The sequence below is a fragment of the Camelimonas sp. FR25 genome (assembly GCF_059740505.1).
The window spans coordinates 57,672-173,014 of record NZ_JCAWFG010000084.1; the positions used below are offsets into that span (position 1 = coordinate 57,672).

General features: G+C 67.3%; 82 protein-coding genes, 6 tRNA genes and 1 pseudogene (1 of these 89 only partly in view). 38 read left to right on the forward strand and 51 right to left on the reverse strand.

Going from position 1 to position 115,343, the window contains the following annotated elements:
- Positions 1-387: 387 nt before the first annotated feature.
- From AC6A67_RS11220 to AC6A67_RS11250, 7 genes are all read right to left on the reverse strand, one after another.
- On the reverse strand, positions 388-864 hold the full coding sequence (locus AC6A67_RS11220) for a VOC family protein (protein WP_498036646.1): 477 nt from the start codon (positions 862-864) through the stop codon (positions 388-390).
- Between the two features lie 15 nt (positions 865-879).
- On the reverse strand, positions 880-1,251 hold the full coding sequence (locus AC6A67_RS11225; protein ID WP_498036846.1) for an SUF system Fe-S cluster assembly protein: 372 nt from the start codon (positions 1,249-1,251) through the stop codon (positions 880-882).
- A gap of 336 nt (positions 1,252-1,587) precedes the next feature.
- Positions 1,588-2,829, reverse strand: coding sequence for a cysteine desulfurase (locus AC6A67_RS11230; protein WP_498036647.1), 1,242 nt, complete (start codon positions 2,827-2,829; stop codon positions 1,588-1,590).
- A 107-nt stretch (positions 2,830-2,936) separates the two neighbouring features.
- A complete protein-coding gene (sufD, locus tag AC6A67_RS11235; RefSeq protein WP_498036648.1) occupies positions 2,937-4,256 on the reverse strand; it encodes a Fe-S cluster assembly protein SufD in 1,320 nt (439 codons plus the stop codon).
- Positions 4,256-5,005 (reverse strand): Fe-S cluster assembly ATPase SufC, encoded by a 750-nt coding sequence (sufC, locus tag AC6A67_RS11240; protein ID WP_498036649.1) that lies wholly within the window; start codon positions 5,003-5,005, stop codon positions 4,256-4,258. Before sufC ends, sufD begins: the two co-directional genes overlap by 1 nt.
- A gap of 97 nt (positions 5,006-5,102) precedes the next feature.
- On the reverse strand, positions 5,103-6,572 hold the full coding sequence (gene sufB / locus AC6A67_RS11245) for a Fe-S cluster assembly protein SufB (protein WP_498036650.1): 1,470 nt from the start codon (positions 6,570-6,572) through the stop codon (positions 5,103-5,105).
- Between the two features lie 223 nt (positions 6,573-6,795).
- Positions 6,796-7,983 (reverse strand): cysteine desulfurase family protein, encoded by a 1,188-nt coding sequence (locus AC6A67_RS11250; RefSeq protein ID WP_498036651.1) that lies wholly within the window; start codon positions 7,981-7,983, stop codon positions 6,796-6,798.
- A gap of 444 nt (positions 7,984-8,427) precedes the next feature.
- On the opposite strand from AC6A67_RS11250, the gene AC6A67_RS11255 reads away from it, so the two are divergent.
- The gene (locus AC6A67_RS11255; RefSeq protein ID WP_498036652.1) at positions 8,428-9,144 is read left to right on the forward strand and encodes an alpha/beta hydrolase; all 717 of its coding nucleotides are present in this window, start codon (positions 8,428-8,430) and stop codon (positions 9,142-9,144) included.
- 208 nt (positions 9,145-9,352) lie between these two features.
- On the opposite strand, the gene AC6A67_RS11260 is transcribed toward AC6A67_RS11255, so the two are convergent.
- Positions 9,353-10,546 carry an anhydro-N-acetylmuramic acid kinase gene (locus AC6A67_RS11260; protein ID WP_498036653.1) on the reverse strand — a complete coding sequence of 398 codons (1,194 nt, stop codon included), beginning with the start codon at positions 10,544-10,546 and terminating at the stop codon, positions 9,353-9,355.
- Between the two features lie 257 nt (positions 10,547-10,803).
- On the opposite strand from AC6A67_RS11260, the gene tyrS reads away from it, so the two are divergent.
- Entirely contained in the window at positions 10,804-12,081 is a 1,278-nt protein-coding gene (gene tyrS, locus AC6A67_RS11265) for a tyrosine--tRNA ligase (RefSeq protein WP_498036654.1), read from the forward strand.
- Between the two features lie 319 nt (positions 12,082-12,400).
- On the opposite strand, the gene AC6A67_RS11270 is transcribed toward tyrS, so the two are convergent.
- Positions 12,401-16,168 carry a hypothetical protein gene (locus tag AC6A67_RS11270; protein ID WP_498036655.1) on the reverse strand — a complete coding sequence of 1,256 codons (3,768 nt, stop codon included), beginning with the start codon at positions 16,166-16,168 and terminating at the stop codon, positions 12,401-12,403.
- A 285-nt stretch (positions 16,169-16,453) separates the two neighbouring features.
- Here AC6A67_RS11270 and AC6A67_RS11275 point away from each other — a divergent pair, with 285 nt between their 5' ends.
- Positions 16,454-16,921 (forward strand): peroxiredoxin, encoded by a 468-nt coding sequence (locus AC6A67_RS11275; protein ID WP_498036656.1) that lies wholly within the window; start codon positions 16,454-16,456, stop codon positions 16,919-16,921.
- Between the two features lie 1,038 nt (positions 16,922-17,959).
- Here the strand turns inward: AC6A67_RS11275 and prfB are convergent.
- The 3 genes from prfB to AC6A67_RS11290 all read right to left on the reverse strand — a co-directional run bounded on the left by prfB (position 17,960) and on the right by AC6A67_RS11290 (position 23,923).
- A protein-coding gene (gene prfB / locus AC6A67_RS11280; RefSeq protein ID WP_498036657.1) for a peptide chain release factor 2 occupies positions 17,960-19,088 on the reverse strand; the annotation gives its coding sequence in 2 pieces (ribosomal slippage) (positions 17,960-19,018 and positions 19,020-19,088; 1,128 coding nt in all).
- 356 nt (positions 19,089-19,444) lie between these two features.
- Positions 19,445-21,871, reverse strand: a complete 2,427-nt coding sequence (locus tag AC6A67_RS11285; RefSeq protein ID WP_498036658.1) for a penicillin-binding protein 1A — start codon at positions 21,869-21,871, stop codon at positions 19,445-19,447.
- 621 nt (positions 21,872-22,492) lie between these two features.
- Positions 22,493-23,923, reverse strand: coding sequence for an N-acetylmuramoyl-L-alanine amidase (locus tag AC6A67_RS11290; RefSeq protein WP_498036659.1), 1,431 nt, complete (start codon positions 23,921-23,923; stop codon positions 22,493-22,495).
- Between the two features lie 1,199 nt (positions 23,924-25,122).
- On the opposite strand from AC6A67_RS11290, the gene AC6A67_RS11295 reads away from it, so the two are divergent.
- Entirely contained in the window at positions 25,123-27,909 is a 2,787-nt protein-coding gene (locus tag AC6A67_RS11295; protein WP_498036660.1) for an Rne/Rng family ribonuclease, read from the forward strand.
- A 370-nt stretch (positions 27,910-28,279) separates the two neighbouring features.
- Here AC6A67_RS11295 and AC6A67_RS11300 read toward each other — a convergent pair whose 3' ends face one another.
- Complete coding sequence (locus AC6A67_RS11300; protein WP_498036661.1) at positions 28,280-29,803, reverse strand: MDR family MFS transporter; 1,524 nt, start codon at positions 29,801-29,803, stop codon at positions 28,280-28,282.
- A 58-nt stretch (positions 29,804-29,861) separates the two neighbouring features.
- On the reverse strand, positions 29,862-30,998 hold the full coding sequence (locus tag AC6A67_RS11305; RefSeq protein ID WP_498036847.1) for a pyridoxal phosphate-dependent aminotransferase: 1,137 nt from the start codon (positions 30,996-30,998) through the stop codon (positions 29,862-29,864).
- 589 nt (positions 30,999-31,587) lie between these two features.
- Here AC6A67_RS11305 and AC6A67_RS11310 point away from each other — a divergent pair.
- The 5 genes from AC6A67_RS11310 (at position 31,588) to aat (ending at position 35,816) form a co-directional block, all read left to right on the forward strand.
- Positions 31,588-32,400, forward strand: coding sequence for a DsbA family protein (locus AC6A67_RS11310; RefSeq protein WP_498036662.1), 813 nt, complete (start codon positions 31,588-31,590; stop codon positions 32,398-32,400).
- A 278-nt stretch (positions 32,401-32,678) separates the two neighbouring features.
- A complete protein-coding gene (gene aroQ / locus AC6A67_RS11315) occupies positions 32,679-33,146 on the forward strand; it encodes a type II 3-dehydroquinate dehydratase (RefSeq protein WP_498036663.1) in 468 nt (155 codons plus the stop codon).
- Positions 33,143-33,625: an acetyl-CoA carboxylase biotin carboxyl carrier protein gene (gene accB / locus AC6A67_RS11320; protein WP_498036664.1), complete on the forward strand. Its 483-nt coding sequence runs from the start codon at positions 33,143-33,145 to the stop codon at positions 33,623-33,625. Before aroQ ends, accB begins: the two co-directional genes overlap by 4 nt.
- Positions 33,626-33,763: 138 nt before the next feature.
- Positions 33,764-35,125: an acetyl-CoA carboxylase biotin carboxylase subunit gene (gene accC / locus AC6A67_RS11325; protein ID WP_498036665.1), complete on the forward strand. Its 1,362-nt coding sequence runs from the start codon at positions 33,764-33,766 to the stop codon at positions 35,123-35,125.
- 13 nt (positions 35,126-35,138) lie between these two features.
- Positions 35,139-35,816, forward strand: a complete 678-nt coding sequence (gene aat, locus AC6A67_RS11330) for a leucyl/phenylalanyl-tRNA--protein transferase (RefSeq protein ID WP_498036666.1) — start codon at positions 35,139-35,141, stop codon at positions 35,814-35,816.
- Positions 35,817-35,856: 40 nt separating this feature from the next.
- Here aat and AC6A67_RS11335 read toward each other — a convergent pair whose 3' ends face one another.
- From AC6A67_RS11335 to AC6A67_RS11345, 3 genes are all read right to left on the reverse strand, one after another.
- Entirely contained in the window at positions 35,857-36,420 is a 564-nt protein-coding gene (locus AC6A67_RS11335) for a DUF192 domain-containing protein (RefSeq protein ID WP_498036667.1), read from the reverse strand.
- A 309-nt stretch (positions 36,421-36,729) separates the two neighbouring features.
- Positions 36,730-37,398: a cold-shock protein gene (locus AC6A67_RS11340; RefSeq protein ID WP_498036668.1), complete on the reverse strand. Its 669-nt coding sequence runs from the start codon at positions 37,396-37,398 to the stop codon at positions 36,730-36,732.
- Between the two features lie 121 nt (positions 37,399-37,519).
- Positions 37,520-38,296: an SIR2 family NAD-dependent protein deacylase gene (locus AC6A67_RS11345; RefSeq protein ID WP_498036669.1), complete on the reverse strand. Its 777-nt coding sequence runs from the start codon at positions 38,294-38,296 to the stop codon at positions 37,520-37,522.
- A gap of 176 nt (positions 38,297-38,472) precedes the next feature.
- Between AC6A67_RS11345 and AC6A67_RS11350 the strand changes: the two genes are divergently transcribed.
- The 5 genes from AC6A67_RS11350 to AC6A67_RS11370 all read left to right on the forward strand — a co-directional run bounded on the left by AC6A67_RS11350 (position 38,473) and on the right by AC6A67_RS11370 (position 43,136).
- Positions 38,473-38,547, forward strand: a tRNA-Glu gene (locus tag AC6A67_RS11350).
- Between the two features lie 377 nt (positions 38,548-38,924).
- Complete coding sequence (locus tag AC6A67_RS11355; RefSeq protein WP_498036670.1) at positions 38,925-39,722, forward strand: thioesterase family protein; 798 nt, start codon at positions 38,925-38,927, stop codon at positions 39,720-39,722.
- 166 nt (positions 39,723-39,888) lie between these two features.
- Positions 39,889-41,193, forward strand: a complete 1,305-nt coding sequence (locus AC6A67_RS11360) for an MFS transporter (RefSeq protein WP_498036671.1) — start codon at positions 39,889-39,891, stop codon at positions 41,191-41,193.
- 272 nt (positions 41,194-41,465) lie between these two features.
- Entirely contained in the window at positions 41,466-41,825 is a 360-nt protein-coding gene (locus tag AC6A67_RS11365) for a hypothetical protein (RefSeq protein WP_498036672.1), read from the forward strand.
- A gap of 144 nt (positions 41,826-41,969) precedes the next feature.
- Positions 41,970-43,136, forward strand: a complete 1,167-nt coding sequence (locus AC6A67_RS11370) for a hypothetical protein (RefSeq protein ID WP_498036673.1) — start codon at positions 41,970-41,972, stop codon at positions 43,134-43,136.
- Positions 43,137-44,441: 1,305 nt separating this feature from the next.
- Here AC6A67_RS11370 and AC6A67_RS11375 read toward each other — a convergent pair.
- Positions 44,442-45,170: an invasion associated locus B family protein gene (locus AC6A67_RS11375; protein WP_498036674.1), complete on the reverse strand. Its 729-nt coding sequence runs from the start codon at positions 45,168-45,170 to the stop codon at positions 44,442-44,444.
- 491 nt (positions 45,171-45,661) lie between these two features.
- Here AC6A67_RS11375 and AC6A67_RS11380 point away from each other — a divergent pair, with 491 nt between their 5' ends.
- The 3 genes from AC6A67_RS11380 (at position 45,662) to AC6A67_RS11390 (ending at position 48,952) form a co-directional block, all read left to right on the forward strand.
- On the forward strand, positions 45,662-47,575 hold the full coding sequence (locus AC6A67_RS11380) for an extracellular solute-binding protein (protein ID WP_498036675.1): 1,914 nt from the start codon (positions 45,662-45,664) through the stop codon (positions 47,573-47,575).
- Positions 47,576-47,703: 128 nt separating this feature from the next.
- A complete protein-coding gene (locus AC6A67_RS11385; RefSeq protein WP_498036676.1) occupies positions 47,704-48,390 on the forward strand; it encodes a DsbA family oxidoreductase in 687 nt (228 codons plus the stop codon).
- Between the two features lie 136 nt (positions 48,391-48,526).
- Positions 48,527-48,952: an organic hydroperoxide resistance protein gene (locus tag AC6A67_RS11390; RefSeq protein WP_498036677.1), complete on the forward strand. Its 426-nt coding sequence runs from the start codon at positions 48,527-48,529 to the stop codon at positions 48,950-48,952.
- A 791-nt stretch (positions 48,953-49,743) separates the two neighbouring features.
- On the opposite strand, the gene AC6A67_RS11395 is transcribed toward AC6A67_RS11390, so the two are convergent.
- The 3 genes from AC6A67_RS11395 to AC6A67_RS11405 form a co-directional block, all read right to left on the reverse strand.
- A complete protein-coding gene (locus tag AC6A67_RS11395; protein WP_498036678.1) occupies positions 49,744-50,136 on the reverse strand; it encodes an AprI/Inh family metalloprotease inhibitor in 393 nt (130 codons plus the stop codon).
- Between the two features lie 478 nt (positions 50,137-50,614).
- Positions 50,615-54,139, reverse strand: a complete 3,525-nt coding sequence (mfd, locus tag AC6A67_RS11400) for a transcription-repair coupling factor (protein ID WP_498036679.1) — start codon at positions 54,137-54,139, stop codon at positions 50,615-50,617.
- Between the two features lie 87 nt (positions 54,140-54,226).
- Positions 54,227-54,523 carry an FAD assembly factor SdhE gene (locus tag AC6A67_RS11405; RefSeq protein WP_498036680.1) on the reverse strand — a complete coding sequence of 99 codons (297 nt, stop codon included), beginning with the start codon at positions 54,521-54,523 and terminating at the stop codon, positions 54,227-54,229.
- A gap of 287 nt (positions 54,524-54,810) precedes the next feature.
- Between AC6A67_RS11405 and recG the strand changes: the two genes are divergently transcribed.
- Positions 54,811-56,931: an ATP-dependent DNA helicase RecG gene (gene recG / locus AC6A67_RS11410; protein ID WP_498036681.1), complete on the forward strand. Its 2,121-nt coding sequence runs from the start codon at positions 54,811-54,813 to the stop codon at positions 56,929-56,931.
- A 97-nt stretch (positions 56,932-57,028) separates the two neighbouring features.
- Here the strand turns inward: recG and AC6A67_RS11415 are convergent, their stop codons facing one another.
- From AC6A67_RS11415 to glmU, 3 genes are all read right to left on the reverse strand, one after another.
- The gene (locus AC6A67_RS11415; RefSeq protein WP_498036848.1) at positions 57,029-57,787 is read right to left on the reverse strand and encodes a DUF502 domain-containing protein; all 759 of its coding nucleotides are present in this window, start codon (positions 57,785-57,787) and stop codon (positions 57,029-57,031) included.
- Positions 57,788-58,082: 295 nt separating this feature from the next.
- The gene (gene glmS / locus AC6A67_RS11420; protein ID WP_498036682.1) at positions 58,083-59,909 is read right to left on the reverse strand and encodes a glutamine--fructose-6-phosphate transaminase (isomerizing); all 1,827 of its coding nucleotides are present in this window, start codon (positions 59,907-59,909) and stop codon (positions 58,083-58,085) included.
- A gap of 423 nt (positions 59,910-60,332) precedes the next feature.
- Complete coding sequence (glmU, locus tag AC6A67_RS11425) at positions 60,333-61,733, reverse strand: bifunctional UDP-N-acetylglucosamine diphosphorylase/glucosamine-1-phosphate N-acetyltransferase GlmU (RefSeq protein WP_498036683.1); 1,401 nt, start codon at positions 61,731-61,733, stop codon at positions 60,333-60,335.
- A 577-nt stretch (positions 61,734-62,310) separates the two neighbouring features.
- Between glmU and AC6A67_RS11430 the strand changes: the two genes are divergently transcribed.
- The 3 genes from AC6A67_RS11430 to AC6A67_RS11440 all read left to right on the forward strand — a co-directional run bounded on the left by AC6A67_RS11430 (position 62,311) and on the right by AC6A67_RS11440 (position 66,647).
- On the forward strand, positions 62,311-63,882 hold the full coding sequence (locus AC6A67_RS11430) for an OpgD/OpgG family glucan biosynthesis protein (RefSeq protein ID WP_498036684.1): 1,572 nt from the start codon (positions 62,311-62,313) through the stop codon (positions 63,880-63,882).
- 41 nt (positions 63,883-63,923) lie between these two features.
- Positions 63,924-66,146, forward strand: coding sequence for a glucans biosynthesis glucosyltransferase MdoH (gene mdoH, locus AC6A67_RS11435; RefSeq protein ID WP_498036685.1), 2,223 nt, complete (start codon positions 63,924-63,926; stop codon positions 66,144-66,146).
- Positions 66,147-66,443: 297 nt separating this feature from the next.
- The gene (locus tag AC6A67_RS11440; RefSeq protein WP_498036686.1) at positions 66,444-66,647 is read left to right on the forward strand and encodes a hypothetical protein; all 204 of its coding nucleotides are present in this window, start codon (positions 66,444-66,446) and stop codon (positions 66,645-66,647) included.
- Between the two features lie 255 nt (positions 66,648-66,902).
- Here the strand turns inward: AC6A67_RS11440 and AC6A67_RS11445 are convergent, their stop codons facing one another.
- The 3 genes and pseudogenes from AC6A67_RS11445 to AC6A67_RS11455 all read right to left on the reverse strand — a co-directional run bounded on the left by AC6A67_RS11445 (position 66,903) and on the right by AC6A67_RS11455 (position 70,652).
- Positions 66,903-68,231 (reverse strand): MFS transporter, encoded by a 1,329-nt coding sequence (locus tag AC6A67_RS11445; protein ID WP_498036687.1) that lies wholly within the window; start codon positions 68,229-68,231, stop codon positions 66,903-66,905.
- 275 nt (positions 68,232-68,506) lie between these two features.
- Positions 68,507-69,445: pseudogene (locus AC6A67_RS11450) on the reverse strand (acyltransferase family protein); the annotation flags it as partial.
- 1,131 nt (positions 69,446-70,576) lie between these two features.
- A tRNA-Lys gene (locus AC6A67_RS11455) sits at positions 70,577-70,652 on the reverse strand.
- A gap of 296 nt (positions 70,653-70,948) precedes the next feature.
- Here AC6A67_RS11455 and AC6A67_RS11460 point away from each other — a divergent pair.
- On the forward strand, positions 70,949-71,380 hold the full coding sequence (locus AC6A67_RS11460; protein ID WP_498036688.1) for a hypothetical protein: 432 nt from the start codon (positions 70,949-70,951) through the stop codon (positions 71,378-71,380).
- 381 nt (positions 71,381-71,761) lie between these two features.
- On the opposite strand, the gene AC6A67_RS11465 is transcribed toward AC6A67_RS11460, so the two are convergent.
- Complete coding sequence (locus AC6A67_RS11465) at positions 71,762-72,661, reverse strand: transglycosylase SLT domain-containing protein (protein ID WP_498036689.1); 900 nt, start codon at positions 72,659-72,661, stop codon at positions 71,762-71,764.
- A gap of 613 nt (positions 72,662-73,274) precedes the next feature.
- On the opposite strand from AC6A67_RS11465, the gene xth reads away from it, so the two are divergent.
- The gene (gene xth / locus AC6A67_RS11470) at positions 73,275-74,069 is read left to right on the forward strand and encodes an exodeoxyribonuclease III (protein WP_498036849.1); all 795 of its coding nucleotides are present in this window, start codon (positions 73,275-73,277) and stop codon (positions 74,067-74,069) included.
- Positions 74,070-74,225: 156 nt separating this feature from the next.
- Here xth and AC6A67_RS11475 read toward each other — a convergent pair whose 3' ends face one another.
- From AC6A67_RS11475 to AC6A67_RS11490, 4 genes are all read right to left on the reverse strand, one after another.
- A complete protein-coding gene (locus AC6A67_RS11475) occupies positions 74,226-75,206 on the reverse strand; it encodes a tetratricopeptide repeat protein (protein WP_498036690.1) in 981 nt (326 codons plus the stop codon).
- Positions 75,207-76,274: 1,068 nt separating this feature from the next.
- Complete coding sequence (locus AC6A67_RS11480) at positions 76,275-79,031, reverse strand: valine--tRNA ligase (RefSeq protein WP_498036691.1); 2,757 nt, start codon at positions 79,029-79,031, stop codon at positions 76,275-76,277.
- Positions 79,032-79,588: 557 nt separating this feature from the next.
- Entirely contained in the window at positions 79,589-80,698 is a 1,110-nt protein-coding gene (locus AC6A67_RS11485) for a PopZ family protein (protein ID WP_498036692.1), read from the reverse strand.
- Positions 80,699-81,774: 1,076 nt separating this feature from the next.
- A complete protein-coding gene (locus AC6A67_RS11490) occupies positions 81,775-83,154 on the reverse strand; it encodes a TolC family outer membrane protein (protein ID WP_498036693.1) in 1,380 nt (459 codons plus the stop codon).
- Positions 83,155-83,198: 44 nt separating this feature from the next.
- On the opposite strand from AC6A67_RS11490, the gene AC6A67_RS11495 reads away from it, so the two are divergent.
- Positions 83,199-83,351 carry a hypothetical protein gene (locus AC6A67_RS11495; RefSeq protein ID WP_498036694.1) on the forward strand — a complete coding sequence of 51 codons (153 nt, stop codon included), beginning with the start codon at positions 83,199-83,201 and terminating at the stop codon, positions 83,349-83,351.
- Between the two features lie 542 nt (positions 83,352-83,893).
- Here AC6A67_RS11495 and AC6A67_RS11500 read toward each other — a convergent pair.
- Positions 83,894-84,547, reverse strand: a complete 654-nt coding sequence (locus AC6A67_RS11500) for a protein-L-isoaspartate O-methyltransferase family protein (RefSeq protein ID WP_498036695.1) — start codon at positions 84,545-84,547, stop codon at positions 83,894-83,896.
- 76 nt (positions 84,548-84,623) lie between these two features.
- A tRNA-Cys gene (locus AC6A67_RS11505) sits at positions 84,624-84,697 on the reverse strand.
- A 183-nt stretch (positions 84,698-84,880) separates the two neighbouring features.
- Here AC6A67_RS11505 and AC6A67_RS11510 point away from each other — a divergent pair.
- Both AC6A67_RS11510 and AC6A67_RS11515 read left to right on the forward strand, forming a co-directional pair.
- A tRNA-Asn gene (locus tag AC6A67_RS11510) sits at positions 84,881-84,955 on the forward strand.
- A gap of 65 nt (positions 84,956-85,020) precedes the next feature.
- Positions 85,021-85,095: transfer RNA gene (locus AC6A67_RS11515), tRNA-Asn, on the forward strand.
- Positions 85,096-85,257: 162 nt separating this feature from the next.
- Here AC6A67_RS11515 and AC6A67_RS11520 read toward each other — a convergent pair.
- Together AC6A67_RS11520 and AC6A67_RS11525 are read right to left on the reverse strand one after the other, a co-directional pair.
- Complete coding sequence (locus AC6A67_RS11520; RefSeq protein WP_498036696.1) at positions 85,258-85,833, reverse strand: TetR/AcrR family transcriptional regulator; 576 nt, start codon at positions 85,831-85,833, stop codon at positions 85,258-85,260.
- 116 nt (positions 85,834-85,949) lie between these two features.
- On the reverse strand, positions 85,950-86,219 hold the full coding sequence (locus tag AC6A67_RS11525) for a hypothetical protein (RefSeq protein WP_498036697.1): 270 nt from the start codon (positions 86,217-86,219) through the stop codon (positions 85,950-85,952).
- 54 nt (positions 86,220-86,273) lie between these two features.
- On the opposite strand from AC6A67_RS11525, the gene AC6A67_RS11530 reads away from it, so the two are divergent.
- From AC6A67_RS11530 to sseA, 3 genes are all read left to right on the forward strand, one after another.
- Complete coding sequence (locus AC6A67_RS11530; RefSeq protein ID WP_498036698.1) at positions 86,274-87,044, forward strand: VOC family protein; 771 nt, start codon at positions 86,274-86,276, stop codon at positions 87,042-87,044.
- A 290-nt stretch (positions 87,045-87,334) separates the two neighbouring features.
- Positions 87,335-88,162, forward strand: a complete 828-nt coding sequence (locus AC6A67_RS11535; protein ID WP_498036699.1) for a type IIL restriction-modification enzyme MmeI — start codon at positions 87,335-87,337, stop codon at positions 88,160-88,162.
- A 451-nt stretch (positions 88,163-88,613) separates the two neighbouring features.
- Positions 88,614-89,462, forward strand: a complete 849-nt coding sequence (gene sseA / locus AC6A67_RS11540; protein ID WP_498036700.1) for a 3-mercaptopyruvate sulfurtransferase — start codon at positions 88,614-88,616, stop codon at positions 89,460-89,462.
- A 265-nt stretch (positions 89,463-89,727) separates the two neighbouring features.
- Here sseA and AC6A67_RS11545 read toward each other — a convergent pair whose 3' ends face one another.
- Genes AC6A67_RS11545 through AC6A67_RS11560 form a run of 4 tightly spaced genes read right to left on the reverse strand, consistent with a single transcriptional unit; the run spans position 89,728 to position 94,065 of the window.
- Complete coding sequence (locus AC6A67_RS11545) at positions 89,728-90,501, reverse strand: amino acid ABC transporter ATP-binding protein (protein WP_498036701.1); 774 nt, start codon at positions 90,499-90,501, stop codon at positions 89,728-89,730.
- Complete coding sequence (locus AC6A67_RS11550) at positions 90,498-91,631, reverse strand: amino acid ABC transporter permease (RefSeq protein ID WP_498036702.1); 1,134 nt, start codon at positions 91,629-91,631, stop codon at positions 90,498-90,500. The genes AC6A67_RS11545 and AC6A67_RS11550 overlap by 4 nt, the downstream gene beginning before the upstream one ends.
- A 9-nt stretch (positions 91,632-91,640) precedes the next feature.
- Positions 91,641-92,969 carry an amino acid ABC transporter permease gene (locus AC6A67_RS11555; protein WP_498036703.1) on the reverse strand — a complete coding sequence of 443 codons (1,329 nt, stop codon included), beginning with the start codon at positions 92,967-92,969 and terminating at the stop codon, positions 91,641-91,643.
- A gap of 40 nt (positions 92,970-93,009) precedes the next feature.
- A complete protein-coding gene (locus tag AC6A67_RS11560; protein WP_498036704.1) occupies positions 93,010-94,065 on the reverse strand; it encodes an amino acid ABC transporter substrate-binding protein in 1,056 nt (351 codons plus the stop codon).
- A 710-nt stretch (positions 94,066-94,775) separates the two neighbouring features.
- On the opposite strand from AC6A67_RS11560, the gene metC reads away from it, so the two are divergent.
- Together metC and AC6A67_RS11570 are read left to right on the forward strand one after the other, a co-directional pair.
- Positions 94,776-95,966: a cystathionine beta-lyase gene (metC, locus tag AC6A67_RS11565; protein WP_498036705.1), complete on the forward strand. Its 1,191-nt coding sequence runs from the start codon at positions 94,776-94,778 to the stop codon at positions 95,964-95,966.
- 69 nt (positions 95,967-96,035) lie between these two features.
- Positions 96,036-97,184 (forward strand): DUF4424 family protein, encoded by a 1,149-nt coding sequence (locus tag AC6A67_RS11570; RefSeq protein ID WP_498036706.1) that lies wholly within the window; start codon positions 96,036-96,038, stop codon positions 97,182-97,184.
- A 131-nt stretch (positions 97,185-97,315) separates the two neighbouring features.
- Here AC6A67_RS11570 and AC6A67_RS11575 read toward each other — a convergent pair whose 3' ends face one another.
- From AC6A67_RS11575 to AC6A67_RS11585, 3 genes are all read right to left on the reverse strand, one after another.
- Positions 97,316-97,648, reverse strand: coding sequence for a lipid-A-disaccharide synthase N-terminal domain-containing protein (locus tag AC6A67_RS11575; RefSeq protein ID WP_498036707.1), 333 nt, complete (start codon positions 97,646-97,648; stop codon positions 97,316-97,318).
- Positions 97,648-98,394 (reverse strand): glycosyltransferase family 2 protein, encoded by a 747-nt coding sequence (locus tag AC6A67_RS11580; RefSeq protein WP_498036708.1) that lies wholly within the window; start codon positions 98,392-98,394, stop codon positions 97,648-97,650. Before AC6A67_RS11580 ends, AC6A67_RS11575 begins: the two co-directional genes overlap by 1 nt.
- 287 nt (positions 98,395-98,681) lie before the next feature.
- Positions 98,682-100,454, reverse strand: coding sequence for an ArnT family glycosyltransferase (locus AC6A67_RS11585; RefSeq protein ID WP_498036709.1), 1,773 nt, complete (start codon positions 100,452-100,454; stop codon positions 98,682-98,684).
- Positions 100,455-100,932: 478 nt separating this feature from the next.
- On the opposite strand from AC6A67_RS11585, the gene AC6A67_RS11590 reads away from it, so the two are divergent.
- From AC6A67_RS11590 to AC6A67_RS11600, 3 genes are all read left to right on the forward strand, one after another.
- Positions 100,933-101,667, forward strand: coding sequence for a hypothetical protein (locus AC6A67_RS11590; RefSeq protein WP_498036710.1), 735 nt, complete (start codon positions 100,933-100,935; stop codon positions 101,665-101,667).
- A 404-nt stretch (positions 101,668-102,071) separates the two neighbouring features.
- On the forward strand, positions 102,072-102,476 hold the full coding sequence (locus tag AC6A67_RS11595; RefSeq protein ID WP_498036711.1) for a hypothetical protein: 405 nt from the start codon (positions 102,072-102,074) through the stop codon (positions 102,474-102,476).
- Positions 102,477-102,978: 502 nt separating this feature from the next.
- Positions 102,979-103,428 carry a hypothetical protein gene (locus AC6A67_RS11600; protein WP_498036712.1) on the forward strand — a complete coding sequence of 150 codons (450 nt, stop codon included), beginning with the start codon at positions 102,979-102,981 and terminating at the stop codon, positions 103,426-103,428.
- A gap of 609 nt (positions 103,429-104,037) precedes the next feature.
- Here the strand turns inward: AC6A67_RS11600 and AC6A67_RS11605 are convergent.
- From AC6A67_RS11605 to AC6A67_RS11615, 3 genes are all read right to left on the reverse strand, one after another.
- Positions 104,038-104,382 carry an ArsR/SmtB family transcription factor gene (locus tag AC6A67_RS11605; protein ID WP_498036713.1) on the reverse strand — a complete coding sequence of 115 codons (345 nt, stop codon included), beginning with the start codon at positions 104,380-104,382 and terminating at the stop codon, positions 104,038-104,040.
- A 271-nt stretch (positions 104,383-104,653) separates the two neighbouring features.
- Positions 104,654-105,481 (reverse strand): sulfite exporter TauE/SafE family protein, encoded by an 828-nt coding sequence (locus tag AC6A67_RS11610; protein ID WP_498036714.1) that lies wholly within the window; start codon positions 105,479-105,481, stop codon positions 104,654-104,656.
- A gap of 288 nt (positions 105,482-105,769) precedes the next feature.
- Complete coding sequence (locus AC6A67_RS11615) at positions 105,770-106,288, reverse strand: rhodanese family protein (protein WP_498036715.1); 519 nt, start codon at positions 106,286-106,288, stop codon at positions 105,770-105,772.
- A gap of 125 nt (positions 106,289-106,413) precedes the next feature.
- Between AC6A67_RS11615 and AC6A67_RS11620 the strand changes: the two genes are divergently transcribed.
- Positions 106,414-107,298 (forward strand): MBL fold metallo-hydrolase, encoded by an 885-nt coding sequence (locus tag AC6A67_RS11620; RefSeq protein WP_498036716.1) that lies wholly within the window; start codon positions 106,414-106,416, stop codon positions 107,296-107,298.
- A gap of 60 nt (positions 107,299-107,358) precedes the next feature.
- Here AC6A67_RS11620 and AC6A67_RS11625 read toward each other — a convergent pair whose 3' ends face one another.
- Genes AC6A67_RS11625 through AC6A67_RS11635 form a run of 3 tightly spaced genes read right to left on the reverse strand, consistent with a single transcriptional unit; the run spans position 107,359 to position 110,308 of the window.
- Positions 107,359-108,174 carry a prolipoprotein diacylglyceryl transferase family protein gene (locus tag AC6A67_RS11625; RefSeq protein ID WP_498036717.1) on the reverse strand — a complete coding sequence of 272 codons (816 nt, stop codon included), beginning with the start codon at positions 108,172-108,174 and terminating at the stop codon, positions 107,359-107,361.
- A 35-nt stretch (positions 108,175-108,209) separates the two neighbouring features.
- On the reverse strand, positions 108,210-109,625 hold the full coding sequence (locus AC6A67_RS11630) for an ATP-binding protein (protein ID WP_498036718.1): 1,416 nt from the start codon (positions 109,623-109,625) through the stop codon (positions 108,210-108,212).
- The gene (locus AC6A67_RS11635) at positions 109,622-110,308 is read right to left on the reverse strand and encodes a response regulator (protein ID WP_498036719.1); all 687 of its coding nucleotides are present in this window, start codon (positions 110,306-110,308) and stop codon (positions 109,622-109,624) included. Before AC6A67_RS11635 ends, AC6A67_RS11630 begins: the two co-directional genes overlap by 4 nt.
- A 185-nt stretch (positions 110,309-110,493) precedes the next feature.
- Here AC6A67_RS11635 and dsbD point away from each other — a divergent pair, with 185 nt between their 5' ends.
- The 3 genes from dsbD to AC6A67_RS11650 are packed head-to-tail and all read left to right on the forward strand — an operon-like array spanning position 110,494 to position 113,704.
- The gene (dsbD, locus tag AC6A67_RS11640) at positions 110,494-112,341 is read left to right on the forward strand and encodes a protein-disulfide reductase DsbD (protein ID WP_498036720.1); all 1,848 of its coding nucleotides are present in this window, start codon (positions 110,494-110,496) and stop codon (positions 112,339-112,341) included.
- A 60-nt stretch (positions 112,342-112,401) separates the two neighbouring features.
- Complete coding sequence (locus AC6A67_RS11645) at positions 112,402-113,034, forward strand: DsbA family protein (RefSeq protein ID WP_498036850.1); 633 nt, start codon at positions 112,402-112,404, stop codon at positions 113,032-113,034.
- Position 113,035: 1 nt separating this feature from the next.
- Positions 113,036-113,704, forward strand: a complete 669-nt coding sequence (locus AC6A67_RS11650) for a L,D-transpeptidase (RefSeq protein WP_498036721.1) — start codon at positions 113,036-113,038, stop codon at positions 113,702-113,704.
- A 179-nt stretch (positions 113,705-113,883) separates the two neighbouring features.
- Here AC6A67_RS11650 and AC6A67_RS11655 read toward each other — a convergent pair.
- Together AC6A67_RS11655 and AC6A67_RS11660 are read right to left on the reverse strand one after the other, a co-directional pair.
- Positions 113,884-113,973, reverse strand: a tRNA-Ser gene (locus tag AC6A67_RS11655).
- A 998-nt stretch (positions 113,974-114,971) separates the two neighbouring features.
- A protein-coding gene (locus AC6A67_RS11660; RefSeq protein ID WP_498036851.1) for an ABC transporter substrate-binding protein crosses the window boundary here: on the reverse strand, positions 114,972-115,343 show its end. 864 nt of this gene lie beyond the right edge of the window; 372 of the gene's 1,236 nt are visible here — the last part of the coding sequence; the start codon falls outside the window, past its right edge — the gene reads right to left on this strand; it ends in the stop codon at positions 114,972-114,974.

The window sequence follows — 115,343 nt, forward strand, 5'->3', positions numbered from 1 at the left end:
TTGTAACGGCCCCCCATTATTGGCGGACGGCCCGCAAAGGCTGGTCCGGCGACGCAGCATGCAAAGTCCTGACGGTTGACGCAACTCGTCAGATGGTAGGGTAACCATAGGTTGCGCACAGGGTTTTGCCGGCAGACGTCATGAACTGCGGCTGCGCTACGCCCAGGCGGCGTTGCAGCGCCTTATGACGCTCAGGCTGGCCCCGCCGCGTCACAACAGTCGCTCCCTGTCGGCGCTTGCACGACCCGCATCATCGGCGCGTTAACCATAGTGCCCCTGCCCCACACACGCTGGCTGGCGGGCGCGCCGGATTCAGGCAAACGCATGCAGGCAAGAGCATATACCTGCGGCCCCTGGCTCGCCGGCAAAGTTGAGCGCGCGGCAAGTTCAGCCGCCGGGGATGGGCCACAGGCCTGGCGTCGCCAGCTCGAGCAGATGCCCGTCGGGGTCGCGGAAATAGATGCTGCGGCCACCTTTGGGCCAATCGGTGCGGCCTTCAACGGCGACGCCATGCGCCGCCAGCCGCGCCTCCCACGCCGCCAGATCGGCGGCGGCGATGGCGAAGGCGATGTGCTGGCTGATGCTGCCCGCCACTGGCGTGGCGAAGGCCGGGCCATCGGCGCGGAAACCATGCGGCGGAATGGTCCCGCCGGGCAGATGGACTGTCTCGCTGGTGGCGCCGCGCTCGAACAGCAAAAGCACATTGCGCGCACCAGCCGCATAGGCGTGGAAGCGCCCGTCGGCGGTCAGGGCGCGCATGCCCATCACCTGCTGATAAAACGTCCCGGCGCGCTGCAGATCATCGACATAGAGCGCGGTTTCCAGCACCTGCCCGAGTTTCGGCGCAGCGTCAGCGTCTGTCATGCAAAGCCTCCCGGCTCACCACATGTCGAGCGCGACCCTCGCCTGCTCGGACATGCGGCTCTGATCCCACGGCGGATCAAACACCATCCGGACATCAACGCCGGAGACCCCGGCGACGGTTCCCACAGCGTTCTCGACCCAGCACGGCATTTCGCCGGCCACCGGGCAACCCGGCGCGGTCAGGGTCATGTCTATGTCGACGTGGCGGGCGTCGCTGATCTCAACCCGGTAGATCAGGCCAAGCTCGTAGACGTCGACAGGAATTTCCGGATCGAACACCGTCTTGAGCGCATTGATAATGTCGTCGGTCAGGCGATCGACCTCTTCCGGCGGCAGCGCGGCGGACGGCGACAGATCGGGCATGTTCGGCTCCAGGCCGTCTGTCATGGTGTTCTGGGTCACGACGTCAGCTCCCTGACGGGCTTGCGGCGAGCCGCCGCCCCGTCATCCTGAAAAGTTCCCGGCCAGAAGATCAGGCCAGTTGGTCACGCAAGTCTCGCTCTGGCCAAAGGCCAGCCCGGCATGGGCGACGCTCACCGTGGCGTAAACCCGATCCGGGTCGCAGAAATACACCCTGCGCCTTGTGATGTCACTTGCGAATGGTTGGCGACTGCCGCCTGGCCGTTTCACCACGCGACAGCGTTGTCTGATGCATGATGCGCCACGACACGCCTTACACGCGCGCAGCGCATAACAACGAGGCCCTGGGCGAAACCCTCAGCCTCAGCTGAACATCCGCTCCGCCTTGCGCAAGGCGTCGACCAGCGCGTCAACCTCATCAAAGGTGTTGTACAGCGCAAACGAGGCGCGGCAGGTCGAGGTGCAGCCATAGCGGCTGAGCAATGGCATGGCGCAATGGGTGCCGGCGCGGACGGCGACGCCAGAACGGTCAATGATGGTGGCCACGTCATGGGCATGGGCCCCGGCCATCTCAAATGACAGGATGGCGCCCTTGCCGGGGGCCTTGCCGATGATGCGGATGGAATTCATCTCGCCCAGCCGGCGGTGGGCGTATTCGCTCAGCGCCATCTCATGGGCGTGGATATTGTCGCGACCCAGCGCCTCCATATAGCGCAGCGCCGCCCCAAGGCCGATGGCCTCGACGATCGGCGGCGTGCCCGCCTCGAAACGGTGCGGCGGCTCGTTATAGGTGACGCTATCCATGGTCACCGTTTCGATCATTTCGCCGCCGCCATTATAGGGCGGCATCTTCGCCAGCAGCGCCCTCTTGCCATAGAGCACGCCGATGCCGGTGGGCCCATAAACCTTGTGGCCGGTGAAGACGTAGAAATCTGCGTCGAGATCCTGCACGTCGACGCGCTGGTGCACCGCGCCCTGGCTGCCGTCGACCAGCACCGGAATGCCGCGGGCATGGGCGATGCGGATCATCTCCTTCACCGGCGCCACCGTGCCGAGCACATTGGACATGTGAGTGATGGCGACGATCTTCGTGCGATCGGTCAGCAGCTTCTCATAGGCCTCGACGTCGAGCACGCCGTCGTCATCGACCGGGATCCACTTCAGCACCGCGCCCTTGCGCTCGCGGTGGAAGTGCCACGGCACGATGTTGGAGTGATGCTCCATGATCGACAGCACGATCTCGTCGCCCTCACCGATCGCCATGCGGCCATAGCTGTCAGCGACCAGGTTGATCGCCTCGGTGGCCGAGCGGGTGAAGATGATTTCGTCGGTTGAGGCGGCGTTGAGAAACGCCCGCACCGCCTCGCGGCCGCCTTCGAAGCCTTCCGTCGCGGCGTTGGCCATATAATGCAGGCCGCGATGCACGTTGGAATAGCCGGTTTCCATGGCCTGGGTCATGGCGTCGATGACGGCGCGCGGCTTCTGGGCCGAGGCGGCGTTGTCGAGATAGACCAGCGGCTTGCCATAGACCGTCTGCGACAGGATCGGGAAATCTTCGCGCACCCGCGCGACGTCATAGGGAGCTGTGGCGGCGGCTGCGGTCATGGCGGCATTCGCGGGCCCTGCCCGCCCTTCCTGTTTGTAACGGACGCGGTCTGGCGGGCGCGGGGCTCGCCAGACCGATGTTCAGAGAAGTCTGTGGTCGCCGCCGCTCAGGCGCGCGACGCCAGCCAGTTCTGCACCATGGTCGTCAGATTATCGCGCACATCTTCACGGGCGACGAACTCCAGCGGCTCGCCAAGGAACGCCTCAACCATCAGCGCCTCGGCCTCCTTACGCGGCAGGCCACGGGCCATCAGATAGAACAGCAGTTCGTCGTCGAGCTGACCGCAGGTGGCGCCGTGGGCGCACTGCACGTCGTCGGCGAAGATCTCCAGCTCCGGCTTGTTGTTCATCGTCGCGTCTTCCGACAGCAGCAATGCTGCGGACATCATGCGTCCGTCGGTCTTCTGCGCGTGCTGACGCACGATGATCTTGCCCTGGAACACGGCGGTCGACTGGCCGTCCAGCGCCGTCTTGAACAGCTCGCGACTGTTGCAGTTCGGCACGGCGTGGTCGAGGGTCAGGGTGGTGTCAGCGAACTGCTTGCCACTCAACATGGTGGCGCCGCCGAGCACGATCTCCGAACCCTCGCCGGCGCAGCCGAGGAAGATCTGGTGACGCGACAGCGCCGAGCCAGTGGCGATGCCGAACGAGGTGAAATTCACCGCATCGCCAAGCTTCACCGCAAGCGTCGAGATCGCCTGGGCGGCGTCACCCTCGGCGTTGACGCGGGCGTGGTTGACGCGCGAGCCATCGCCGACCAGCATCTCGACCACGCTGTTAACCTGATAGGCCACGCCGTCGCCGCCAGCATGGGTCTCGAGCAGATCGAGGCTGGCGCCGTCGTCGACCACCACCAGCACGCGCGGGCTGGCCGAGAACGCAGCGTCAGCGGCGTTGGCGAAGCGCAGCTGCAGCGCAGCCTCGCCGGCGGCCTTGGCGACGTGGATCACCACGCCTTCGGCCATGAACGCCGTGTTCAGCGCCAACATCGGATTGCCCTGGGCAATCGCCAGCTCGCCGATGCGGGCGGTGAGCGCATCGCCTGCGGCCAGCGCCTCAGCCAGCGACACGACGCGCACGCCGTCCACCGCCGGCAGCGGGCCGGTGAGGTAGCCATTGACGAAATCCACCGACGGGATCGCCACCGGCACAGCGAACGCCGCATTGGCGGCGAGCACGCTGGCGCTGAGCGCAGCGTCCGGACGGCTCGCAGGCTCCGGCGCGTCGCGCAGCAAAGCGCGCAGGTCGGTGTAGTGATATTCCTCGATGCGGCGGGTCGGCAGACCCGTGGTCTCGAAGGAGGCGAAAGCGTCTGCGCGACGACGGCTGATCTCGCCGTCGCCAGGCAGAGCGGAAGCGGCCGAACGGAAACGCTCAATGAGCGCCGTCTCGGCGGCGGTCCGCAGCTTGGTCACGTCAGCGCTCATTATTCAGCCGCCTGGCGGTAGTCGGCGTAGCCATTGGCTTCCAGCTCCAGCGCCAGCTCCTTGCCGCCGGTGCGGACGATGCGACCCTGCGACATCACATGGACGGTGTCCGGCACGATGTAGTTCAGCAGGCGCTGGTAGTGGGTGATGACCAGGAACGAGCGGTCGGCGCCGCGCAGGGCGTTGACGCCGTCCGAGACGATCTTCAGCGCGTCGATGTCGAGGCCGGAATCGGTCTCGTCGAGGATGCACAGCTTCGGCTCCAGCAGCGCCATCTGGAGGATCTCCATGCGCTTCTTCTCGCCGCCCGAGAAGCCGAAGTTCAGCGGTCGCTTGAGCATCTCGGTGTTGATCTCGAGGTGGCCGGCGGCCTCCTTGACGCGGCGCATCAGCTCCGGCGTCGTCAACTCGGCCTCGCCGCGCGCCTTGCGCTGGGCGTTCAGCACCGCCTTGAGGAAGGTCATGGTGGCGACGCCGGGGATCTCCAGCGGATACTGGAAGGCGAGGAACACGCCGGCGGCGGCGCGCTCGGCCGGATCCATCTCCAGGATGTTCTCGCCGTCGAGCAGGATCTCGCCGTCGACCACGGTGTAGTCGTCCTTGCCCGAGATCACATAGGACAGGGTCGACTTGCCCGAGCCGTTCGGGCCCATGATGGCGGCGACTTCGCCATTGTTGATGGTCAGGTCAAGACCGTTGAGGATGCGCTTGTCATCGATGTCGACGACCAGATTGCGGATTTCCAACATTGTGTTCGTTCCGTGTTGAGGCCCGCCGTCGCGTTACGCGCGCCGAAGCGGACCGCAGAAAATCTGGCGTCGCAGCCATTTGCGACGCCGTGCGGGCTCAGCCGACGCTGCCCTCGAGGGAGATCGAGATCAGCTTCTGCGCCTCGACCGCGAACTCCATCGGCAGGTGCTGCAGCACGTCCTTGACGAAGCCGTTGACGATCAGCGCCACCGCCTCTTCATCCGACAGGCCGCGCTGCATGCAGTAGAACATCTGGTCGTCCGAGATCTTCGAGGTGGTGGCCTCGTGCTCGAACACCGCCGATGCGTTCTTCGACTCAATGTAGGGCACGGTGTGCGCGCCGCACTGGTCGCCGATGAGCAGCGAGTCACAATTGGTGAAGTTGCGGGCGCCGGACGCCTTGCGGTGAGCCGAGACCTGGCCGCGATAGGTGTTGTCAGACTTGCCGGCGGCGATGCCCTTGGAAATGATCCGGCTCGTGGTGTTCTTGCCGAGGTGGATCATCTTGGTGCCGCTGTCGACCTGCTGGCGGCCATTCGAAATGGCGATCGAGTAGAACTCGCCATTGGAATTGTCGCCGCGCAGGATGCAGGACGGGTATTTCCAGGTGATGGCCGAGCCGGTCTCCACCTGGGTCCACGAAATCTTCGACCTATCGCCACGGCAATCGCCGCGCTTGGTGACGAAGTTGTAGATGCCGCCGTTGCCCTCAGAGTCGCCAGGGAACCAGTTCTGCACCGTCGAGTATTTGATCTCTGCGTCTTCGAGCGCGATGAGCTCCACCACTGCGGCGTGCAGCTGGTTCTCGTCGCGCTGCGGCGCCGTGCAGCCTTCCAGGTAGCTCACATAGGAGCCCTTGTCGGCGATGATCAGCGTGCGCTCGAACTGGCCGGTGTTGCGCTCATTGATGCGGAAATAGGTCGACAGCTCCATCGGGCAGCGGACGCCCTCGGGGATGTAGACGAACGACCCATCGGTGAACACGGCGGAGTTCAGCGTGGCGAAGAAATTGTCGGACACCGGCACGACCGAGCCGAGGTACTTCTTCACCAGCTCCGGGTACTCGCGGATGGCTTCCGAGATCGGGCAGAAAATGACGCCCGCCTTCTTCAGCTCTTCCTTGAAGGTGGTGGCCACCGAGACCGAGTCGAACACCGCGTCGACCGCGACCTTCGAGGTCTTGACGCCTGCCAGCAGTTCCTGCTCGCGCAACGGGATGCCAAGCTTCTCATAGGTCTTGAGAATCTCTGGATCGACGTCGTCGAGCGAATCCGGGCCGGAAAACTTTTTCGGCGCCGAATAGTAATAGGCGTCCTGGTAGTCGATCTTCGGATAGTCGACACGCGCCCAGGTCGGCTCTTCCATGGACTGCCAGCGGCGGAAGGCGTCGAGGCGCCATTGGGTCATCCATTCCGGCTCCTGCTTCTTGGCCGAAATGTAACGCACGGTCTCTTCCGTGAGGCCCATCTCGGGCTTCTCGGTTTCGAGAACGGTCTCAAACCCGTATTTGTACTGGTCTACGTCAATCGCTTTAACGCGATCGACGGTTTCCTGCACGGCGGCCATCTACTCCTCCTCTCACGGCTTCAAGGGCCGTGGATTGGCCATGACGGGCGACCTCCAGATGGAGATGGCCCACAGTCGCTGCAGCGGGGGCGCTCCAGCTTCCTGAACTGATCGCGGACATCCCCGCGATATGGGCGTCGCAAGGCGACGTCGCTGCGCGCCGGTTGGCGTCACAGCCGCGCCGGCTGGCAGACCACGCCTTGCGGCGATGCGTGCGCCGGCCTCACGCCGGCATGGCGCGACGACTGACGCCGCCGGCGGCCATGGCGTCAGCCCCGGTGCGGGCGGCGATGGCGGCGGCGAGGATGTCTACGCACCGATGTATGTCTTCCGCGGTGGAATTCCACCCCGTGCTGATGCGAATGGCCCCGCTGGCGAGCGCGGGCGCAACGCCCATGGCCTCCAGCACGTGCGAGCGTCGCACCTTCCCTGAGGAACAGGCGGACCCGGACGAGACCGCGATACCCCGAAGATCGAACTGCATCAACAGGGTCTGCGCCGAAAAGCCGTGCGCGGCGAAGGCAGTGACATTGGCGGAGCGCGGCGCGCCAGCGCCAAACACCGTCACCTCCACTGGCAGCGCCTTGAGCAATTGCTCGGCAAGGCGCTGCAAAGCGCTGCAATGGTCCGCCGTCTGCGCCAGTTCCGCCAGCGCCGCGCGCGCTGCGGCGCCAAAGCCTGCAATTCCGGCGACATTCTCGGTGCCGGCGCGGGCGCCGCGCTCCTGGCCGCCGCCACGCAACAACCGCGTCTCGAGCGTGACAAAGCCGCCGCCGAGCGCGAAGGCGCCGACGCCCTGCGGCCCGCCAATCTTGTGCGCCGAGATGAACAGGGCGTCCGCCCCCAGCGCCGCCATGTCGATGGCCAGCTTGCCAGCGGCCTGCACCGCGTCACACACCACCACGCCGCCGGCGGCGTGGGTGATGGCGGCGGCGTCCGCCACGGGCTGGATGACGCCGGTCTCGCTGTTGACATATTGCAGCGCCAGCAGCGCCGGGCCATGCGCGGCGAGGTCGGCGCGCAGCCAGTCGAGGTTAATCAACCCCTGCCCGTCCACCGGCGCGAGCCGCACGGCGTCGCCGAAGCCATGCCCCTCCAGCACGCACGGATGCTCAGTCGCCAGCACAATGAGCCGCTGCGGCCGCGCGCCATGGAAGCTCAGGCCGCCGGCCAGCAGCGTATTGGCCGCTTCGGTGCCGCCGCTGGTGAAGGTGACGTCCTGGGGGGCGGCGCCGACCAGCGCGGCGACAGCGTCACGGGCCTGCTCAATGGCGGCGCGGGCCTTGCGCCCCTCGGCGTGGATGGATGAGGCGTTGCCGACGGCGTCGAACACGGCGCACATCGCGTCCCGCGCTGCAGGACGCAGCGGCGTGGTGGCGTTGTAATCAAGATAGGCGCGCGCGTTGCTCATCCGTCATGGTGACTACAGGGAGCGGCCATCGCGCGACGCGCCACAAGGGGCGACCGTGCAATGGAATCCTTGCAATCACCCCCTCTGCCCATGTTAAACAGGCGCGTGCGCCAGGACTTGCGCAGGCCGTGTAGAGCACATGCCCTGCGTCTGGCGCTTTTGTCGTTAGGGTCCCGGCCATTATCACGGGGCGCGCCTGCGGCGCGTGCTGCTGGCCATGCCCGCTCCGCCGATGCACGCCGCAACGTCCTTGTTGGCCGTCTGCGGCGGCGCGTCTGGGGGCGCTGCCTTTCGCCGCGCCGCTGCCCGCCAGTCATGGCTGACGGCTTGTTGCGGCCACGTGTTAATGTGCGTAGAACCGTTCTAAGCCCTTTTTAGGCTGACCATCCGCAGAGTCAAGCGCAGCGCGCCAGACGCCGATGGGGCCGCATCAATAGGTACCTTATGCCTGAAGTCATCTTTCCAGGACCTGCCGGACGTATCGAAGGCCGGTATCATCCGTCGAAGCGCAAGGGCGCGCCGATCGCGGTGATCCTGCATCCGCACCCGCAGTTCGGCGGGACGATGAACAACCAGATCGCCTACAATCTGTACTACACCTATGTGAACCGCGGCTTCTCGGTCCTGCGCTTCAACTTCCGCGGCGTTGGCCGCAGCCAGGGCAATTTCGACCATGGCGTCGGCGAATTGTCAGACGCGGCGGCGGCGCTCGACTGGGTGCAGTCGATCAACCCCGAGGCCCGCACCTGCTGGATCGCCGGCATTTCCTTCGGCGCGTGGATCGGCATGCAGCTGTTGATGCGTCGCCCGGAGATCGAGGGCTTCATCTCCATCGCCGCCATGGCCAACCGCTATGACCACTCCTTCCTCGCGCCCTGCCCGTCCTCGGGCCTGTTCGTGCACGGGTCGGAAGATCGCGTCGCGCCGGTCAAGGACGTGGTGCCGGTGATCGAGAAGGTGAAGACCCAGAAGGGCATCATCCTCGAACATGCGGTGATCGACGGCGCCAACCATTTCTTCGACGGCAAGGTCGATGAGCTGATCACCGTGGTCAATGAATACCTCGACCGTCGCCTCGGCACGGAAGAGGAAGCCGCCGCTCTGCCGCCGCCCGCCGCCGCTGACGCGCCGGAGCCTGAAGCAGAGGCTGACGAGGATTGATCAGACGGCGTCGTGCCTGGGCGGCGCAGGGCGCCCCCGGTGACCAGAGGCGACTGATCACGCATGGCGCATGATATCCGGGGGGCGTTCGCCCCCCGTTTTCTTTGGCGCGCCCCGCTTCTATTACGCCCTACGTTGGCGCGGCCTGTTTGCTTTCGGGGTGCGCCCCATTGGCCCATCAGCCGCATGGCTGACCAACAGCAATGGTTCAGGCGGTGGCCGCGGCCAGCGCGTGGTCCGGCGCCTCATGCGCAATCGCCGCGCGAGGCGCACAGAGGACGCCGCCGGTCATAGGCTCGGGCGCGCCCGTAGTGCCGGGCCAGGTCAGCGGCAGGCCGCGCATGCAGCGCACGGCGAGATAGCCGAAGGCCTGGGCCTCGATGAAATCCACCGACAGGCCGACGCTGGCCGCCGTGACGATCTCGCCATCCAGCTGCGCCCGCAGCAGCCGCAGCAGTTCCGGATTATGGGCGCCGCCGCCGCAGACGATCCAGCGCAAGCCGGCAAGCGCCCCGGGACCTGCGCCCGCGCCCGCCATCTGATCCGCCGCAAGCCGGGCGGCCTGGGCCACGGCGCGCGCGGTGAATTGCGCCAGGGTTGCGGCGCCGTCGCTGGTGGCGAGATGGGCGGCGACGCCGGCATTGAACCAGTTGCGGTCGAGGGATTTTGGCGCTGGCGCCGCGAACCAGGGATGCGCCATCAGCCAGTCGAGCAGGGCCGCATCAGGCGAGCCACGGGCCGCCATGGCGCCGTCCGCATCCATCGACGCGCCGGTGCGCAGCCGCATCCAGTCATCGAGCAGCGCGTTGCCCGGCCCGGTGTCGAAGGCAAGCAGCGCGCCATCGCCGCCCAGAAAGGTCACATTGGCGACGCCGCCAATATTGAGAAACGCCACCGGCGCGGCGAGGCCCACCATCTGCGCCAATGCTGCATGAAACACCGGAACCAGGGGCGCGCCCTGGCCCCCTGCCGCCACATCGGCGGCGCGGAAATCATACGCCACGGCGATGCCGGTGGCGTCGGCCAGCGCCTGGCCATCGCCGAGCTGCACCGTCAGCCGCGCCTGCGGCCGGTGCAGCACCGTCTGACCATGAAAACCGATGACGTCGATCTCCGCCGCCGCAAGTCCATGCTGGGCGAGAAAGCCATTGACCGCCGCGACATGGGCGGCGGTGACCAACGCCTCGGCCTGAGCCTGGGCGGGCGGCCGGGCGAGGCGGTCGGTCAGCGAGGGCGCCTCGTCCATGGCGCGCTGCAGCAGCGCTCGCTCATCGTTGCTGTAAGGCCAGTAGCCGGTGGGGCCGAGGGATGCGATGCGCTCGCCATCGGTCTCGAGCAGGGCCACGTCGACGCCGTCCATCGACGTGCCGCTCATCAGGCCGATCGCCCGCTTCATCGCCATGTCCGCACTCCTTGCCCGCGCCTGCCAGGCCTCACCCTCTACCGCGCCGCGCAACGGTAAACCGGCGGCGCTCCCCGGCATAGCCGCCTCCCGCCCGCGCCTCTGACGCATGGGCGCCCATCATCACGCTTTTGCGCGTCGCGCGCCCACGCGGGCGGCGCAATCGGCGGTGATCTTCCGCCGCAAAAGTGTTACACGCTGGCCAATTGTACCAACGCCAACCTTGCTGAACCCTTTGCAAGCGAGTGAGTGAGCTGATGACCGCGCCCAAATCCGACTTCCTGCGTGTTCTCACCGAACGCGGCTACATCCACCAGTGCTCTGACCTCGCGGGCCTGGATGAGAAGGCGGCGTCGGGCCAGCTGACAGCCTATGTCGGCTATGATTGCACCGGGCCGTCGCTGCATGTCGGGCATTTGCTGTCGATCATGATGCTGCACTGGTTCCAGCAGACCGGCCACCGGCCCATCGCCCTCATGGGCGGCGGCACCACCCGCGTCGGCGACCCCTCCGGCAAGGATGAGAGCCGCAGGATCCTGACGCTGGAGCAGATCGAGGACAACAAGCAGAGCCTCGGCTCGGTGTTCTCGCGCTTCATCGATTTCGGCAATGGCGAGGCGCCGCATGGCGCTGGCAAGGGCGCTGCGGCCTTCATGGTCGACAACGCCGAATGGCTGGCCCCGCTCAATTACATCGACTTCCTGCGCGACGTTGGCCGCCACTTCTCGGTCAATCGCATGCTGAGCTTCGATTCGGTGAAGACCCGGCTGGAGCGCGAGCACGAGCTGTCGTTCCTCGAATTCAACTACATGATCCTGCAGGCCTACGATTTCGTCGAGCTGAGCAAGCGCCACGGCTGCGTGCTGCAGATGGGCGGCTCCGACCAGTGGGGCAATATCATCAATGGCATCGACCTCGGCCGCCGCATGGGCCAGCCGCAGCTCTACGCCCTCACCTGCCCGCTGATCACCACCTCCTCCGGCGCGAAAATGGGCAAGACCGCCAATGGCGCCGTCTGGCTCAAGGGCGACATGCGCAGCCCCTATGAGTACTGGCAGTTCTGGCGCAACACCGAGGACGCCGACGTCGAACGCTTCCTGAAGCTGTTCACCGTGCTGCCGATGACGGAGGTGGCCCGCCTCGCCGCGCTCGGCGGCTCCGAGGTCAATGAGGCCAAGAAGATCCTCGCCACAGAGGCCACCGCGCTGCTGCATGGCCGCGAGGCCGCGGAGCAGGCGGCGGAGACGGCGCGCAAGACCTTCGAGGAAGGCGCGCTGGCCGCCGACCTGCCGAGCGTCACCCTGTCGCTCGCCGAGCTCAAGGCCGGGCTCGGCGTGCTGTCGGCCTTCGCCCAGGCTGGCCTTGTGGCGTCCACCAGCGAGGCGCGCCGCCAGGTCAAGGGCGGCGGCCTGCGCGTCAATGATGCGGTGGTGAGCGACGACCGCGCCGTGCTCGGTGAGGCCGATGTGACCGGCGATGGCGTGATCAAGCTGTCGTTCGGCCGCAAGAAGCACGTGCTGCTGCGCTTCAGCTGAGCGCCGATCCTGCGGCCCCGCCGCCTAATACCAGGATGCGAAGATGCTGACGCATCCGCATCCTGAAATGCTCAGGCGCGCACGGGCTTGGCCACAACCCGATGAGTCCCATTCATCGGGTTCCGGTATAAGGCGGCCTCAGCCACAGGCAGACGCCATGGAACGAAAGACGGCGGCCGCGAGGCCGCCGTTGTGCTGGCCGGGTGGAGCCTCCCTGCCACCAGGGCGGGCATGCAGGCGCTGATTGGCCGCCAACCTTTTGCCTGCCGTAGCTCCACTCGTCCTCGCCTGCCGTGGCCCGATCAGAGGCGCGCCGCGCTTACCGGATGCGCGCTGGCGGCGTTGGCGGCGCAGCGGGCTGGTTCTGGCCGGAGCCGTCGGGCGTGAACACCTCGATGAACTTGCGCAGAATGCCAGGGGCCACCGCCGTGAGCGGGTTGACGGTGAGCGTCGGCGCGCTGGCCGGGCCGGTGATGCGGAAGCTCACCGCGAACAGGCCCTCATTGGCGCCGCCGCCGATCAGGGGACCAACCAGCGGAATCCGGGCGAAGGCGTTGTTGAGCGCATAGGCCGGGATAAAGACGCCGTTCAGATCGGTGCGGTCGCGGGCGAAATCCACCACCCCATCCAGCTTGATGCCGACCTGCGGTCCCCAGATGATGCCGTCGCGCAATTGCACGCGGCCGCCCTGGCGCTCGAAGCTGGCCTCCAGCCGGGTAAACGGCGTCTCGGAGACATTGATGCCGCCGGCGCGGTTGGCCGGCTGGGAGGCGACTATGCGGGCCAGCGCCGGTTCGTCACGCAAGGCGAAGCGGGCGATGTCGATGGCGCCGCTCTGGCTCTTGCGGCCCAGCGTCGCCTGAATGATCAGATCCCCGCCATACATGCGCTTGTAGAAATCGGCGAAACGCAGCAGGGCCCCGGCGTTGCTGGACCGCACATCCAGCTGCTCCGCCCCCGCGCCGCGCGGCGTCAGGCGCAGCGACGCGGTGGCTGCGCCGAACCTGCCGTCCATGCTGGCCTGGCGCACCTCGCCATTGCGCGCCGTCAGCTTGAGGGTGGCGTTGGTCAGCGCCTCATTGTTGTAGCCGGCGAGGATCGCCGTCGACAGATCAAGATCGATGCGCGGCTGGTGGGCGCCCCCGCCGCTGGCCTTGGCGGGTTTGCCGTCGTCTGTGACGATGGCGCGTAAGGCCGGGCGGGCGTCGATCAGCTGGCCGCGCACCGTCACCTTGTAGCCGCCGTCGGCCCGATCCACCTCGACCCGCATATTGTCGCTGGGCGACATGCGGAAGCTGCCAAAGCGCGCCCGCTGCAAGCCGGCCTTGGCGTCGAGTTCAACCACGCCTTTGGCCGCCGCCACATTGCCGGCGTCGAGCATCAGCTCGTTGAGCCGCATGGCGCCATTCTGTTCATCGAGCAGGAAGCTGACCTTGCCTGGCTTGCCCGCCGCCTTGCTCCAGCCCGGGATCAGGTCGTCAATGCGCGCCCGTGTCAGATCGATGTCGACGCGCTGGCTTTTGGCGGCGGCGGTCGCCCCAGACCTGCGCTTGTCAAGCGGGATAACGGCGCTGGCGCTGACCGGGCCGGTGAGGCCGGCGCCGAGATTGACGCCCAGCCGGTTGCGCGCCGCGTCGTCGAACGTCGCCGACAGGGCGATCTCGCCGGGGGCAGAGCCCTTGCGCGGGTCGCGCAGGTCAATGTTCATCGCCACGCCAGCGATACGGCCCTCGCCTTTCAGCTGGGTCTGGACCTCGTCGATCGTCACCTGAAAGGCGCCATTGTCCAGCCGGTGGTCGCCTGAGACCTTGTCGATGCTCACATCGCTGAGCGCGCCACGAATTGTTGGGACAATGTCGGCGGCCTTGGCCTGGGCGCTCAGTGGCGCCGACAGCGAGACGTCGAGATCGGCGGCGCCGCGCACATGGCCCGGATTGACCGGCGGCGCGCCGAGGCCGGAGCTGTCCATCACCTGCAGCAGGGTCGGCAGATCGCCCTTGACGTTGAAGTTGATTTCGGCGCGCGGCGTCGGCCGCAGGGCGGCGCGGATCAGCACCTCGCCCTTTGAAATCTGAAGCGCCGGTCCTTTGTCCGGCGTCATGCGCGCCGCGCCGATAGTGATGCGGCTCAGCGCGCCGTCACCGCTCGCCGCGGCGGAGGCGTGCACCGGCGGCGTGTGGGCGGTGGCTCGCCAGACCGCATCCGACATGCGCACATTGAACGCCAGCTCATCGGGGTCCATCGGCTTCTTGTGGCGGGCGTCGATGATGTCGTCGCGGGTCATCTTCACCCGCACGTCGAAGCTGTCGACCCGACCGGCGGAGAAGGTCCGGCCAATGTAGTCGCGCACATGGCGGGCGGCGAAGGTCGGCCACAGCGCCAGCGCCGTGCGCGTCCCGGCATTAGCCCCGGTGATGGTGAGGTCGACGCCCTGCCCGGCGGCGACGCCGCCCAATTGGCCAGTGACCGACACGGTTCCCGATCCGGTGACCACGTCGAACTGCTCGATGCGGGCCCCGCCATCGCCTGTGCCGGCCAGCCGGGCGGTGACCTGCTGCAGCGGCGTCGGCGCATCGCCTGCGGCGAAGGGCGCAGCCAGTGCGTCGGTCGAGCCCAGCCGCAGCAGCCACGGCTGGCTGGCGTCGGCGCCCCGCTCCAGCGCCCCCGAGGCGGCGATGTGATAGCCGTCCCACGCGGCGTAGAGCCGGGTGATGTCGAAGCGCTGCTCCGGCCCGCGCCATGCCGCAGCGAACTCCAGCTGGTCCATGGTGAACTGCGGCATGTCCGGATCGTCGGTATGGATCACCGCCCGCTCACCAGCGATCTGCGCCGTCAGGTTGGCGAGCTCGCCGCTGGCCCTGATTGCGCCATTGACGTTGCCGGACAGCGGCATGTCGGTCCACACCGCCTTCTGCGGCGCGCCAAAGGCCAGCAGGTCGGACACCGGCACATTATTGAAGCTGATATTGGCGACGCGATCCTCAGCGGCGCGACCAGAGATCGCCCCCTCCAGCCGCCAGCGCCCCTTGCCGCCGGTCAGCTCGAAGGAGAAATTGCGCAGATTGTCCTTGGGCCGGCTGAACAGCAGATCCGTATCGGTGAAACGAAACCGCGGGCGCCCATCAGCGCCAAGCAAGATCACCGTCGCGTCGTTCACGCTGGCGTCGTCGATGCCGCCGAGGAAGCCGTCGCTGCTGGTCAGCAGCTCGATAAAGGACGCGGCGCCGCGCGCCAGCACGTCAGTGAGATGGCGTGGCGGGCCGGCGTTTTCGCCAGCCGCCGCAGTGGTCGAAGGTCCCGTATCCGCCGCCTCGGCATCAGCGCCGCCGCGCAAATCGATCTCGCCTTCCTGGGAGACGCCGATACGCAGGGTGATGCCGCTGAAGCTGATGGAGCGCGGCCGGAACTGGCCCCAGACGAGGCTCCATGGATCGACCGCCACCGTCGCCTCCGGGGCGAGCAGGACGCGCTGGCCGTCGGGGGCGAAGATCTCGACGCCCTCAAGCGTCAGCGCCGGGTTGAGGCCGGCGTGATTGATTTTGGCGGCGCGGATCTTCGACCGCCACTCCGCGCCGATCTGGCTGTTCATGGCGGCCGACACCCGCTGCGACAGCCCCTCAATGGCGATCGGTCCGAATGCGAGGCGCAGCGCCAGCACGCCGACCAGCAGGATCAAAAACGCGGCGGTGAAACTGGTGGCCATGGCGGCCATGCGGAAACTGCGCCGGGCGATGCTCCGCGGCCGTCGGCCATGGGCCAGCGCCTTGCTGGCCGCCGCCGCCCGCGCAGCGTGCTCTGGCCTGGGCTGCGGCGAACTTTTGGGCGCATGATCAGCGGCCATTGGAGCCACTGGCGTTAGCTCTGGCGGGGTGACCGGGTCGGGCGCTATTTCAGCCGCCCCGCTGGGCTTACGCTCTGGCGCCGGGTTTGCCGCAATGGCGTCGGCGCCGTCGGTGGCCGCCAGCGGCCTGTCGCCAGTCAAATCCGGACGCGCCTGGGCCTCGGCGCTTGCCTCGGCAGCCAGCGACGCGGGTCGGTTTTTCTTGCGGCGGAGCACCAACCGCACAGGCGACGTCAATTTCGGCAAACGGGCGCAGGTCCTTTCCGTCTGGCGTCGCGGGGGGCGACCGGGCGAGCCCGGAGGAGCGAGGTCTACAGGCAGCGAGGCTGCGGCCCGTCCGCCGGTCGGCGGCCGCCCCAGCCATGGCCCGACCAGACGCCGCCTGGTCGCCCGGGCCGCCCGGGCAGGCCGCCCCGCCACACCAAACCGATTCTAGGCGTCAAAACTACCCTTTTTGCGTAGCGCCAGGCAGGCGGTCATGGTCTGACTGCACGGGCGCGTCGCCGCGCGTCACCAGAACAGGAACAGCATATGTCGATCAATCAAGGCGATCTTGCGCCGGAACTCAGGCTGGCGTTGGGGAATGGCGGCCATATCGACCTCGCCAGCCTGCGGGGTAGCAAGGTGGTGGTGTATTTCTATCCCAAGGACGCGACGCCGGGGTGCACAACCGAGGCGATTGAATTCAACCGCCTTAAGGCGGATTTTGCGGCGGCGAACACACGCATCATCGGCGTCTCGCCAGACAGCGTCGCCTCCCACGCCAAATTCGCCGGCAAGCACGACCTCGCCATCGACCTCGCCTCAGACCCGGAGGTGGCGACGCTAACGGCGTGGGGCGTCTGGGTGGAGAAGAGCATGTATGGCCGCCGCTATATGGGCGTTGAGCGCACCACCGTGCTGGTCGGCGAAGACGGCGTCATCCTGCGCCTCTGGCGCAAGGTCAAGCCTGCCGGCCACGCGGCGGAAGTGCTGAAGGCGGTGCAGGAGCTCGCCTGAGGAGGCCCGCGCGACGCATTGAAGCGCCGCTACCGTCATGCCCGTGCGCGTCACGGGCACCCACGTCTTTCCCTGCCGATGGTCGCGGCCACGCTGAGGCATAGACGTGGATGGTCGGGTCAAGCCCGACCATGACGGTGGAGAGGGGGCGTCGTGGGGAGAGCCTACGGTCGCTGTGCCGCTCACCTGGCGAAGGCCACGCTATCTATAGAACGGGCGACACGACTTGGAAGGCGTGCCCATGACGCCCTACCCGCCTGTCATGTTTCGCCAGGACATGTCCCGCCCGGTCCTGGCCCAGACCCCAACGCCGTCATGCCCGTGCTCGTCACGGGCATCCACGTCTTCCCCTGCCGATGGTCGCGGCCACGCTGAGGCATAGACGTGGATGGTCGGGTCAAGTCTGACCATGACGGTGGTGAGGGGGCGTCGTGGGGAGAGCCTTCGGTCGCTGTGCGCTAACCTGGCGATGGCCGCGCCACCGCTTGAATGGGCGACGCTGCTGCGGCGGCGGACCCATCGGGCCCTGCCCGCCTGTCATGTTTCGCCAGGACAGGTCCCGCCCGGTCCTGGCCCACACCCCAAGCCGTCATGCCCGTGCTTGTCACGGGCATCCACGTCTTCACGCGGATAGCCGCCGCCACGCCGAGGCATAGACGTGGATGGTCGGGTCAAGCCCGACCATGACGATGGAGAGGGGGCGTCGTGGGGAGAGCCTGCGGTCGCTGTGAGCTAACCTGGCGATGGCCGCGCCACCGGTTGAACGGGCGATGCTACTGCGGCGGCGTGCCCATGACGCCCTACCCGCCTGTCATGTTTCGCCAGGACATGTCCCGCCCAGTCCTGGCCCGAACCCCAACGCCGTCATGCCCGTGCTTGTCACGGGCATCCACGTCTTCACGCAGATAGCCGCCGCCAAGTGCTGAGGCCAAGTCGTGGATGGTCGGGTCAAGCCCGACCATGACGTTGGAGAGGGGCGCGCGGCGGCGGTGGACCGTCGCCTGACAGGCGCGGCGAGGAAGCCGCCGCGCCTCGGGGTCAGTCGATATCTTCGACCTCGCCTGAACCGCCGTAAACACGGTGGGCCAGGGCGGCTTCGACGAAGGGGTCGAGGTCGCCGTCGAGCACGTCGTCCGGGCTGGTGGACTGCACGCCGGTGCGCAGGTCCTTCACCAGCTGGTAGGGCTGCAGCACGTAAGAGCGCAGCTGGTGACCCCAGCCGATGTCCGTCTTGGACGCAGTTTCGGCGTTGGCCTTTTCCTCACGCTTTTGCAGCTCCGCCTCATACAGGCGGGCGCGCAGCATGTTCCACGCCGTGGCGCGGTTCTTGTGCTGCGAGCGCTCCTGCTGGCACGCCACCACGATGCCGGTCGGAATATGCGTGATGCGCACGGCCGAATCGGTGGTGTTGACGTGCTGGCCGCCAGCGCCCGAGGCGCGGAAGGTGTCGATGCGGCAGTCGCTCTCGTTGACATCCACCTGGATGCGATCATCGACCACCGGATAGACCCAGGCCGAGGCGAAGCTGGTGTGGCGACGGGCGTTGGAGTCGAACGGTGAGATGCGCACCAGACGGTGCACGCCTGATTCGGTCTTCAGCCAACCATAGGCGTTATGGCCCTTGATCTGCAGCGTGGCGCCCTTGATGCCCGCCTCTTCGCCAGAGGTGTATTCAATGACGTCGACCTTGAAGCCCTTGCGCTCGGCCCAGCGGGTGTACATGCGCAACAGCATGCTCGCCCAGTCCTGGCTCTCGGTGCCGCCAGCGCCAGAATGCACCTCGAGATAGGTGTCATTGGCGTCGGCTTCGCCCGACAGCAGGGTCTCGATCTGCCGCTTGGCCGCCTCGGCGGCGATGGCGCGGATCGCCTCCTCGCCTTCGGTGACGATATCGGCGTCGCCCTCGGCCTCGCCCATCTCGATCAGTTCGGCGGAATCGGCCAGTTCGCGCTCCATGCGCTGGATGGCGCCGATCCGTTCTTCAAGGTCGGTGCGCTCGCGCATCGCCTTTTGGGCGGCGTCGGCGTCGTTCCAGAAATCAGGCGATTCGGAGAGGGCGTTCAGTTCGGCGAGACGTTTGACAGCGACATCCCAGTCAAAGATGCCTCCTCAGCAGTCCCACGGACTGCTTGGCCGCTTCTGCCAGCGATTGGATTTCTGCACGCATGGTGTGTTGTCTGTCCTCGTAACGCTCCGGCACCTCAGTGAAGCGGCGTCCTTGCGTCAGGGTAACGGGTTCACGGCCAGCCCGCATGCGGCGCCGCGCCAGCGGCGCAGCGCGCCAGGCGGCCCGCTCGCGCGCCGGCCAGGGCCGACGCAACCTTGAGTGATCTAGTCGCCGCGCCAGCCAAAGGCAACCGCAGGCGGCCATGGCGCCCAAATCGCCGAAGGAGCCCAAATCGCCGAGGCAGCCCAAGTCGCCGACAGATGGCATGGCCAGGATGGGGGCTGCAGGGCCCGGACAGACGAGACGGCCAGACCGGTCCGTCTCCGTCTACGGCGGGCTGACCTCACCGCCACACATCAGAACAGCCGGCCGTCGTCGTATTCCTGTTGCGGCGCCTGCTGTTGCGACGCCTGCGGGCGCGGCGCAGAATCGCTGCTCGCCACATGCTCCGGCGGCACGGTGCCCGGCTTGAAGGCCTCGAGGATCGAACCGCCCTCGCCGCCAGCGCGCAGGCCGGTCTTGGCGTTGACGCGCACCAGCTTGATGCCGGCCGGCACACGGAACGGCGTCGCTGGCTTGTCCTTCAGCGCCAGCTTCATGAAGTCACGCACCACCGGGGCCACCAGATGGCCGGAGGTGACCCGGCTGCCCAGCGATTTGGGCTGGTCGTAGCCGAAGTACACGCCAACGGCGAGATCCGGGGAGAAGCCGACGAACCACACATCCTTGGCGTCATTGGTGGTGCCCGTCTTGCCGGCCAGCGGCTTGCCGACATCCTTGAGGATGGTTGCGGTGCCACGCTGCACCACGCCCTCAAGAATATGGGTGATCTGATACGCGGTCAGCGGATCGATGACCTGCTCGCGCTTGTCGATCAGCGTCGGCTCGGGCTGGTTGGCCCATTTGCCCGGGGCGCAACCTTCGCAAATGCGCTCATCGTGGCGGTAAATCGTCTTGCCCCAGCGATCCTGGATGCGGTCGATCAGCGTCGGCTTGATGCGCTTGCCGCCATTGACGAACATCGAATAGGCGGCGGTCATGCGCATGACGGTGGTTTCGCCCGCGCCGAGCGACATCGGCAGATAGGGCTGCAGCTCGTCATAGACGCCGAAGCGGCGCGAATATTCGGTGATCAGCGGCATGCCGATGTCACGCGCCAGACGCACGGTCATGACGTTGCGTGACTGCTCGATGCCATAGCGCAGGGTGTGCGGACCCGAGAACTTGCCGCTGTAATTCTCTGGCCGCCACGGCGGCAGGCCAGGGCCCTGCTCGATCTCGATCGGCGAGTCATAGACGGTGGTCGAGGGCGTGTAGCCATTGTCGAGCGCCGTTGCGTAGACGATCGGCTTGAACGACGAGCCAGGCTGACGCTGCGCCTGGGTGGCGCGGTTGAACTCGCTCTGGTCGAAGGAGAAGCCGCCGACCATGGCGAAGACGCGGCCAGTCTGCGGGTCCATCACCACCATGGCGCCGGATATCGCCGGGATCTGGCGCAGGCGGTAGAGGCCTGGCTTGCGATCCATCGGCTCGGCGTAGACCACGTCGCCTGGCGACAGGAAGGACGACAGCTTGCCCTTGCGGGTCCAGCGCACGCCGTCGGCGTCGATCTGGCCGGTGACCCGCTCCTTGGCCAGCGCGCCATTGCCCAGGCGCTCCGGCTGCAGGCCGATCTCGGCGGCGCGATCATTGACCGACAGCACCACGGCGAGGCGCCAGGGCTGGATGTCGGTGAGCGTCTTCATGTCGCCCAGCGCCTTGCCCCAGTCCGGGGTCTCGCGCAGGTCGATCTTGTCGACCACGCCATGCCAGCCGCGCGCCTCGTCGTAACGCACCAGGCCGTCGACCATCGCCTTGCGGGCCATGGCCTGAATCGTCGGATCCAGCGTCATGCGCACCGACAGGCCGCCGTCATACAGCTTCTTCTCGCCATAGCGCTCGGCGATCTCGCGGCGCACTTCCTCGGCGAAGAAGCCGGCGGCGTAGGTCGAGGGCGACAGCGACCGCGGCGACACGCCGAGCGGCTGCTTGCGCGCCTCATCGGCCTGGGCGCGCGTGATGTAGCCATTATCCAGCATCCGCTCGATCACCCAGTTACGGCGTTCAGTGGCGGCTGCGGTGTGGCGGAAGGCGTTGTAATTGTTGGGCGCCTTGGGCAGCGCGGCGAGATAGGCGGCCTCGGCGATGGTCAGCTCATGCACCGATTTGCCGAAATAATTCAGCGCGGCGGCGGCGACGCCATAATTGCCCGAGCCGAGATAAATCTCGTTCAGATACAGCTCGAGGATCTTGTCCTTGGTGTAGGTGTTCTCGATGCGGAAGGCGACCAGCGCCTCGCGAATCTTGCGCTCATAGCTGCGCTCATTGCCGACGAGGAAGTTCTTGGCCACCTGCTGGGTGATGGTCGAGGCGCCCTGCTCGCGCTGGCCGGCGTTCTTGCGCCCAACGTTCTGCACGATGGCGCGCAAGGTGCCGAAGGGATCGACGCCGACATGGTGGTAGAAGTTCTTGTCTTCCGCCGACAGGAATGCCTCCAGCACCGTGTCGGGGAAGGCCTGGATCGGCAGGAACAGGCGGCGCTCGCGGGCATATTCAGCCACCAGCCGGCCGTCGCCGGCATGGAAGCGGGTCATCACCGGCGGTTCGTAATCACGCAGCTGGGTGTAGTCCGGCAGGTCACGCGAGTAATGCCAGATGAAATAGCCAACGGCTGCAGCGCCCACCACCGCGACGGTGAACGCCAGACCGAAGAGGAACGCGAAAAAGCGTAAAACGAAACGCATGCGATACGGACCCGCCGTCTGCCTGTCCCCGCAACCGCAATTGCCGGGAAGAAGATGATCTGGAATGCTCCAGACCTGGTTCATTACATGGCGCGGGGCGCTGGCGCGAGTCGCCGCGCGCGCCTGACGCGCCGCTCACGCCGCCGGCCCCCCACGCCCTCACCGTAGGTCACGATAGCCGCAACCGCAGTGCTGTCGCAGGCGAAAAGGCCGGTTTGGCGCTATTGGCCAGAGCAATCATCCGCATCTGCGCCGCGTATCACAAGGGCTTTTCGGCGCAAGTATTGGAAAAGCGATAGCTTTTCAGCAATGCGTCGCAGCTGCGCCACGGCCGTCCCGGTCAGGTCACTGTGAGAAATGCTGCAGGCGAATGCACACCAAAATGCGGCGCAGCGGCAACTTTGTGGCGCCAAGCGACAATTCCGTCGCACCATGAGCGTCCGGCGCGCCCATGGAGACGACGGGCTGGCGCGGGACGTCGCTGGTGATTCCGCCTGGGTGATTCTCACGCGCGGCGTGATGCTGCCGACGCCGACGAGGTCAGAGGTCCCGCCAGGTCGCGCTTCGTGCGCCCTGCCCTATCTGTCGCGAAAGGCGTGCGCCTGCGCTGCGCGTGGAAGATCAGCGCGTGGCGGCGCCTGCTGCGTCGGGGGCGGACAAGGCGTGGTCGGTGCGGATGGGGCCTGGCAGCATGGTGCGGCGACCATCGAAGAAGCGGTTGATCGCTGCGGTCAAAGCGGCGGTGGTGCGCTCGCGCCATTCCGGCGAATTCATCAGATCGGCGTCGCGGGTGCTGGACAGATAGCCGATCTCCAGCAGCGCCGAGGGGGTGTCCGGCGCCGTCAGCACCATGAAACGGGCCGAGCGGTGCGGATTCTTGTTCATGCGGATCACCTTGCTCAGCCCCGCCACCAGCCGCGCCGCCAGATCGCTGGAGAAGGTGCGGGTCTCGCGCATGGTCAGGTCGAGCAGGATGTTTGACACCTCGTCATTGCTGGCCTCGGTGGTGAGGCCGGCGGCGCTGTCGGCGTTGTTCTCCTTGGCGGCGAGCTGGGCGGCCTCAGTGTCGGTGGCCAGCTTGGAGCCGGTGTAGACGGTGGCGCCGCGCACATGCGGGCTCTCGCGCAGGATGTCAGCGTGGATCGACAGGAACAGGGCGGCGTTGTTCTGCTGGGCGATGCGCACCCGGTCGGCCAGCGGCACAAACCGGTCATCGTCGCGCGTCAGCACCACGCGATAGCGGCCTGTCGCCTCGAGGTGCTCGCGCAGTCGCTGCACGAAGGCCAGCACGATCTCCTTCTCGACCAGCCCCGAGGTGCTGATGGCGCCATTGTCGACGCCGCCGTGGCCGGGGTCGAGCACGATCACCGGGCGACGATCCTGCGCGTCCGCGTCGGGGTCGGCGACGGGCGCAGGCGGCGGCGTCTGGCCGACGCCCTGCGCCGCCGCCTGGGCCGCCTCGCGATGGAACTGCGCCCGGTCGACGCGCTCAAGCTCGATTTCAAAACGCGGCAGCGCCCCAGGCTGCTCGACCATGCCGCTGCGGCGCACCAAAGCGGGCGCGGACAGATCGATGACGAGCCGGGCGCGGCCGGGCGCAAACACGCCGTAGCGGAACGAGGCGACGAGGCCCTGGCCGCGTCGGCCGGCGCCCTGGGGCAGCTGGAAATTGACGTCTGGCAGTTCGACCACCACCCGGTCGGGCCGCTCCATCACGAAGGCCCGCCCTTCCACCGGCCGCGACATGGTGAAAGACAAAGTGGCGTTGCGGCTGTCGCCGCGCACCTCAACCGCATTGGTCACGGCGGGCGGCAGTTTGGTCTCAGCGCCGGGCGACGGAGATGAGGCGGAGACGCTGGAGGCTGGGCTCGGCTGGGCGTGGACCGGCGCGCCTGGGAAGAGGCTGGCCGCCGCGCCGACCAGCAAGGCGGCGAGCGCAACGCCGCCGCGACCTCGCCACAGCTGCCCGCGTCGACAGCGGTCGGCGTTACGGCGCTGGCGCACGCTGGACTGGGGCTGGACGTGTTCAGCCAGGCGTCGGGCCTGTCCCAAAGCCGATCCCGCCCCTGTCGCCTCGCGACCGGCCCATTGCTGCGCGCCCTGATGCATGGCGCTGATATAATACAGTTAGGGTCCGGCTATAAACCCTGGCGATGGGATTGGTCGGCGGCTCATCGAAACGGCGTAAACGCCCGGTCAAACCTGTGAGCGCAGCAGAGCGGCGGGCGCCCGGCGCGCCAGTGAGTTGCGCCGGGGCGTCATCCATTTCGCAGCTCCGCCACGGGCATCGGGCTGGGGCACCAGGCTGGCCGCCGGCGCGTGGCGCCGCCCGCCTGTCCCTCACCGGGTGGCATTAGCTGTTGAGAAGCAGCGCTGATCACGCAAGTGTGTGGGGAAATTTTCCCAAATGTCAGCCCGAGCGCAGCGGCTTTGCTCCAAAGCTGCAGGCGCGGAAGCGGTGGCTGCGCCCCGTCGGCGTCGCGCCAGCGGCCTGGCTCCGCGCTGGACCCCGCGCCATCGACGTGAGGCGTGGAGCGCTGGTCGCCATGGCGCCAGATGTGATTCTGGCCATTTTCTGTGTCCTTAAACCGCTCCTGCAGGTCAGGACGCCTCCTCCTGACGGCATTGCAGCGCCCCGCCTGATCGGGGCGCGCCATCATCCGCTCCAGGTCGCGACGGGCTGCGCCGCCTCCCCATCGATGCGGGCATCCGTGAAACGCCGCCTGGCAAGGCCCAGTATGTGGCGCCGGCGCCACGGGAACATACAACTTGCCAAGGGCCAGGCGTCCTATGTATTGATGGGGAAGCCTGCCGCAAATCGGCGTGCGTCTGCCAGATCGGCGGACGGCGCCAGTCGCCGGAACAGTCATCGGGTTTGACGCCTCGTCGCGTCTTTCGACCCGAAGGCTGCACGACGGAATTTCTTCCGGACTGCGGCAAGGCGTTTTTTGCTGCCTGCGCGCAGTCGTTTTTGCCGGCGTTCCCACGGAACCGCCCGGCGTCATGAGGATTTTTGATGGGCGCGCGCCATGTTTTGGCCAAGTCCGAATTGCCCAGGCCCGCATGCGTATGCGGCCGTGGACGTTCGGCGCAGGCCATGCAGACGCCACACCCTGTCCTCCCCAGCCCCTATCCCCACACTTGCGCCGGCTCGTCCAGGCGCAATCACGGCCCCGCCTTGGGAAACCCGCCGCTGGCCATTCGCCGGCGGCGCGCGCCTTTTCCGGTGGCCGTGACAATGGAAGTTCACAATGGCCAACAAGATGCTTATCGACGCGTCCCACCCGGAAGAAACCCGGGTAGTTGTGGTGCGCGGTCAGAAGGTTGAAGAGTTCGACTTCGAGTCATCCACCCGGCGCCAGCTGCGCGGCAATATCTACCTCGCCAAGGTGACCAGGGTTGAGCCGTCGCTGCAGGCGGCCTTCGTTGAATATGGCGGCAACCGCCACGGCTTCCTCGCCTTCAGCGAAATTCACCCCGACTATTACCAGATTCCGGTCGCTGACCGGCAGGCCCTGCTGGCCGAGCAGGCCGAGGACGCGGCGCGTGAAGAGCAGGACGAGGAGCGCAATTCGCGCCGCCGTTCGCGTCGCGACCGCTCCATGCGCGCCCGCACCAGCGAGACGGTGACGGGCGACGCCGGCGAGCAGAACCAGGACGACAATGGCGACGGCGCCCAGGCGATTGGCGCGGCCGATCCGGAGGAAGGCCTCGTCACCGAGGTCGCCTTCCCCGACGATGACGTCATCGAGACCATCGGCGAGCACAGCGACGACGACGATAGCGCGCATGACGGCGAGCACGCTGGCGCATCTGGCGATGACCAGGATGACGACGGCGCCCAGGGCGACGACGTTGAGCACGTCGGCGGCGCCGATGTGCATGAGGACGTGGCCGAGCGCCGCTTCCGCTCCAGCCGTCGCCAGTACAAGATTCAGGAAGTTATCAAGCGCCGCCAGATCCTGCTGGTCCAGGTGGTCAAGGAAGAGCGCGGCAACAAGGGCGCGGCGCTGACCACCTATCTGTCGCTGGCCGGTCGCTATTCCGTGCTGATGCCCAACACCGCCCGTGGCGGCGGCATCTCGCGCAAGATCACCAATTCCGGCGATCGCAAGCGGCTGAAGGAAATCGCCTCGGCGCTTGAAGTGCCGCAGGGCATGGGCATCATCCTGCGCACCGCTGGCGCCGCCCGCACGCCGCAGGAAGTGACCCGCGACTTCGAGTATCTGCTGCGTCTGTGGGAGAGCGTCCGCGAACTGACGCTGAAGTCCTCGGCGCCGTGCCTGGTCTATGAGGAAGGCTCGCTGATCAAGCGCGCCATCCGCGACCTGTACAATCGCGACATTGACGACGTGCTGGTCTCCGGCGACGCCGGCTATCGCGAGGCGCATGATTTCATGCGCATGCTGATGCCCGACAATGTCGGCGCGGTGCAGCGCTACAAGGGCGCCCAGCCGCTCTACGCCAGCTTCGGCGTGGAGCAGCAGCTTGACGCCATGTTCTCGACCCATGTCACGCTGAAGTCGGGCGGCTACATCGTCATCAACCCGACGGAAGCCCTGGTCTCCATCGACGTCAATTCGGGTCGCTCGACCCGTGAGCACTCGATCGAGGACACGGCGCTGCGCACCAATCTGGAAGCGGCGGAAGAGATTTCGCGCCAGCTGCGCCTGCGCGACCTTGCCGGTCTGATCGTGATCGACTTCATCGACATGGAGGAAGGTCGCAACAACCGCGCCGTCGAGAAGAAGCTCAAGGACTGCCTGAAGAACGACCGGGCCCGCATTCAGGTCGGCCGCATCTCGCCGTTCGGCCTGATGGAGATGTCGCGCCAGCGCATCCGCACGGGCGTGCTGGAAAGCTCGTCGATCCCCTGCCCGCATTGCGCCGGCGCCGGCACCGTGCGTTCGGTGCCGTCGATCGCCCTGCAGGTGCTCCGCATGCTTGAGGAAGCGCTGATCCGCAGCAGCAGCCACAATCTCGACGTGCGCACCCGCACTGAGGTGGCGCTCTACATCCTCAACCAGAAGCGCAACCACCTGCGCGATCTGGAGCAGCGTTTCGGCGTCGAAATCCACGTGCTGGTCGACGACACGCTGATCGGCCAGACCCATTACCAGCTCGAGCGCGGCGAACCGGCGACCGGCGTCGCCCGCGCCCCGGCTTCGGGCGTGCAGATCGAGAGCTTCTTCGCTGACGACGCGCCAGTGATCGAGGCGGAAGCCGTTGAGACCGACGAGGCCGATGACGAGGCCCAGACCCGGCCCGAGAACGACAATGGCGACGCCGACAATGGCGACAGCGATAGCGACGGTCGCCGTCGCCGCCGTCGCCGCCGCCGCCGTGGCGGTCGTGGCGAGGACGACAATGGCGTCGAGGCCAATGGCCAGGATGGGGCTGAGCACGACGCGGCAAGCCAGGACGGTGAAGACGACGCCGGCCAGAGCGATGAAGGCGCTGCCGCCGCAGTCGCCGCCAGCGACGCTTTAGCTGAGGTCGCATCCGACGCGGCTTCTGACGAGGCGCCGGCTGCCGAAGCCGCCGCCGTTGAGGCCAGTGACGATGAGACTGGCGCCGAAGGGCGCGGCCGTCGCCGTCGCCGTGGCCGTCGTGGCGGTCGCCGTGACGAGCGTGATGGCGGCCCGAGCCTTGCCCCGGTCGCCGACTATCGCGTCGACGACAGCGGCGAGCCTGCCAGCGCCGTGGTCGAAACCGGAGGCTGGGCCCCATTCAGCGGCGTCAGCGCCGATGATGGCTTCGACGAGCCGGCCCAGGCAGCCTATGACGCCAGCCCCGTCGCCGCCGAGCAGGTCGATGCGCCGGTCGCCGAGGCGCCTGCCGCCGTTGCGGCGCCGGAAGCTGCCCCAGAGCCCGCCGCCGCGCCAGTTGCGCCAGAAGCTGCCCCTGAGACCGCTGCTGAAGCTGCTGACGCCGCCAGCATTCTGGCCGCAACGCCGGAGCCTGAGACTGTGGTGCTGACCCAGGCCGACCCGGCCCGCCCGCGTCGCAGCGGCTGGTGGTCGCGCAAGGTCGGCTGACGCTGAGCCGCGCCAGCCATCGACGCCGCCTGGCGTAAGTCTGGCAGTGAATCGAAACCCCGCCGTCGTGGCGGGGTTTTTTCGTTCAGGCGATGGTTGAGCCTTGTGCGCGCGCCAGCGGCTTTGCCTGGACGTGGCGATGCACTGGGCGAGGTCGACCTCAGGCCAGGTCATGCGTGGTGTACGCATCGCAAACACTGGCAGAATCGGCAGGCAGCGATGGCGGGCCCGCCCCGGCGGTTGGCCCCAGCTATCCTCTTAAAATTGCCGCGAGGCCAATGCCGCGCCTTACCCGGGGGCTCTGGCATCACGGCCGGCCAAGGCGGTTCCCCTGGCGTAGGCGCGCGCCGCCCGGAAGGCGTAGGTCAGCTCAGTCCGGATCGCCGCTGCGCAGCGGCCGCTCTTCCATGCTGGACAGAAAGCCGAGGCTGACGGCGACGCCCACGGCGGCGGCGGCGTAGATCCAGCGGAAGATCGGCGCTGGCTGGGCGGCGCCGCCGTCAGTTGTCTGGGCCAGCAGCCGCACACCTTCGCCAGCACCGCTGACGCCGAGCCCCAGGCTTGCGGCGCCATTGAGCAGGATCGCCCCGAACAGCGCCACGATCACCGCCGCGCCCATCTGGCGGACGAAATTCATCGAGGAGGTGGCGGAGCCAAGCTGGTGCTGGGCCACGGCGTTCTGGATCGAGATGGTGCACACCGGAAACAGGCTGCCGATGCCGGCGGCGGTCAGGGTCAACAGAGCGATGCTGCGCCACACTGGCTGCGCCTCCAGCGGCAGGCTCGCCAGAGCGACGAGGCAGGCGAAGGCCAGGGCGAGGCCAGACTGGGCGACGATCTTGTAGCGGCTGAAATACAGCATGCTGCGGCCTGAGGCGGTGGCGCCGAACACGGTGGCGACCATCATCGGCGTCACCGCGAGGCCGGCGTCAGCGAGGCTGAAGCCCCGCACCGCCTCGAAATACATCGGCGTGTAGATGCTCAGCCCGACAAACACCCCCATGCCAAAGCCGGCGGCGCAGCAGGCCCGCACCACCACCTTGTTGCGCAGGATGTCGAGCGGGATCAGCGGCTCGTCGGCGAACCGCAGCCGCATGGCGAAGGCCAGCCACAGCAGCGCAGAACCTGCCAACGCCAGCCCGATCGGCGCCGAGGCCCAGGCGAAGCGGTGGCCGCCCCAGCCCAACGCCAGCAACAGCGAGATGGTCGCCCCCATCAGCAGCGCCGCGCCGCAAAAATCCAGCCGGTAGCGGCGCTCGTGGCGCGGCAGCCGTTTCAGCAGCGTGCCGCACAGCCACAGGGCCAGCGCCCCGAGCGGCAGATTGATCCAGAAAATCGCCGACCAGTGCAGATATTGCGCCAGCACGCCGCCAAGGGCTGGCCCGAGCAGGCTGGACAGGGCGAAGACGCTGGCGACATGCGCCTGATAGCGCGAGCGCTCCTTCGGCGTCAGCACGTCTGCCAGCACTGTCTGGGCCAGCGAGATCAGCCCGCCGCCGCCCAGGCCCTGCAAGCCGCGCGCCACGATCAGCGTCTGCATGTCGGGGGCGAGCGCACAGGCGACTGAGCCAATCAGGAACACGCTGATGGCCAGCAGCATCAGCGGTCGCCGCCCCCAGATGTCGCTGGCCTTGCCATAGAGCGGCGTCGCCGTGGTGGCGGTAAGCAGATAGATCGACACCACCCAGGGCAGCAGATCGGCGTCGCCAAGGTCCCGGCCAATGGCGGCCAGCGCCGTGGCGACGATGGTCTGGTCCAGCGCGGCGATGAACATGGCCAGAATGACGCCGCCGAGCACCGCGTAAATCTCGCGCTGGCTCATATTGGCGCGCTGGAACGGCCTGTGCGCGGCGCCCCGCTCCGGGCGCTGCGCATTGGCGGGTAAAGACGACATGAAGCGGCCTGCTGGTTCGACGCGACAGTTGATTTGTCGCGCGGATCGCCTTTGCGGGTTAGCCCATGGCGAGAAAGCGCTTCAGCCGCGCCATGCCCTGAATGCATGTGTCTTCAGAGCCGGCGAAAGAAATGCGGACAAAACGCCCGGCGCGATGCGGGTCGAAGTCGAGCCCTGGGGTGATCGCCACCCCCTCGCGGTCGAGCAGGAGCTGGCAGAAGGCCATGGAATCATCGCCATGGCCGGCGATGTCCACATAAGCGTAGAACGCGCCGTCGCAGGGCGCCGTGGGCAGGTTCATGTCAGCGAGGGCGTTGAGCACGATCTGGCGATTGCGCCCATAGCCGGCGCGCACCTCCTCCAGCTCATCGACGGCGTCAAACGCCGCTTCCGCCGCCGCCTGGCTGAGGAAGGGCGCGGAGATGAACAGGCTCTGGGCCAGCCGCTCGATCGGCCGCGCCAGCTGCTTTGGGACCACCAGCCAGCCAATGCGCCAGCCGGTCATGCAGTAATATTTGGAGAAGGAATTGACCACGATCGCCTCCGGCGACGTCGCCAGCGCCGTGGTCGCCGGGGCGCCATGGTGCAGCCCGTGGTAAATCTCGTCGGAGATGAACCACAGGCCCTGGTCGCGGCAGAACGCGCCGATCGCCGCCAGCTCCTGCGCGCCTGCGACGACGCCGGTGGGATTGGACGGGCTCATGGCCAGCACGCCGTCGAGCCGCCCGGCGGCATGGGCGCTGGCGATGGCCGAGACCGGCATCGACCAGTCGCCGCCCTCGCCCACGGCGATATCGACGCTCGTCATGTCGAGGGCGCCGAAAATATTGCGATAGGCCGGATAGCCGGGGCAGGCGCAGGCGATTCGGGCCCCTGCCTCAAACACCGCCAGAAACGCCAGCAGGAAGCCACCGGATGAGCCGGTGGTCACCACCACCTGCTCCGGGTCGACGCTGACGCCATAAGAGTCATGGTAATGGCGGGCGATGCGGGCGCGCAGCGACGGCATGCCAAGGGCTTCGGTATAGCCGATCTGGCCAGTGGCCAGCACGCTCTGGGCCCGCTCAATGACCTTGCGCGGCGTCGGGGCCGAGGGCTGGCCGATCTCCATATGCATTATATCGGCCCCCTGCCTTGCTTTTGCCTTGGCAGCAGCCAAAACATCCATGGCGAGGAACGGCGCGACGCGCTGCATGCGACTGGCGGCCTGAAGGGCGCGCGCGGCGGCGGCTGTCGCAGGGGTGAGAGCGCCGGGGCTCGCGGTCATGGATCGTCTCCTGTCTGCGCGCCGGTCATCCGCTCCGGCGCCGGGCCTGGGTCGCAGTGAGCTTGCAGACGACTGGCAGCTTGCGGGCGCGGGACAAGCGAGGCCAGTCCTGGCAGGCTTGGCGTCGCTGCTGCGCCCTGTGTCACCGGACGGGACTTCTCACGGGCCGAGCCATCTGGCTACCCCCTTGGGGCGTGTGTTGGGGGCAAGCGACGGCGCAGGCCTCGGGCGCAACGGTGATCCCAGGGCGCCGTGCATAAGGCCCGGCGGCATTTGCTGGCGTGAGACGCGCGCCGGCGCTCATACGGGGCGCCTGATGCGCTGGGCTCCGGGATTGTGGAATATCGGGGCAGGATTCGGCGATATCGCTGGGGTTCTGGCTCCATAGGGGCTGCGCCGGATGTAAGGCACAGGTCCAGCCGATCTCCGGCGCGCGGGCGCGGGGGCGATACAGGATTGGCCGATCGGCGGGGCGCGGCTCCGTTGTGACGGCATGGGCGTGAAGGATTGAATGCGAATGTTGCGAGAACTGGCCTTTAGCGCGCCCGCCGGGCGTTTCCGTCGCCTGGCCATGGCCGGCGTGCTCGGCGCCTTTGGCGCGCTGACGCTCGGCGGCGGCCACGGCGCCAGCGCCCAGGAGTTTAGCGCCGAACAGAAGAAGGCCATCGAGCAGCTGGTGCACAGCTATATCGTCAAGAATCCTGAAGTGTTGCAGGAGGCGATGGCCGAGCTGGAGAAGCGCCAGGAAACCGCCCAGAGCGCCAAGCAGCAGCAGGCGCTGACCGCTGAGAAGGACCGGCTGTTTGGCGGCAAGAACGCCATCATCGCCGGCAATCCAGAAGGCGACGTCACCCTCGTCGAGTTCTTCGATTACAATTGCGGCTTCTGCAAACGCGCCGTGGCCGATGTCGACAAGCTTATCAAGGGCGACGGCAAGCTGAAGATCGTCATGCGCGATTTCCCGGTGCTCGGCCAGGAATCGCTGGAGGCCTCGCGCGTGGCCCTCGCCGCCAAGCAGCAGCTCTCTGGCCCCAAGGTGTTTGAGTACCACGCCAAATTGATGGGCGTGAAGGGCCGCATCGGCAAGGAACAGGCCGAAGCTGTGGCCAAGGCCATGGGCCTCGACATGGCCCGCCTGGCCAGGGATGTGGATTCGCCGGCCGTTGTCGAGGCGCTGAAGGAAAGCCGTGAGCTGGGCGACAAGCTCGGTCTGACCGGCACCCCCTCCTTCGTCGTCGGCGACACCATCATCCCCGGCGCCGTGGGGCATGACGCCATGGCCGAGGCGATCGCCTCGGTGCGCAAATGCGGCAAGGCCAATTGCGGCTGAGCCGCCCGGCCGATGCAATTTGACAGCGCCCTCCGTCGCCATGACGGCGGGCGCTGACACCTGAAGGCGCGATCTTGCAGTGGCGGCGTCGCGCGCCGCTGGCCATGCTCGATAGAGGCACGACGCGCACAGGCGTAGGGTGGTCGTTTATCGGCTCTTCATGTTTAGGCCGCAGTCTGCGACGCAAGAAACGGCTCGTTTCGGCCGCGCCTTTGCGCCGGGACGGCAGGCAATGTATTAGGTCGTGATTCACCCGTAACGGGCTGACGCGGGACACCATGGTCGCAATTCACGTCATCAACGGACCAAACCTCAATTTGCTGGGCCGCCGCGAACCGCAGACCTATGGCGCGGAGACCCTGGCGGATGTTGAGCAGCGCATCAGGCGTCGTGCTGAGGCGTTGGGCGTCGACGTGCATTTCGTGCAAAGCAACCATGAGGGCGTTCTCGTCGACGCCATCCAGGCCGCAGGGCTTGCAGGCGCTGGCGTCATCATCAACCCGGGGGCCTACACCCACACCTCGATCGCCCTGCGCGACGCCATCACCGGCGTCGAGGCGCTGGTGATGGAGGTTCACCTCTCCAATATTCACGCGCGTGAGCCCTTCAGGCGCCAATCCTACATCTCGGCTGTTGCGGTCGGGGTGATCTGCGGGCTTGGACCTCTTGGCTATGAGCTGGCGCTGGAAGCGCTCGCGCAGCTTGTCAAAAAACGCACCGCATCAGGAGCTCAGGAACCACGATGAGCGAGAAAAACACCCATTCCGTCGCCGACCTCGAACTCGTTCGCGAACTCGCCCGTCTGGTTTCCGAAAGCACGCTGACCGAGATCGAAGTGGAGAAGGACGATCTGCGCATTCGCGTCGCCCGTCAGGCCGCGCCTGTCGCAGCTCCCACCTATGTCCAGGCCTCGGTGCCAGCGCCCGCGCCGCAGCCTGCCGCCGCAGCGCCTGTCGCCGCCCCGGCGCCGGCTGCGCCGCGTGGCGACCATCCTGGCGCCGTCACCTCGCCGATGGTCGGCACCGCTTACCGTCGCCCCTCGCCGGACGCCAAGCCGTTCATCGAGGTCGGCCAGAAGGTCAACGCCGGCGACAAGCTGCTGCTGGTTGAGGCGATGAAGACCTTCAACGACATCGTCGCCCCGCGCGCCGGCACGGTCACGGCGATCATGTTCGACGACGGCCAGCCGGTGGAATATGGCGAGCCGCTGTTGATCCTCGAATAATGCGCCCGCCTGCGCCAGCGGCGCGGGCGATGTGCTCCGGGTCCGCGCTGGCGCGGACCTTCCGCGGCGGTGGTTGAGGCTGGCGAATGCGCCGCCCCCCGCCTGCACTGTTTCAGCTCCAGCGCCGATTGGAGAGCCATGTTCGAGAAAATTCTGATCGCCAATCGCGGTGAGATCGCCCTGCGCATCCTTCGCGCCGCCAAGGAGCTGGGCATCGCCACGGTCGCCGTGCACTCCACGGCGGACGCCGACGCCATGCATGTGCGGCTGGCCGACGAGAGCGTCTGCATCGGGCCGCCTGCGGCGCGGGACAGCTATCTCAACATCCCGGCCCTGATCGCCGCCTGTGAGATCACCGGCGCCGACGCGGTGCACCCAGGCTATGGCTTCCTGTCGGAGAACGCCGGCTTCGCCGAGGTGCTGGCCGAGCACAATATCGCCTTCATCGGCCCCAAGGCCGAGCACATCCGCATCATGGGCGACAAGATCGAGGCCAAGCGCACGGCGCGCCGGCTCGGCATCCCCTGCGTGCCGGGCTCTGAGGGCGGCATCACCGACGATGAGGAGGCGCATCGCGTCGCCGCCGAGATCGGTTTCCCGGTGCTGGTCAAGGCGGCCTCTGGCGGCGGCGGCCGTGGCATGAAGGTGGCGCGCACCGCCGCTGATCTGTCCGACGCCCTGTCGGTGGCCCGCCAGGAGGCCAAGGCGGCGTTCGGCGACGACGCGGTCTATCTCGAGAAATATCTGGAAAAGCCGCGCCACATCGAGGTGCAGGTGATGGGCGATGGGCGCGGCAAGGCCGTGCACCTCGGCGAGCGCGACTGCTCGCTGCAGCGTCGCCACCAGAAGGTCTGGGAAGAAGGCCCCTCGCCGGTTCTCGGCCAGGCCGACCGCGAAAAGATCGGCGCGATTGTCGCCAACGCCATGGCCGAGCTGAACTATCTCGGCGCCGGCACCATCGAGTTCCTGTGGGAGAACGGCGAGTTCTACTTCATCGAGATGAACACCCGTATCCAGGTGGAGCATCCGGTGACCGAGATGATCACCGGCATTGACCTCGTCAATGAGCAGATCCGCGTCGCCGCCGGCCTCGACATGTCGTTCTCGCAGAGCGACGTGCGCCTGCGCGGCCACGCCATCGAATGCCGCATCAACGCCGAACATCCGGTGACCTTCCGGCCCTCGCCAGGCGTGATCTCGTATTACCACCCGCCCGGCGGCCTCGGCGTGCGCGTCGATTCGGCGATCTATCAGGGCTATCGCATCCCGCCGAATTACGATTCGCTGCTCGGCAAGCTGATCGTGCATGGCCGCACCCGCGATGAATGCCTGATGCGCCTGCGCCGCGCCCTCGATGAGATCGTGGTGGGCGGCGTCGAGACCACCCTGCCGCTGTTCCGCACTCTGGTGCGCAATCCCGACATGCAGGCTGGCCAGTACGACATTCACTGGCTGGAGCACTTCCTTGCCGATGGCGGCATGGACGGCTACGAGAGCTGAGACGACGCGCGTCATGGCCGGTGACCAGGTCCCTGTCCTGACGCCCAAACTGCTGCTGGCGGCTTATGCCGCCGGCATTTTTCCGATGTCCGACGGCGCCGACGCCGACGACATCTTCTGGGTCGAACCAGAGGAGCGCGGCGTATTTCCGCTCGACGCCCTCCGCCTGCCCCGCCGCCTCGCCCGCACCATCGCCGCCGACAGCTTCGACGTGCGCGTCGACAGCGATTTTGACGGGGTGATCAGCCAGTGTGCGGCTGAGCGGCCCGACCGCGACTCCACCTGGATCAATGACGAAATCCGCCGCCTGTATGGCGCGCTGTTCGCCATGGGCGCCTGCCACACGGTGGAGTGCTGGCGCGACGGCGCTCTGGTCGGCGGACTTTATGGCGTGCGCATTGGCGCGGCGTTTTTCGGCGAGAGCATGTTCCACACCGTCACCGACGCCTCCAAGGTGGCGCTGGCGCATCTGTGGGCGCGGCTGATCGCCGGCGGCTTCCAATTGCTCGACGCCCAGTTCATCACCGATCACCTTGCCAGCCTCGGGGCCATCGAGATCCCGCGCGCCCGCTATCGCGTGCAGCTGAGGCAGGCGGTGGCCAGCGACGCCGACTGGCGCGCCCTGCCAACGGATGTCAGCGGCCGCGAGGTGGTGGCGCTCATCCGCGCCCACTGCCGTCCAGAAGACTGAGGCGGCGGGCGCGTGGCCGCATGGGGCGCCAACCGGCGGCTCAGGGGCCGATGGCCGGATGCACCACCGTGTCGCCAGGCCGCGCGCCGATGCGGGCTGCGGCGCCAGCGTTGAGCTCCAGCACATAACGGATCGGACCGCCGGACGGGATAATGCGGGTCGACAGGGGCTGGGTGTTGGCGGCGATGGAATGGATGACGCCGTCGGCGCGGATGAACAGCATGTCCAGCGGCAGAAGCGTGTTCTTCATCCACATGGCGATGGTCTTTTCGTCTTCAAAATCAAACAGCATGCCATGGTTAGCCGGCATGGTTTTGCGATGCATCAGGCCGACCATTCGCCCCTGGTCATCGTCGCGCAATTCGATGTCAAAGCGGTGCGCCCCGGTTGCGGTCTCGACCACCAGCTTGACGGCGTGCGGCGGCGTCACCAGCGGCTCCCCTGGCTGGTAGGCGTCACCGCTATTGGCCAGGGCGACGGCGGAGAACGAGGCCGCGCCGTCGCCACGCGGCGCTGGCGCGGCGGCAAGGGTGACGGTGAAGGCGGACGCGAGAGCGAGGCGTGAAAGCCAGCGGCCGGAGCCAGACGTCCTGCTCGGTAACATGGCGGGCGATCCTCATGCACGGGTGTGACAGCGCGCGCCGGGCGGGCGCAGGGCGAAGCGCAGGCTAGTGATACAGGGCGGGAGCATACGCCGTCGACAGGCAGTTTGCCGGGCGGAGTGCGGCAGGACGGAAGGCGACACGATACGCCTGGCAAGCACGCCTGGCAGACACGCAAATGCGGCAGGTGATCAACGGCTCCCTAACGGCCTGGGGAGACTGGCGGCGCAGACCTGACAGTTGAGGAATCCACCGGCGGCGCAACGAAAATAGCAATGCGCCGGTCGTCGATCGCTCCGGCGCTGGCTGGCCTAATGGCGCAGATCGCCAGGCGGCTGTCCGTCCGGGCCGTCGCGCAAATAGATCTCCGTCGCCATCAGGCCACGGCCGCTGGCGCCATAGCGCACCGCCACCGCCTGGCCAGGAGATAGCCCTGCGAGGCCACAGCGCCGCGCCACTTCCATATGCACAAAAATATCGGGCTTGCCCTCGCCGCAACTGACGAAGCCATAGCCGCGCAGCCGGTTGAACCATTTGACCGTGGCTGCCTCCAGCCCGCTCTCCGGCGTCACGGTGACATGGGTGCGCGGCTGGATTTCGCTGGGATGCACGGCGCAGCTCTCATCGACCGACAGCACCTCGACCACATGCAGGCCACGCGGTCCCTGTGCGGCGAGGCAGACGACCCGCGCCCCCTCGCGGATCGAACTGCGGCCCTCGCGCCGCAGGGTGGCGGCGTGCAGCATGATGTCCGGTCCATTGTCCTGGGTGATGAAGCCGAAGCCACGGGCTCTGTCGAACCATTTGACCAGCCCCGCCGCTGCCTCGGGCGCAACCGCGCCAGCCGCCGGCGGCATGGCGCTTGCGCGCGCCCGATCATCGGTCGGCGCGACGCCCTCGGCTGGCGCCAACGCCGGAGCCTCCGTCGCCTCCGCGCCGCCCGTCGCTGGCCTGTCGCCCTGCGTTACGCGCTGCTTCATGCTCTGCGCCCCAAATTCCGCGCGTCAGACCCCGCGCCCGAAACCCTGCGCGCCAGACCCCGCGCTTTGCATCCCGCGCCGCAAACGCCACGGGTCAAATCCCGGACCCCACACCTGCGTCTCAGTTCAACCGCGACAGCGGCTCCAGCGAGTCGCCGATGTCGGCGTTGACCACCAGCGACGCCGCGTCGTCGAGCGGCGTGGGGTCGCGATTGAGGATGATCAGCCGCGCGCCGCTCTGGCGGGCGATCAGCGGCAGGGACGCCGCCGGATGCACCACCAGCGACGAGCCGACCACGAGAAACACGTCAGCGTCCATGCTCGACGCCTGGGCGCGCATCATCTCACGCTCCGGCATGGCCTGGCCAAAAGAGATGGTGGCGGATTTAACCACGCCGCCGCAGCTGACGCAGATCGGCGGCTCGCCGGTCGCCTCAAAGCGCGGCCGTATGTCGGCCAACTCATGGCGCAGACCGCACTCCAGGCAGCGGGCATAGGTGCCGTTGCCGTGCAGTTCGATTATCTTGCCCGGTTCGACCCCCGAGGCCTGATGCAGGCCGTCGATATTCTGCGTGATGATGGCGCTCATCCGCCCGGTGGTGATCAGATGCGCCAGCGCCTTATGGCCCCGGCCAGGGGCGGCATGGCCGTAAATGTCGTCCATGGCGAATTTTCTGCGCCACGCCTCCTTGCGCGCTGCGGCGCTGGCGACGAATTCGCTGAAATCAATCGGCGCATGTTGCAGCCAGGGGCTGCCGGGCGAGCGAAAATCCGGCACCCCACACTCCGTGGAGATGCCTGCCCCGGTAAAAGCTATGCCACGGCGGGCATTGCGCAGCATGTCCTGCATGGCGGCGATGTCGTCTAACACCTCGTCGCTTAACATCCTGGCGCTCATGGCGAATTTCTCCGGCGACGCCGCCACGCTGAATCATTGTCCGTGGCGCTGGTTGCCGTATAGGCACCGAGCAAGGCCAAAATGCAGCACATTCTCCACAGCTACGTGATCGCCAGTCTGGTCTCCCCCTTGCGTCTCAAACAAGGGGTCTCTATAGACACGTTCACCGACGGAACGCGCCCATCGTCTATCGGTTAGGACGCCAGCCTTTCACGCTGGAGAGAGGGGTTCGACTCCCCTTGGGCGCGCCATCGGATCCAGATTTGAGCATACTCTGCTCACTTGCGCCACATCGCCCGCAGGACGATGTGGTTTTTTGTTGCGCGACGCAGGGCCTCGTCGTCAGCGCGTCACAGGCTGACGCAGCCGCCAGCCGTCACCTCGCGCACCCTGCCTGCGAACCACCCTCGCCCCGTCCCGCGCCAAGCCTGTTGACGCTGAGGCCAGACGAGGCTGGCCCGCCAGCCGCCAGCGATGGCCTGCGCCGCCCAGGCGGCGAGCGGGCATATTGAGCCAGCCCATGCTTTATGGTTGCCTGCGTTGCGCCAGCGGCGCAGGACGACACAACACACACACCGGCGACGCGGCGCGGGGCCTTGCCCGGCGCACGAACGCCCTGGGGGTTGGGATGGAAGCGGTATTCAGGGTTGATGGCGGGGTTGAGGGCGGCAAGCTGCTGGCGCGCTCCTATGCGGCGGGTCCGTGGGACCAGAGCATGCAGCATGGCAGCGCCCCGACCTGCTTCGCCGTCTGGGCCGCCGAGCAGGTGGCGACGCCCGCCCCCATGCACATCGCCCGGGTCAGCATGGATCTGATGCGGCCGGTGCCGCTGGGGGAGCTGGACTATAGCGTCGAGGTGCTGCGCTCCGGCAAGAAGATCCAGCTGCTGCGCATCAGCCTGCACGCCGGCGGCCACGAGGTGGCGCGGGCCCACATCATGAAGATCCGCGCCCTGCCGGTGACGCTGCCTGACTATGTCGATAGTAGCGCTCTTGCGCCTGACGCGCCGCCGCCGGAGGTCTGCCGCGATCCGCGCGACGGTTTTGGCGACAATAACCCGTTCGTGCAGTGCATGACGCTGAAGCTGGCGCGCGGCGGCGGCTTTGAGGAGCTTGGCCGCTCTGCGGTGTGGTTCCACGCTGACCGGCCGATGGTCGAGGGCCACGCCACCTCCCCGACCATGCTGGCGGCGATCGGCGGCGATTTCTGCAATGGCGTGGCCTCGTCGCTGGATTTCCGCAGCTGGACCTACATCAATTCCGACCTGACCCTGAACCTGTCGCGCGCGCCAGTCGGCGACTGGGTGCTGGTCGACGGCTACGCAGAATTCGGCCCGGAGGGCGCTGGCACGGCCATCGGGCGGCTGGCGGATCGTCATGGCTATTTCGGCCACACGCTGCAGAGCCTGGTGATCGAACCGCGCTGATAGCGCCCGCCGCCCCGCGCCAGCCGCATGGCCGGGCGACGTTTGGCTGACTTGCCGGGGTTCTTGCGCTCGCCCACCATGGCGGCAATTCAGATCTGGCGTCGCCTTCTGGCGGCGCTGCGGGAGACGCTCAACACATGGTGCGCGATCTATCTGGGGCGGCGGCATGACCGCGACTGCGCCCGCCGCCGCACGGCGATCGTTCCACGTCATGCTCTGCGCCATGGCGTCAGCGTTTCTGCTCAGCCAGGCCTATCGCACATTCCCCGGCGTAACCGGCGGCCAGATCGCCGCCGAGTTTGGCCTGAGCCCGAAACAGGTCGGCGAGTTCGCCGCCGTCTTCCATCTGGCCTTCGCGCTGATGCAGATCGGCGTCGGCGTTTCGCTCGACCGCTATGGGGCGCGGCGCACCCTGCTGTGGTTTTTCTCGCTGACCATCGTCGGCGCTGTCGTCGCCGCCACCGCCCAGGGCTTTACCCAGTTGATGATCGGCCAGGCGCTGATCGGCTTTGGCTGCGCGCCGGGGCTATTGGCCTCGTTGATGTTCATTACGCGCCATCTGCCGGCTGATCGCCTGTCAGCCATGTCCGGGCTGATCATGTCGGTGGGCGGCGCCGGCACCCTGCTGACGGCCACGCCGCTGGCCTGGCTGGTCGAGCATTACTCATGGCGCGCCGGGCTGATCGCGCTTGGCCTGCTGTCGGCGCTGTCGGTGGCGTCGGTGATCGTGCTGGTCGAACGCGATCCGCCGGCAGGCGCTGGCGGCAAGGAGAGCCTCGCCGGCTCGTTCCGCAATCTCGCCGCCGTCGCCTGCCAGCGCCACGCGCCGGCCATTCTGCTGCTCGCCGGCGTGATCTATGCGGTGCAGATGTCGGTGCGGGCCCTGTGGCTGGCGCCGTTGTTCACCGATCGCTTTGGTTTCAGCCTGGTGGCCGCCGGCAATGTGGTGCTGATGATGTCGCTGGCCATGATGTTCGGCCCGGCGATCTTTGGTCGCATGGACCCCGGCCCGCGCCGCCGCCGCACCATGATCCGCCTGCTCGGCCTTCTGCTGGCGCTGCTGATCGCTGGCCTCGGCCTGACGCCCGCCGCCAGCCCGGTGCTGGCCATCGCCCTTTGCCTGATGCTGGCGCTGGAGGGCGGCTTCAGCGTGCTGCAATATTCTGACTGCCGCGACGCTTACGCGCCCGAAGAACAGGGCCGCGCCCTGTCGACCCTGACCATGGCGATGTTCCTTGGCGTCGCCGTGGTGCAATGGCTGTCCTCGGTGGTGGCTGGCTGGGCGGCGCTGGCCGGCCATGATCCGCTGACTGCGGCTTACGTTTTCATGGCGGCGCTGGTGGTGCTGGGCGTGGCGGCCTTCACCTTCCTGCCGCAACCACCCCGGCTGACGGCGCTGGCTCAGGCGGAGGCGGCCGGGGAACGGGCGGCGATCCAGGCAAGCGCCGGAGGCAAGGGCAAGGCGGAGTGACCAGGACTGCGGCCCCGGCAAACGGCTGCGTCGCCAGGGGCTTTGCGCGCTGCATCGGGACAATGGCGACATGTCGCTTTGGCCGCGCGCTCACCGGCGTCAATGCGCCAGACGATGGCGGGTGGCTTGCAGACAACGCCTTCATGGCCGGCGCTGCTCCAGGCAAGTTGTGAGCTTCAGCAGCACACGGCGTGTTGCGCAGGTCGCCGGAATCATCATGATCGGCGCAAGGACAACGCGGGTCGCTGCGGCGGCGGATTGGGAGAGCACGGATGAACGCGACAGCGGCGATCAGGGCCTTGGCCCGTATGGGCGGACTGGCGGCTTTCGCGGGCCTCGCGGGCTGCGCCCATATGGGGACGTCGCCGATGGCGTCTGCGGTTCCGACCTGGGATCATCCGCTCGACGTGCGTTATTGCCGCAAGATTGTCGAGGTGAGCCCGCCGACCAGCACGATGGGCGGGTTTGGCCCGGCGGTGCAGGCGATGCGCGCCGCCACCCTCGCCAATGGCGGCACGGACCTGTTGTTGCGGCGCGAGCGCCACGACTGGTCGCTGACCACGGGCGTCGCTTATGACTGCCGCAAGGCGCCGGCGCGGGTGCATCACCACCGCAAGATCGTCAAGGACTGACGCTGACGGAATGGCTGGCTCAGTGCGGCTGCAATGGCGGCGACCGACAGAGCGCCGCGCCGGCGCGACCTGGGACTGGCGCAGCGCTGTTAGCGGCGCGCAATTGCAGTTGGCAAGCGCCGGCCCGCAGGCGATACATGCGCCATGACGCGTGAGCCTGCCCCCCACCCGGTCCCGCAGCCATCTGACCAGCCAGCCCATCCGTCCGCAGGCGCGGCGACGCCTGCGGCCAATGCTGGCGGCTGGCGCAAATTCTCGCTGTGGTTCACCGGCTCGGCCATCGCCCTCACCGCTGCGCTGAGCGCCTTTACCCTCGCCATGGATCCCTATGGCGTCCGCGCATCGCCGTCGCGTCCGGCCACGGCGATCATGGACGTCAACCAGCGTTACATGTATCCGCAGGTGGTGCGCAGCGGCCAGTTCGACTCCGCCGTGTTCGGCGCCTCGACAGTGCGTTTGCTCAATCCGCAGCGCCTCGACGTCGAAACTGGAGCGACATTCGCCAATCTGGCCATGAACGCCGCGACGCCGTGGGAGCAGACCCAGCTGGCCCAGCTGTTCCTGCGTCATACGCCGCAAGCGAAAGCCATTGTGTTCGGCCTCGACGCCAATTGGTGCGACGCCGACGCCGACGCGGAGAGCAAGCGCCTGACCTTCCGCTCGTTCCCGCCCTGGCTTTATGCGGAGAGCCGGACGCTCGATTTCGCCCATATGTTCGATTTCCAGAGCCTGGAGATCGCCACGCGGGTGGCGGCCAACCGGCTGGGCTTTGCCAAGGATCGCATCCGCCGCGACGGCTATGAGGTGTTCACTCCGCCGGAAAATCTCTACGATCTGACCCGGGCGCGCGGCCATATCTGGGCCGGCGCGCCGGACATTTCGCCCCAGACGCCGGCCGTAGCCCCTGATGAGGCCGAGCGCGCCAGCTGGCGTTTTCCGGCCACGGGCTGGATGGCTGAGCTGCTGGGCGCGGCGCCTAAAGAGACGCGCATCGTCATGGTGTTTCCGCCGGTGCATGTGGCGGCGCAGCCCCGCCCCGGCAGCCGCGAGGCGGCGCGACAGGACGCCTGCAAGGCGGCTTTCGCCAAATTGGGCGCGGCGCATGGCGCCAGCGTCATCGATCTGCGCTTCGCCAATGATGTGACGACGCGCGATGACAATTACTGGGACAATCTGCACTACCGCCTGCCCATCGCCGAGCGCCTCACCGATGTGGTGATCCGCGCGCTGCGCGGCGCGCCCGAGACGGATTTAAGCTTCGCGCGCCGCACTGTCAGTGGCCGCCGTAACGCGGTGACGCCGGGGGCCTAGGGCAGCCGCGGGTTTGGCGCGTGCAGACCGCGCCGAAGGGCCCTGGTCTCCGCCTGAGCGCCACTGTGCAGGCGACGCAACGTCAGCTCCGATTCCTGCCGCCGCTCCCACCTCCACGCCGTCATGCCCGTGCTTGTCACGGGCATCCACGTCCGCGCCAGGCCGGTCACGCGACGCATGCTCCAGACGCCGATGGGCCGACGCCGAGGGGCCAGACGCAGATGGGCCAGACGCAAATGGGCAATGTGGCGTCAGTGGTTCGGCCTGTCAGGCGACGCGCTGCGCCCCAGGACGTGGATGGTCGGGTCAAGCCCGACCATGACGGTGGAGGGGTTGGCGGCGAGCGCGGGCTCGGGCGCTGGCCGGGACGCCTGCGGCTGAGGGCCACCGCGTTGCCAGCGCCGACTGCCAATTTCACCCCGTGTGAGCCGATGTGCCCCCACCCGCTCGCACCTCCACGCCGTCATGCCCGTGCTTGTCACGGGCATCCACGTCTGCGCCAGGCAGGTCACGCGACGCATGCTCCAGACGCCGATGGGCCAAGCGCAAATGGGCCAGACGCCGATGGGCGATGTGGCTTCAGTGGTTCGGCCTGTCAGGCGACGCGCTGCGTCCGAAGACGTGGATGGTCGGGTCAAGCCCGACCATGACGGTGGAGGGGTTGGCGGCGAGCGTGGGCTAGGGCGGTGGCCTGGACGCCTGCGGCTGTTGGCCACCGCTTTGCCAGCGCCGACCTGCCAATTTCACCCCGTGTGAGCCTATGCGCCCCCACCCGCTCGCACCTCCACGCCGTCATGCCCGTGCTTGTCACGGGCATCCACGTCTGCGCCAGGAAGGTCACGCGGCGCATGCGACAGACGCCGAGGGCCCGACGCCGATGGGCTAGGCGCAAATGGGCCCGACGCCGAGGGCCCAACGCAGTTGTGCCAGACGCAGATGGGCGATGTGGCGGAAGTGGTTCGGCCAGTCAGGCAACGCGTTGCATCCGAAGACGCGGATGGTCGGGTCAAGCCCGACCATGACGGTGGAGGGGGTGGCGAGGGCTGCGGGCTCGGGCGAGGGGTTAAATGTTCGCCACGTGCCGGTCACACCATCGCATGTTCGCCGCCATGCACACTCCGATGCCCCGCCCCTCTTGGCTCCCCCCCGCCCGCCCTTAGCTCACCCCCGCCCCTCTTGGCTCGCCCACGCCCGCCCTTGGCTCACCCACGCCGCCCAAACAAAAAGCCCGCCGGTGGGGCGGGCTTTGGCGTGTGTTGTGGGTCCGCCTGGAGCGGACCCGATCCGGGCACGGAGGCCGGAAGCTTACTGCTTCGGAGCCGGAGCTGCCGGAGCGGCCGGAGCTGCGCCGCCCTGCTGCTTGGCCGCTTCTTCCTGCGCCTTCTTCTGCATGGCTTCCTGCAGCTTGCGCTGCTGCTCTTCCAGCACCTTCGGGTCGATGCCCGGGCCGTCGAAGCCCTTGGCGAAGCCAGTCAGCGGCACCTGGAAGGTGACGACGTTGGCGGCCTGATTCTGCACCGAGATGTTCAGGTTCTGGCCCTTCTTCATCGCGGCGACGTCGCTGTCCTTGATCTGGGCTTCAGCGAAGCAGCCATTCGGGAAGCAGAGCGCGTAACGGCCCTCGATCGGCTGGCCCTGGTCGACGGTGCTGCGGATGCCCGGCTGCAGCAGCAGGCCGAGCGGCAGCAGGAAGCGCATCATCTTCTGTGCTTCGCCCTTGACGTCGTAGATGGCGACGGCGAGCACCGGCTGGCCCTGGTCGGAGACGAAGTCGCGGGTGGTGTAGCAGATCTCACGACCGCCGGACGGATCCTTGCCGCACACCTTGGTCCAGTCCGTCTGGGACGGCTCAGGCTTGACGGCGACGACAGCCGGGCCAGCCGGCTGCTGCGGGGCAGCCTGCTGCTGCTGGGGCTGCTGCGCCGGCTTGGCCTGCGCAAATGCGGCGGCCGGAGCCAGCACCGTGGAGAGCGCCAGCAGGGCGGCGGCGCCACGGGTCGCTTTGCTGCTTGCAGACCTGGTGTTCAATGCCATGAAGTGTTCCCTTCAATCACAGCCCGTCCCGAGTGCCGCCCCCTTGGCTGTGCACGCGGCCCGCGTATGTGTTCCCGTATCCAATGGTCCGTCGTCAGGCGCGTGCGCGCAGGGCCATCACGGCTCCCGCAGCGTCGGCCGCCCAACGGTGGCGACTGTCTGCGACGGTCGGCAGAATCCCCCCAGCCACCGCGACACTCCTGTACGCAGTGATTTCACCGTGAATGAGGCGGTTACAAGGCCGTCAGCACAGCAGTTCACTTATCGCGATCAACGGCTGCGTGCCAGCCCCCAGACGCCGGTTTCCTTCACAATCGCCGCGAGCCAGCCATAAGGCGCGCCCTTCAGGCGGCTTCATCGTCGCCCCCATTCAGGCATATGGCCGCGCCTCAGCTGGCTCCGGCCGTGCTGCATGCCCCAGCTTGGGACTTGAAAACGGTCCGCCGTCTGCAATTCATAATATCTGAACGTCCCTCGCTTACAAAATGGTCATGAAGCGCATTCTGGTCGCCGTGGCGACCCTCTCCCTGTCGCCCGCGCTGCCCTTGCTGTCGCTCGCGCCGCTTCTGGCGCCGGTCGGGTCGCTGCCGGCGACCGCGGCCGCGTCCTCGCCTTCTGGCGTCGAGGCAGGCGCCGTGTCCGCGCAGCCCACGCCGCGCCACGCCTTGACCATGCACGGCGCGCCAGCCCTGCCCGCTGTCGGCGCGTCGCAACGGGCTGCGCCTGCCCGTGGCGGCCGGCTGACCATTGGCGTCCAAGGCGCGTTCGACAGCCTCAACCCGTTGTCGCTGAAGGGCATGTCCGCCCCATCGGCCATATCCCAACTGACCTTGCAATCGCTGATGCGGCGCGCCCATGACGAGCCGTTCACCCTGTATCCGCAGATCGCTGCCGCCGTGACCCTGGCGCCGGACCTGTCCTCCGTCACATTCGATCTCGATCCCAGGGCGCGATTCTCCGATGGCGCGCCGCTGACCGCCGATGACGTGATTTTCACCCTGCAATTGCTCAAGGAGCATGGGCGACCGAACCATCGCAACGCCATTGGCCGCATCAGCGCCATGCAGGCTGAGGGGCCGCACCGGCTGCGGCTGGAGCTGGCCGGCAACGCCGATCGCGAATTGCCAATGATTCTCGCCATGCTGCCGGTGCTGCCGCGCCACGCCACGCCGATGGACGGCTTCGACCAGACCGGCTTCCGCCCCCTGGTCGGCTCTGGCCCCTTTGTGGTCGGCGTGGTGCGCCCTGGCGAGAGCATCAGCTTCACCCGCACGCCCAATTGGTGGGGCGACGCCGTTCCCGCCCTGCGTGACGCCTGGCGGCTGGATGAGATCCGTTACGACTATTTCCGCGACGCCACCGCCATGTTCGAGGCGTTCAAGGCCGGCCTGATCGATGTGCGCATCGAAACCGACCCGCGCCGCTGGTCCCAGGGCTATGGCGTGCCCGCCGTGCGCTCGGGCCAGATCATCAAGGAAGAGGTTGCCTTCGCCGCCCCCAAGGGCATGACTGGGTTCGTCTTCAACACCCGCCGGCCAATATTTGGCGATGTGCGGCTGCGTGAGGCGCTGGCCTTCGCCTTCGATTTTGAATGGGTCAACCGCAACCTCTACAGCGGCCTGTATCGCCGCTCGGACAGCTATTTCGCCGATTCGCGCCTGTCGTCGGCGGGCCGCCCCGCCGACGCCCGCGAGCGCGCCCTGCTGGCTCCGTGGCCCGGGGCTGTACGCGCTGACATTCTCGACGGCGTCTGGGCGCCGCCACGCAGCGACGGCAGTGGCCGCGACCGCGCCAATCTGCTGCAGGCGGTGAAGCTGCTGGACGCGGCTGGCTACCACCTGCGCGACGGCGTGATGCGCGACCGCGCCGGCGCCCCGCTCACCTTCGAGTTAACGGTGACGGGCCGCGAGCATGAGCGGCTGGGGCTCACTCTTCAGGCGTCGCTGCAGCGCATCGGCGTGCAGATGACGCTGCGGGTGGTCGATTCGGTGCAATACGAACGCCGTCGCCAGACCTTCGACTATGACATGATCATCGCCACCTGGCTGACCTCGCCGTCGCCTGGCAATGAGCAGTATTTTCGCTGGGGATCCCGCGCGGCGACGCAGCAGGCGTCGTTCAATTTTGCCGGCGCACAATCTCCGGCGATCGACGCGCTGATCGGCGCCATCGTCAGTGCCGGCGACGAGAAAGATCACGTCGCGGCGGTGCGGGCGCTCGACCGGGTGCTGTTGTCTGGTTTCTACGTCATTCCATTGCATTACGCCCCGCACATCTGGCTGGCGCGCTGGAAACATGTCGGCCGGCCGCAGCCGATGCCGCTGCTCGGCGCCGTGCCGGAGACCTGGTGGCGCACGGATGTCGCGCCAGCGCCCGTCGCGGCGCCGGCGAAAGGCCAGCCTTAGGCGCGCGGGCGCCCGAGACATTGGTCGCTCCAGCCTTTCGACAGCGTTGCGCCAGCGCCGTAACAGGGATTGAATGGCGGCCCTTGGCGACGGGCGCGACGGCCCGCGCCGGAACCGGGAGAGACGCCATGACCGCAGCCGGCCCACGCCAGTCATTCAAGGTCGATGTGATATCGGACGTCGTCTGTCCGTGGTGCTACATCGGCAAGCGCCGGCTCGAGAAAGCCATCGCCCAGTCGCCGGAGCTGCGGGTGCAGGTCGGTTGGCGCCCCTACCAGCTCGACCCCAATGTGCCGGAGGGCGGCGTCGACCGGCGCGAGTATATGGAGCGCAAATTCGGCTCGCGCGACAAGATCGCCGGCATCAATGAGCGCATCACCGCCGAGGGCGCCAAGGAGGGCATCGCCTTCCGCTTCGATCTGATCAAGCGCACGCCCAACACCCGCGACGCCCACCGGCTGATTGGCTGGTCGGCGGCGGCGGGCGCCCAGGACGCCGTGGTCGAGGCGCTGTTCCAGGCCTATTTTCTTGAAGGTCGCGACGTTGGCGACCGCGCGGTGCTCGCCGACATCGGCGCCGCCTGTGGTCTTGACCACGTCGATATCGCCGCACGGCTGGCCAGCGACCAGGACGCTGATCTGGTCGCCGACGAGGTGGAGCGCGCCCGCGAGATCGGCGTCACCGGCGTGCCCTGTTTCGTGCTCGCCGACCGGCTGGCGCTGCCTGGGGCGCAGGACCCGGAGACCATCGCCCGTTACATGCAGCGCATAGGCCAGAAGCTTCTGGCCGAGGCGACCGGCGGCCGCGCCGACTGACGGGGGCCGGGCGTCGCATGTCGCTCCGCTGACCTCGATCGAACTGCGCGGCGCGCGATGCTCCTGTGCGACTGGGTCATTGTGTTTGGCGCAGAACGCCCCCACCTTGGCTGTAACCGTAAAGGAGGAGCCCCCAATGACCGTCACCGTGAAGTACACCGCCACCGCCACCGCAACCGGAGGTCGCGAAGGCGCGGCCCGTTCTGATGATGGCAAGCTGCAGGTCAAGCTGTCGTCGCCCAAGGAGCTCGGCGGCGCTGGCGGCGATGGCACCAACCCTGAGCAGCTGTTCGCCGCTGGCTATTCCGCCTGCTTCATTGGCGCCATGAAGGCTGTCGGCCACCAGATGAAGATCAAGGTGCCAGACGACGTGTCGGTCACCGCCAATGTCGGCATCGGCCCGCGCTCGGAAGGCGGCTTCGGCATCACCGCCGCCCTCGCCGTCTCGCTGCCTGGCCTCGACCGCGCCGAAGCGCAAAAACTCGTCGACGCCGCCCACCAGGTCTGCCCCTATTCCAACGCCACCCGCGGCAATGTCGACGTGCAGTTGAGCCTGGTCTGAGGCGCAGGCCGTAGGGGGCCTGTGGGCCTGTGGAGCCGCGTTCTGGGTTGGCGCAAGAGCCGGGACTGGCGCAAGGGCAAGCTGCGTGGCGCCTACCAGATGCCCCACGCCGTCATGCCCGTGCTCGTCACGGGCATCCACGCGTTTGGACACTGGGACGGGACGCCCCATGAGGGCGCTCTCGCAGACGTTGCAGCCGTGTGGCGACGAGAGCGCGGCGACGCGGCGGCGGAGGCGGTGGCAAGACGTGGATGCCTGTGACGAGCACGGGCATGACGTGCGCTGGGGTGGTGGGCAACAGATCGGCCACTATTCCAGGGCTACCGGTGGCTATGTCCACGTGCCGTTGACCCTCGCCTGATGCGAGCCCGCAGCGGCAAGCGGCGCGGCGGGCCTGGAACATCGTTTCAAGGCTGGTGCAAAGGCGGAGGCTGGCGCAAGGGCAAGCGGCGGCTGGCGCAAGGGCAAGCGGCGCGGCCCCACCCAGATCCCACGGTCCACGCCGTCATGCCCGTGCTTGTCACGGGCATCCACGCGTTTGGACCTTGGGACGGGGCGCCCCAGGAGGGCGCTCGCGCTGACGTTGCAGCCGTGTGGCGACGAGAGCGCGGCGGCGAAGGCGGTGGCAGGTCGTGGATGCCCGTGACGAGCACGGGCATGACGGCGCTGGGGTTGTTGCGGGGTGGCGAGACCAGTCGTGGGTGGCCAGCGGCGGCCAGCGCCTGGCCGCGCGGCGCAGTGGCGCCACGCTGGGCGACGCGGCGCGCCCGCCTCTTCAGCCCTGCGCGGCCCTATTTGTCGAAGTGCAGATACAACGGCTGGCCATCGGGGCGGCGGTGGATGAACCAGTCGGGCCCGCCGCGCTCGAAGCGCAATAGCGGCTGACGTGTCGCGTCGATCAGCACGAGCACGCCGTCGTCGCGGATGAACCAGGCGTAGACGTCATCCATGCCGTCACGGACTTTGTTACAGCCGCCGCCGGGACGCGCTGCCTGGCCGCCGATGACCTGTTCCTTGCCGAGCGTCAGCGTGCACTCCGGCACGCCATCTGTCGCCTCCGAGAAAATCCAGCGGCCGAGACTGCGTTGTTTTTCGTTCCCGGCTTGCTGGCCAGGCGATGACCCGGGTCCGGCGGCCAGCCCTGGCTCGAGGCCTGACGCCGTCAGCAAACCAGCCGCGACCATGGCGAGCGCCACGCGCGTCAGAGGGTTCGCTTTGGAGCGGCGCGCGCGCCGGTGGACGGAAATTGCTTTCACAACGGCCATTCTGCGCTCCCGACCTGGACAGTTTCCGCCAGCCTTAACGATCGCTTGCGCCGCCGGTCGGGCGCGGCGGCGGGCCACGTGGCGCCTAAATCCGCACGCAGGGCCGCCGGTCAGCGGCGATCACGCGCTGCGCCGGCGCTAAAGCTGCAACGCAAGATTGCAGAAATCGAATGCCACGCGCAATGGCGGGGGGACGTGCGGGCAAGTGCAGCGGGCAAGTGGTCAGAATGGCAGGCTGCGCTTGCCAACGGGCAAGGCATGCGCCCCTGCCCAGACGTCTGGTCGCCCGCCAGTGCAGGCGGCTGTTGGCAAGCCGTGGCGCAGCAGGCCGCGTCACCAGCCGCAGCGCCTGTCACAAGCGCGCCAGCCGTCACAGCCGCCTACATAACCCAAGGCCTCAGGCGGCCTTTTTCTCGGCCACCTTGACCAGATCGCGCATGAGATAGCGGGCGCTCTTCAGGCGGCTCTCCGGGGTCGGCAGGTCGTCATAGAAGAAGATGCTCATGTCCGGGCGCACCTTGGCCATCGATCCCTGCTGCCCCAGCCAGGCCACCAGCCCGGTCGGATTGGCGAATTTGCCATCGCGGAAGGCCACCACCAGGCCCTTTGGCCCGGCTTCCAGTCTGGCCACATTGGCCCGCAGGCACAGGGTCTTGATCGCCATCAGCTTGAGCAATTGCCCCACTTCCTCCGGCATCGGGCCGAAGCGGTCGATCATCTCGGCGCCAAAGGCGTCGATCTGCTGGTCGGTCTCCAGCGTCGACAGCCGCTTGTACAGGCCGAGCCGCAGCTGGATGTCGCCGACATAGCTCTCCGGGATCATCACCGCCGCGCCGAGCGTGATGTTCGGCGACCAGGCCCCGTCATCGGCCTCGTCATCCTCGACGCCGGCCTTGAGCTGGGCTACCGCCTCCTCCAGCATCTGCTGGTAAAGTTCATAGCCGACTTCGCGAATGTGGCCGGACTGCTCGTCGCCGAGCAGATTACCGGCGCCGCGAATGTCGAGATCGTGGCTGGCCAGCTGGAAGCCAGCGCCCAGCGTGTCGAGGCTCTGCAACACCTTGAGCCGCCGCTCCGCCGTGGCGGTGAGCGTGCGGTTGGCCGGGGTGGTGAACAGCGCCCAGGCCCGGGTCTTGGAGCGGCCGACGCGGCCACGCAGCTGATAGAGCTGGGCGAGGCCGAACATGTCGGCGCGATGCACGATCAGCGTATTGGCGTTGGGAATGTCGAGACCGGATTCAATGATCGTCGTCGACAGGAGGATGTCGTAACGGCCCTCGTAGAAGGCGGTCATCACGTCTTCCAGCTGGCCGGCGCTCATCTGGCCATTGGCCACCGCCACCTTGACCTCGGGCACGGCGCGATCAAGGAAAGCCTTGATCTCGGCAAGGTCGTCGATGCGCGGAACCACATAGAACGACTGGCCGCCGCGATAGCGCTCGCGCAGCAGCGCCTCGCGAATGCTGAGCTCGTCGAACGGGCTGACGAAGGTGCGCACCGCAAGGCGGTCGACCGGCGGCGTGGCGATGATCGACAACTCGCGCACGCCAGTAAGCGCCAGCTGCAGCGTGCGCGGAATGGGCGTGGCCGACAGGGTCAGCACATGCACCTGGGCGCGCAGCGACTTGAGCCGCTCCTTGTGGGCGACGCCGAAATGCTGCTCCTCATCCACCACCACAAGGCCAAGCTCGCGGAAGCTGATGGCCTTGCCCAGCACCGCATGGGTGCCGACGACAATATCCACCGTGCCGTCGGCGAGGCCTGCCTTGACCTGCTTCAGCTCGGCGGATGGGGTGAAGCGCGACAGCTGCGCCACCTTCAGCGGCAGGCCCTTGAAGCGCTCCTGGAAGCCCTGGTAGTGCTGGCGGGCCAGCAGCGTCGTCGGGGCGATCACCGCCACCTGCTGGCCGCTCATCGCCACGGCGAAGGCGGCGCGCATCGCCACCTCGGTCTTGCCGAAACCGACGTCGCCGCAAATCAGCCGGTCCATCGGCCGGCCCGAGCCAAGATCCGCCATCACCGCCTCAATGGCGTTGAGCTGGTCCTCGGTCTCCTCATAGGGGAAGCGGGCGACGAATTCGTCGTAGAGGCCCTGCGGCGGCGTCACCGCCTGGGCGGTCTTGAGGGCGCGGGCGGCGGCGACCTTGATCAGCTCGCCCGCCATCATGCGGATGCGCTGCTTCAGCTTGGCCTTGCGCGCCTGCCATGCCCCGCCGCCGAGCTTGTCGAGGGCGACGGAGGTGTCCTCCGAGCCATAGCGCGACAAAAGCTCGATGTTCTCTACCGGCAGGAACAGCTTGTCGCCGCCGGCGTAATGCAACTCCAGACAATCATGCGGCGCGCCGCCGACGGCGATGGTCTGCAGGCCGACGAAGCGGCCAATGCCGTGATCGACATGCACGACGATGTCGCCGGCGGTCAGGCTGCCGACCTCGGCGATGAAATCCTGGGCGCGCTTGCTCTTGCGCGTTTGCCGCACCAGCCGGTCGCCGAGAATGTCCTGCTCGCCCAGCACGCTGAGCTGCGGTGAATCAAAGCCCGCCTCCAGCCCCCAGACAGCGAGGGCGATCTGGCCAGGCTTCGTCGCCTGGGCGCGGGCCAGATCGGGCACGGGCGTCAGATTGGCGACGCCGTGGTCGGCCAGCACCGCAGACAGTCGCTCACGCGAGCCTTCCGACCAGGCGGCGATCACCAGCTTGCGGCCACCGGCGCTGATGTCGCGGATATGGCTGGCGGCGGCCTCAAACACATTGACCGTGTCATCGGCCCGTTCCGGCGCAAAGCTGCGGGCCTGGCGGACGCCGAGATCGATGATCCTGCCGCTGGCGTTCTCCGGCTGGGCGAAGGGTGAGATGACGGCGCTGTCGAGGTCAGCGAGCCGCTTGCCCCATTCCCCCTTGTCCAGATACAGCGCTTCGGGCCGGATCGGCTTGTAAGGAGCGCCGCCGCCGGCCTTGAGCGCCGAAACGCGGGCCTGGTAATAATCCTCGATCTGGCTGAGCCGCTCTGTGGCGGCGTCCGTCAGATGCTCGTCGAGCACGAAGGGCGCGCCGGCGACATAGTCGAACAGCGTGTCCATCTGCTTGTGGAACAGCGGCAGCCAGTGCTCCATGCCGGGGTGGCGGCGGCCTTCGCTCACCGCCTCATACAGCACGTCGTCGCGGGTGGCCGCGCCAAACGCCGCCACATAGGCCTGGCGGAAGCGCGCCATGGTCTCGCTGGTGACCTGCACCTCGGACATCGGCACCAGATCGAGCGAGCGTAGCTGACCGGTGGAGCGCTGCGTTTCCGGGTCAAACGGCCGGATCGATTCCAGCGTGTCGCCAAAGAAGTCGAGCCGGATCGGCGCCGCCATCCCAGGGGCGTAAAGATCGAGAATGCCGCCGCGCTGGGCGTATTCGCCGGTGTCGCGCACGGTGCCGGTGCGGCTGAAGCCGTTAATTTCCAGCCATTTGACCAGCAAATTGAGGTCGATGGCGTTGCCTGGCGCGGCCGAAAAGGTCTCCTCGGCGATGCGAGCCAGCGGCGGCACGCGCTGCACCAAGGCGTTGACCGTGGTCAGCACGATGCGCGGCCGCTCGCGCGATGAGCGGGTGCGGGCCAGTCGCGCCAGCACGGTCATGCGGCGGGCGGTGACGGCGCTGGTCGGCGAAACCCGGTCATAGGGCTGGCAATCCCACGACGGGAAGGTCAGCACCTCAAGGTCAGGGGCGACGAAGCTGAGGCCATTTTCCACCAATTGCAGGCGCTGGCCGTCGCGGGCGACATAGACCAGCGCGGCGGGCGCCTCGGTTTTAAGCGAGGCGGCGCGGGCAAGATCGGCGAGCACGAGCGGGATAAAGCTGTCCGGCGCGCTGGCCAGCACCGGCTTGCGGCCTTCCAGCAATTGCGTGACCGCATTCTTCAACGGGGCGATGCTCATGAAGATCTATGGCTCGTCTGTGGCGCAGGGCGCGGTCGCGGACAGGCGCGGCGGGCTCACGCCGTCGCGCAGGAGGAACCCGTGCGGTTAGATGAACACCGCGCCGCTGTGCCGGTGGAACTCGCGGATCTGGTGGAATACAGGCGTATTGTAGTCCTCGGGCAATTCCAGCTCGCCGGTGAGCCAGCTGAACACGTCGCGATCCTGGGCCTCCAGCAGCGCTTCGATATCGGTAAGCTCCTGATCATTCAGCTGGTCGATGCGCGCGTCGCAGAACTGCCCGAGCAGCAGATCCATCTCGCGGGTGCCGCGCCGCCACGACCGGTAGAGGATACGGCGGCGACGCTCGTCCAGATCAGCGCTGCTGCGGGTGGTGCCACTCATAACCGTCTCCATGATCAAGGCGTTGCAAGGTGGTGCAAGCCGGTGCAAGCCAGTTCGGCCCGATACGCGCCTGCCTCGAAAGCGCGCCTGCGCCGCCTGCCCGCGCCAGCCATCGGCCTGTTTGGCCACAGGCGCACTTGCGCCGGCTGTTATCCGCGCCTCGCGCGGCTGACGCACAGGCCAGCATCGGGCTATATAGTCCCGGCTTCACCGGCTGTCAGCCACATCGCGCCTGGGGCGCGGCGCATTTCGCGTCCCGCCGCCCGCGCCATTGTCACAGGGCGTCCATGCGACCTTCCGCGCTCGATCCGCTGTTTGCGCCAATCACCGCCCTGCCCGGCGTCGGACCGCGCGTCGGCGAGTTGTTTGACCGGTTGCTGGGCGAGCCCGGCCGGCCGACGCGGGTGCTCGACCTGTTGTTCCATATCCCAAGCGGCGTCATCGACCGGCGCAAACGGCCGCTGATTGTCGACGCGCCAATTGGCGAGGTGGTGACGCTCGACGTGCGCGTGGTGTCCCACGCCGCGCCGCCGTCCCGCAGCGCCTCACGCGCCCCGGCCCGCGTGCTGGTCGAAGACGACACCGGCGACGTGACGCTGGTGTTCTTCGGCGGCGCAAAAAACCGGCTGGAAGCGCAGCTGCCGGTGGGCGAGCGGCGGATCATTTCCGGCAAGATCGAATTGTGGGAAGGCCGTCGCCAGATGGCCCATCCGGATCTGATCGTGCGGCCAGAGGAGCTGGAGGGCGCCAGCCTGATCCAGCCAGTCTATCCGCTCACCGAGGGCCTCGGCGGCCGCGTCGTGCAGAAGGCGGTGGCGGCGGCGCTCGCCCGCCTGCCCGAGCTGCCGGAATGGCAGGACCAGGCGCTGCGCGGCGCCCTGCCGCCTTTCGCCACGGCGCTGCGGCTTGTGCACCAGCCGCAGGAGGTGTTCGACGAGACCCTGGAGGATGGCGCGCCCCTGGCGCGCGATCCAGCCCGGCGTCGCCTCGGCCTTGATGAGGTGCTGGCGACCCAGCTGGCGCTGGCCCTGATGCGGCGCAACCGCCGCAAGGCGCGCGGCCAAAGCCATGATGGCGATGGCCGGCTGGTGCGGGCGCTGCTGGCGCAAATCCCGTTTGACCTCACCGGCGCCCAGAAGAACGCCCTCGACGAGATCTGGCGCGACCTGGCGTCGCCCGAGCGCATGCTGCGCCTCCTGCAAGGCGATGTGGGCTCTGGCAAAACAATCGTGGCGCTACTGGCCATGGCGCGGGTGGTCGAGGCCGGACGCCAGGCGGCGCTGATGGCCCCCACCGAGATCCTGGCGCGGCAGCATTATGAGCGCATCGCGCCGCTGGCGGCGGCGGTGGGCATCCGCGTCGGCGTGCTGACCGGGCGCGACAAGGCGGCCAGCCGCCGTGACATGCTCGAACGCATGGCCAATGGCGATGTCGACATTATCTGCGGCACCCATGCGCTGTTTCAGGAGGCCATCGCCTTTCGCGATCTTGGGCTGGCGGTGGTGGACGAGCAGCACCGCTTCGGCGTGCAGCAGCGGCTGGCGCTGGGCGAGAAAAGCCCCGACGCCGACATGCTGCTGATGACCGCGACGCCCATCCCGCGCACGCTGGTGCTGACCCATTACGGCGACATGGAATCGTCCCAGCTCAATGAGAAGCCGCCTGGCCGTACGCCGATCATCACCCGCGCCACGCCGATCGAACGGCTCGATGAGATGGTGGCGGCGGTAGGCCGGGCCATCGCCGGCGGCGCCCGGGTGTACTGGATCTGCCCGCTGGTCGAGGAATCCGAGCTTCTCGACGTCGCCGCCGCCGAGGAGCGCCATGCCGTGTTGCGTCAGGTGCTGGGCGACCGCGTCGGTCTGCTGCATGGCAAGATGAACGCTCGCGACAAGGACGCCGCCATGCAGCGCTTCGCCAGCGGCGCCGATCAGGTGCTGGTGGCGACCACGGTGGTGGAAGTCGGCGTCGACGTGCCGGAAGCCAGCATCATGATCATCGAGCACGCCGAACGATTTGGCCTCGCGCAATTGCACCAGCTGCGCGGCCGCGTTGGCCGCGGCGCCGCCGCCTCCAGTTGCGTGCTGCTCTATCGGGGGCCGCTCGGCCAGGTGGCGGAGGCGCGGCTGCGCATCATGCGCGAGACCGAGGATGGCTTCCGCATCGCCGAGGAAGACCTCCGCCTGCGCGGCCAGGGCGAGATCCTCGGCACTCGCCAGTCCGGCATGCCGGATTTCCGCTTCCTGCGTCCCGAGCACGACGGCGACCTCATCGCCTCAGCCCGCGATGAGGCCAAACTCATCCTCGAGCGCGACCCCGACCTGACCTCACCACGCGGCGAGGCGCGACGGCATCTGCTCTATCTCTTCGGTCGCGATGAGGCGATCAGGCTGCTGCGCGCCGGGTGATAGTCCTATCCAATCAAAAGCTTGTCGACAGTTTCTATCGCAAAGCATGATATAGCCACCCACGCCTTTGCGGCGCGCCGCTGCCATGTTCGGACGACTACGGCTTGACGTTGTCTCGCTCGTCGACCTCCGGCGCCAGAGGCGCGTCCGCCGGCGTGTCCGGGTCATTCATCATCGCCTGCAAGCGGCGCTGATGTTCCTCCGGCTGGATCAGACCGGCTGACATCACCAGCTTGGCCGCCTCATCCACGGTGACAGGAACTTCATATACGTCCTTGCGTGGCAAGTAGAAAAAGAAGCCAGTGGTGGGGTTGGGCGAGCACGGCAGGAACACGCCGACATAGTCGGGGGCCGAGCCGCCAGGCAAGGGCGCGGTCATTTCAGCCGGCGGCGCGGCGGAGACAAAGACGATCGACCAGGTTCCCGGCGTCGGGAATTGCACCAGCGCCACCTTACGGAAGGAAGTGCCGCTCGGTGAAAACGCCGTCTCGAAAATCTGCTTGATGCCGCGATACAGGCCGCGCACCACCGGCATGCGCTCGAGGATGGTCTCGCCCGAGTTAATCAGCGTCCGGCCCACCAGATTGGCGGTGAGAAAGCCGAGCAGCGTCAGGGCGATCAGCGCAAACACCAGGCCAAAGCCCGGCACCGAGATGCTCAGATAATTGTCTGGCCAATAGCGGTCGGGCACCAGCGGCTTCACCCAGCCGTCGATGGCGCCAATGATCCACCAGGTGATGTAGATGGTCAGGGCCAGCGGTCCTGCGACGATCAGGCCGGTGAGGAAATAGTTGCGCAACCGCGCCTTGGCGGAAAACAGCCGCCCCTTCGGCTTTGTCGCGGCGGCGGCCGCCATGGCTGCGGCGATGGCGGCGGGCGGCGGCGCGACGGCGTCTGGCGCGCGGCGACCGCGACCAGCGGCCTGGCCCGGCTCCGGCGCCGACCGCGGGCCGCTTTCCAAGCCCTGCTGCGGCCCAGGCCCAGACCCAGCATCTGGCGTTGAACTGGCTACGTCGCCGCTCGTGTCAGTCATGGGCGCAGTTATCCGTCAGCAGGCGCCTGTCTCCGGAATGGAGCGGCGAGAGGACCACGGATCCGGCCAGACGCTGCGCCGCCAGTGGGCGCAGCTCAGCGCGACAACGAATCGATGGTCACTCCACCGTGACAGATTTTGCGAGATTGCGCGGCTGGTCCACATCCTTGCCCATGAAAACGGCGACATGATAGGCGAGCAGCTGGATCGGCGCTGCGTAAACAATCGGCGCCACCAGCGCGTCAATCTCCGGCATGGTGATGGTGGCGATATCGCCGAGGCCGGTATGGTGCACTGCATCGGCGTCGCCGATCAGGATGATGCGACCGCCACGCGCCGCCACTTCCTGAATATTGGACACGGTCTTGTCCATCAGTTCATCGCGCGGCGCGAGGACCACAACCGGCATGTCTTCGTCGACGAGGGCGATCGGGCCATGCTTGAGCTCGCCTGCGGCGTAACCCTCGGCGTGGATGTAGGAGATCTCCTTGAGCTTCAGCGCCCCTTCCAGCGCCAGCGGGAAGGCCGGGCCGCGGCCGAGATACAGCACGTCGCGCGCCCGCGACAGCTGGTGCGACAATTGCTCGATCTCGCCCTCCTGGGCCAGCACCTCGGTAAACTGCCCCGGCAGCGCCAGCATCAGATCGGCGATCCGCGCCTCCTCATCCGCCGACAGCACGCCGCGCTGGCGACCGGCGTAGACCGCCAGCGCCAGCAGCACCGAGAGCTGGCAGGTGAAGGCCTTGGTCGAGGCGACGCCGATCTCCGGGCCTGCGTAAGTCGCGGCCACAGCGTCGCTCTCGCGGGCAATAGTCGAGGTCTGCACATTGACCACCGACAGGATCTTCTGGCCCTGGGATTTGGCGTAGCGCAGCGAGGCCAGGGTGTCGGCGGTTTCGCCGGATTGCGAGATGAACAGGGCCAGCCCGCCCTCGGTCATCGGCGCCTCGCGGTAGCGGAACTCAGACGCCACATCGATATCGACCGGTAGCCGCGCCAGCTTCTCGAACCAGTAGCGCGCTACATAGCCGGCCAGATAGGCCGTGCCGCAGGCGCAAATGGTCAGGCGGGTGAGCTTGCTGAAGTCGATGGCGCCCAGCTCCGGGAAGCGGAAGGCGCCCTGCATGGCGTCGAGGTAATGGGTGACCGTGCGGCCCACCACTTCCGGCTGCTCCCAGATCTCCTTGAGCATGAAATGGCGATGATTGCCCTTGTCGGCGACGAAGGCGCCAGGCGCCAGCTTCTGCCGTGGCCGCTCGACCCGGAAGCCGTCGACGTCATACACCTCGGCGCCGGCGCGGGTGATCAGCGCGTAATCGCCTTCATCCAGATACAGCAGATCGTCGGTGAACGGGGCCAGCGCCAGCGCGTCGGAGCCGAGGAACATCTCGCCATCGCCGAAACCGAGCGCCAGCGGCGCGCCGTGGCGGGCGCCGATCATCAGATTATCTTCGCCGGCAAAGATAAAACCGAGGGCAAACGCGCCGCGCAGGCGCGGCAGCACATTGGCGACGGCGCGCAGCGGTGCAAATCCGCGCTCAAGCTCACGGCTAACCAGGCGGACCACGACTTCCGTGTCGGTCTCCGATTCAAAGCGCACGCCCTCGCCGGTGAGCTCGGCCCGCAATTCGCGGAAATTCTCGATAATGCCGTTATGCACCATGGCGACGTGCGCGGTGGCGTGCGGATGGGCGTTATCTTCAGTGGGCTTGCCATGGGTGGCCCAGCGGGTGTGGCCAATGCCGCTCTTGCCCGGCAGCGGCGCCGCCTTCAGCGCCGTCTCAAGATTGCGCAGCTTGCCAGCGGCGCGCCGGCGCTCCAGCACGCCGTCATGCAGCGTGGCGACGCCTGCGGAATCATAGCCGCGATATTCAAGCCGCTTCAGGGAATCGACCAGGTCCGCCGCAACGTCGCCTTTGCCGAGAATGCCGATAATGCCGCACATGCTGTTACCTGAAGCTCCTGGCGAGGATTGAAAACGCGGCCCTGCGCGGCGCGCAACACCCCGGTATCGCCGCTTTACGACCGTGACCCGTTGCTGTGCAACTTTTCCGGCCCTGAACGTGTCCGGGCAGGCGTGGCTGGATGCCTCGGGAAAGACGCGCATGGTTGCGTCGCGATCCCGGGCTTTCCGGTTGAGAACTGAAGCAACTGACGGCGCGGTTCAAATCAAGAAATCTGACAGTGTGTGACAGCTACAGGGTGTTGGGCGCCGCTTGTTGCTAGCTGCCCCTGTCGACATGTCGAATGTTAATAAAACCTGAATGTTCCACGCCGCATATTCGTCGATCACACCCATGATACTGCGCAGCGACGCCCGACTCTCTGGAAAAAGCCACGGTGTGCCCGTCTGACGTCCAGAGTTTTGCTATTTTTTCTTGCGATGGGCGTTCTTCGCCCGAAATTCGCGCGCCCAGCCGGCTTTTTCCACCTGACGCCCCCGGGCCAGCGCCAGCGCATCGGCGGCGACGTCGCCGGTGATCACCGAGCCGGTGCCGATATAGGCGCCCTCGCCCAGATTGACCGGCGCCACCAGCGACGAATTGGAGCCGACGAAGGCGCCGGCCCCGACAATGGTCCTAGCCTTGCCGAAGCCGTCATAGTTACAAAAAATCGTGCCCGCCCCGATATTGGCGCCGGCGCCGACCTCGCCATCGCCGAGATAAGCGAGGTGATTGGCCTTGGCGCCCGGGCCCATCACCGTGTTCTTCAGCTCGACGAAATTACCGATCTTGGCTTTTTCGCCGACATCGGCGCCGGTGCGCAGCCGGGCGTAGGGGCCGATCTCAGCCCCTGCCCGCACCCGCGCGCCTTCCAGATGTGAGAAGGCGCGGATGGTCGCGCCATCCTCCACCTGCACGCCGGGGCCGAACACCACATGCGGCTCAACCAGCACATCGCGACCGAGCACGGTGTCAACGCTGAGATAGGTGCTGGATGGGTCCTGCAGGGTCACGCCCGCCAGCATGGCGGCGTCGCGCAGCCTGCGCTGCATGGTGGCTTCAGCCTGGGCCAGCTGGCGCCTGTCGTTGACGCCCATCACTTCGGCCTCGCTGGCCACGGCGACGGCGGCCTTGAGGCCCATGTCGCGGGCCACGGCCACTGCGTCGGTGAGGTAATATTCGCCCTGGGCGTTGTTGGGGGTAATGCGGTCGAGGATGGCCAGGGCGTGGGCGCCGGACAGCGCCATCAGGCCGGCGTTGCACAGCGTGATGCGACGCTCGTCGTCGCTGGCGTCTTTCTCCTCGCGGATGGCGACAAGTTCATCGCCATCGCGCAGCAGCCGGCCATAGCCGAAAGGATTGGCCGCCTCGAAGCCCAGCGTCGCCACGGCGACGTCGCCGTGCAGCAGCGCGTGAAGTCGCGCCAGCGTCTCCGGCTGGATCAAGGGCGTGTCGCCGAAGGCCACGACGATATTGGCGCCGTCGGCGGCGATGCTGTCGCGCGCCGCCAGCACCGCATGGGCGGTGCCCAGGCGCTCGCGCTGTTCGACAATGACCGCCTGCGGCGCCGCACGGCGCGCCTCCGCCGCCACATCATGGCGATCCGGACCGACCACTGTCACCAGATGGGCGGCGCCGGCGGCGTTGAGGGCGTGCAACACATGGGAAACCATGGCGCGCCCGGCGATGGCGTGCAGCACCTTGGGCGTCGCCGACTTCATCCGCGAGCCCTCGCCAGCGGCCAGCACAATGGCCCTGAAGCCTGGCTGTTCCCCGGAGCGGGCGCCGAACCCAGCGCCTGGATTGGATGAAGTATCTGCGCTCATGCACGCCTCTTGCTCGATGATCGCGGCCAGATCGCGGCTGGCCGCCATGCGCCGCTCTGCGCCACGCCTCGACCAGTGTCGTCGCGGAGCGGGCGGAGCGGCGTGATGCTTTGCGCCTGTCATAGCTGATGATTCCTTACCCGCAAATGAGCGAGATGGGCCTCGCATACGGATAAGTGTCGCTCCCGTAAGGGCATTTGCGGCGCGCGGTCGTGCGACGCCCTGCAGAGGCCTTGACCCAGGCGCGCCGCCGGATTGCCTGGCCGTCTGGCGCGGGTCAGCCGGTCGGGCATGCGGCGCCAATTTGTGCGTCAGGTCGTGGGGACAAGCCGTGCGTTTGCGCTGGGGCGGCGCAGCGGCGCCCTTTCCACCGTCGTCACCCTGTGACAGTGCTTGGCGCGGCGAAAACCCATGGATTCTCTGGCAGCTGGTCTTGAAACCGCCGCTTTTGCCGCCATGGTCCGCCAATAAGCCCGCCCTTCCGGCCTGCAGCAGCGATCTGCATTGCAAGAAGCTGGCGATAGGTCATAATTTCCGGATGCCCCACGGGGCCCGCCGCCCCTTACGCTGGTTTTTGATGAGCATGATCAACCGCAGGCAGCTGATGTGGTCCGGCGCAGTGACAGCGCTGGCGGTGGGAGCTGGCGCGGCCAGAGCCCAGACGCCTGCGGCCGCGCCGCCAGCCGCCGCTGCGGCGCCGGGCGCGGCGGCCACCACTGAAGGCGGCCATTTCGAAGCGGATCATATCATCTCGCTGGCCCGCGAGTTATCGAAACGACCGTTCACCGCCCCGCCGGCCGATCTGCCCGAGCAATTATCGGCGTTGACCTACGACCAGTATGTCGGCATCCGCGCCCGTCCAGCGGGACTTCTGTGGAGCGGCGAAAAGCGCGGCTTTGTGATTGAGCCCCTGCCACGCGGCGCGCTGTTCAAGGACCGGGTGGTGATCTACCTGGTGGTCGACGGCGACGTGCGGCGGCTACCGTTCAATGCGGCGCATTATGATTTCGGCGCCCTGCCCGCGCCGCCCGCCGGGGCCGATCTTGGCTTCTCCGGCTTCCGGATTTTTGCCGGCGACACCGAGCGTCCGGTGCAGATGGCGATCTTCCAGGGCGCTACCTTCTACCGCGCCATCGCGCGCGGCCAGAACATGGGCGCCGCCGCCCGCACGCTCACCCTGCGCCCTGGTGAGATCAAGGGCGAAGAGATCCCGGTGTTCCGCGCCTTCTGGATCGAGCAGCCGGCGCCCGGCGCCGATGTGCTGTCGATCCACGCGCTGCTTGAGTCAGAGAGCGCCACCGCCGCCGTGCATTTCACCGTGCGGCCGGGCGATCTGACCATTGTCGATGTCGAGGTGACCATGTTCACCCGCGTCGCCATCGACCACATCGGCTGGGGCGGCCACGCCGCCACCTATCTGTTCGGCGCCGCCAGCCGGCGTAACGTCGATGACGTGCGCGAGGCGGTGTTTGAAGTTAATGGTCTGCAGATCCGCAATGGCCGGGAGGAATGGCTGTGGCGGCCGGTGACCAATCCGCAGCAATTGCAGATCTCGGCCTTCGTCGATTCCAACCCGCGCGGCTTTGGCCTGTTGCAGCGCGAGCGGGCCTTCGCCGCCTTTCAGGATGACGGCCAGCGCTTTGACCGGCGGCCCAGCGTCTGGGTCGAGCCGCTCGGCGACTGGGGCGACGGCCAGGTGCAATTGATCGAGATTCCAACGGAATCCGAGGTCAATGACAATATCATCACCTATTGGCGGCCCAAGGCGCCGATGGCCGCCGGGGCCGAGGCCAGCTTCGCCTATCGCCAGTACTGGTGCTGGAACATTCCCGAGCCGCCGCAGCTGGCGCGGGTGATCCTGACGCGCACGGGCCGTGGCCGCAGCGGCCGCCGCCGCCGTTTCCTGGTGGAGTTCGTTGGCGACGCGCTGGGCGACGCCGGCACGCTCGCCGTGCTTCAGCCAGCGCTGAGCGCCGGCAAGGGCGGCGTCATCTCCAACACCCGGCTCTGGCCCTATCCCGAGCGCAAGGCGCTGCGCGTGTCGTTTGAACTCGACCCCGGCGACGAGCAATTGTGCGAATTGCGGCTGGTGCTGGAGGCTGCCGGCAAGCCGGTCAGCGAGACATGGTTGTACCGATGGACCGCCTAGTCGACGCTGGCGCTGACATCAACGCAGACAGGAGCGCAGATTTGGGCGCTGACAGGAGCGCTGGTTACAGCGCCGACACGACCGCCGCCGCGACCCTCGCAGCAGACCGCGCGGCAGGCGAAAGGCCGGCGGTCACCGCCCGTTTGGCTGCCGCCGACGCCCTGCCGCCGGAAAACCGCCTCGACATGCCGACCCAGTCGCTGCGCCGCTGGCGCCGGCGCGACGGGCGCAAGATGGTCAATTCATCGGGGCCTGGCTTCTGGGGCTGGGTGGCCCGCGTGGTGGTGTTCGGCGGGGCCCTCGCCCTCACCGGTTATGGCGCCTATGAGATGTATGAGGTCGTGTCGGTCAGCCGCACCACCTGGCTGCAGTGGGCGTTGCTAGTGCTGTTCACCATCAACTTCTCCTGGATCGCCATCGCTTTCACCAGCGCCGTCGTCGGCTTCGTGGCGTTGCTGTTCCGCTCGCGCCGCGCGCCTCCGCCGGTGACCGGGCTCAAAACCCGCACCGCCGTGGTGATGCCGGTCTATAATGAAGAGACTTCGCGCACCTACGCCGCGCTCTACGCCATGCGCGAGAGCATTGAGGCCACGGGCTGCGGCGACGCCTTCGATTATTTCATCCTCTCGGACACCACCAATGCTGACGCCTGGGTGGCGGAGGAGCGCGCCTTTCTCGCCCTACGCGAGATGATGGGCGAGAACGCGCGGCTGTATTATCGCCGTCGTCCGAAGAACGCCCATCGCAAGGCCGGCAACATCGCCGATTTCGTCACCCGCTGGGGCGGCGCCTACGACCACATGCTGGTGCTGGACGCGGACAGCGTCATGACCGGTGATTGCATCGTGCGCCTTGCCGCCGCCATGGAGGCTGATCCGGACGCCGGCATCATCCAGACCCTGCCGCTGATCATCAATCGCAATACGCTGTTCGCCCGCCTGCAGCAGTTCGCCGCCAAGGTCTATGGCCCGGTGATCGCCACGGGCCTTGCGGTGTGGATGGGCAAGGACGGCAATTACTGGGGCCACAACGCCATTATCCGCACGCGCGCCTTCGCCGCGCATTGCGGCATGCCTGACCTCTCCGGCCGTCCGCCGTTTGGCGGCCACATCATGAGCCATGATTTCGTCGAGGCGGCGCTGATCCGCCGCGCCGGCTGGACCGTATACATGCTGCCCAATCTTGGCGGCAGCTATGAGGAAAGCCCGCCTTCGCTGATCGATCTGGCGACGCGCGACCGGCGCTGGTGCCAGGGCAATCTGCAGCATTCCCGGGTTATCGGCTCGGCGGGCTTCAAGCTGGCGACGCGGCAACATTTCGCCACCGGCATCTTCTCTTACCTCGCTTCGCCACTGTGGCTGATGCAGCTGGTGATCGGCATCGTGCTGGTGCTGCAGAGCCGCTATGTGCGCCCCGAATATTTCAGCCAGGAATTTTCGCTGTTTCCGACCTGGCCGCGCTTCGACCCGGAGCGCGCGCTGGCGCTGTTCGTGATGACCATGGCCATCCTGCTGGCCCCCAAGCTGTTCGGCCTGATCCTGACCCTACTCGACAGCCATGACCGGCGCAATGGCGGCGGCGCGATCCGCATCATCATCTCGACCCTGTTCGAGACCATCATGTCGGCGCTGCTCGCACCGATCATGATGGTGATCCAGTCAGGCGCGGTGGCGCAGATCCTGCTTGGCCGCGACACCGGCTGGAACCCGCAGCGTCGCGACGACGGCTCCATCGCCTTTGGCGACATCGTCCGCCGCCACTGGCTGCACATGGCGCTGGGCGTCATCGCTGGTCTGACGGCGTTTCTGATCGCCACCTCGCTGGCGCTGTGGATGTCGCCGACCATCATCGGCCTGTTGCTGGCCATCCCGATCTCGTGGATGAGCGGCAAAAAGGCGATCGGCCTGTTCCTCAAGCGCATCGGCCTGTTGCTGACCCCGGAAGAAGTGTCGCCGCCGCCAGTCGTCACCCGCGCCAATGCGCTGCAGCAGCAGTTTGCGACGCGCGGCTATGACGAGGCCGACGCCCTCGACGTGATGCGCGCCGAGCCAGATTTGCGGGCCGCCCACATCACCATGCTGCCAGCCCACCCACCCCGCAAACGCGGCCAGGTTGATCCCGACCATGTGCTGGCTGGGGCGAAGCTGGGCGACGCCCAAACCGTCGCCGACGCACGCAGCTGGCTGTCGCAGCGCGAGCGGATCGCCGTGCTCAACGACCCGGCCCTGCTCAATGAACTCGACCGGCTGAAGCCTGCCCACTGAAACAGCCGCGCCTGGCGCTGCAAGCACACATAATACGCTTGCCAGCGCTGGGCTCAGATGGTCGCGGCGTTCGGGAGCAGGCGGCATATGGTTTGCGCCTGTTTCGCCTGCCTCTCTGGCGGCGCTGGACGCGTTTCGCCATCGTCGCCTTACCGCAGCGCGGCCCTTATCCACGCTGCGCCGTGCTGGCTGCGTCTTTCTGGCTGCGCCAGGATTGCATTAAGCAACAATCGCAAATTCTACGTGGAACAGCCTGTCGTTTACCTTGCATTTGCCGCAGGGCGCGACGTTAGGGGCATGAACCAGCAAACACGCGCGCCTTCCCGCGCCCCTCACCGTCCGGCGCGTCCGCCACTTGCCGTGGCGTTCGACCCGTATTTTGCGCCATCCAAATCGTTTGATGACGCGCTGTTCAACACCCGGCCTGAGGCGCTGAGCGCCGCCAACGCCACGGTGGAGCAGGCGCCAGACCAGCAAGACCGGCCCGGTGCTCGCGCCTGACGCGGGCTGCTGCCTGAGCATTGCGCGGCCATGACGGCGCGCTGCGCGCTATGACGGCGCGCTGCGCGATATGCCGGCGCGCTGCGCGCTATCACGGCGCGGGCTGGCCGGGCGCCGTCGTTCGTCCGGGGCACGCGAGAGCGCCCTCGTCGCCGTGCGACACTGCTGGCCGGCGCGGCCAAGCCCGCCCGTGCAGCGTCAGCCCGTGCAGCGCCTGGCCGCCCTGCGCCTGACAAATTGCGCAATACCTTCCGCTCAGCGGCTCTCTGCGACCGTGCCATGGTAACCGCGCATGATCGCCATGGCCGCGAGCTTGGGCAGCACAGGCGCGACGGCATAGAGCCAGACAAGCACGCTGCTGTCGGCAGCATGGCCGGGCGCGTAGCCCATGGCCCCCAACAGGCCGAAGCCCAGCACGGTGGCGCAGGCCAGGGCCAGCTTGCTTGTGGCGCCCCACAGCGCAAACAGCAGCCCCGCCCTTTGCTCACCCGATAGCGCCAGATCCGCCTCAACCACATCGGCCTGGATGGCGGCGGGCAGAACCAGATCAAACGCCAGCAAAAAGCCGGTGAGCGCGCATATGACGGCGAATACGGCCAAAGACCCCGGCCCAACCAGCGCGGCGAACGGAAACACCGTGCAGGTCACCAGCAGGCTGTAGCGCCAGACAGCGTCCTTACGTGCGCGCCGCGACAGGCGAAGCACGACCGGCAGCGCAATGATGGCGCTGACGAAATACAGCAAGAGCAGCGGCCCGGCGGCGTCTGGAGCGCCCAGCCGGTCGCTGACGAAATAAACGAAAAGCGTTGCCGGCAAGGCATTGGCGACGCCATTGAGAAACCAGGCTGACAGCAGGCGTTTGAACCCGGCATTGTCCCACAGGGCGCGGGCGCCGCTGGCCAGCGGGACGCGGGCGACGGTCAGGTTACGCGGCTCTGGCACGGTGGCGATGGCCCAGGCCACCGCCAGCGGCAAGCTCACCAGCACAAACAGCCCGACGAAGGCCGCGCCCGTGTCCGTGTCGCCCAGCAGGGCGCCTGGCACGAGCGCCAGCAACATGCCGATCACCGTCGCCCCCTCACGCCAGGCGGCGTAGCGGGTGCGTTCGCCATAGCCCTGGGCGCCCTCAGCGCCCCATGCCGTATGGGCGACGCTGGCCAGGGTGTAACCGAGCGCCGCCAGCAGCGACCAGCCGGTGAGCCAGAGATAGCCGGCTCCGTCAGGCGGATTGAACACCATGACGGCGCCAAGCGCGGCGGGCAGCGCGCCGACAAGCACCATGCCCCGACGCCGCCCAAAGGCCAGGCTGATGCGATCGCTCGCCCAGCCGAGCCAGATCTCGGCCACGCCATCGATCAGGCGCACCACAAGGATGGCGAGCCCCACGCCCCATACGCTGAAGCCGTCGCGTGCGGCATAGATCGCCGGCGCCAGCATGTAGAACGGCAGGGCCAGCGCCGCCAGCGGCAGCGCCGGCGCGGCCCAGGCCATCATCTGCCTGACGCCAGGCCGTTCGCCGCCAGACCCGACATCGACGCGGGCGACCAGTGGATGCGCCGTGCTGTGCAGGGCGTTGTTGGGCACGCGCATGCTCCCTGATGCGCCCGGACCAGCGGTGGGACCGGAGCGATGATCCGTCAGGCGATACGCTGCACGTGGCGATGTGGATGCCGGGTGGCGCGAAAATGTACAGCGACGACGGGCACAGGCCACTGATCCGCGCGGTGCACGCCCGGTGGACGCGCAATAACCCCCAGGTGATCAATCAGCGCTTCAGCGGAAAGCCGTGCTGATGCGGGCGCGTGATTAAGGCGTGGCGGCCGGAACGCTCCTCGTCGGAGCCAGCGAAGCTAGCCGGATCACACCGCGAGCGCCGTTTGTCGAACGTTACGGCCCCGCAACCTGCCGAGCTGAACCAGCGGCCGCTCCATGCCATAATAAGAGACGGTTGCAACAATGAGCGTCATTACGAAAATGGCGACAATTGAGGCTATGCCCACCAGGCTGCCTGGCAAAATTCCCTTTAGCATTGTGAGTGCATGCGCCTTGAACAGCGCGATGACGAACGGGTGAATCAGGTAAATCCCGTAACTAATCACCCCAACGAACACCGTCGCCCGATTGACGATGACCATCGGGGTATGGAACGCGAAGGCTAACACCAGGGGCATGAGAGCCGCCCCCATCAGATGCCTGTCCAGCGGCCACTGACCAAACCTGACAGCCAGTGCGCCAGTCGCAACGATCAAGGCGATCGCGGCGGCGACTGCGATGTAAATGCCATACGCGATAGCGACGCGCGCCTGAGGCAATGTCGCCATCACGCGCACATACACATGGCACATCAATATTCCGAAGACAAAAAATGGGAGCTGCACAATTGGATTCATCCAGTCAAACCGGGCTGGCAATCCATTTGCGCGCAGCGCGTGCGCAATACAGACAGATGCGATGAGTGAAAGAGCCAATACGACGACAGATCGCCAGATGCCTGAGCAAACGCATATGAGTAGAGGAAAGAGGGTATAGAATGCCATTTCTATCCCGATGGACCATCCCGCAGGCACGAGGCTTTCGTGGAGCCCAGGGGTCACGGTAAATAGAAATGACAGATTCAGAAACATTTCGTAGAAGTTCGGCATCTCCCAGCCATTAATATACCTGCGCATCATGTACACAGCCAGCATGGCGTAAAACAGGGGCACGATGCGTAGCAGGCGCTTTTTCATGAAATTCATGATCGCCGCTGCATTTTCAATGCGGCCGTAATAGCCAAGGCAAAGTGAAAACGCGCTTAACGCAAAAAATAGCTAGACGGCCAACGAAAGATAATTGAACAGCGGATGTAATTCTGATCGGGGCCAGAGCTCCATGAGCAGGACTGCGTGGTAGACTAATATGCCAACTGCTGCGATGCCCCGCAGAGTGTCCAGTCCCTCCAGCCTTGCTCCCACGTAACTCTCCCAACGTTCCTGCTCAATGCCCGCCTACAACAGGGCGCTGGACCATATGAGCAAGCACAGCCGGACGCCAGCGCTGTGCCCAGGCTGGTTCACGTGGTGCACAAATGGTTGCGCGCGGCGACGGATCTGAATGGCGGGCCCGCTGTGAGAAAGCGTTGACTGCGGTCGTCCACGCAACAGCTGAACACGCGCATCCGGCCCTCTCTTCAGGCTGGCAGCCGTGGGAAGTAAGTCTAGGCGGCTGACTGGCCGAAACGTCGCCGCCTGGTTCGCGCTCGGGAGGTAACGCGCCGCGTCGCCGCTACGGCATGGGGGACGTGCTCCGGTCACCTGGGACCGGCGTGTGCGTCCCATCTCCCTACTGCGCGCCAATACTGACCGAGCAAACGAACCGGATTGGTCGGAAAGTGCTCTGGCGACCAGGATGTGGCCGCGCGTTTTTGGGAATTATCTTCGCCGGGTGACGTGGGAGATCCCCAGGGGAGACGCCGGTTGTACAGATCGCAACGGGTTGGCGCAGGCGTCAGACGCCGTAGTGCAAGCTGCTATTCCACGCGAGCGCCCTGTTGGGGCATTTTGACGGTCGCGCGCCACATCTGGCCTCATGGCGCGAATCGTCGCCAGGTCACCCTCGGACTTTCCCCTGCCGCGGGCTATTTGCGATGTTGGCGCGCCAGCAGCGCCGCGCCCCCCTTGATGCTTGCCTGTAGCTGGAACCGTCCAGGGCGTGGTGGAACACGCTTCCCATGTTCGTCGAGGCAAGCGCCCGCGCCCTCAGCAAAAGGAAGCGGATGTTGTTGGTCTCGTAAGGGAGTGGTCGCTGGCGGATTGCACCTGCGGCTATCGAGCCTGCAGATATCGCCTGTCCTGATGGACGGTTTGCAAACGCTAATCCGAGCCTGCAAACATGGTGGCACTAACCCCACGACATACAGCAACCATTTCGCTGCAGGATCATAGGGCTAGTGGTGAGCGCGCAGGGATTCGAACCCTGGACCTACTGATTAAAAGTCAGTTGCTCTACCGGCTGAGCTACGCGCTCTCACGTCGGCGGTGATATGCGCTGGCGGGCTTCCGGTCAACCTGTCCGTTTTTCCTTCCCCAGGCAATGCGTGGACTATAGTCTGAGGCAAACATAAGCGTCGCCGTGGCGGCGGTGCGCGCAGTCGGCGATGGCGCAGCTGAGTTGGCGGCGCTGGCGTTGCGTCAGCGTAGCTTTTCGTGCGGCAAAGAGCACGGCTGACGCCACGGCGCGATCTTGGGCGGACGACGATAAATTCCAGGCGTAGGCAGGCGGCGGTTGGCGTGGTCGGCGCGCCTCAGGTGGAGGAGTGAGTGATGGATCACACGTTCAGGATGCCCGGCGTCAGCCGCGTCAAAGGCCGCCTGCGGGCGCTGGCGGCGGCGGCCGTGCTTGCGGGCGCCGCCGCGTTGGCGGGTTGCCAGAGCACCGGGCCGACCTCGACCACCAGCATGCTGTCGGCGGCGGGCTTCACCATGAAGGTCGCCGATACGCCGGACAAGAAGGCCGCCCTCGCCTCGCTGCCGGCCAACCAGGTGACCATGCGCCAGGTCAAGGGCAAGAACGTTTTCCTTTATGCTGACCCGCGCGGCTGCAATTGCCTCTACGTCGGCAACGACGCCAATTATCAGACCTACCGGGGGCTGGCGTTCGACCGCTCGGTGGCCTCGCAGCAATTGCTGGCGGCGCAGATTAACGCGGAAGCCGATTGGGATTACGGCGCCTGGGGCCCTGGCTTCTGGTGGTGATGACGCCATCGGCGCCAGCCAGAGCGTAGCTGGCCCAACGCTGGGCCATAACGAGGGACGCCACGCCGCCCCTCGTCGCAAGCTGCGTCCACCCAGCCTGGCGCATGCGGCCGGGACGCTGCCCCCTCTGTCCGGGGCGGCAAATGTTCGCCTTCCCCATGCGGGAGCCACGTCTGTTCGATCTATCGATCCCGGTTGACTTCAAGGCGCTGCCGGGCGCCTGTTCAGGCCGGCGCCTGGCCCGTCGCTCGCATGGCGCAGCGCCGACGGCTGTTGTGGAGCCATGCGCCCGCCTGCCCCTCTGGCCTTTCGCCCCTCGGGCCCTCTGGCCCTCTAGCCCTCTAGCCCTCTAGCCCTCTGGCCCTCTGGCCCTTCAGGCAATTATCCGGCGACCTGGACAGGCGTGGCTGGCGGCGCGGCGTCGGGCCGGTCCACCGGCTTGATCCCCGGTTGCAACGCATCGCCGAACAATCGCCGGATCTGTTGCGCCACGGTCTCGGCCTCGGCGGCATAGGGCAGCGCCAGCCTGTCATAAACGGCGGCGACCGTGCGCGGCTGCCGTCGCTTGCCCTTGCGGTCATAGAAAATACCGCGATTGGCTCTTGCCGCAGCGGGAAACTTTTTTGCCGCTACGGCGCCTGGCTGGTCCCGCGTCAGGCGCGCCAGTTGCACGGCCTTGCGCACGCCGAGGAAATGGCTGGCGTAGAGATCGGCGGCGGTCAGCTGACGGTCAAGCGCCGCGCCCATGATGCGGGCGTCGCGCCGCAGCATTTCAGCCGCCAGGGCTGCGGCGATGGCGTGGTTGTGGCGCAGCGCAAGGATGGCGGCGCGGTCATCAGGGTTCTTCACCTTGCCAGACGCCGAGATCAGCCCCGCCTCCCGGGCGAGGCCGTGGCGCGCGCCGAAGTCGCGCACGGCGCCCAGCCAGGTGCTGTCGATGAACTGGAACAGACCGGCGGCGCTCGACGTGCCGGCTTCCGCATCTGGCCGGAACGCCGATTCCCGGCTGGCGACGCCGACCAGCAGGCCGAGATCGACGCCCGAATTGCTGCTGGCGCGTGCGAGGCTGACCGCCACCGGCATTGGCACGCGCATCGGACCCGCGGCGATCACAGACGGCGATTCAGCCGCGCGTCCGACAATCAGCGGCGCGGTGGCGGCGGCAGGCAAGGTGAAGTGCGGGGTCAGCGCAGCGGCCTGCGGCGCCGGCGCGGTCACGCCAAGCACACATGTGGCCAGCGCCGCCAGGCTGATCGCGCCTGGCGCCCCTTTCGCAATCAATGTCCGTATCATCAGGTCACATGGTCAAGTATGTCTGCGTGGTCTCAGGCAATACGTCGCCAACGCTGGATTCAGCGCACTGTCAGTATCGGTTTGTGGCGTGTTGCGGGATCATAGGGCGGAATATGTTTGAATAAAGGCTCCAGACAGTGCGAACTGATCCATCTTTCCCTTTGGGAAGATGGCGCAGCGTTGTGCCTGCACTACGTTAGGGGCGTCAAAACCCGGGTCTGTATGGCGTTGACTGCAGGCGACCTGCTGCGCGACACGCCGCGCGTGCGCCGGGCGGGTGGCCACGGCAGACCTTGTGTCGCGCGGCGGGGCGTCGCAGGCTGCGTCGACTGTCACGCACTGTCGCCGCCCTTGGCCCTTACGCCGCCACACATGCCGGCGCAGCGGCGCGCGTCTGTGCCAAAGCCGGCGAAACATCGCTCGCCTGCCTGCCCGTCCAGATGCCGCCGCATCTGCGACCTGCAAGGCCCGGGCGCCGTTCCGGCTCGACCAGAACCTTATGGGTCAGGCTCCTCCGGCTCTGGTATAGGGATGCAGACGGCGGCGCAGCAGCGTCGCGGTTCCACGCCATTGGGAAATCGCCGACATGACAGCCAGCCCCCTGACCATCGCCACCTGGAACGTCAATTCGGTGCGCCAGCGCCTTGAGCACCTGCAGACTTTCCTGCGCGATGTGGCGCCAGATGTGGTCTGCCTGCAGGAGATCAAATGCATGGACGCCGCCTTCCCGGTCGAGGCGATCGAGGCGCTTGGCTACAATGTGGCGGTGCACGGCCAGAAGACCTTCAATGGCGTGGCCCTGCTGTCGCGGCTGCCGCTCGAAGACGTCCGGCGCGGCCTGCCTGGCGACGACGACGACGCCCAAGCGCGCTTCATTGAAGGGCATGTCAGCTGGGATGGCGTCGCCGTGCGCGTCGCCTCGCTATATCTGCCCAATGGCAACCCGCTGGGCACGGAGAAATTCAGCTACAAATTGCGCTGGATGGACCGGCTGCGCGCCCATATGGCCGGGGCGCTGGACGCTGAGGAACTGGCGGTGTTCGCTGGCGATTACAATGTTATCCCGGAGCCGCGCGACGCCCGTGATCCATCGGCCTGGCTGGGCGATGCGCTGTTCCAGCCGGAAAGCCGCGCCCGCTATCGCGGCTTCCAGAATATGGGCCTCACGGATGCGCTGCGCGCCTGTCATGATGACGCCGGGCTGTACACGTTCTGGGATTATCAGGCCGGCGCCTTCCAGCGCGATTTCGGCATCCGCATCGACCACGCTTTGCTGACGCCGCGCGCCGCCGACCGTCTGCGCCGGGCGACGATCCATCGCGAGACACGCGGCTGGGAAAAGCCATCCGACCATGTGCCGCTGCTGATCGAACTGGCCCCCGCTGCGCCGGCATGACGCTGGCGCGGCGTCTGGCGGGTGCGCGCCAGACCACCGTCGCGGCGACCTGCCACAAGGCGTCATCGCGGCGTTGACATCAAACAACCATGGCGGGATTAAGCGCGCTGCTCGCGTGCAACCGGCGGCCCGCCATGACGGCGTTCGCAGCAGGCGTCAGTTGCGGCTGCGGCGGTCGAGAAAGGCCTGGGCGGCGCTGCGGTCCGCGTCACTGACAAGGCTCATGGCCTGGTCATGCAACTCGATGATCCAGCTGTCCTTGTCCGGATCGGCGGCATTGCGGGCGATGGTCAGCCACGCCAGGCCGCGCGGCGTCTGGCGCGCCACCTCGCCCTGGCCGGTGATTAGCAGATGGCCGAGCAGCGCCTGCGACGGCACGTGATTCTTTTCGGCGGCGAGATGCAGCCAGCGGGCGGCGAGGCGCGCGTCGCGGGCGCCGCCCTGTCCGGCCAGGCACAGCCGGGCCAGATTATACTGGGCGTCCGGGTCGCCATAATAGCTGGCGGCGTGGTGGAACATCTCCCGCGCCCGCTGCTCATCTTTCTTCACATAGCTGCCGGGAATGCCATCGAGATAATAGCCGCCCAGCGCCACAAAGGCGTTGGCGGTAAAGCGCGCGGCGTGCCGCGCCTCATCAGCGCCCTGCACCACCCGCGAAAAATACTCGAAGGCTTTCAGATCATCATGCGGGACGCCATCGCCCTCTGCATACATGCGGCCGAGCTTCCATTGCGCAGGGGAATGGCCGCGCGTGGCGGCATATTCGAGCGCCTGCACGGCGCTGGTCATGTCGCCAGAATTGTAATCGCGGATGCCTGTCCGGAAAGCTTCACGCTCGGAGCGGAATTTAACGATCGGCGGCCGCGCCGTTGGCGCCTGCGCTGCGGCGCCTGCACCAGGCTGGCGGGCGCCGTCGATCGCCGCCAGGGCGCCTGATCCGCCGATGGCGCCGGCCAGCTCGCGCGCGCCGTCGCGGCTCAGGCCGGCGACAGCTGGTGATTGGGCGATCGTTTGATTGGTCGCGTAATGCTGGCCTGGAGCGTCCGGGACAAGGCTGGCGCCAGCCGCTTCGGCGGGCGTGGCGATGTCAGCCGCCGCTGCGGCTCCCGCCAACAGCAGCGCCGTCGCAACGCTCATCACTAGACTGCCCGCCACCCGCATCCTGTCCAACCCCAGAGCTGCCCGCCCCTGCGTCAACGCCCCTCGCCCGCAAAGACAATTCCTCGCGCGCCTGATCGAGCCAGCGCCAGCGCCACATCGCGCCATGCTGGAAACGGCCTGCGCCTATCGTCTTCCCCCAAAGTCGCCCCATGCTGACCCGACGGCCTGTCACCGCCCGTACGGCGACGCCAGACCCACGTCAGCAGCTGCGTCTTGCTGTGGATGAGGACCACTCCATCCTGTCCGGACAGCGTTGACGAAAAGACAATACACAGGCGACAAACCTTGCCAATTGGCCCATGTTCCACGCATCTGCACGCATTAATCGGCGTCAGAACGCCCGGAAATCAGAAAGCCGTGGGCAATCATCGTGTTGTCGCTCACCTCACCGTGTCTGGACTTTATGGCGGCTTGGCGGCGACGCCTGGACCATGCTGGGTGAACCAAAACTTCCAGCGCTTCGTTGTAAAAACATCACAGACTCGTGAGCGTCGCAAGGAGCGCGCCCGTGCAGGTGGCGCGTGTTGCACGTTGTTGCGTGCAGAATCCGCCAGCCTTTCGTAGAGGCCAGCGGAAACGGATCAGAAAGCGACGCCAGACGTCACGGAGTGGAGCCGTTGTGCGACGGGCGCGCGCCAGGCCGGTCTTGCGCAACCCGGTGCGCGGCGCCAGCGGCAAAGCGACCAGGCAGCCAGGCGGCCAGGGACATCCGGACGCGCCGTCCCGGCAGACGGCGGTCAGGCGCATGGACGCCTCAGCTCCCGATCCGCCTCAGGCGACTCACCCGACGTCGCACAAAAAAACGGGAGCGCTGAGCGCTCCCGGCAAAAATATGTGCGACAGGCGCGGACGCTGCGTCCGTGGTCGCTTGGTAAGCGCCTTGGCAAGCGCCCTGGCAAGCGACTCGCCGACGGCTTCGCCCGCCAGACGTGTCCGCAAGACGCGCGGAGACTGGCGGCGGCTCACACCAGGCCGCGAAAATGCTGACGCATCCGCGACCTGACATGTCCAGTCGCCGCACGGGCTTGACCCGCGCCCGATGGGTCAGGCGAGCCGTGCCAGGGCCTCGCCCAGGCGCTGGCGACGTTCCATCGCCTCGGCCAGACGCTCTTTCTGCTCCTCCACCACCTCTTCCGGCGCGCGGCGCAGGAAGTCGGCGTTGCCGAGCTTGGCCTCGATCTTTTTGATCTCGCCAGCCAGCTTGTCGATCTCCTTGCCGAGCCGCGCCCGTTCGGCGTCAAAGTCGATGACGCCTTCGAGCGGCAGCGCCGCCGTTTCACCACGCACCAGCAGCTGGATCGCCTTGCCATTCACGGCGTCGGCGAAGCTGATCTCCGAGGCGCGCGCCAGGCGGCGGATGGTGTCGGCCCAGACGCCGACGACGGCGCGGGTGGCGTCGGAAGCGCCTACCAGCACCAGCGGAATCTGCGCGCCCGCCGGCACATTGGTCTCCGACCGGGCCGAGCGGATACCGGTGATCAGCTCGACCACCCAGCCCAGCTCCGCCTCGGCGGCGGCGGCGTCCACCGCCGGGGCCTGCGGCCAGGGGGCCAGCGCCAGAATGCTGCTGCGGCCGCCAGCCGCCTCGGCGTTGGCCGCCCACAGCTCTTCGGTGATGAACGGCATGAACGGGTGCAGGATCTGGCAGATCAGGTCGAGCGTGTAGCTGACCACCGCGCGCACCTCCTGCTTCGCCGCGCCATCGGCGCCCTGCAGCACTGGCTTGGCCAGCTCCAGGTACCAGTCGCAGAACACGTTCCAGACGAAGCGATAGGCGGCGTTGGCGGCGTCGTTGAAACGGAACGCCTCAAGCGCCGTCGTCACCTCGTCGATGGCCTTGCCAGCCTCGCCCAGCACCCACAGGTTGAGCGGCTGGGTGACGCTGGCCGGATCGAAGCCGGCGTCGCGGCGGCATTCGTTCATCTCGGCGAAGCGCGCGGCGTTCCACAGCTTGCTGGCGAAGTTGCGATAGCCTTCGACCCGCTGGGTGGCCAGCTTGATGTCGCGCCCCTGGGCGGCCATGGCGGCGAGCGTAAAGCGCAGCGCGTCCGTGCCATATTTGTCCATCAGCTCGAGCGGGTCGATGACGTTGCCCTTCGACTTCGACATCTTGGCGCCCTTCTCGTCGCGGACGAGGGCGTGCAGATAGACGTTGCGGAACGGAACCTCATCGGTGACGAACAGGCCGAGCATCATCATCCGGGCGACCCAGAAGAAGATGATGTCGAAGCCAGTGATCAGCGTGCTGGTAGGATAGAAGCGCTTCACCTCCGGCGTGGCGTCGGGCCAGCCAAGGGTCGAGAACGGCCACAGGCCCGACGAGAACCAGGTGTCGAGCACGTCTTCATCGCGCACGAGGAAGCTGGCGGCGCTGGAGGGGTCGGCGGCGTAAGCGGCGGCCTGGTCTGGCTCGAGCACGCCGCGCTCCACCGCTGCGGCGAGCGCCGCCGGCAGCACGTCCTCGAAGCTCTCGCCGACATAGACTTCGCCATCGGGCGTGTACCACGCCGGGATCTGGTGGCCCCACCACAGCTGGCGCGAGATGCACCACGGCTCGATATTCTCCAGCCACTGGAAGAAGGTCTTCTCCCAATTCGCCGGGATGAATGTGGTGTCGCCCTCGCGCACCTTGTCCAGCGCCCGCTCGGCCAGCGGCTTGACGTTGACATACCATTGGTCGGTCAGCCACGGCTCGATCACCACGCCGGAGCGGTCGCCGTGCGGCACCATATGGGTGTGCGGCTCGATCTCGGCCAGCAGGCCGCGCTCTTCCATCAAGGCGACGATCGCCTTGCGCGCCTCGAAGCGGTCCTGACCATGCAGCGCCATCACCAGCGCCAGATCATCGCCCTCGGCCTCCTCCAGGAAGGCGGCGTTGTGCCTGAGGTCGAGCCGGCCCTCGGCGTCGAACACATTGATCAGCCGCAGTGAATGGCGGCGTCCGACTTCAAAGTCATTGAAGTCGTGCGCCGGGGTGATCTTCACCGCGCCGGTGCCCTTCTCGGGATCGGAATAGCTGTCGGCGACGATCGGAATCAACCGGCCGACCAGCGGCAGCTCGACCATGCGGCCGATCAGGTCCGCGTAGCGCTCGTCATCCGGGTTCACCGCCACGGCGACGTCGCCGAGCATGGTCTCCGGGCGGGTGGTCGCCACGGTGATGAAGCGGTCTGGCTCGGCGGCCAGCGGATAGCGGAAGTGCCAGAGGTTACCCTTGGTCTCGACCTGCATCACCTCAAGGTCAGAGATGGCGGTCTGGAACTTCGGGTCCCAGTTCACCAGCCGCTTGTCGCGATAGATGAAGCCCTGGCGGTGCAGCTCGACGAACACCTTGATGACGGCGCGCGACAGGCCCTCATCCATGGTGAAGCGTTCACGCGACCAGTCACAGGAGGCGCCGAGGCGCTTCAGCTGATTGATGATGGTCGAGCCGGACTGGGCCTTCCACTCCCACACCTTCTCCAGAAACTTCTCGCGGCCAAGGTCGCGACGGCCCGGCTCGCCGCGCTCGGCCAGCTGGCGCTCCACCACCATCTGGGTGGCGATGCCGGCGTGGTCCATGCCTGGCTGCCACAGCACGTCCTTGCCGCGCATGCGCTCAAAACGGCACAGGATGTCCTGCAGCGTATTGTTCAGGGCATGGCCCATGTGCAGCGAACCCGTGACGTTCGGCGGCGGAATGACGATGCAATAGGGCTCGGCATCCTTACGCTCCGGGCGGCCGGCGCGAAACGCGCCAGCGTCCTCCCAGAGAGTGGCGATGCGCGCCTCAACGGCGGCTGGCTCAAACGTCTTGTCCATGTCGCGACTTTACCATCGATGCTGGGCCGGTCCCGGGCGGGCGGCGCGTATGGTGATGTGTACCCCCGAAATCGGTGATCAGGGGAAAAAATGCAACCTGCGGCAGCACAGGGTGGCCAATATGCCAGGCAGGTTCGGGATTTTTGCCGTTCATCCCCACGCGACCCGGCCAGCGGCGTGCTCAGCGCAACCGATATGACGTTGATAAGCGGCTGGCCGCGCGACAGGGGTGCGAGGATGGTCCCATCAGGGCGACCATGCACCGGCGATCACGCGCCTGCTTCAGCGGCCGCAAACGCCAGCCGAGCGGGCGCGAGGCTGAGGGCAAGGCGCCTGCATCACGTGTCGTCCCGTGATACTCCAGCGCCTTCAGGGACTAGTGCGAACAGGCGATTGATGTGACGCTACGTGAGTCGTGCCGTCACTCCGTGCGCAAGCTTAACATCCGGCCGTATGCCATTGGAGACGCGCGTCGTTAGCCGTCACATCCGGACCCGGCGATCACTACGTCCACCGCCGCCCGTCCGTTTCGTTCCGCTGCGGTCGCCGTACCTGCGTCAGTCCTGCGGCGGCTGCGCCAGCAAGGCGATCTGTTCCGCCACCAGCCGCTCGACAATGGTCGGCAGGTGCTGGTCGAGCCAATTGGCCAGCATCGGCCGCAGCATGTCCGACACGGTTTCCTCCATGGTGCGGGCGCGATCGGCGGCGACACGCTGGGTCAGGGCGTCGAAGGCGCTGGAGATCCGCGCCGCGCTGACCGGGGCGATCAGCGAGCCAGACATGTCGCGGGCATAGGCCACCGCCGCTGGCGGCGCGGCGCCATGTCTGGCGACGGCAAGACCAACCATGGCCGCTGGCGCCGCGCCACTCAGGTCGCGCAGCTGGAGCGCCTCAGTCTCATAAGGATTGTGACCCAATGGCTCGTGAGCCGCGAGGTTCAGGTTTGGCGCAGGCTGAGCGGGGTTCGCGTCCCAGGACACGCCAGACGCGCCAGACGCGGCATGCCGGGGCGCAAGCGCCGCCGGAGCAGGCTGCGCGGCGGCCATGGCGGCCTGCGCGACCTCGTCGATGCGCTCGTTCACCGCCAGGCGAATGGCGTCCGCCAGACGCTGGTCGACCAGTGCGTCTTCGTCGGGCGCCATGGCGGCGTCATTGCGGGCCCGCGCCTCTGGCGGGCGGTAATCAATCTCTGGCGCCGGCGCCATTTGCACTGGAGGGCGCGGCGGCTGGGCGCGCTGCGGCTGGCGGCGCGGCGGCAACCCGCTATCGGCGCTTTCTGCCCGCTCCGACGCGAGGCGTTGCAGGCTATCGTCGAGGGTGGCGCGGCGCAGCTCTGGATCATCGCTGTTCGGTGACGACGCGACGGCGGCATGGCGGACGGGCTGAGGCAGGGGCGCAGGGGCCAGGCGCGGCCCAGCTGACGCTGACACCTGGGCAGGCGCAACGCCATCAAATGCGGCCGAAGTGACGCCGTTCAGGCCCTGGTCGTCCCGTACAACGCCATGCGGGGCCGCGGCGGCGCCACGCTGGGCAGACGGCTGGCGGGTGGTTTTGCGCGCACGTGGCTCGGGCAGCGGCATGCCCATCGCGGCCTGGTCCTCGGCGATAATGCGGCGGATCGACGACAGGATCTGCTCCATATCGGCGTCGACACCCTGGGCACGCATTGCCTGTTCCCTCGCGCCAGCGCTCATGCCGCATTCCTCCGCTTGGCCAGCGACAACCGGTTGCGTCGCCAGCCCAAAGTGCAAATCGTCGTCACGGCGTCCGCTCTGCGGCGCCTCGGGCCCTGGCGCGGGCGCCTGGGCGGTGTGCGACGGCCCGCCTGGCTGGCCAGGTTGGGCCGCAGCCATCGCCAGCTGGGCCACTCGTCGCCGGCCGCCGAGGAGACGTAACGGCAACGCGGCGAAACTTGCGGCCAGCCAGCGGACTCGCGGGTGGCGCGCCATTGGCTCGCCCGCATCTCCAGACCCGTTTCCAGGGACGAACTCCCTATGCGCGAATCCATGGCCCATCGCGTCAGCGCCTGCATCGACCAGCGCTGGCTGGGTCGGTGAAAGTCTTTACGATTTGTAAAGAATTCCTGCGGGTTGCGGTAGGGGCGCTGATGGCTTTCGCCATGGCGTCCACATGACATTACAGCCCAAAATCATCGCGCCGCCGCCGCCCCGGCTCGCCCCGCGATGCGCCCCCTCCGGTCGCCGCAAGAAAACTGGCAAGCACCGTCGCAAGCACCGTCGCCACGATCGTTACAGGCTTCATCGCAAGGCATGACTTGATGACCATGCCAGGGAATAAGCGCAGCTCTGTATCATGGCGTGCTGATTGCCTGCGGCGTGCAAGGCGCAGGCCTCAGGCCAAAAGCCTCCAGACAAAAGCATTGGTGCAACAGCCAGGAGGCAAAAGACTGCGGGCAAGAGACAGGCAAGAGACAGGCAAAATACTGCAGGCAAGAGACTGCAAGCGCCCGGCTTTCACTCCCGCCCCGGTTCTGGTGGAAAATGGTTGCTCCAGGACCGTCTCGGCCAGGCCGGGCAGTCGACAGGTCCTCGCGGGCAGATCGCCCGACCGCTCAGCCGGGCCATACGCCGGGCGCTGGTCGGCCCGGGCGCGAAACAATGCGCGACGCCAGCCGCTGCAATGGCAAACGGCGCTGCACCCTCAGGTGAAGCGCCGCCTTAATCAATTGATACAAGTCATTGATCTGACTGGGTTCGACCCACCCTAGCAGGCTTGGCCGCGCTCAGCGGCCGCCTGGCGTATCGAGGCCGATCCACTTGTCCTTGACCTGCTCGTAATGGCGCTTGGAGTCGTAATTGGCGACCCGGAGGCTGAGATCGCGGGCGGTAAGCCGGCCAATGGAGGCCATGAGATTGTACGAGGCCACGACGCGATCACGCTGGGCCACGACCAGCAGCACGCGCGAATTCAGCAAATCCTGCTGTGAGCGCAGCACGTCATAGGTGGTGCGCTGGCCAACCTTGGCCTCCTCGCGCACGCCTGCCAAAGCGATCTCATTGGCCTTGACCTGGGCGCTGGTCGCCTCGATCTGGGCGCGGGCCGCCTCGAGCATGCTCCAGCTCGACACCACGGCGGCGCGCACCTGGTCGCGGTAAATGTCGACGCTGATCTGGGCCTGGGTGGCGCGCTCCTTGGCCTGACGGGTCTGGGCGTAATACTGGCCGCCGTCATAAAGCGGCACCGTCAGCTGGGCGACGATGCTGGCGGACGAGGTGGCGTCGCCACGCACGCTGCTGTCGAAAGCGCGGGAGACATTGGCGGAAACACCGAGTTGGGGCAGCAGCGAGCTCTCGGCCACCTTGATCTGCAGATCGGCCGTGTCGGCGCCATGCAGCGCCGAGGCGATGGCCGGATGCTCACGCAGGCCGAGCGACACCGCAGCGGCAAGGGTTTTCGGCAGGCGCGGCTCCAGCGACTTGCCCGGCGCCAGCTTGCCCGGCTGCTCGCCGATCACCTGGCGATATTGGGCGATGCTGGTCTTCAGATTGGCTTCGGCGGCGGACAGCTGGGAACGGCCGCCGGCCAGCGCCGCTTCCGCCTGGGCGACGTCCGTGCGGGTCACCTCACCGACATTAAAGCGGTCCTGGGTCTGGCGCAGCTGCTCCTGCAACACCTCAAGGTTATTGCGCTGCAGATTCACCGTCGCCGTATCGCGCAGCACGTTCATGTAGGCGGTGGCGCCAGAGAGCAGCGTGTTCTGCTCCTGATTGCGGAGGGTCTCGCGCTCGCCGAACACCTGGGATTCTGCGGCGCGGGTCGAATTGAGGGTGCGCAGTCCGTCATACAACGGCTGGGTGATGCCGACGCCGACTGAACCAGGGAACAGGTCGCTGTTACCGCCGCCGGTGGGCATGCCATGGCTGTTGCGGGCGGTGTAGCCGGCGCTGGCGCTGGCGTTAATCCGTGGCCGCATGCCGGATTTGGCGATGGCGACGCCTTCGTCGGTGGCGCGCAATGAGGCGCGCTGGGTGTTGAGGGTCGGGTTGCCGAGATAGGCCTTGGCCAGCGCGCCATTCATGGTTTCAGCAGAGGCCGCCGTGGCCAGCATCATGACAAGGCCTGCCGCTGAGCTGAACAGGAGAGATCGCTTCAAACCGCGCATTGTCGTCACTTGCCTACCTCACCATGGCGTCCAGGACGCCGGCGATGTCTGGTCCGTCGCCGGACCCGAGCATCGCCACCAACCGATCACATCCGGGCTGGCCGGATCATCGCCTGCGCTTCGACTTGCGTCGCACGCCGGGCGCGGCGGTGCAGCCGGTTCGAATCCGGCTGACCACGTCGGTGGACAGTCGCTGAAATACCCCCTGCATGTCCAGTCGCCAGGCCGGTGTTAAGCATAAATTAACGCACGAAATTCCCGGCCCGGATTCGGAAACTGACCAGGTCAGCCGCAATATTGCCGACACAGAACTGACATGAAGCGAAGCAGCGCTGACCAGATGCAGGTTTTAGGCGAAGGTTTTCAACGCCGCCGGGCGAAAGCTGCTGCGATATCCGTACATTGGCCGGAATCTGCCGCGGTTCACTTGCACAAAAGCCACACCTATGTGGAAAAGCAGGCGGCGCTTTGACTCCGCAACTGGCGCGCGTGCTGCAGCGGCTGGCGGCGCGCTCTGTCGCCATGCGAGAGCGGCGCCATTCCCGGCGCGCGCAAGTCCGGCGCGCGGCGCCTCACGACGCCCCGCCTGGGCGCTGACACGAAAAAGGCCGGCGCAGGCCGGCCATCATCGTCGCATTTTTTTACGCGCATGGCGCAACAAGGTCACCACGCGCAAAGGCCGTTTACCTGTCTGCACGACAGCGCAACCGCCGGTCGCGAAAGGCCTCCGGCCCTGCCCTCAGAAGGTGAAGCCCGTGGCCTTCTCAAAGCCCGGCAGCACAGGCGCCCAGGCATTGACGATCACCGCCTGGCTGTCGACGCCAGCGTGACGACGCGTGATCACCATGCGATTGGCGTTATCGGTCGCGGCGATGCCGACGACGGCGCCGGCATCCGCCAGCTGCGCCAGCAGCGCTTCCGGCAGAAACTGATAGCCGCCATTGATCAGGATGGCGTCATAAGGGGCGTTGGCGGCATGGCCAGCGTTGAGGGCGCCTTGCACGACGGTCACGCCGTCAATGCCGTCGCTGGCCAGATTGGCGCGGGCGGCGTTGACCAGCTCCTCCTCCGCCTCGACGGCGGTGACCTGGGCGCCAAGGCGGGCGAGCAGCGCCGACACATAGCCTGCCCCACTGCCGATCTCGAGCACCTTCAGCCCCTTGAGCGGACCAAACGCCTGCAGCATGCGCGCCACGACCAGCGGCGGCAGCATGACGAGACCGCCGCCCAGCGGCGTCGCCACATCGGCATAAGCCATGGCCTGGGCGTCAGCCGGCACGTAGATTTCGCGCGGCGTTGCATCAAAGGCGGCGATGACGGAAAGGTCGGTGACGTCGAAGGTCCGCACCTGGCAATCTACCATGGTGCGACGAGCTGCGGCGAAATCCAGCATGACTGCCTCGGGCGGGGTCTCACGTGGGCCTCCCGCAGCGGGAACCCGGAACCGCCGGACGGGCGAAGTCAGTATATGGAGGCCTCGGAGGGAATCGAACCCCCGTGCAAGGATTTGCAGTCCTCTGCGTAACCACTCCGCCACGAGGCCTCTGACCGGGCTAATAGCCCAGACGCTGGCGAAAGGGCAACACCCCTCTTGCAGCTTTCGCCACTGTGGTGTGGACGACGTTACTTGTCCACACGTCCACAAGCTGGACCTCGCTTCCGGCGATTTGCGGCGACAGGACTTGCACGACCCGGATGCTTCAGCTACACCCCGGCCATCAAGTGATCCTCGGTAGCTCAGCGGTAGAGCAACCGGCTGTTAACCGGTTGGTCGCTGGTTCGAATCCGGCCCGGGGAGCCATCTTGCTTTCACGCAGGTGGTCTGTTTGATAAAGGCGTCGCCCATGGCGACGTGATGAGACGTGTTCCCCGGTAGCTCAGTGGTAGAGCAACCGGCTGTTAACCGGTTGGTCGCTGGTTCGAATCCGGCCCGGGGAGCCACTCTTCGCATCGAAGATGGCGCACACGTCACGAGGGATCGTTGATCCCGCCCTTCCCTTCATTGCATGCCGTCAACTTGCAGCGCTGGTCCAGGCACGAGCGTTCATGCCTGCCTGTTGGTGTGGCCCCCTGCTATCGGCATGCTTGCGCGTCTCACGCACGTCACTGCCGCTGCGTCGCAAGTCTGGCGAACAGCGCGCCCATGACGGCTGGCGAGCGGTCATCGGCCTGATTGAGCCATTCCAGCAAGAACGAGCACACCGCCCCGGCATAAAATACAAAGACATAGCGGTCGGCCCCGGGGGCGCTGCTCACCGGATTCGGGGTCGGCGCAAACGCGATCATCCGGGCGATCTGGCTGGTGAAGGCGCCCAGCGCGCCACTGCCGGCCTGACCGCTCAGAATGAGCCGGTAGAGACGTGGCTGCTGCCCGGCGCGTTCAAACGCATAGGCCGTCACGGTCTCCACCCATTCCGGATAGGTCGCGGTCGCCGCCTGTTGGCGCGCAAAGGCGAACTGGTCGGCGAGGTCCTCGCCCAAACGCTGCTCCAGCATGGCGTCGATATTGTCGAAATGCCGGTAAAACGTCTGCCGCCCGACATTGGCCCGCTCTACCAGCTCGGTGACGGTGATCTGCGGATAGGGCTTTTCGGCCAGCAATTGATCAAGCGCCGCATAAAGCGCGCGGCGACTCTTGCGCTGGCGCGCGTCCAGCCGTGGGGCTACCAGGCTCGTCATGACAGCTCCATGGGCAAGGTCGCTCCGTCAGCCGGGGCAACGCAGCGACGACGTCCCGGCAGGTCTGCGAGACATTTGCGTGACAATTTATCCATAAGCGCAAAGCGCCGCATGATCTACTGAACCTTGGTACGGCGCCGCGCGCCCGGTTTCCCGTCGCGATCACCTCCCTCGCTGCGTCTGCAACGGTCGAACTTCCGCTGGAAACTGTCGCAGGCGGCGGGCGGCATGATGGCGGCGGCGGCGTCCGCATGCATAATCGGCGTGATCATCGCGATCATCGTGAACGCCTGCGCCTCGCCATCCGACGCCGTCGTCGGGCAGGACTGGCCCAGGCTCAAAACCAACAAGAATAGCGCTGGTCTGGCCGCAGTGGCGCGGGCCATGCGCGCAAGGCCCCGACGCATCGCACTGCAGATGGGGCCGAACGGGAGAACGCCATGGCTGACTATTTCCGCTTGCGCCAGATTGCGCTGGCGACAGACGATCTCGACCGCGCCATCGCCGACATTCAGCATATCTTTGGCGTGCGCCTCGCCTATCAGGATCCGCATGTCGCCAAATATGGCCTGCACAATGCGCTGTTCCCGTTTGGCCTGGCCTTCATCGAGGTGGTGGCGCCGTTTGAAGACAACACCGCCGCCGGCCGGTTCATGCAACGCACCGGCGGCGTCGGCGGCTATATGGCGATCTTCAATTGCAGCGACCCGCTACGGCGCGGCGCCCACGCCGCCGCCATGGGTGTGCCCACCGCCCACGCCATTGAGGATGGCAATTTCACCGGCGTGCAATTGCACCCGGTGCAATGCCGCGCCACGATGATCGAGTTCGATCACACGCCGGGCGAGTTCGATCCCAAGGGGCCCTATTACCCGGCGGGCGGCGACGGCTGGCAGCACGCCCTGTGCGACGAGGTCACCACCGGCATCCGTGAGATCATCGTCGAGAGCCCGACGCCGCATGACCTCGGCGCCCATTGGTCACGCCTGATCGAACGCCCCTACCAGGCTGAAGGCGATGGCGGTCACATCGCCGTCGACATGATCAATATCCGCTTCGTCAAAGGCGCCGATGGCGTGCGCGAAACCCTGCGCGGCGTGGTGGTCGAAAGCCGTGACCCGGCTGGGGTCCACGCCCGCGCGGCGGAGCGCGGCTATCCGGCGGATAGCGACGGCTTCGCCCTGTGCGGCGTACGCTTCTCGGCGGTCTGATCAGCAGTCTGCGGCGATGTCAAACTGGCCGCACGGGGGCGTCGCCCTGTGCGGCGTTCCTGTGCGGCGCCGCATTGCGTCTGCGACCGGCGCCTTTCTGCGTCACGAGGCCTGTCTTCCGGCGCGCCGCCAGCCTGCGATGCGCCGCCGCACGCATGCCGCGCATTGACGCAATGTCGTGATAGTAACCACAAGTAGAATTGCATAACCTCAAGTAGATCGATCCAATATGGACTCTCCACGGACGATGCGCGACATTATATGCGCGACGGGTCGACGGAGGTGCGGAAATGAGCTTGACATCCATCAATCATTTGATTGACGAGTCCCAGGACGGCATGTCTGGTGAGCGCGCCAATGCGCAATTATTCATTCTGAGACTGTGCGATGCGCTGAATTTGCAAACACCAGACTTTGCGCGTGCTTGCGATGGCGACAATCACTATGTGTTTGAGAAGAGCGTCAGCTTCGGCGCGTTGAATGGCCGCCAGCGCAATGGCCGCATTGATCTCTACAAGCGCGGCTGCTTCGTGCTCGAATCCAAGCAGTCCAGCCTCGGTCGTCCTCCCCTTGCGGCGCGCGCACAAGGCCGCGCCGCCCCGACCAGCGACATGGGCCGGACCGGCGCCGCGCTCCTGCCCGGGCAGGCGCCGCCGGACGTGGCCGCCATGGCCCGCTGGCGGCGGGCCATGACAGCGGCGCGATTGCAGGCCGAGAATTACGCGCGGGCGCTGGCGGAGCCGCCGCCCTTCCTCATCGTCCTCGACGTCGGCCATGTGCTGGAGTTGTACGCCGATTTTTCCGGCGGCGGCGGCGCCTATCTGCCGTTTCCGGATGCGGCGCGGCACGCCATTCGCATGGAGGACCTGCGTCGCCCCGACATTCAGCGCCGGCTGCGGCTGATCTGGACGGATCCGCTGGCGCTCGCCGGCGAGTTACGCGCCGCCCCTGCCTGTGACGACACCCTGTCGCGCTATCTGCTTGAGCGCACCATGCGTCGGCTGGCGCGCGGCGTGCGGGAAAGCCAGCGGCCGGCCGGCGAAGCTGCGCTGGCGCAGCGGTTCGCGCCTTATCTGGGGCTGCATGCCCGTGACGGCAGTTGTCGCATGCTGGTGTGACGGCCTGCAGAAAACCAGGGCCGCGCGCCGGTCGCCGAAGGCCTAGGCTGTGCGCTTCAACCGCCGAACGGGCGCGCGGCGGCAGTTCTTGCGGAAGGCAGCGCTTGCGGAAGGCGGCGCTTGCGGAAGGCGGCGCTTGTGGCGGCCTTGACCTGGCGTGTGGCTGCTGTGCATCCCTGCCCGGCTCACGGATGATCACGGCGCGGCGACGGTCATTGGCGCCGCGTCGCCCTGCAGGGCTGTTCCCTACGCGCGCATGGCGGCGGCAGCTGGGCACGGGTGCATGCGGGCCGCTCTTGAGTCTCACGCGAAGGAGTGCAATCTGCTGCTGGGGGGCATCAGGCATCGTCACGCTTCGTCGCTAACATCAGGTATCCGCCCGGATTTGCCGGCCAGGAACACCGGCACGCAGCGTGACGCAGGACGGGTCGCCGCCCGCACGGAGAACAGCGTGTCCACATCAAATTTCGTCACCACCTCCTGGCTCGCCGAGCAGCTGGCGGGCGATGCGCCGCCAGCGGTGGTCGATGGCTCCTGGTACATGCCGGCGGATGCGCGCGATCCGCAGGCGGAGTTCGAGGCCGGTCACATTCCTGGGGCTGTGCGGCTGGATATTGACCAGGTCGCCGACCGCGCGTCGGGCCTGCCGCATATGATGCCGACGCCGCAGGCCTTCGCCGAGGCGGCTGGCACCCTCGGCCTCAGCGCTGAGACGCCCATGGTCGTCTATGATGGGGCGGGTCTGTTTTCAGCGCCGCGGGTCTGGTGGATGCTGCGGGTGATGGGCGCCCGGCAGGTGTCGATCGTCGCTGGCGGGCTGCCGCAATGGCGGTCCGAGGGGCGTCCGCTCGAAACCGGCCCTGCCCGGCCTAAGCCCGCCGTGTTCAGGCCAGCGCCCGTGGCCGACGCCGTGGCCGCCAGCGCCGACATGCGGGCCTTTATCGCCAATGGCCAGCGACAGATCATCGATGCGCGCTCTGCCAACCGCTTTACCGGCGCCGCGCCCGAGCCGCGCGCCGGCCTCGCCTCGGGCCATATGCCCGGCGCCCGCAATGTGCCGTCGGGCACGCTGATTGCTGACGGCCGTCTGAAGCCCACGGCTGAATTGCGCGCCGTCTTCGCTCAGGCCGGCGTGGACATCGCCGCCCCCACCGTCACCACCTGCGGCTCCGGCGTCACCGCCGCCACCCTGGCGTTGGCGCTGCATGAGCTCGGCGCGCCCTTGCCCAGGCTGTACGACGGTTCATGGACCGAATGGGGGGCGCTGGCCGATGCGCCGGTAGCCACCGGACCCGCCTGAGTACAGGCGCGGCCGCTGACGCATGTGCGGCAATGACGTTGGCCCGGCGCCGCTGCAGTGAGGGTAAGCCCTGCTGCAGTGCGCGTGAGCGCCGCCGCAGGCTGGCCTGGCGACCGCGTTAGTCTGACGGGCTTCACAGCCGCCCCAATCTACACGGCGTCAGCCGCCGCGCCGTCCGGGACGCGCGCGTCAGGTGAGGCGTCCGGGCGCGGCCGGTTTCGCCGTGACGCCGCCGCCTCGCCCCTCACCGATCACCATCCGCGCCTCACTCGCCCAGCACCTGACTGAGGAAGGCGCGGGTGCGCTGCTGTTTCGGCGCGGTGAAGAACACCTCGGGGCTGGCCTCCTCGACGATCTGGCCTGCGTCCATGAAGATCACCCGGTCGGCGATGCGGCGGGCGAAGCCCATCTCATGGGTGACGCACAGCATGGTCATGCCGTCCTCGGCCAACTCGACCATGACGTCCAGAACCTCCTTGACCATTTCCGGATCCAGCGCCGAGGTCGGCTCGTCGAACAGCATGATGCGCGGGTTCATGCACAGGGCGCGGGCGATGGCGACGCGCTGTTGCTGGCCGCCAGACAGCTGGCCTGGATATTTATGGGCCTGTTCGGGAATGTGCACCCGCTGCAGCAACGCCTGCGCCTGCGCTTCGGCGTCGCTGCGGCTCAGGCCGCGCACCCTCATGGGCGCCAGCACGCAATTCTCCAGCACCGTCAGATGCGGGAACAGGTTGAACTGCTGAAACACCATGCCGACCTCGCGGCGCACCCGGTCGATGCTGCGCAAATCGCGGGTCAGGGCGATGCCGTCGACGATAATGTCGCCTTGCTGGTGTTCCTCCAGCCGATTGATGCAGCGGATCAGCGTCGACTTGCCCGAGCCTGATGGCCCGCAAATCACCACCCGCTCGCCGCGCCGCACCGTCAGATCAATGGCCTTCAGCACCTGGAAGGCGCCATACCATTTGCTGACGCCACGCATGTGCACGGCCACAGGGTCGGCGACGGCTGCATCCTGTCCGGTGTGCGGGCTCATGTGCGGCTCCCTGCCATGGCGAGACGCCTTTCCATCGCCGCCGAATAGCGGGACATGGCGTAACAGCAGATGAAATAGAAAATCGCGGCGGCGGCGTAGCCGGTCGAGGTGGTGACGGGCGTCGCCCAGGCCGGATCGCGGGTGCTGGCGTTGATGGTGGTCAGCAAATCAAAGATGCCGACGATGGTGACCAGGGTGGTGTCCTTGAGCAGGCTGATAAAGGTGTTGACGATGCCAGGGATGACCAGGGTCAGAGCCTGCGGCAGGATGATGGTCAAATGGGTCTGCCAATAGCCGAGCCCGAGCGCGGCGGCGGCCTCATACTGGCCCTTGGGCAGCGCCTGCAGCCCGCCGCGGATCACCTCGGCGAGGCCCGCCGCCGCGAACAGGCAGACGCCGACCATCACCCGGATGAGCGGATCAGGCAGCACGCCCGGCGGCAGAAACAGCGGCAGCATACGGTTGGCCATGAACAGCACCGCAAGCAGAGGCACGCCGCGCACCACCTCGATGAACACGGTCGCCGCCGCCCGCACCACCGGCATGTGCGAGCGCCGCCCCAGGGCAAGCAGAATGCCCAGCGGCAAGGAGGCGATGATGCCGACCAGCGAGATCACCAGCGTCACCAGCACGCCGCCCCACAGATTGGTCGGCACGCTGACCAGGCCGGAGTAGCCCGGGCCATAAAGCAGGATCCAGGCGATGAACGGGAATGGCCCGATCAGCGACAGCAGCGCCGCCCGCCGGAACGGGGCGCGCGGGTGCAGGGCCCAGACTATATTGAGCGCGCACAGCGCCATGGCCAGATTGGGCCGCCAGCGCAGCTCGGCCGGATATTGGCCATAGATAAAATAGCCGATGCGATTGAAGACGAATGGCCAGCAGGCGCCGGTCTTGCCGCCATTGTTGGCGGCGAGGCAGGCCTCGCGGTCGACGCCGCTCCACACCGCGTCGAGGATCAGGAATTCCACCGCCGGGCGCAGCAGCACCCAGAGGACGCCGAGAGTCAGCAACGTCAGCAGGGCGTTGAGCGGTGATGACACGAGGCTCTTCAGCCCGGCGATGAAGGGGCTGCTGTCGGCGCCATGGGGTGGCGGCGCGGGCCTCGCGGCGAGGTTGAGATCAGTCATGGCCCGCCCTCACCGTTCCACCAGCGCCATACGGGCGTTCCACCAGTTCATCAGCGCGGCGGTCAGCAGCGACAGCGTCAGATACACCGCCATGATCAGCGAGATCACCTCCAGCGCCTGGCCGGTGTTCTGCAGCACGGGTCCTGCGCCGATCAGCACCAGCTCGGGATAGCCGATGGCCACGGCTAGCGAAGAGTTTTTGGTCAGGTTGAGATATTGGCCGGTCAGCGGCGGGATGATCACCCGCAGCGCCTGCGGAATGACGATCAGGCGCAGAATCTGGCCTTCGCGCAGGCCGAGCGCTCGCCCCGCCTCGCGCTGGCCCCGGCTGACCGACTGGATGCCAGAACGCACCACCTCGGCGATGAAGGCGGCGGTGTACAGCGCAAGGCCAATCACCAGCGCCACGAATTCGGGCAGCAGCGTCACGCCGCCGCTGACGTTGAAGCCGCGCAGCTCGGGCCACGTCGCGGCGAGGTCGCCATGCATGGCGCCGGTGGTCATCACCATCAGCACCACCGGCAGCGCCAGCAAAAGCGCGAGCGAGGCGAGCAGCGTCGGCGCGCCGCGCTGGCCGCGCGCCCGGCGGCGCCGGCTCCACCACCCCAGCGCCAGCGAGATCGCCAGCGCCAGCACGACTCCGGCGAGCAGCGCGCGCCAGCCGGTGGAATCGACCGGCCACGGGCTGTAGAGGCCGCGATTGTTGAGCAGAAATCCGCCGGGGATGGCGATCGACTGGCGCGGCCCCGGCAGGGGCTTGAGCACCAGATTGTACCAGACCAGCAATTGCAGCAGCAGCGGCGTATTGCGGAACAGCTCGATAAAGGCGCTGGCGCTGCCCGACAGCAACACGTTCGATGACAGCCGCGCTACGCCGATGGCGAAGCCGAGCACCGTGGCGATGACGATGGCGATCAGCGACGCCGCCAGCGTATTGCCGAAGCCAGCCAACAGCGCCTGGGCGTAGCTGTCGCCAGCCTTGAACGGCAGGAGCGAGCCGGTGATGTCGAAATTGGCCGGCGCGCCGAGGAAGTCGAAGCCATAAGTGATGTTGGAGGCGCGCAGATTGGCCATGACATTGGAGCCGGCCCAGACAAACACGCTGGCGACGCCCAACATTAGCAGCGCCTGCCAGACGAAGGCGCGCAGCGCCGGATCGCCGAGCCAGCCGCGCCGGGGTGGGCCTGGCGGCAGGCCGAAGGGCGCGCCGCCCGCCCCGCCGCCGGCATGCGACGGCGCCTCTGCGCCGCCCGCGCCTGCGGCGGTCAGGCCCGCCATCCACCGCTCCTGCCCCAGCCGCTGCGCCGCATCACCCCCGGCTTCGCCATCTCGCTGCACCCACGCCTCCACGCTCACTCCGGACTGCCGGCTCGCTGTTTCAGCGGATCGGCGGCGCGTACATGATGCCGCCCTTGTTCCAGAGATTGTTGAGGCCGCGCGGAATCTTCAGGCGGGTCTCCGGGCCGAAGTGGCGATCATACACCTCGCCATAATTGCCGACGGCCTTGACCACATTGGTCAGCCAGTCTGGTTGCAAGCCGATGGCCGCGCCCATTTTGTCCTCGACGCCGAGCATGCGGCGCAGCTCCGGATTGGTCGATTGCGCCTTCTCCGCCACATTGGCTTTGGTGACGCCAGCGTCTTCAGCCGCGATCAGGCCATAGCCGACCCAACGCACCAGATCGAACCATTGATCATCGCCCTTGCGCACCACGAGGCCAAATGGCTCGCGGGAGATGATCTCGGGCAGCACCGCGTGTTCACTGGGGTCGGTCAGCCTGAGACGCTCGGCGTAAAGCGCTGACGAATCGCTGGTGAAGGCGTCGCAGCGCCCGGCGTCATAGGCGCGGATGGTCTCGGCGGCGCTGCCAAACGAGACGATCTCGTATTTCATATTATGCGAGCGGAAATAATCGGCGAGATTGAGCTCATGGGTGGTGCCCTGCTGCACGCAGATGCTGGCGCCGTTCAGCTCCAGCGCCGATTTCACGCCCAGCTTGTTGCGGGCCAGAAAGCCCTGGCCATCGTAAAAATTCGGCGCGGCGAAGCTGGCGCCCAGCGCGGTGTCGCGCGACATGGTCCAGGTGGTGTTGCGCACCAGCACATCGATCTCGCCGGTCTGCAGCGCGGTGAAACGGTCCTTGGCGGTCAGCGGCACATATTTGACCTTGTCGGGATCGCCGAAAATCGCGGCGGAGATCGCCCGGCAATAGTCGATATCGAAGCCGGTCCATTTGCCCTTGTCGTCGGGCACGCCGAAGCCGGCGAGGCCGGGATTGGCCCCGCAGATCAGCTGGCCGCGCTCCTTGACCTTGTCGAGCACGCCCGCCGCAGCCGGCGTGGCGCCCCAAACGCCTGCGGATGCGGCCACGAATGCGGCCATGGATGCAGCGAGGCTGCAGGCGATGGTCTTCAGGGTGGTCGCCCGTTTCATCGGTCAATCCTTTCAGGCCAGGAAGGCGCATGCCGCCCCGGCTGGTTGGTCTGGCTGCGGTGGCGGTCGCCCCGCAGGGATAAAGGCGCCAGCTGCCGAAACGAGCCGTGCAAGGGCGGCGTTCGAGGCGCTGTGGCGATCAATGCGTCTCCGGCGTCGTCATGGACCTGGCGCCTCCGCCCGTCGGTTGCGGCTGCGCTAAAAGGCACGCCGCATGACAGGGCGGCAAGGGCGCGAGGTCAACCCCTTCATGGCGAAGGATGTGGCGCAGGCGCTTGTGGTGGGCGCAAGTGCGGGCCTGGCGGCCAATGTGTTCGATGGCAGAGCAAGCATCGCGCCGACGCCGCCCCCAGACGGTGACGCTACGGCGAGCGGCGTGGACTGCTTGACGGGCGGCGCGCCGGCGTCGCACATCAGTGGCGGCGTCGCTGCCAGGCGCGCCAACGTCCTCCCATGGCGGCGTGACGCTACGACGGCCACACGACTGACGCCGATAGCGCAGCTGGCGCAGCTCATGCCCGCCTGGCTGGAGCCTTACGGCGCGTCGTTGGCTGGCGCATGGCGCGAGCCTGGGCTGACGCAAGGCGCTAGCGCAGCGCCCCACAATTGGGATGGACGGGTCGAGGCCATCAGCTTCATGGTGGCCGGGTGTGACGTAACAATCGGCAAAGGCCAACCCCTCAGGGGGCGCCGCCTGTGGGAAATGATCGATGCGAAAACTTGGCGATGATGAACTGCGCCAGCTCTCCAGCCGCACCCGGCTCGTGCTGGGCGGCCGCAATCCGGCGGAGCAGTTTGGCTATGTGAACACGCCGATCTACCGGGGCTCCACCGTGCTGTCGCCGGATGCGGCGTCGTTGCGCCGTGGCGATGCGCGCTTCACCTATGGCACCCACGGCACCCCGACCACCGAGGCGCTGGAGACCGCCTGGACCGAGCTGTCCGGCGCCGCCGGCACGGCCCTGGTCCCCTCCGGCCTCGCCGCGATCTCGCTGGCGCTGATGTCCTGCGTCAAGGCGGGCGACCACATCCTGATCAGCGATTCCGCCTACCGCCCCACCCGGCGCTTCTGCGATACGGTGCTGAAGCGCATGGGCGTCGAGACCACCTATTACGACCCCTATCTGGGCGCCGACATCGCCAGCGTCATGCGCCCCAACACCAGCGCCGTGCTGGTCGAGGCGCCAGGCTCGCAGAGCTTCGAGGTGCAGGATGTGCCGGCCATCGCCGCCGTGGCGCACGCCGCCGGCGCCCTGGTGCTGATGGACAATACCTGGGCGACGCCACTGTTCTTCCCGCCGCACGCCCGTGGCGTCGATCTGGCCATTGAGGCGGGCACCAAATATCTCGGCGGCCACTCCGACCTGCTGCTTGGCCTTGTCTCGGCCAATGAACGCGCCCTGCCCGCGTTGCGCCGCACCGCCGAAGCCTTCGCCATGTGCGCCGGGCCTGAGGATTGTTTCCTCGCCCTGCGCGGCCTGCGCACCATGGAATTGCGTCTGCGCGAGGCCGAGCGCCAGGGCCTCGCCCTCGCCCGCTGGCTAGAAGCCCGGCCTGAGGTGAAGAGCGTGCTGCATCCGGCGCTGGAGAGCCACCCGGATCACGCCATCTGGAAGCGCGATTTCCTCGGCTCCAGCGGCCTGTTCAGCGTCGTGCTGCAGCCGGTTCCCGATAGCGCCGTCGACGCCATGCTCGATGAGCTGGCGCTGTTCGGCATGGGCTATTCCTGGGGCGGCTATGAGAGCCTGGTCATCCCCTTCGACTGCGCCTCCTATCGCACCGCGACGCGCTGGAGCCCGGACGGGCCCGCGCTGCGCTTCCAGGTGGGCCTCGAGCACATCGACGATCTCACCGCCGATCTGGAACGCGGCTTCGCCCGCCTGAGGGCCGCGGCGGGCTAAGGGTTCTGCCGAGAAGCTGCGGCGCGGCGAGGTCCGCCAGCAGCTAGCGGGCGGAAGATGGGGGATGACATGACGGACTGGGGGGCCGCGCTGGCCCATAGTGCGGCGACGCAGCCTGGCGCAAGGCGCAGCCTCGCGGCAAAGGCGCGTTGGCTGGCGCTGGGGCTGACGGCGTCGGCGCTCGCCTTCTCCGCCACCGCCCTTTCCGCCGCATCGGCTGAGCCCGCCGGGTCGGCGATGGCGATGGCGACGTCGGCGGCGGTCGCCGCCGGGTCCCGCATCGCCCTCGCCGCCCCGGTGCTGGCGGTGACGCGGCCTCCCGAAGTGCAGCTGCGGCTGCTGGAGCTGACCATCACCCCAACCGAGCTGCGCGGCCGCCAGGTGTTTCGCAACACGGCGTCGCGCGACATCGGGGCCATCGTCGCCTTCACCGCCCCCGATCTCGACGCCGCCAGCCCCGGCTTTGGTTATCTGGCCATCCCCAGGCCAGAAGAAGTGAACTTCATGGATGTCTCCGCCAGCGTCGGCGGTCGCCCGGTGTCGCTGCAGGTCGAGGCGCACGCCTATGGCGCAGGGCTGGATCGCACGCCGCTACTCGAGGATCTGGGCGTGCCGCTGGCGCCAGCCTCCGAGGCCGCCTGGCGCGCCCTCGGCAGGCTGACGCCCGCTGCGGTGGCCGATCTGTTTGGGGCAGGTCTGATCGACGTGGAGCAGATCGGCGCTGCGCGCGAGCCAAGGCCGCGCTGGCTGCTGCGGACCACGTGGCACTGGCCGCAACTGTTCCCGGCGGGCGAAGAGGTCACGCTGGAATGGCGGCGGCGGCTTTCGGTCGGCGCGGCGACGCCCGCCGTCGCCAGCCTGCGCACCCCGGCCGCCGTCAGCCGCCAGCAGGACTATTGCGCGACCGTGGCCACGGCGCAGGCATCCGCTATCGCCGCCGGCAATGGCCCCGGCGCCGACTGGCTGCACGAGCAGACCGCCAATGTCCATGTCAGCACCGGCCCGGCGTTCGCCGGTCCTGCTGAAACGGTGGATATTCGCATTGAGGCTGGCGACAGCGGCCTCGCTCTCGCCAGCTGCTTCCCCGGCCTCATCCAGGAGAAGCCCGGCGTCTGGCGGGCCAGGCGTCAGAATGTGGTGATGGATGAGCCGCTGAAGCTGATGTGGCTCGCACCGGGCCAGACCGCCAGCCAAGGCGCGCCGCCAGCAGAAGAGTGACGCTCGACGAGCCGTGACGCCAGCCGAGCAGTGACCCCAAGCTTAACACTGACGCCAGCCTGATGCTGCGGCAACTGCGGGCGCCATGAGCTGGACAATGCCTGCCTGGCGACTGTCGCTGCGGCCAGGTCTCAGTTGGTTTCGCTCTGGTTCTGCTTGCTGCGGCGGATCAGCGCCAGGTTGCGCACATAGATGAACACGCTGAGCGCCTGGCCAAGAATGATCACCGGCTCGCGCTTGTACAGGCCATAGACCAGAGTGATGATGCCGCCGCCGATGGAGAAGAACCAGAAGGCGACCGGCACGACGCTGCGCCCGGCCTTTTCACTGGCCAGCCATTGCACGACGAAGCGCATGCCGAACAGCAGCTGGCCGACCAGCCCCAGCACCAGCCACATATCGGCGCGGGCGACGAACACGTCATACAGATATCCGCCGATATCATGCGACAGCTGGATCAACATCAGCGCAGCTCCTGCACCTGTGTCGGCGGCTTGCGACGACGGATCAGCCACCACACCCCGACAAGATCAAGAATGCCGACCCAGAGCCGGTCGAAGAACCCATAGTTGGAGACGCCCGCGAGGCGCGGCCGGTCGATGACGTCGACCAGTTCAACCCCATGGCCGTCGCGACGCACCAGCGCCGGCATGAACCGGTGCAGCGCGTCGAAATAGGGCAATTGCAGATAGACCTCGCGGCGCACCGCCTTGAGGCCGCAGCCAGTGTCGCGGGTGCCGTCCTTGAGGATGGCGCCGCGCACCCGGTTGGCGATGCGCGACTGCATGCGCTTGAAGCCAGTGTCCTTGCGGCCGACGCGCTGGCCCGCCGCCATGCCGACGCCTGGGCCAGCCTCCAGCAGCTTGCGCACCAGCGGCGGAATGAAGGCCGGATCGTTCTGGCCGTCGCCGTCGATGCTGACCACCACCGGGGCCCGGGCCGCCAGCACGCCGCTGCGCACGGCGGCGCTCTGGCCGCGCGATTGGGCATGGCGCAGCCGCCGCAGCCATGGCCGCGTGCTGGCCAGCTCCGCCAGCTCATCGGCGGTGGCGTCGGTCGAGCCGTCGTCCACGTAAATCACCTCGAACGGGCCAAGCTCGTGGCAGGCGGCGGCGATCTCATTGACCAGCGGGGCGACGTTGCCGGCCTCGTTCTTGACGGGCACGATCACGGACACCACAGGGAGGTCGGTTGCTTCGCTCAAGGGCATGGCTTTCCAAATCAGGGCCTGCGCAGGGACCCCGTGCATGCGCGCCGTGGCGCCGGCTGTCTCGTCCGGGCGCCGCTCCGCGACCCTGCGCCGGACCGCTGGCATAAGCGCCAGCCGCCGACCACAGGCGCGTCAGGCGGCCAGGCTGCGCACATAGCAAGCGACGGGCGTGGCCGCAATGCGGCGCAGTGCTCCCGCCCTTCGCGCCGCAGCACATGCACACGCGACATGTCACGCGCGTCAGGCACGAGCCCCCCGCCTTGCGCAGCGGCGCCGGCAGGCGCAGCTCATGTGCCTGGCGCGCGCCCCACCACCCACACGCCGATATCGAGGCGCTTGCCGCCATTGAGATTGAAGCCCTTCACCCGCTGGGCGAGCTGCGGCGCCCGCGCAGGATCCACGGCGCTCTCGGCCAGCCGCGCCCGGAACACCTGCTCGTCCGGCGCATTGAGGAAGGCGACGCGGCAATCGCCATGGCGCAGCCAGTCAGCGGCGGCGGCGCCGTCGGCCATCACCAGATCGGTGCGGGTCAGGAACACCAGGCTCGGTTCGCGATAGCCCGCGGTCAGCGCCTTCATGTCGGTGCAGCCAGTGTCGATGGCGGCCTGACGCAGCGCCTCGCCGAGCCGTGGCGAGGTGCGCAGGCCAGTCAGCAGCGGCTGCGCCACGCCCAAAACCGCGGTGATGAACACCACGGAGGCGGCCAAGGACAGAAGCGCCGCGCGCCAGATCCGCCCGGCGCAATAGGCCAGCCAGGCGACGATAGCGATGGCGGCGGCGATGATCAGACCTGGCAGGATGATCCACGGCACGGCGCCATCCAGCGCCCAGGCGGCGGAGGGCAGCAGCAGCAGCGCCGCCACCGGAATCAACGGCAGCAGCAGCATGGCAGGACGTGCGCCCCAGCGCTGGTCCGGGGCCAGCTGGCCATTGACCAGCGCCCGCGCCGCCAGCAGCGCCAGCGCCGGATATAGCGGCAGCACGTAATGCGGCAATTTGGTCGGCACCGCTTCAAACACCAGCCAGGCCGGAATCACCCAGGCAAGGGCGAAAGCCACCACATCATTGCGGCGCTCGCGCCACCAGGTCTGCGCCGCCACGGCGACGAATGGCGCCAATGGCCAGGCGGTGCCGAAGAACGCCAGCAGATAGGCGCCGGGCGGGCCCCAGTGCTTCTCCTGGCCGCTGCCGACCTTGCCGAGCATGTCCTTGCCGACGGCTTCGGCGAAAAACGCGCCTTTGGTCTCAATGGTGATGGCGATGAACCAGGGCAGCACCAGCGCCAGCGCCAGCAGCAGGCCGCTGAGCGGACGCAGGGCCAGCAGCCAGCGCCCGGACCGCAGCCAGATGCTCAGCGCGATGGCAGGCAGCGCCACGATCATCAGGCCCACCGGCCCCTTGATCAGGAACGATGCCGCCAGCGCGCCCCAGAACAACAGCCGCACCGACAGCGGCAGCGCCGCCGTGTCGCGTGACCGCGGCGCCCAGGCCCTGGCCAGCCCGCCCATCATCGCCACGCAGCAGGCGGTGAGCATGGCGTCGGTTTTGGCAAGACGCGCTTCCACGGTGAGCAGGATGGTGGCGGCGAAAAAAGCGGCGGCGAACAGCGCGACGCGACGGCTGCCGAAGGCCAGCAAAGCCCAATAGGTGAGCAATACCGCCGCGATCGCCCCGAGCAGCGACGGCAGGCGATAGACGGCGATAGTGGCGCGCGCCTCAGGAACCCCGAGAGATTCGGCCAGATGCACCGCGCCGACCTGCATCCAGTAAATGCCGACCGGCTTCTTGTTGCGCGCCTCGTCCTGGAAGCGGATGGCGATGTGGTCGCCGGTCTCCATCATCTGCTTGCTGGCCTGGGCGAAGCGCGGCTCGTCGCGGTCCATCGGCTGCAGGCTGGAGAAACCAGGCAGAAATAGCGCCAGCGACAGCAGCAGCAACACCAGCACCGCCCGCAAGTGCGAGGCCTCACACCAGCCTAGCAAGGCGTCGGCGCGTCGGTCGCCTGGGGCGATGGGCGCGACGGTTGCGGCCATGGAGGGGGGCGGGTTGACGTGTTGCATGGGTTCACCTTGCAGGACGGCCAACGCGGGCAGCCAGGCTGCTGCGCGCTCGCACGCCAGAGACCGGCCGCCCCGGAGGGCGACCGCGACAATGCCAGACCCACTTAGAGCATGATCCGCGCAAAACGAAACGGAACCTGACGGATTTGGTCAGTCATGATCGTTGCAGATCGGCGCAAGTCGCTACAGAATCGTGGTCTGCCTGACGTAAGGGCGGCTCAAGCGTGCAGCGGCCCCGCCCGGCGCGCGGCCCGATCCCGCGAGCGGCGCGGCCCGGTGACGGCGCCGCGAGGACATCCCATGGCTGACATGCGCCTGCCTGACGTCGGAGGCGACTGGCGCGCCTGCTTCCCTTCGGGCACTATTGCCGCATAACGCTGCTGCATGCGCCCGCGATCGCCGCCATGTGACCAGGAACACCTGTCCTGAGGTCGCTATTCGGAGGTCGCCGCAGACCCGTTCAGGCAGAGAGGGACCGGTGAAAAAACCGCAACGGAATCATGGCGCCGCCCCTGAGGCGAACGCCGATGGCGGCGACCGCCCCGCTGAGGGCGGCGCGACTCATCTGTCGATGGCGGGCTTTGCCAAGCTGGATGCCGAGGCCACGGGGCCCAGTGGGGAGGCGAGCCGCGTGTTGCGCCTCAGCCCGGACGTTTCCGGCGAGGCGGGCGCCAGCAGGCGTCAGCGTCGCGGCGGGGCCAGGCCTGGAGCCGCCCAGCAGCGCGCGGCCCACGATCGCGACGGCGCCCCCACGCGCCGCCACATTGGCGAGGTTTCGACGCGAGCCCAGGCCCGCTCCGTAGCGGAAGACGCCGTGCTGCGCCGGGTCGCAGAGGTGCTCGACGGGATCGACGACGTCGCGCCGTCGCCCAGGGGGCACGATCGGCGCCCTGCCCCCACGTCTGCTCAGGATCGCGGCGGCGCTCACGGCCAGCCAGTCCCCACCGCAACCGCGGCCGCTGATGTGATGGTGTTACGGGCTGGGCTGGAGGATTGCCTGTGCCACCTCGCCGAGCTTTACGGCGTGGAAATTCTGGATGCGTTTCTCGGGCGCCGCCTGAACGAAAGCATCGCGCCGATGCTGGCCCGGGCCGCGACCATGGAGGATCCGGTGATGCGCTGGCGCACCCAGCAACACGCCGCCGCCGCCGGGCAGCTGCTGCGCGATACCGTGGCAGCGGTGCGCCGGGATCCCACACCGCCCGAGGATTGAGACAGTTGCACGCCTTTCTGGAGATGTCCGCGGGTCCGCCAGCTACCGTCCGTGGGCCGCTTCACCGCCGATCGCGACCTTGGGGCGCGTTGCGCCAGGCCGGCGCTTGCAGTTTGGTTCCGGCGCGCACCCAGCCCGCTGGGCCGGTTAAACCCTTGGGAACCCTGTTGACGCTATCGTGGCCGCATCGGGCGCGATTCCTGTCGCAATTTCACCTGTTCGCCCCATAATCCCGCCCAGATGGCGTCACTCACGGCCAGTTGGCCGCCGGCGCCAGCGTGGCCGCGGCAGAGCTGCTGTCGCACTGTCACGGTGGACTGGTGGGCCGACCTGGGCGCGCGCCCCAGCCCGGATTCTGGCGACACGGCCACTCTGGTCCTGCCGCCGCACTGCGAGGTTTGAAGATGTATAAAGCTCTCGTCGCCCTGACCGCGATCACACTGCTGACCGCTTGCCAGTCCACCGGCCAGCGCACCGCCAATCTGTCGCCCACGCAGCTGCAGGCTGCCAAGGCGCGCGACGCGGAGATCGCCAGGACCGAGATCGCCCGTTGCGACCAGACCTCGGCCACCATCGTCGATTCGACCAAATGCAAGGCAGCGGTTCGCGAGCGCTACATCACACCTTACGCTTCGCCGGAAGAGCAGCGCATTTCGCGCATCCTCGTGGCGCAGAACATCGCTCTGGCCGAAAAAATCCAGCGCGGCGAGCTCACCGAAGCCCAGGCCCGCGAACAATACGCCGCCATTGTCCGCTCGGTGATGGACCAGGAGCGCCAGCAGCACCAGCGGCGCAACCGCCGCAGCTGATGCTGCTGCGCATGGCCTCTGGCCGAAGCGCGGCGCATTCGGGCGCTGTGGGCCATTGCGCCATCGGGTTGCGGCGAAGCGCGGCGAGAGCATGGCTCTTGCTCAACACCCCTTGATGCCGGCCCCCTTGATGCCGGCCTGGGCGGCTGCATGGCGGCCGCCCGATCCTCGCCCGACGACGTTGTCGCCGCCATGTCGCGGTCACCGGCGCTATACCCTTGCAAGCCAGTGATGTGGCGCCCGACACGGCCGTACTGGCACGACTGGCCCAACCATTGGCGGCCTTCACAGATGGTGGGATCTGCTGCGTACGGGGCAGCGTTGCAGCGCAGGGCCGCCTCCTGCCTCACGGCCGCGCCACTCTGTCGGCGCGCCCCCGGCAGGGACAAGCTCGCCGCCTCTGATGCGACAGGCCCCAGCCGCGGCGCAACCCGGCGCATCTGTACAGGCGAGCTGCGCCTTGGGCGCCGACGATTGTCGCAGATGCAGCCCTTGGGTTTTCGTGCACACTGACCTTAACAAGAGCGATTATTGGGGGTGGAGCGTGCCATTCAGTGACGGCAAAAACCGTATCCGTCTGGACCGGAGCATCGTGCGGGTCATGAGCGCCAACGCCGATGGGGTTCATCTGGAGATATTGCCGACGCGGGGCCCGATTGGCGGCATCTCGGTGTTCATCAACCGGGCGTCACTGCCGGATCTGCTGGCTGGCGTCGCTGCCTGTCTCGCGCTTCAGGAGACGACCGACCCGTCGGAGCGACCGCTCCCCCCCGCCCCTCACGACGTCCATCCTGCCGAAGAGACCGCCAGATCCGGCGCGCCCGCGCCCGAAGGCGCCCCCGCCGACAGCGCAGCCGAGATCTGGCTGCGTGGGGCGGCGCCGTCACGCGATGAGGGCCGCTACAAGGATGTGCTCGATCCCCCCTCATTCTGGCGCCGGCGGCGCAGCTAGGCGGCGTCGCAGCGCGCACGGCGGCGTGTGAGTAGTGACCCACGGGAAATTGCTCTGGTCACCATAGACCTTCCAGAAGACACTTCGGTTGCGTCTCGTATTGCGCGCGAATGTCGGGCGGTTTGCGCCCAAGGAATTTTCCATCCCTCGTCTGGAATCGTTGCCCCTGCCCTCGACCTTCCGAAAGCGAGAGGTGGACGACCGACTGTCCTCAGCCAATGCCGGCCAGCCCTGGATGATCGCGATCGCTAGCTTACGCTTCACCGACCAGCGTTCAATGCCCGTCGACGATGGTCAGACTGTTGCTACTTCCTCGCTCGTTGCATGAGCGGGTTGCACCGGGCCATTTCACACCCGGATTTCACGTTTCCGACCTGCACTCCCCGACAATCTGTGTTGAGCCCCAAAAAAACCAGTTTTAAACAGGATGTTTGGCGGCGACCAGGTCACCACGAAACCACAGCCATAGTGCAATCCCTTGATCAACGCGGACGGGCGCATGCCCGCGTGGCGTTGCGGATACTGTATCGCGGATCTTGCGGAAGCCAGACCGACGCTGCCAGGACGACGCTGCCAGGAGTGTGCGGCCATGACTGCGCCGCCAGCAGCTCATTGTCCTGGGGCGCAATAGGTTCGGTAGAGCGCTTCCATGATCGCTGCGATGCGCTGATCGGCGATGCGGTAATAAATGGTCTGGCTTTCGCGCCGCGTGCTGACGATCGCCTCCGCCCGCATGCGGGCGAGATGCTGGGACAGCGCGGACTGGGACAGACCAACGGCGTCAGCCAGCGAGGAGACATTGGCCTCGCCCTGCTCCGCCAGCTTGCACAGGATGAGTAGTCGACGCTTGTTGGCGAGCGCGCGCAGGACGTCTGCGACCTCCCCTGCTTTCTGCTCCAGCAGCTCCATATCCATTCCTGGCATGGGCGCGCCGCCCGTCGCCGTCACCTGCATGTTCGTCTCCGCTTCGGACGCCTCCGGGTCCCCCCTGGCGCCGCAAATAGTTAATCGCCCACGCCGCCCCAGCGTCATTCCGATGGCGCCTGCCCATGCTGGCGCCGCCATCGCGCATCCGCCCGGCGCTTTGGGAGATGCCCAAGGGCTGTGCGCCTTGGGCACGCGGCATGGGCAGTAAGCCTTGGGCAACGCGCCTTGGGCAGTGCGCCTTGGGCAACGCGCAATGGGCAACGCGCCTTGGGCAACGCGCCATGATGCGCGCGTCAGGTCAGCGTGGCCACAGCGCTGTCGCGCCAATGAACACGGCGGCGAGGATAATGATCACCGCCACCGCGACATTCAGCAGGCGTTTGTGCGCGGCCAGATTGCGCGACGCCATGGCGCCGAGCGCCGAACCCGGCGCGCCGCCTGCAACCATGGCCAGCGCCACGCTCCAGTCAACCAAACCGCTGGACGCATAGCTGGCGGCGGTTGCGGTCCCGAAGCTGGTGACTGCGACAAGCGACGAAGCGATGGCGAACTGCAATGGCATACCGCTGGCGGCCATCAGCGCCGGGGTGATCAGAAAGCCGCCGCCGATGCCGAAAAAGCCGGATAGCGCGCCGGTGAGGCCGCCCGCGCCGACAAGTCCGGGGAAGTTGCCCCAGTTGAGCCGCACGCCCGGATCACCGTCTCCGCTGCGGCCGGTGAGCATCAGGGCGCCAACCACCAGCATGAGCCCCGCGAACCACACCAGCAGGGACGGGCCGCTGATCGCCTTGCCAAGCGCTGCCCCGCCCAGCGCGCCGCCGACGCCCGCCACGGCGAACACGCTGGCGCAGCGCCATTTCACCAGGCCTGCGCGGGCGTAGTGGACGAGGCCAAAGATGGCGTTGACCGCGACCACGACCGCGCTCGTGCCGATTGCCACATGGGGACTGGCGATTCCGACCACATAGATCAGCAGCGGCGTGGCGAGGATGGAGCCGCCGCCGCCCGCAAGCCCGAGCATGAAGCCGACCAGCGCCCCCGAGAGGGCGCCCGCGCCCAATTGCAACAGATTGATGTCCATTAGCCTTGCTCCGGCGCCACGGACGTGGGCGGACGTCGCCGACATGGCGCGTTTACTGACGCGTTAGCGTGCGCGCCGACTTGAGCGCCAACTTGCGCGCTGGTTGGCGCGCAGCCTGCCGGCGCTCTGTGGTCTGTGATGGTGTGCAGGATCGCCGCCAAGGCGCAGCGCCATGCGCCGACCCCACCGCGCCCAATGCCGTCGACATGGGCCGTGTGGCGCGGCCCAGGCGGCGCCATGGCGGCCAAGCGGGGCATGGCGCGCATTCGCGACGGCCTTAGGGGACGGCCTTTGGGGGGCGGCCATGGCGCGCGGGCCTGCCCCCCCGCCGGATCAGACGCTGGCGGCGCGCCGGTTCCATGGCGCCAGAGCCAGTACGCGCGCCATGCCGCAGAAGCCGGAGACGCCAGCGAAGATCAGGCCTGCGCCGACAAAGCCCGACAGGGCGAAAAAAGCGGGATGAACCAGCGCGCCCAGCACAACGCCAAGCAGCACCAGGCTGCCTGCGCCGATCTGCACCTGCCGCTGCATTTCGATGGGCTGGCTGCGATCCGTCACAACCGGAAGGCTGGCCCGCTTCCACGCGTCGAGCCCACCCTCGATGATGTAGCAGGGCTGCCCCTGGCTCCCGGCGGCCAGCTGGTCCGCCGCCGCCGCCGTGCGCATGCCGCTGCGGCAGTAATAGACGGCGCCCGCATCGCATGTGGCCGCGGCGCCAGCGCCGCCGGGCGCGCAAGCCGCGCCGGAAATGTGTTCGCGGGCAAATTCGTCGGCGCCACGAATGTCAATGAGCCGCACGCCCTGCTGCTGAAGCGCCCGGGCCGCGGTTGGGGAAATGGTCTGGACCGACATATCGTCGTCTCCTTTCTTTGAATTAGTTGTTGCTAATGTAGTAAGATTGCATACATTGTCAAGCAGCACGGCGGTTGGTCTGACGGCCAGCCGCCACCCACGGTTTCCGCCAAGGAGGCGCAGAAATGAGCACTGCTCCTGAGATCCGGGCGTTCTTTGACGAGCCCACCAACACGGTCAGCTATCTGGTTTCCTGCCCCGAGACGGGCGAAGCAGCGGTGATTGACCCGGTCTTTGACTTTGACATGGCCAGCGGCAAGGTCGACGCCAGATCTGTCGGCGCCATTGTGCGGGCCGCAGACGCAGCTGGCCTCACCTTGCGCTGGGTGCTGGAGACCCATGCCCACGCCGACCATCTGTCCGGCGCGCCATGGATCAAGGCGCGCACTGGCGCGCGTATCGGCATCGGCGAGCACATTCGCGACGTGCAGAAAATCTTCCGTCCGGTGTTCAACGCCACCGACCTGCACAGCGATGGACGCGACTTCGACCATCTGTTCCGCGACGGCGAGCGCCTGGCGCTTGGATCATTGACAGTCGAGATCCTGCACACGCCCGGCCACACGCCCGCCGATGTGTCCTATCGCATTGGCGAGGCAGTGTTCGTCGGCGACACACTGTTCATGCCGGATTACGGCACCGCGCGCGCCGACTTCCCCGGCGGCGACGCGCGCCAGCTTTACCGGTCGATCCAGCGGCTGCTCGCGTTGCCGCCGCAGACCCGGCTGTTCATGTGCCACGACTACAAGGCGCCGGGGCGCGACGATTATCGCTGGGAGACCACGGTGGCGGAGCAGCGCGCCGGTAATGTGCATGTGGGCGCAGGCGTGACCGAAGACGCGTTCGTCGCCATGCGCGAAGCCCGCGACGCCACGCTTTCAGCGCCGCGCCTGCTGTTGCCGTCGATCCAGACCAACATCCGCGCCGGCCGGTTTCCGCAGGCTGAGGACAATGGCGTGCGCTATCTGAAAATCCCCGTCAGCTTTGCGCCCGGCGCCGCGCCCGAATGACCGGGCGGACCGGTTGACCGGCCCGCCAGCCAGGATTGCGCCGCATCCTGGCCTCGCCGGTCACTCTACGCCCTGGCTCGCCGTCCCCAGCCTGCCGATGGCCGCCTCCAGCGTCTCGCGTGATATCTCGCCGACGCGGGCGGAACGCAGTCGGCCATCCGTCCCCAGGAACAGCGTCACCGGCAAGCCTGGCATGTCGTAATGGCGCGCCACGCTCTGGCCGGGATCCTGCAACACATTCGGCAAATCGAATGATTGCAGGGCGAGATAACGACGGATGGCCGGCAAGCCCTCCCCCGAATTGATGAAGACGATATGCACGTCCGGATGCCTGCGGGCGACCTCCGCCATCATCGGCATCTCGCGGCGGCACGGCGGGCACCAGCTGGCCCACAAATTGACCACCACCGGCTTGCCCCGGAACGTCTGAAGCGTAACCGGCGCGCCATCCAGCGTGTGCAAGGCGTGCTCGGGCGCCGGCTGGCCGGATTCGGCGCCAACCAGCTGCTCGGTCAGATGCCACGCGAACAGGCCCGCGGCCAGGCACAGCGCTGCGCCGGCAAGCGCCCGTCCCCCGCGTAGCAGCCACAGGCTGGCCAGCGCCACGCCGAGCAGAGCACCCTCCCAGGCGAAGCCCCCCTGCCAGAAGGCCAGGGCCCGCAGTGGATCGTCCGCGAAATTGCCGGCGTGCGCCGCCACATGCCACAGCCGGGCGCCGATGAACGCCATGGCCGCCGCCCACGACGACCAGCGCGCCAGTGACGGCGCCAGCCGGCTGGCGGCGACGGTGCTGCAGATCAAAAAGACAAAAACGCCAATGATCACCGCGAGGCGATCAGCAGCAAAGACCAAAGGTCCAAGGGTCACGGCTTGCATGGCGCGGCTGTTGCCTGTGCTGGCTTAAGGACAGCTTAAGACCGGGCCACAGCTTCCTGCACGGCGCCGGGTGTCCGGGTTTTGCGTTCAAATAACCTGAGTTCAATGGCGGCTGCGAGCCCAGGGGCGTCGGGTCGGTTGCGCAGGCTCAGGCTGGCGCCGCCGCGCGCCAGCGCAGCGCTGGCGATAGCGAGGCCCAGGCCGCTACCCACATGCCGGGCGGCCCGTCCACGAAAGAACCGCTCGGTGGCGCGGGCCAGCTCGTCCTCAGGCAGGCCTGGGCCTGTGTCCTCCACCACAATGCGCTGGTCTGGGCTTTCGCCCTCAAGCCGCCAACGCACCACCCCGCCAGGGGCCGTGTGCTGCACGGCGTTCTCGTGCAGATTGCGCACCGCAAGGTGGAACAGTTCACGCGTCATCGGCAGCGTGACGGCGTCGAGCGCCTGGTCAATGGACACCGTGACGCCGTCGCTGCGCACCTGGCCGGCCACTGCCGCGATCTCGGCGCCGGCGTTGATTGCGCCAGCGGCGCCGCCACATTCGCTGGCGTCGAGTTGCGCCATCGCCAGCAGCTGGCCGATGAGGCGCGCCGTGCGGTCCACGCCGCTCTCAATGTGTGCCAGCGCCGCATCACGCCGTTCGGCGTCGGGCGCGAGGCGGGCGATCTGCGCCTGCGCCCTGAGCGCGGCGAGCGGCGTTCTGAGCTCATGGGCGGCATAAGCGGTGAAACTGCGCTCATGATCACGTTGCCGCGCCAGCCGCCCGAACAGATCATTGAGCGCCACGATGACGGGCTGGATCTCGGTGATCGGCCGCCCGGCGCTGACCGGCGTCAGCTCGTCCGGACCGCGCGTCCGCAATTTGTCCGCCAGAGCGTTGAGCGGTTGCAGGCTGCGCCCGGCGATAAGCCAGATCAGCAGCGCCAGAACCGGCAGGATCAGCAGGCCCGGCAGCAGCAGGCCCAGCAGCAATTCCTGCACCAGGCGGTCGCGCAGGGCGAGCCGGTCGCCGACCAGAACCCGCTGGCCGCCGCCAGCGGCGGTAACAGCATAGACCCGCCACATCTCGCCATTGACCAACCGGTCGGAGAAGCCGCTTTGCACCTCTGACAGCGCTTCATCCGGAGCGCCGCTTGAGCGGCCGACGAGGCGCCCGTCGAGCGACCAGATCTGGCACGACAGCTGGCGCGAATAGCCGCCGCCATCCGCCGGCCGCGTCACGAAGCCTGCCGCTGCGTCGGCGCGAGCTTCGGTATTGTCGCCGCCCGCGGCGCCGCCATGCCCCTGGGCCGCCAGCGAGGCGACCATGCGGGCGGCCTCCATCAGGCGTGTGTCGAGCACCTGTTGCAGTTCGCGTTGGGCGCCAAACATGATCCAGACCGTCGCCGACAGCCACACCAGCGAGGTGGCGAGGGTCAGCAGCAGGAACAGCCGTTTGCGCAGCGAGGTCATGGCCGGGCGCTCTGCGTCTGGTGGGGCGGGACGCGCATGCGGTAGCCGACGCCGCGCACGGTCTCGATCAGTTCCCGACCAATCTTGGCCCTGAGGTTGTGGATGTGCACCTCCACCGCGTTACTCTCCACCTCTTCCTGCCAGCCGTAGAGTTTCTCGGTTAGCAGATCACGCGACAACACCGCCCCCGGCCGGCGCATCAACGCCAGCAACAGCGCGAACTCACGCCGCGACAGGCTGACCGGCTCGCCGCCCAGCAGCGCAAGACGGCGGCCGGGATCGACAGCGAGCTCGCCACAGCGCAACTGGCCGCTGCTTTCGCCGTCGGCGCGCCGTCGCAGGGCGCGCAGCCGCGCCGCCACCTCCTGCAGATCAAACGGCTTGCCGAGGTAGTCATCTGCGCCGCAGTCGAGCCCGCGGATGCGATCGGCCACGGCGTCGCGCGCTGTCAGCATCAGCACCGGGGTGGCGTCGCCGCGATCTCGCATGCTGGCCAGCAGATCAAGCCCTGAGCCGTCCGGCAGCATGATGTCGAGGATCACCGCGTCGAACGCGCCTGCGATCAGGGCGGCGTCGGCATCGTGGAAATCGGCGGCGCAATCTACGGTCAGCCCCTGCAGGGACAGGCCCACCTGCAGCGCGCCGCGCAGATCCGCATCATCCTCCACCACCAATATGCGCATGCTGTTCTCCTGGCCCAGCACAGGCGGCTGTGCGGCGCGCCTGCCCGTTTCCTGCCCCATCCCTGGCCACCCCTGGCCTGAGGGAATGGCCAGACCTCTCCCCCAACAGAAAGCCGGCGGCTTAAGGCTGGCTTAAGGCAGGCGGGCGACCCCAGCGGCGACAACGCCACGACGGAGGGTTGCTGATGTCATCGCCTGGACGCCTGCTGCTAGCCTTTATCGCCCTTGCTGGCGCGCTGTTGGCTTCAATCCCTGGCGCAATGGCTGCGGCGCGCCCCGCGGCCGACGCTGCCTTCCCCTTCGTCGCCAGCCGCACCATCACGGGCGAGCTCGATCTCAGCTGGCAAATATCGGCGGGCGCCTATCTTTATCGCGACAGCATCACCCTGCGCGAGGCTTCCGGGGCAACGCTGGCGATCGATATGCCGCCTGGCGTCGAAAAGGACGACCCCACCTTTGGGCCGACCCATGTGCTGGAAGGGCCTGGCGAAACGCGGGTCCGCGCCGCATCAGCGCCGGCGCGCGGCGTCGCCACCCTCACTTATCAGGGCTGCGATGCAACGCGCGGCGTCTGCTATCCGCCGCAGACCCGCCAGATCGACCTCGCCACCCTCACCGTAAGCGAAGCAGAATCCCCTGGCGCCAGCATGGCCGCCGCACCCAGGAATGCCGGTGCAAAGGTGGACGACGCCATGGCTGGGCAGCCCGCAGTTGCTTCGCCCCCGGGCGCAATCGATGACAGCCAGGACATCGCCTCGCGGGTGATGGCGCTTGGCCTTGCGCCGCTGGCGGCGGCGTTTGTTGGCTTTGGCCTGTTGCTTAGCCTGACGCCCTGCGTATTGCCGATGGTTCCGGTGGTGTCGGGCATGTTGGCGCGCTCGGGCGCAGCCACCAGCGGTCGCGGCTTTATGCTGGCGCTCACCTATGTGCTGGCCATGGCCACGGCCTATGGCGCGCTCGGCGTGGTCGCCGGCTGGTCAGGGCAGAACCTGCAGATGGTGTTGCAGACGCCGTGGGCGATCGGCGCCATGAGCCTGATCTTCGTGGCGCTCGCCTTGTCGATGTTCGGCTTCTACGAGCTGAAGGCGCCCGATTTCATCACCAGCCGCCTCGCCCGCAGCGGCGGCCACGCCCGTGGCTCGCTGCCTGGCGCCGCCGCCCTTGGCTTCACCTCAGCCCTGATCGTCGGCCCATGCGTAACGCCGCCGCTGGCGGGCGCCCTGCTCTATGTCTCGCAAACCGGCGATGTGACGCGCGGCGCCGTGGCCCTGTTCGCGCTGGGTCTTGGCATGGGCGCGCCGCTGCTGGCGCTGGGCCTGGTCGGACCGCGCGCCCTTCCGCGCAATGGGCCATGGCTGATCCGGGTCAATCACGCCTTTGGCGTGATCTTCCTCGCCACCGCCATTTACCTGTCGAGCCGCATGCTGCCGGGACCCGTGGGGCTGATGCTGTGGGCGCTTCTGGCGCTTGGCGTCAGCGTGTTCCTCGGCGCCTTTGACCGCAGCGGCCCAGCCTCCGCGCCGGCGCAACTGGCGCGGGCTGGCGGCCTCGTCGCGGCTATCTATGGCGTCATCCTGCTGGTCGGGGCGGCTAGCGGCGCGGCCGATCCGCTGCAACCGCTGGCCCGCTTCGCCACGCCCGCCGCCGCCACCTCCGGGCCAGGAAGCGTGCGCGCCGTCACCGTTCGCACCACAGCCGATTTTGAGCGCGCGCTGGCCGTCGCCGCTTCCGCCGGTCAGAGCGTCGTGGTCGATTTCACCGCCGACTGGTGCAGCATCTGCAAACAGATCGACCGTGAGGTCTTTCAGTCGCCCGAGGTGATGGCGCGACTGGCGCAGCGCCAGCTCATCCGTATCGACGTCACCCGCAATGACGCCGACAGCCGCGCCCTGATGCAGCGCTTCGCCGTGGTCGGCCCGCCCGCCATCATCCTGATGAAAGACCCAACGGCGCCGGTGGCTGGCCAGCCAAAGATCGTCGGCGCCATCGACCGCGCCGGCTTCCTCAACCGCCTCGACCAGGCCGGGCTGTGAGCCCTGCCGGTTCAAACCCCACCATTCACGAGAAGAGAGCCTGTCATGACTGATCTGTCCCTGTCCCGTCGCCAAATGCTCGGCGGCCTCGTTGGCGTCGCCGCCGCCACGAGCCTGCCGCTGCCGGCCTTCGCCAATACGGACGACGTCTCCCGCGAGATGATTCTGAACGACCCTGAAGCGCCGTGGACCGGCGCAGCCAACGGCGATGTCACCATTGTCGCCTTCCTCGACTACAACTGCCCGTTCTGCAAAAGCTCGACGCCCGCCCTCGACCGGCTGGTGCGCGAGGATGGTCGCGTGCGCCTCGTTTACAAGGACTGGCCGATCCTCGGTCTTGCGTCAGTGCATGGGGCGCAGATGGCGCTGGCGGCGGCGAGGCAGAACCGTTACCGCGAGGCGCATCACGCCCTGATGGGCATTCCGGGCCGGCGCATTGAATCCGAGGTCATGTCAAAGGCCGTGGCTGCCTCGGGCGTCGACATGCAGCGCCTCAACGCCGATATGAACCAGCACGGCGACGCCATTCGCGCCCTGCTTAAGCGCAATATGGCGCAGGCCGATTCCATCGGCTTTCGCGGCACGCCGGCCTATCTGATCGGCCCGTTCCGGGTGGAAAGCTCGCTCGACTTCGACGGCTTCTCGGCGGCGGTCAAGGACGCGCGGGCCCGTCAGAAAGCGGAGCGCGGCTGAGATGGCCCGGCTTCGTTATCTGACCACACGGGTCTGCCTTGCGACGTTCGCCGCCATCGCGCTGTCGGCCTGCGTCACCACCCAGCCGCCACCCGCTGCCGTCGCGCCGCCTGCGCCCCGTGTCGATCCGGAAACGGCCGCCCGCTACGGCAGCGTGCCAGGGGAAAAGCATCACGTGCCTCCGGTCGCGGCACAGGACCTCGATCCGCGCAATGTTCGCCAGCTGGTCGACTATCACGGCCCTGAAGCGCCGGGCACGCTGGTGATCGACACCGGTCAGCGGTTTCTGTTTCTGGTGCGGGAGAACGGCAAGGCGATGCGCTACGGCATCGGCGTGGGCCAGGAGGGGCTTGAGTTCAAGGGCTCGGCCAACATCCAGCGCAAGGCCGAATGGCCCCGCTGGACGCCGACGCCCGACATGATCCGGCGCAATCCGGAGAAGAACCGCCCATGGGCGGGCGGCATGACCGGCGGCACGCACAACCCTTTGGGCGCGCGGGCGCTCTACCTGTTCCGCGGCGGCCGCGACACGCTGTATCGCATCCACGGCACCAATGAACCGCACACCATCGGCGAAGCCGTATCGTCCGGCTGCATTCGCATGCTCAACCAGGATGTCATCGACCTGTACAGCCGCGTGCCCATCGGCGCGAAAGTGGTGGTGAAGTAACGTCTGCCTTGATGTGGGAGGCCCGGTTGCGAGGTGGATTTGCTCCTGCAAACCCGCATTTTTTGCTGGCTGCCTGCCGAAAACCCGCCCTCCACCACATGTTGAACCATGCCGAAGGGGGGCCAGAAAAATGGCCCGCCGGACACGCATTTAACAATCTTGGCGCTGGACAAAGTCATTGGCGGATGGGGTGAGATTCGAACTCACGGTACGGTTGCCCGCACGGCGGTTTTCAAGACCGCTGCCTTAAACCACTCGGCCACCCATCCATCCGGGCGTCCCGCATCGCCGCTGGCGAGAAGGAGCGCATCGCCGCGCCGGGGCGCGGGCCGCGCGGCGTCGCTGCCAGCGCGGGGTCGGCAGTTGTTGTGCCGTCCGGCGGCGGGATTGGCAAGTCGCAAATGCGCCTGCTGCGCCGGTGTGCACAGCGGCTGGCGACAGCCGCCCGGGGGCGCCCATGGCGAGGGACGCCAGCCGCGGCGAGCTACATGGTTTTGTCGCGCGGGGCGATATGCGCGCCGCGATGCAGCCACCAGGGCGACGTTTTGTGCGGGCGGGCTACAGTGTCGATGCGCGTGACCGGACGAGCGGGTCTTGGCTCCGCCGCCATGCCCATGTCGGTCGCGCGAACCGCACATTGCGTGGTGACCGGCGCCACATCGCCCGCGTGATCGCAAGGCAGCCACAGACAGGCAGATGTCAGAGCGGGGACGACCGTAACGTGCACGGACATAACGGCGGGACACAGGCTGCGCAGCGTAAGTTGTCTCGATGAACCGGCGCGGGCTGCGCTTTCGAGCCGACGACCCTGACGGCTATCACCTCGCCGCCCGTTGTCCCATCTCCGTCATGCCCGTGCCCGTCACGGGCAGCCTTGCGTTTGGCGCTCGGTGCGACCGGATCGCGATGAGGAACGAGTTGCGTTGTGGCGACTGGGCTGTGCGTGAGGAGACGTGGATGCCCGTGGCAAGCACGGGCATGACGGCAAAGCGTTCGGGGCGCAACGGCGCGCGTTTCGCCAGGAGCGTCGGCGCCTTCCAGCCTGTTGGCTGCGCCCCGGTTGTGCGCCCGCCAGTTGCGCGCCCGCCCGTTGCGCGCCCCCAATGACGGGGGCGCACATGCTTTGTGCTCTATGGGCGATACGCGACGTAGGCCGGCGAGGCTTAATCCAGGTCGCGAAGATAGTGACGCATCCGCGACCTGCGAAGCTCAAGCGCCGCTCGGGCTTGATCAGAACCCGATGAGTACTGCTCATCGGGGTCTTATATTACTTGCCCTGGGAGCCGCGGGCGCTGATGACCGGGCCGTCGAGCACCCAGCGGTCGCCCTTGAACACCATCATCTGCAGATCCTCGATCGGGAAGTGATCGGTCGGCGAGGTGGACATCGTGATGCCCTCCTGCAGCAGCGGCGGCTTGAAGTCCTTCAGGCTGGTGGCGACGGCCATGACGTTGTCCGTGGTCAGATTGTCGCCAGCCTGCTTGAGGATGTGCGCCAGCGAGGCGGTGATGGCGTAGCCGTAGGCGTAGAGCGAATTGTTCAGATCGCCGTCCGGCACATATTTGGTCATGAACTCCTTGAAGACCTTGACGTCAGCGCTATTGGCCAGCGCCGGGTCGGTGATGTCCTTCACATAGGT

Excerpts from the sequence above, each read along its gene's own strand:
- AC6A67_RS11220 (WP_498036646.1), bottom strand. The coding sequence starts at position 864 with ATGACAGACGCTGACGCTGCGCCGAAACTCGGGCAGGTGCTGGAAACC.
- AC6A67_RS11225 (WP_498036846.1), bottom strand. The coding sequence starts at position 1,251 with ATGACAGACGGCCTGGAGCCGAACATGCCCGATCTGTCGCCGTCCGCC.
- AC6A67_RS11230 (WP_498036647.1), bottom strand. The coding sequence starts at position 2,829 with ATGACCGCAGCCGCCGCCACAGCTCCCTATGACGTCGCGCGGGTGCGC.
- sufD (WP_498036648.1), bottom strand. The coding sequence starts at position 4,256 with ATGAGCGCTGACGTGACCAAGCTGCGGACCGCCGCCGAGACGGCGCTC.
- sufC (WP_498036649.1), bottom strand. The coding sequence starts at position 5,005 with ATGTTGGAAATCCGCAATCTGGTCGTCGACATCGATGACAAGCGCATC.
- sufB (WP_498036650.1), bottom strand. The coding sequence starts at position 6,572 with ATGGCCGCCGTGCAGGAAACCGTCGATCGCGTTAAAGCGATTGACGTA.
- AC6A67_RS11250 (WP_498036651.1), bottom strand. The coding sequence starts at position 7,983 with ATGAGCAACGCGCGCGCCTATCTTGATTACAACGCCACCACGCCGCTG.
- AC6A67_RS11255 (WP_498036652.1), top strand. The coding sequence starts at position 8,428 with ATGCCTGAAGTCATCTTTCCAGGACCTGCCGGACGTATCGAAGGCCGG.
- AC6A67_RS11260 (WP_498036653.1), bottom strand. The coding sequence starts at position 10,546 with ATGGCGATGAAGCGGGCGATCGGCCTGATGAGCGGCACGTCGATGGAC.
- tyrS (WP_498036654.1), top strand. The coding sequence starts at position 10,804 with ATGACCGCGCCCAAATCCGACTTCCTGCGTGTTCTCACCGAACGCGGC.
- AC6A67_RS11275 (WP_498036656.1), top strand. The coding sequence starts at position 16,454 with ATGTCGATCAATCAAGGCGATCTTGCGCCGGAACTCAGGCTGGCGTTG.
- AC6A67_RS11285 (WP_498036658.1), bottom strand. The coding sequence starts at position 21,871 with ATGCGTTTCGTTTTACGCTTTTTCGCGTTCCTCTTCGGTCTGGCGTTC.
- AC6A67_RS11295 (WP_498036660.1), top strand. The coding sequence starts at position 25,123 with ATGGCCAACAAGATGCTTATCGACGCGTCCCACCCGGAAGAAACCCGG.
- AC6A67_RS11300 (WP_498036661.1), bottom strand. The coding sequence starts at position 29,803 with ATGTCGTCTTTACCCGCCAATGCGCAGCGCCCGGAGCGGGGCGCCGCG.
- AC6A67_RS11305 (WP_498036847.1), bottom strand. The coding sequence starts at position 30,998 with ATGCAGCGCGTCGCGCCGTTCCTCGCCATGGATGTTTTGGCTGCTGCC.
- AC6A67_RS11310 (WP_498036662.1), top strand. The coding sequence starts at position 31,588 with ATGTTGCGAGAACTGGCCTTTAGCGCGCCCGCCGGGCGTTTCCGTCGC.
- aroQ (WP_498036663.1), top strand. The coding sequence starts at position 32,679 with ATGGTCGCAATTCACGTCATCAACGGACCAAACCTCAATTTGCTGGGC.
- accB (WP_498036664.1), top strand. The coding sequence starts at position 33,143 with ATGAGCGAGAAAAACACCCATTCCGTCGCCGACCTCGAACTCGTTCGC.
- accC (WP_498036665.1), top strand. The coding sequence starts at position 33,764 with ATGTTCGAGAAAATTCTGATCGCCAATCGCGGTGAGATCGCCCTGCGC.
- aat (WP_498036666.1), top strand. The coding sequence starts at position 35,139 with ATGGCCGGTGACCAGGTCCCTGTCCTGACGCCCAAACTGCTGCTGGCG.
- AC6A67_RS11335 (WP_498036667.1), bottom strand. The coding sequence starts at position 36,420 with ATGTTACCGAGCAGGACGTCTGGCTCCGGCCGCTGGCTTTCACGCCTC.
- AC6A67_RS11340 (WP_498036668.1), bottom strand. The coding sequence starts at position 37,398 with ATGAAGCAGCGCGTAACGCAGGGCGACAGGCCAGCGACGGGCGGCGCG.
- AC6A67_RS11345 (WP_498036669.1), bottom strand. The coding sequence starts at position 38,296 with ATGAGCGCCAGGATGTTAAGCGACGAGGTGTTAGACGACATCGCCGCC.
- AC6A67_RS11355 (WP_498036670.1), top strand. The coding sequence starts at position 38,925 with ATGGAAGCGGTATTCAGGGTTGATGGCGGGGTTGAGGGCGGCAAGCTG.
- AC6A67_RS11360 (WP_498036671.1), top strand. The coding sequence starts at position 39,889 with ATGACCGCGACTGCGCCCGCCGCCGCACGGCGATCGTTCCACGTCATG.
- AC6A67_RS11365 (WP_498036672.1), top strand. The coding sequence starts at position 41,466 with ATGAACGCGACAGCGGCGATCAGGGCCTTGGCCCGTATGGGCGGACTG.
- AC6A67_RS11370 (WP_498036673.1), top strand. The coding sequence starts at position 41,970 with ATGACGCGTGAGCCTGCCCCCCACCCGGTCCCGCAGCCATCTGACCAG.
- AC6A67_RS11375 (WP_498036674.1), bottom strand. The coding sequence starts at position 45,170 with ATGGCATTGAACACCAGGTCTGCAAGCAGCAAAGCGACCCGTGGCGCC.
- AC6A67_RS11380 (WP_498036675.1), top strand. The coding sequence starts at position 45,662 with ATGAAGCGCATTCTGGTCGCCGTGGCGACCCTCTCCCTGTCGCCCGCG.
- AC6A67_RS11385 (WP_498036676.1), top strand. The coding sequence starts at position 47,704 with ATGACCGCAGCCGGCCCACGCCAGTCATTCAAGGTCGATGTGATATCG.
- AC6A67_RS11390 (WP_498036677.1), top strand. The coding sequence starts at position 48,527 with ATGACCGTCACCGTGAAGTACACCGCCACCGCCACCGCAACCGGAGGT.
- AC6A67_RS11395 (WP_498036678.1), bottom strand. The coding sequence starts at position 50,136 with ATGGTCGCGGCTGGTTTGCTGACGGCGTCAGGCCTCGAGCCAGGGCTG.
- mfd (WP_498036679.1), bottom strand. The coding sequence starts at position 54,139 with ATGAGCATCGCCCCGTTGAAGAATGCGGTCACGCAATTGCTGGAAGGC.
- AC6A67_RS11405 (WP_498036680.1), bottom strand. The coding sequence starts at position 54,523 with ATGAGTGGCACCACCCGCAGCAGCGCTGATCTGGACGAGCGTCGCCGC.
- recG (WP_498036681.1), top strand. The coding sequence starts at position 54,811 with ATGCGACCTTCCGCGCTCGATCCGCTGTTTGCGCCAATCACCGCCCTG.
- AC6A67_RS11415 (WP_498036848.1), bottom strand. The coding sequence starts at position 57,787 with ATGGCGGCCGCCGCCGCGACAAAGCCGAAGGGGCGGCTGTTTTCCGCC.
- glmS (WP_498036682.1), bottom strand. The coding sequence starts at position 59,909 with ATGTGCGGCATTATCGGCATTCTCGGCAAAGGCGACGTTGCGGCGGAC.
- glmU (WP_498036683.1), bottom strand. The coding sequence starts at position 61,733 with ATGAGCGCAGATACTTCATCCAATCCAGGCGCTGGGTTCGGCGCCCGC.
- AC6A67_RS11430 (WP_498036684.1), top strand. The coding sequence starts at position 62,311 with ATGAGCATGATCAACCGCAGGCAGCTGATGTGGTCCGGCGCAGTGACA.
- AC6A67_RS11440 (WP_498036686.1), top strand. The coding sequence starts at position 66,444 with ATGAACCAGCAAACACGCGCGCCTTCCCGCGCCCCTCACCGTCCGGCG.
- AC6A67_RS11460 (WP_498036688.1), top strand. The coding sequence starts at position 70,949 with ATGGATCACACGTTCAGGATGCCCGGCGTCAGCCGCGTCAAAGGCCGC.
- AC6A67_RS11475 (WP_498036690.1), bottom strand. The coding sequence starts at position 75,206 with ATGAGCGTTGCGACGGCGCTGCTGTTGGCGGGAGCCGCAGCGGCGGCT.
- AC6A67_RS11480 (WP_498036691.1), bottom strand. The coding sequence starts at position 79,031 with ATGGACAAGACGTTTGAGCCAGCCGCCGTTGAGGCGCGCATCGCCACT.
- AC6A67_RS11485 (WP_498036692.1), bottom strand. The coding sequence starts at position 80,698 with ATGCGTGCCCAGGGTGTCGACGCCGATATGGAGCAGATCCTGTCGTCG.
- AC6A67_RS11490 (WP_498036693.1), bottom strand. The coding sequence starts at position 83,154 with ATGCGCGGTTTGAAGCGATCTCTCCTGTTCAGCTCAGCGGCAGGCCTT.
- AC6A67_RS11495 (WP_498036694.1), top strand. The coding sequence starts at position 83,199 with ATGTCTGGTCCGTCGCCGGACCCGAGCATCGCCACCAACCGATCACAT.
- AC6A67_RS11500 (WP_498036695.1), bottom strand. The coding sequence starts at position 84,547 with ATGCTGGATTTCGCCGCAGCTCGTCGCACCATGGTAGATTGCCAGGTG.
- AC6A67_RS11520 (WP_498036696.1), bottom strand. The coding sequence starts at position 85,833 with ATGACGAGCCTGGTAGCCCCACGGCTGGACGCGCGCCAGCGCAAGAGT.
- AC6A67_RS11525 (WP_498036697.1), bottom strand. The coding sequence starts at position 86,219 with ATGGCCCGCGCCACTGCGGCCAGACCAGCGCTATTCTTGTTGGTTTTG.
- AC6A67_RS11530 (WP_498036698.1), top strand. The coding sequence starts at position 86,274 with ATGGCTGACTATTTCCGCTTGCGCCAGATTGCGCTGGCGACAGACGAT.
- AC6A67_RS11535 (WP_498036699.1), top strand. The coding sequence starts at position 87,335 with ATGAGCTTGACATCCATCAATCATTTGATTGACGAGTCCCAGGACGGC.
- AC6A67_RS11545 (WP_498036701.1), bottom strand. The coding sequence starts at position 90,501 with ATGAGCCCGCACACCGGACAGGATGCAGCCGTCGCCGACCCTGTGGCC.
- AC6A67_RS11550 (WP_498036702.1), bottom strand. The coding sequence starts at position 91,631 with ATGACTGATCTCAACCTCGCCGCGAGGCCCGCGCCGCCACCCCATGGC.
- AC6A67_RS11560 (WP_498036704.1), bottom strand. The coding sequence starts at position 94,065 with ATGAAACGGGCGACCACCCTGAAGACCATCGCCTGCAGCCTCGCTGCA.
- metC (WP_498036705.1), top strand. The coding sequence starts at position 94,776 with ATGCGAAAACTTGGCGATGATGAACTGCGCCAGCTCTCCAGCCGCACC.
- AC6A67_RS11570 (WP_498036706.1), top strand. The coding sequence starts at position 96,036 with ATGACGGACTGGGGGGCCGCGCTGGCCCATAGTGCGGCGACGCAGCCT.
- AC6A67_RS11575 (WP_498036707.1), bottom strand. The coding sequence starts at position 97,648 with ATGTTGATCCAGCTGTCGCATGATATCGGCGGATATCTGTATGACGTG.
- AC6A67_RS11580 (WP_498036708.1), bottom strand. The coding sequence starts at position 98,394 with ATGCCCTTGAGCGAAGCAACCGACCTCCCTGTGGTGTCCGTGATCGTG.
- AC6A67_RS11585 (WP_498036709.1), bottom strand. The coding sequence starts at position 100,454 with ATGCAACACGTCAACCCGCCCCCCTCCATGGCCGCAACCGTCGCGCCC.
- AC6A67_RS11595 (WP_498036711.1), top strand. The coding sequence starts at position 102,072 with ATGTATAAAGCTCTCGTCGCCCTGACCGCGATCACACTGCTGACCGCT.
- AC6A67_RS11605 (WP_498036713.1), bottom strand. The coding sequence starts at position 104,382 with ATGCAGGTGACGGCGACGGGCGGCGCGCCCATGCCAGGAATGGATATG.
- AC6A67_RS11610 (WP_498036714.1), bottom strand. The coding sequence starts at position 105,481 with ATGTCGGCGACGTCCGCCCACGTCCGTGGCGCCGGAGCAAGGCTAATG.
- AC6A67_RS11615 (WP_498036715.1), bottom strand. The coding sequence starts at position 106,288 with ATGTCGGTCCAGACCATTTCCCCAACCGCGGCCCGGGCGCTTCAGCAG.
- AC6A67_RS11620 (WP_498036716.1), top strand. The coding sequence starts at position 106,414 with ATGAGCACTGCTCCTGAGATCCGGGCGTTCTTTGACGAGCCCACCAAC.
- AC6A67_RS11625 (WP_498036717.1), bottom strand. The coding sequence starts at position 108,174 with ATGCAAGCCGTGACCCTTGGACCTTTGGTCTTTGCTGCTGATCGCCTC.
- AC6A67_RS11630 (WP_498036718.1), bottom strand. The coding sequence starts at position 109,625 with ATGACCTCGCTGCGCAAACGGCTGTTCCTGCTGCTGACCCTCGCCACC.
- AC6A67_RS11635 (WP_498036719.1), bottom strand. The coding sequence starts at position 110,308 with ATGCGCATATTGGTGGTGGAGGATGATGCGGATCTGCGCGGCGCGCTG.
- dsbD (WP_498036720.1), top strand. The coding sequence starts at position 110,494 with ATGTCATCGCCTGGACGCCTGCTGCTAGCCTTTATCGCCCTTGCTGGC.
- AC6A67_RS11650 (WP_498036721.1), top strand. The coding sequence starts at position 113,036 with ATGGCCCGGCTTCGTTATCTGACCACACGGGTCTGCCTTGCGACGTTC.